Origin of the sequence: Streptomyces sp. NBC_00466 (assembly GCF_041433995.1) — a bacterium.
Lineage (GTDB): Bacteria > Actinomycetota > Actinomycetes > Streptomycetales > Streptomycetaceae > Streptomyces.
Genome location: NZ_CP107896.1, coordinates 5,355,405 through 5,470,747 on the forward strand (window position 1 = coordinate 5,355,405; position 115,343 = coordinate 5,470,747).

Below are 115,343 nucleotides of genomic sequence, written 5' to 3' on the forward strand. Positions count from 1 at the left end.
CCGGAAGCCGGCGCCGGGATCTCGGTGTCGACCTTGTCGGTCGAGACCTCAAGCAGCGGCTCGTCGGCCTCGACGCGCTCGCCCTCGGCCTTGAGCCAGCGGGTGACGGTGCCCTCGGTGACGCTCTCGCCGAGCGCCGGCAGGGTTACGGAAACCGACATGGTTTCAGTTGCTCCTTACGGAAAGTCTGGAAGTGGTCGTCGCGCCCAGGGACTGAGTGCCCGGGAGGGCTACTAGTCGTGGGAGTGCAGGGGCTTGCCGGCGAGGGCCAGGTGGGCCTCGCCGAGCGCCTCGCTCTGCGTCGGGTGCGCGTGGATGAGCTGCGCGACCTCGGCGGGCAGGGCCTCCCAGTTGTAGATCAGCTGGGCTTCGCCGACCTGCTCGCCCATCCGGTCACCGACCATGTGGACGCCTACGACGGCACCGTCCTTGACCTGGACGAGCTTGATCTCGCCCGCGGTCTTGAGGATCTTGCTCTTGCCGTTGCCCGCGAGGCTGTACTTGAGGGCGACGACCTTGTCCGCGCCGTACACCTCCTTGGCCTTGGCCTCGGAGAGTCCCACCGATGCGACCTCGGGGTGGCAGTACGTCACCTTCGGCACACCGTCGTAGTCGATCGGCACGGTCTTCAGGCCGGCCAGCCGCTCCGCGACGAGGATGCCCTCGGCGAAGCCGACGTGCGCGAGCTGAAGGGTCGGGGCCAGGTCACCGACGGCCGAGATCGTCTCGACGTTGGTGCGCATGTACTCGTCGACCAGGACATAGCCGCGGTCCATCGCGACGCCCTGCTCCTCGTAACCGAGGCCCTGCGAGACCGGTCCGCGGCCGATGGCCACGAGCAGCACCTCGGCCTCGAACTCCTTGCCGTCGGCCAGCGTGACCTTGACACCCTTCTCGGTGTACTCGGCCTTTTCGAAGAAGGTGCCCAGGTTGAACTTGATGCCGCGCTTGCGGAACGCCCGCTCCAGGAGCTTCGAGCTGTTCTCGTCCTCGACCGGCACCAGGTGCTTCAGGCCCTCGATGACGGTCACGTCGGTGCCGAAGGACTTCCACGCCGAGGCGAACTCGACGCCGATGACGCCGCCGCCCAGGATGATCGCGGACTCCGGGACCCGGTCCAGCGTCAGGGCGTGGTCGGAGGAGATGATGCGGTTGCCGTCGATCTCCAGGCCGGGCAGCGACTTCGGTACGGAGCCGGTGGCGAGGAGGATGTGGCGGCCCTGGATGCGCTTGCCGTCCACATCGACGGAGGTGGGGGAGGAGAGACGCCCCGCACCCTCGATGTAGGTCACCTTGCGGGAGGCGACCAGTCCCTGCAGGCCCTTGTAGAGGCCCGCGATCACGTCGTCCTTGTACTTGTGGACCCCGGCGATGTCGATGCCCTCGAAGGTGGCCTTGACACCGAACTGCTCGCTCTCACGCGCCTGGTCGGCGATCTCGCCGGCGTGCAGCAGGGCCTTCGTGGGGATGCAGCCGTTGTGCAGGCAGGTGCCGCCGAGCTTGTTCTTCTCGATCAGGGCGACGTCGAGACCAAGCTGCGCCCCGCGCAGCGCCGCGGCATAACCGCCGCTACCGCCGCCGAGGATCACTAGGTCGAAAACGGTGCTGGCGTCGTTCGCCACGTCACGTCCTCCATGCATGGTGCGCCGGTGCCGGTCTTCCCTGACCGGGCGGCGGCGGGTGTACGGCCGCTTTTATTTCGGCCCTGTGGTGGGGGCCCTGTCCTGCCGAAGACCCATCTTTGCACTTGTCGGCCGCCGACGAGACGCCGGGCCGCAGTGCGGTACGTCCCATCCGCCCTCCGGGCCGCTCACCCGGGCGTACGCACGTACGGATTTCGTTCAGGGCGAACACCGGCAAAGGCAGGGCAAAGCCGTACGGCCCCGGGCGGGGAGCCCGGGGCCGTACGGGAGGTGCGGTGGTGCGATCAGCCGAGGTCGCCGTCGGCGGTGCGCTCCGCGAGGCGCACCAGGGTGCGGATCGCCGAGCCGGTGCCGCCCTTGGGGGTGTACCCGAAGGGACCCGCCTCGTTGAAGGCCGGGCCCGCGATGTCCACGTGGGCCCAGGTGATGCCCTCGCCGACGAACTCCTTCAGGAACAGACCGGCGACCAGGCCGCCGCCCATCCGCTCACCCATGTTGGCGATGTCGGCGGTGGGGGAGTCCATGCCCTTGCGCAGGTCGGCGGGGAGCGGCATCGGCCAGGACGGCTCGCCGACCTCCTCCGCGATCTCGTGCAGCTCGGTACGGAAGGCGTCGTCGTTGGACATGATGCCGAAGGTGCGGTTGCCGAGTGCCAGCACCATCGCGCCGGTCAGCGTCGCCACGTCGACGATCGCGTCGGGCGTCTCCTCGGAGGCCTTCGCCAGCGCGTCGGCCAGCACAAGACGGCCCTCGGCGTCGGTGTTGAGGACCTCGACGGTCTTGCCGCTGTACATCCGCAGCACGTCACCCGGGCGGGTGGCCGAGCCGGACGGCATGTTCTCGGCGAGCGCCAGCCAGCCGGTGACGTTGACCTGGAGGCCGAGCCGCGCGGCGGCTACGACGGCGGCGAACACGGCGGCGGCGCCGGCCATGTCGCACTTCATCGTCTCGTTGTGGCCGGCCGGCTTGAGCGAGATGCCGCCCGAGTCGTACGTGATGCCCTTGCCGACGAAGGCGAGCGACTTCTCCGCCTTGGAGTGCGTGTACGAGAGCTTCACCAGCCGGGGCGGGGCCTCCGAACCGACGCCGACGCCGAGGATGCCGCCGAAGCCGCCCTTGGTGAGGGCCTTCTCGTCGAGCACCTGCACCTTGATGCCGTGCTCCTTGCCGGCCGCCGTGGCGACAGCGGCGAAGGAGGCCGGATTCAGCTCGTTCGGCGGGGTGTTGACCAGGTCGCGGGCGCGGTTGATCTCCTCGGCGACGGTCACCGCGCGCTCGGCGGCGGCCTTGTGCGCCTTGTCCCGCGGCTTGGCTCCCAGCAGGGCGGCCTCGCCGAGGGGACCCTTGGCGTCCTTGGGGACGGCCTGGAACGTGGTGAAGGCGTACGCCCCGAGCAGCGCGCCCTCGCCGATCGCCTGGACGTCCTCGGCGGCGGTGACGGGCAGCGCGAACGCGGCCTTCTTGGCGCCGGCCAGCGCGCGGGCGGCGACACCGGCCGCGCGGCGCAGTGTCTCCTCGGCGAACTCGTCCCCGGCATCCGTCTTGTCCGGTACGGCGCCGAGCCCGACGGCCAGGACGACCGGGGCCTTGAGGCCGGCGGGTGCGGGGACCTTGGTCGCCTCGCCCTCGGCACCGGTGGCACCGAGGGTCTCCAGAACGGCGGCGAGCTTTCCGCCGAACGCCTTGTCCACGGCTTCGGCGCCCGGTGCGACCACGGGGCCCTTGGCGCCCTTCGCCACGCCTACGACGACGGCGTCGGCGCGCAGCGTTGCGGCGCCGGCCGTGCTGAGAGTGAGAGCAGTCACGGTGGTGAAATCTCGCTTCCGTTGAGTTGGTCGGTGGCCGATGGATGGGGCCGCCCCGCCGCAGAGCCTACGCTCGGTGACGGAAATCGCCCACGCGGGCTGCTTATTAGACAGAGCGGCAAATAGAGTGGGGTGTCAGGGAGTCCGTCCGGACCGGGCGGTCACCCGAACGTCAGCACCACCAGGGCCGCCGTCGCTGCCGTCTCGGCCAGCGCGCCGAACACATCCCCGGTCACCCCGCCGAAGCGGCGTACGCAGTGCCGCAGCAGGAGTTGGGCCGCGCCGAGCGCCAGCAGCACGGCCAGTGCGTGCCGCAGCGCACCGTACGGACCGAAGAGCGCGCCCGCCGCCGCGCACACCGCGGTGACACCAACGGCCGTGCCCAGCGCGGCCGCTGCGGGCACCGCCCCGGCCACCGCCGCGCCCAGCCCGTCCGGGCGGGCGGCCGGAACGCCCCGGCGGCAGGCGAGCGTCAGCGCCAGCCTGGCCGCGAGCGCGCAGACGACCGCGCCGGCCGCTCCGTGCGCCCAGCCCTCCCCGTACAGCCGGTCCAGCGCGGCGACCTGGGCGAGCAGGACGAAGACCAGCGTCACCACGCCGAACGGGCCGATGTCCGACTGCTTCATGACGCGCAGCGCGTCGTCGGCCGGCTTCGCGCTGCCGAGTCCGTCGGCGACGTCCGCGAGGCCGTCCAGATGCAGACCGCGGGTGAGGACCGCCGGCACGGCCGCGCTCACCACCGCGGCGAGCAGCGGCCCGGGACCGAGCAGCAGCACCGGTGTGCCGAGCGCCGCCGCGCACACCCCCACGACCAGGCCGGCCAGTGGGGCGCAGAGCATGCCCGAGCGTGCCGCGGCCCGGTCCCAGCGCGTCACCCGGACCGGGAGGACCGTGAGCGTGCCGAAGGCGAAACGTATGCCGTCCATGGCGCGCAGGCTATCCGCAGGCGAGGGCGGATAAGTTACGCGGAACAGTCAAAAGGGAAGCAGGTGGCATGGGTCACTGGTGGGCGCGGAACATTGTGGAACCCGGCAAGCTCCCGCTGACGCTGGCGCTGTTCTCCTTCGTCCTGTCCTTCGTGATCGTGCGGTCGATCGCCCGGCTGATCCGGGCGGGCCGCGGACCGTTCCGGAACATCACCCCCGGCGGCATGCACATCCACCATGTGGTGCCCGGCGTCGTCCTGGTGGTCATCGGCGGCTTCGGCGCGGCGGCCAGCGGGAGACAGGGGGTGGGCGGCGCGGTCTGGGCGGTCGTCTTCGGAGCCGGGGCGGGCCTGGTTCTCGACGAGTTCGCCCTGCTCCTCCACCTCGACGACGTGTACTGGAGCGAACAGGGCCGCAAGAGCGTGGAGATCGTGGTGCTGACGGCGGCCATGGTGGGGCTGATCCTGGGCGGCTTCCTGCCGTTCGGGGTCAACCAGGTGTCGTCCCAGGAGGCCCACGACCGGACGACGGTCGTGGTGAACGTCGTGCTGGACTTCGCCTTCGCGCTCATCGCGCTGAGCAAGGGCAAACCCCGGACCGCCCTGATCGGCGCCGTGGTCCCGTTCGTCGCCCTGATCGGCGCCGTCCGGCTGGCCCGGCCGGTGTCCCCGTGGGCCAAGCGGTTCTACCGCACCAGGCCCCGGACCCGCGCCAGGGCGATCCGGCGCGCCTACCGTCACGACAGGCGCTGGGCGGGCCCCCGGCGCCGGCTGGAGGAGTTCATCGGCGGCGCCCCCGACCCGGCCCGGACCAAGCTGCCCGGACGGGACGGCGGGCCGCCCCGCTGAAGCCGGCGGTCCTGCCAGGCCGCCAGGGCGCAGAGCGCCAGCGCCGCCAGGATCGCCGCCAGATGTTCCTTGCCCGCCAGGTTGTCCTTGGCGACCACCTCGATGATCATGCCCACGATCACCGCGCCGGTCGTCCACCGGGCGCCCAGCCGCCAGCAGACGAAGACGGCGAGACCGACCACGGCGGCCGAGGGCCCGGTGTCGACGATCAGCGCGTCCGACGCCTTCACGCCGAAGACGTTGTGCGGCCCGAACGAGATCGCGGCGCGGGCGTACAGCGTCCCGGCGAGCGTGGTGACGTACGAGATCAGCAGCGTCCGCCACCAGCCGATGCAGATCTCCGCCATGCCGAACACCAGCAGGATCTGGACCAGCGCGCCCCAGACCGGCAGGTCCAGCGCCGGTACGAACAGTGAGAGCGGGGTGCGCAGCAGCGCGAGCCAGAGCGGGTCCATCGCCCGGACGAACCCGATGTCGTGCACCGGCCGCAGCCCCCACGACTGGTTCTGCACGATCTGGAAGCACGCGGTCAGGGCGACGGAGCCGAGTGTCAGCGGGACGGCACGCCACTTCTTGCTGACGAGCGCCGTCCGTACGGTGGTGAACAGCGGCCCCCACTCGCGGCGGGCCGCGGCGCGCAGGGCGCCCCGGTTCACCGTCTGGTCCCGAGTGGCTTGCGGTGCAGCCACTTGGGAAGCCCGGGGGCCTCCAGGAATCCCTCGGCGCGCGCCGAGGCGACAGCGATGCGCAGCAGATCCGCGCTCTTCTCGAACAGCATGAAACGGGGCTCCCAGATCGGCCGGTACTTGGCGTTGGCGCGGTACAGCGACTCGATCTGCCACCACCGTGAGAAGAAGGTGAGGAACGAGCGCCAGAGCCTCAGCACGGGGCCGGCCCCTAGCTTCGAGCCACGTTCGAAGACCGATCTGAACATCGCGAAGTTGAGTGAGATCTGAGTGATCCCGATCTCCTTCGCCCGCTGCAGGAGTTCGATGATCATGAACTCCATCAGGCCGTTCTCGGCCTCCCGGTCACGGCGCATCAGATCCAGCGAGAGCCCTTCCGGACCCCAGGGCGCGAAGCTCAGGACGGCACGCAACTCGCCCTCGCCGTCAGTGCATTCGAGCATCATGCAGCGGCCGTCCGCCGGATCGCCGAGCCGGCCGAGCGCCATCGAGAACCCCCGCTCGGTGGCTCCGTCGCGCCAGTCGTCGGCCCGGTGCAGCAGGTGCTCCATCTCGGCATCGGGGATCTCCCCGTGCCGCCGGATCCGGACCGTGTACCCGGCGCGCTGCACCCGCTTGTACGCCTGGCGCACCGTCCGCATGGCCCGGCCCTCCAGGGTGAACTCCGCGGTGTCCACGATGGCTTCGTCGCCGAACTCCAGCGCGTCGAGGCCGTGCCTGGCGTAGACCGTGCCGGCCTCCTCGCTCGCCCCCATCACCGCGGGCAGCCAGCCGTGCTCGCGCGCCTCGGCCAGCCATGGCTCGATCGCCCCCGGCCAGGCTTCCGGATCGCCGATCGGATCACCTGAGGCGAGCGAGACCCCGCCCAGCACCCGGTAGGCGACCGCGGCCTTGCCCGTGGGGGACCACACGACGCTCTTGTCGCGGCGCAGTGAGAAGTAGCCGAGCGAGTCGCGCTCGCCGTGCTTGTCCAGGAGGGCGCGCAGCCGCTCCTCGTCGTCCGGGGTGATGGGGTCGACGGCCCGCCGGGAGCGGAAGGCCGCGAAGAGCACCGCGAGCAGCAGCAGGGTGGACATGACGTTGATGAAGACGTCGACCCAGGCGGGGGTCTCGATGCCCTGGAGGCGGGAGTCGTTGGGGACCAGCGAGATCAGCCGCATCACGCCGTACCGCCAGCGGTCCAGGAACGTCGAACGGTACGTGTCATGGGCCGTGTTGGCGATGGTCACCAGCAGCGCCGCCAGCAGCGAACAGGCCAGCAGCCCGCCCACGGCGACGGCGGCGGCCAGCTTCGGGTTGGACCGGTCGCCCTTGGCGTAGAACTCCCGCCTGCCGATCAGCAGCGACAGGACGAAGGCGGCGGTCAGCGCCAGCGAGACCCAGTTCTGCGCGTACCTGCGGAACTCCGGGAAGCACATGGCCAGCACGAGCACCAGCAGGAAGAGTCCGCTCATGACCAGGTTGAGCAGCCAGGCGGCCCGCTTGCGGCGGCGCATGGTGATCGCCAGGAAGAGGCTGAAGGCACCCGACGCGAAGCCCGCGGTGAGCAGATAGGGCGTGAAGAAGTACTCGGTGTTGTGCCGCCGCACATCCTGGCCGAGGGACACCCAGGCGGCGCCCAGCAGGTTGATGAACGTCACGGCACGCAGGTACCAGACGGCGAATGCCGCACAGCGGCGCGACCGGACCGTGGTCAGGGGGGTGCCCCCGGCGGATGTACGGACGTCTCCCATGAAACGCGATGATATGGGGCGCCGGGTTTCCTGCCGGGACCTGCTGCGGCCGACGGCAGGCCGCCGGCCGCGGTGCTACTCCCCACTGTCTCCCGCTGATGGCCCCGACGCCATCGAAGTCGCGTCATTCCCGGCCGGGTTGGGTGTGTTTCCGGCCGGATCGGCCTCAACGGAGTGGGCCGCGGCCTCGGTTTCCGATGAGGATTCCGCTGCGATTTCCGATGCGGTTCCCGCTGCGGGTTCCGAGGCGGCCGCCTCCGCTTCCCCGGCACTGTCCGCCGTACGCTCCGGGAGCTCCGCCGCCAGTGCCGCAGCGGCCTGCACGAGCGGGAGCGCGAGCAGCGCACCCGTGCCCTCGCCCACCGTCACACCGTGGTCGAGCAGCGGGGTGAGCGCCATCCGGTCCAGCGCCTTCGCCTGGGCCGGTTCACCGCTGACCTGGCCGACCAGCCAGGATTCGGGGGCGCGGAAGGCGGCCCGCTGGCCCACCAGCGCGCACGCCGCCGAGACCACCCCGTCGAGGATCACCGGCAGCCGCCGGACCGAGCACTGCAGCAGGAACCCGGTCATCGCGGCCAGATCCGCGCCGCCGACCGCGGCGAGCAGCTCCAGCTGGTCGCCGAGGACGGGGCGGGCCCGGCGCAGCGCGTCCCTGACCGCGGCGCACTTGCGCATCCAGACGAGATCGTCGATGACCGCTCCGCCGCGCCCGGTGACGACCGAGGCGTCCGTACCGCAGAGTGCGGCGATCAGCGTGGAAGCGGCCGTGGTGCCACCGACGCTCAGATCGCCCAGCACGACCAGATCGGTGCCCGAATCGGCCTCCTCGTCCGCGATGGCCATGCCGAGACGCACGGCCTGCTCGGCCTCTTCGACGGTGAGGGCGTCCTCGATGTCGATCCGTCCGGTGCCCCGCCGTACCCGGTGGCGTACGACCTCTTCGGGCAGCAGCGCCGGGTCGCAGTCGAGACCTGCGTCGATGATCCGTACGGGCAGCCCGAGCCGGCGGGCCAGCACCGCGACCGGGCTCTCGCCGTCGAGCACGGCCCGCACCAGTACATGCGCGCTCTTGGCGGGCCGCGCCGACACCCCCCGTTCGGCCACACCGTGATCGCCCGCGAACAGCACCACGCGGACGTTGTCGACCGGCCTGACCGGCACCGCGGACTGCGCCGCCGAGAGCCACTCACCCAGCTCGTCGAGCCGGCCGAGCGCCCCGGGCGGGACGGCCAGCCGCTCCCGGCGTTCCTCGGCTTCGCGCCGTACGCCGCTGTCGGGGCGTTCGATCAGATCGGAGAAGTCGTCGAGATTCAGCGCGCTCATTCGCCGAACAGTACCGGCACCTTCCCGGCGGGACGCCGCGCGGCCCATACGTCCCTTCTGTGCGTCGGACGGCCGGGGCTGGGCTCAGCCGCGCAGCACGACCGCCTGCCCGGCGACGACCAGGAGAACGTGCTCGCACTCGGCTGCGAAGGCCGCGTTCAGCCGCCCGAGTTCGTCCCGGAAGCGCCGTCCCGAAGCGGTCGCGGGCACCACACCCGAACCCACCTCGTTGCTGACGGCGACGACCATGCGCCCGGTGGCCCTGACCGCGGCGACCAGCTCGCTCACCCGCGTCCGCAGCGCCCGTTCGCCGCCGTCCGCCCACCGCTCGTCGTCCCAGGCGCCCACCCGGTCCATCGCGTCGGTCAGCCACAGCGACAGGCAGTCGATCAGCAGCGGCGGTCCGTCGTGCTCCGCCAGCAGCGGCAGCAGGTCGCAGGTCTCCTCGGTCCGCCAGGATCCCGGCCTGCGCTCACGGTGCAGCCCCACCCGGGACGCCCACTCGGCGTCGCCCTCGCGGCTGCCGCCCGTCGCCACGTACACGACCCCGGGGAACCCCTCCAACCGCCGTTCGGCTTCCACGGACTTCCCCGAGCGGGCCCCGCCGAGCACCAGCGTGCGGCGCGGCAGATCGGGCACCGCGTGGTACTCGCCGACGATCAGCGTCGTCCCGTCCGGTACCGCCCGCGCCCCCGCGGCGGCCAGCCGTCTCGCCAGTTCAGGACCCGGCGGCACCTCGTGACCGAGGTGCACGGCGAGCACATCGGTGGTGGCACCGACGGCCCCGGCCGCCCGCAGTCCGGCCAGGGCGTCCGGGCGTCCGACGACATCGGCCAGCACCATCTCGTACGGGGCCGGGCCGTCGTCCGGGAGCCCCGCAGGTGAGGCGCCCGGCGGCAGGTACAGCAGCCGCTCACCCTCCGGCGACGTCACCTCGTACCCGGTACCGGGGGAGTCCATCGCGACGGCCCGCACCCGGTGCCCGCTGATCAGCGTCAGCACGCGTCCGTCGGCAGCCCGGCCGGCCTGCGGCAGCCCGGCCGGCAGTTCCACCGGGGGCCCGTCGTGCGGATGGGTGAGCAGCACCTGGCGTACGCCGGCCAGCGAGTGCCCGGCGCGTGCGGCGGCCATCGCGGCCCCCGGAGTGAGGTCGAGCAGCAGTACGCCGTCGATGAGCAGCGCGGTCGCCGCCCGCGCCCGGTCGCCCCGGGCGGCCGCACAGACGGCGCAGGGACAGTCGGGACGGGGCAGCCCGTCGGGGGCACCGGTGCCGAGGAGAGTGAGTTCCACAGGAAGATCCTCCCGCGCGGCCGCTCGCGGTGCTCGCCCGGCTACGCTGCCAGCAGGCTGTGAACCCGCCGGGGAGACCCGTACGGGAACCCGGCCGGCCGAAGACAGCGTGGCAGCAGCGTGTCATCCAGTGGCATCCAGGAGGCGGACATGGCATGGACGTGGCGGTTCGAGAAGTCCGACGGTACGGAGACCCAGCCGGCGGTGGCGCCCGATGAGTTCACCACGCAGGGCGACGCGGAGTCCTGGGTCGGCGAGGTGTGGAAGGAGCTCGCCGACGGCGGCGCCGACCAGGTGACGCTCTTCGAGGACACGACCAAGATCTACGGCCCGATGAGCCTGCACCCGCAGGAGACCGCGGACGGCGCGGACGGCGCGGACGCGGCCGGTCCGGCGGCCTGAGACCCCGTTCCGGCAGCGGTGAGGGGCGGCGCCCGCACGGGCACCGCCCCTCACCGCCGTCCGGTGCTGTTCCCGGCCGGCACCGGCCCAGGTCCTACATCGTGCCGAGCGTGACCTCGGCAGTCTTCGCGCTGCTGCCGCGCTCGTAGCCGACCTTGACCTTCTGCCCCGGCTTGTACGAAGCGAGCACCTCGGAGAGCGCCGTCAGCGACTTGACCGGGGTGGAGCCCACCCGGGTGACGATGTCCCCGGTCCGCAGTCCGGCGGCGCCCGCCGCGCCGCCCTTCGTGAGGGCGACCACCGCGACCCCCGCGGGCTGGAAATTGGCGCCCACCACGGTGCGCCCGGTGATTCCCAGGGCGGCCCGGCCCGAGTTGGAGACCTTGCCGTTCTTGATGATCTGGCCCGCGATGTTGGTCACCATCGAGGCCGGGATGGCGAAGCCGATGCCGGGTGCGGCGCCGCTGCCGAGCTGCGGGTCGGTCGCCGCGAGCGTGGGGATACCGATGACCTTCCCGTCCAGGCCGACCAGCGCGCCCCCGCTGTTGCCGGGGTTGATCGCGGCCGAGGTCTGCACCATGTTCCCGATGGTGGCTCCGGTGCCGCCGCCGGAGCTGCCCTCGCTGACGGTGCGTCCGGTGGCGGAGACGATCCCCTGGGTGACGCTGCTGGAGAGCCCGAGGGGCGAGCCCAGCGCGAGCACGATCGTCCCCATGTCGACCTTGGAGGACTGGCTGAACGAGGCGGCCTTCAGCCCGGACGGCACCTTGTCGAGCTTGATGACCGCCAGATCCTGTGCGGGGTAGCTGGAGACGAGCCGGGCGTGCAGCTGGCCGCCGCCGGTGGCCGATGTGACCTTGAACTGCTTGCCCTTGCCCACCACATGGGCGTTGGTGACGATGTCGCCCTTGCCGTCGTAGACGATGCCCGAGCCGAGGTCGTTGCCCGACTCGATCTGGACGACCGACGGCAGAACGTTCTTGATCACCTGCTCGTAGTTGCTCTGCAGAGCGTCCCCGCCGGTGGTGGCGGCGGAGCCGGCGGCCACCGACGGGGACGCCGAAGGACCGGAGCGGGCGGCGGGACCGGACGACGAACCGGAACCTGAGCAGCCGCCGATCAGGGCGACGCCACAGATTCCTGCGGTCAGCGGCAGCAGCAGCCGGCGCGCACGGCTACGGACATGGCCACGGGTACGGGAGGAATCCATGTCCGTAGTGTCGCTTTTGGCAAGTGGGGTCTGCCTGCGGTGCGCCGCCGATCAGGGGAAGACCGGAACGGAGGACCCAGCAGGAAGACGCGGACAGGGCGCAGAGAGCAGACCCGTCCGGGCGTCAGCCCCGTACACCGCACAGATGCAGCAGCGCCGCCACGTTCTTGTACGGTTCGGTGCGCCCGGCGCGGTCCTCGGCCGCCAGCAGCTGGTCCAGCTCATGGGCGGACGGCAGCTCCTCGTCGTTGCCCACGTTGTCCGTGAAGACCCGGACCCCGTACCAGGCATGCAGGGGAGCGGCGATCCCGGCCAGGGTGGCGGTGACCGCTTCGAGCCGGTCGGCGCGCGCGGTCAGGCCGAGCCGGTTGGTGTACGTGTCGCTGTCGAAGGCGGCCAGCGCGGCGGGCCAGTCACCAGCCATCCCCGGCCGCATGGCGAGCGCGTCGGCGTTCCGCACGAGCAGCGAGAGCAGTCCGCCGGGTGCCAGCATCCGGGCGAGACCGGCCAGCATCGCGTCCGGCTCATCGGCGTACATCAGGACGCCGTGGCAGAGCACCACGTCGAAGCTGCCGGGCAGGAAATGCGCACCGGTCTCCCGGCCGTCCCCGTCCAGCAGCCGCATCCGCTCACGGATGCCCTCGGGCTCGGTGGCCAGTGCGTCACGGGCCACCTTGAGCATCGCGGGGTCGGACTCCAGGCCGGTCAGGGTGTGCCCGGCGCGGGCCAGCCGCAGGGCCTGGGTGCCCTGCCCGATCCCGACGTCGAGGATCCGCAGCCGCTGCCCCACCGGGAAACGCGCCGCGAGCTGCTCGTCGAGCTGGCGCGCGACGAGCTCCTGGCGGACGGTGTTGCGGAGCCCTCCCAGGCCCTTCAGCCAAGCGGCCGAAGCGCCCTCGAACCCCGGTACGCCCGTGCTCAGGGCCGCTCTCCGCGCTTGACCTGCGGCTTCGGCAGACGCATCCGGCGCATCTGGAGCGTGCGCATCAGGCCGTAGGCCAGGGCGCCGCCCTTGGGCTGGTTCGGGAAGCGCTCGTTCATCTGCTTCCTCATCCGGAACCAGATTCCGGCCGAGTCGATGATGATCAGCACGATCACGATGAGCCAGAGCAGCAGCGCGATGCTCTGGATGCCGGGCACCTGGATGACGCTCAGTACCAGGATGACCACGGCGAGCGGCAGGAAGAACTCGGCGAGGCACCAGCGCGAGTCCACGTAGTCCCGCGCGAAGCGGCGGACCGGGCCCTTGTCCCGGGCCGGCAGATAACGCTCGTCACCGCTGGCGAGAGCCTCACGCTGCTTCGCCATGTCCGCACGGCGGGCCTCGCGCTGACGCTTGGAGGCCTCCTTGCGGTCGGTCGTGGGAGTGACCGCGCGGCGTCGCTGGGACTGCGCCTCATTCCGCTTGGGGGTGGGGCGACCTTTGGGGGCCTGCGGGTCGCGGGGCTGCTTGGAGAGGTCCGGCGTCACCTTGGAGGTGCGGGCCTTCTCTTCATTGGCGCGGCTTCGGAACACAAAGCCCAAGGGTACGGGGTGCTGTGCGGGGCGCCAGGACCGAGGGGGAACGATCCCGCAACGGTCTGCCCGGCCGGGAGTCCCCTGCACTGGTTCCGCCGGTTCTGCGGGGCTTTCCCCGAGGTGCTCCTACTCCCTGCGCGGGAGTAGGAGCACCTCAGCTCGTCCTGGAGGAGGAGCGCATCCGCTCCCGAACAGTGCGGTAATGGATGTAGGCCCCGTAGTGTGGGTTCAAGTGCTGGAGCTGAAGTCCGTCAGAAGGGGGCGCGCGAAGCCCATGAGCGGTGTCATGAAGCGTATGGGAATGATCTTCCGCGCGAAGGCCAACAAGGCCCTGGACCGGGCCGAGGATCCGCGCGAGACCCTCGATTACTCGTACCAGAAGCAGCTCGAACTGCTTCAGAAGGTACGCCGTGGGGTCGCCGACGTGGCGACCTCGCGCAAGCGTCTCGAACTGCAGCTGAACCAGCTGCAGGGACAGTCCACCAAGCTGGAGGACCAGGGACGCAAGGCCCTCGCGCTGGGCCGTGAGGACCTGGCCCGGGAGGCGCTGTCACGCCGTGCGGCGCTGCAGCAGCAGGTCACCGACCTGGAGACGCAGCACCAGACGCTGCAGGGCGAGGAGGAGAAGCTCACTCTCGCCGCCCAGCGTCTGCAGGCCAAGGTCGACGCCTTCCGTACGAAGAAGGAGACCATCAAGGCCACCTACACGGCGGCCCAGGCGCAGACCCGGATCGCCGAGTCCTTCTCGGGCATCTCCGAGGAGATGGGCGACGTCGGCCAGGCCATCGCACGGGCCGAGGACAAGACGGCCCAGCTGCAGGCCAGGGCGGGTGCGATCGACGAGCTGCTCGCGTCGGGCGCTCTGGACGACCAGTCCGGCATGGGCAAGGACGACATCTCCGCCGAGCTGGACCGGATCTCCGGTGGTACGGATGTGGAGCTGGAACTGCAGCGCATGAAGGCCGAGCTGGCAGGCGGGTCCTCCGCGTCCCAGCAGGCCATCGAAGGCAGTGAGCCGCAGGACAGGCCCCATCCGAATCTGGACAAGCAGTAGGGAAGCGTCATGATCGTACGGATCATGGGTGAAGGTCAGATGGAGCTGGCCGACAGCCACTTCACGGAGCTCAACAAGCTGGACGACGAGCTGCTCGTCGAGGTGGAGGGCGGCGACGAAGCAGGTTTCCGTCGCACACTCCACGCCCTGCTCGACAAGGTCCGGGAGCTGGGAACGCCACTCCCTGACGACTCCCTGGCTCCCTCGGAGCTGATCCTGCCGCCCGCCGAAGCGACACTGGCGGACGTCAGGGACATGCTCAACGATGACGGTCTGATCCCGGGCTGAGCCGCTCCACGGCCCGTCCGGACCGCTCCGGCGACCTTCTTGCCCGGCGCCCCGTCCCGTACCGCCCCCTCCGGCCTGCGACAGGTCCTGGGGGACGGAACAGGACGGGGCGCCGTGCTGTGCGCGGAGATGTCCTCTGCGGATGCGGTACCGCGGACGCGCTGTGCGCGCAGATGCTGCGTGCGGAGCTGCTGCGTCAGGACAAGGGCCCGGCCGAGCGGCCCGACCACGCCTCGGCACGCCGTACCGTTGCTGGACGTGACCCCACCGTCGAAAGCCGCCACCCGCTATGCCCGGGCCAGCGGCTGGCTGCGCGCCCATCCGATGGCGCTCGACGCCGTGCTGGCCCTGGCGGTGCTCATCTGCATGATCACCGGTTCGTTCGCCTCCACCGGTGGCCCCGACGGCCCGACCTTCGGCACCCGGAGCCCCGAGCTGCGCAGCGTCATCCTGATGCTGGTGGGCGCCGCGGCCCTGGTGCTGCGGCGCCGCAGCCCGGTGCCCGTGCTGGCGGTGACCGGCGCGGTCACCATGGTCGAGCTGATCGCGGGGGAGCCGCCGGCGCCGGTGGCGATGAGCGCGGTCATCGCGCTCTACACCGTCGCCTCCCGCACCGACCGCCCCACCACCTGGCGGGTCGGGCTGCTCACCATGGCCGTGCTGACGGCGTCGGCGATGTGCTTCAGCCGGACCCCCTGGTACTCGCAGGAGAACCTCGGGATCTTCGCGTGGACCGGAATGGCGTCGGCGGCGGGCGACGCCGTACGCAGCCGCCGCGCCTTCGTCGACGCCATCCGGGAGCGTGCCGAGCGGGCGGAGCGCACCCGGGACGAGGAGGCCAGGCGCCGGGTCGCCGAGGAGCGGCTGCGGATCGCCCGTGACCTCCACGATGTCGTCGCCCACCACATCGCCCTGGTCAACGTCCAGGCCGGAGTGGCGGCCCACGTCATGGACAAGCGCCCCGACCAGGCCAAGGAGGCGCTCGCCCACGTACGGGAGGCCAGCCGCTCCGCGCTCAACGAACTGCGCGCCACCGTCGGCCTGCTGCGCCAGTCCGGCGACCCGGAGGCACCCACCGAACCGGCGCCGGGACTCGCGGTGCTCGACGAGCTGGTCGACACCTTCCGTAACGCCGGACTCCCGGTGGAGGTGGCCTGCAACCCCGAGCGGACCGCCATGCCGGCCGCCGTCGACCTGGCCGCGTACCGGATCATCCAGGAGGCGCTGACCAATGTGCGCAAGCATGCGGGGCCCGGCGCGCGGGCCGAGGTCAGCGTGGTGCGGGTGGGCCCCGCCGTGGAGGTCACCGTCCTCGACGACGGCGCGGGCCGGTACGGCGAGGGGCGGGGCGCGGCGGCCGGGCCGGAGAGCGCCGGATACGGCCCGGCGGCTGACGGCGGGGGCCACGGCCTGACCGGGATGCGCGAGCGGGCGGCCGCGCTGCGGGGCTCCTGCTCGGCGGGGCCCCGCTACGGCGGCGGCTTCCGCGTACAGGCGATACTGCCGGTCACGGCCGGAGCGGGGGAGGACGTATGACGATCAGGGTGTTGCTCGCCGACGATCAGACGCTGCTGCGCAGCGCGTTCCGGGTGCTGGTGGACTCGGAGCCCGACATGGAGGTCGTCGGGGAGGCGGCGGACGGCGCGCAGGCCGTGGCCCTCGCCCGCTCGGAGGCCCCCGATGTGGTCCTGATGGACATCCGGATGCCCGGCACGGACGGACTCGCCGCCACGCGCATGATCAGCACCGACCCCGAACTCACCGCGGTACACGTGGTGATGCTCACGACCTTCGAGGTGGACGAGTACGTGGTCCAGTCCCTGCGGGCCGGCGCGTCCGGCTTCCTCGGCAAGGGCGCGGAGCCGGAGGAACTGCTCAACGCGATCCGTATCGCGGCGGCCGGGGAGGCGCTGCTCTCCCCGGTGGCCACCAAGGGGCTCATCGCGCGTTTCCTTGCCCAGGGCGGCAGTTCGGACGGATCGGACCCCGAGGCGTACGCGGGACGGCTCGCCGCGCTCACCGTCCGCGAGCGGGAGGTCCTCGTCCAGGTCGGCGGCGGCCACTCCAATGACGAGATCGCCGAGCGGCTGTCCGTCAGCCCGCTCACCGTCAAGACGCATGTGAACCGCGCGATGGCGAAGCTCGGGGCCCGCGATCGGGCCCAATTGGTGGTAATCGCCTACGAATCGGGCCTGGTCCACCCAAGGGCGTAGCGACGGCGTACTCCAGCTGCTGTATGCGCTGGATAAGCAGGGCACCTGGGAGCGACGAATCGGGCCTGCCGGATGGCTGAAGGTAGTCGTGGGCCATACGTGCCCCTCGCCTCATACCCCGCACACCCTCAGCCACTCCTCAGACATTCCTCCGGCTTCACCTGCCTCGCACCGCCACGGAAGAGAGACCCCATGTCCTGGCTGTCCAGATTCAGCCTCGCGCAACGGGCCCTGATCGGGCTGATATCGATCGTCGCCGTCGTCTTCGGCGCGATCGCGATACCGCAGCTCAAGCAGCAACTGCTGCCCACCATCGAACTGCCGATGGTGTCGGTGCTCGCCCCGTACCAGGGCGCGTCCCCCGACGTGGTCGAGAAGCAGGTCGTCGAGCCACTCGAAGACACGATCAAGGCTGTCGACGGCATCAAGGGCGTGACCTCCACGGCGAGCGAGGGCAACGCCGTGATCATGGCCCAGTTCGACTACGGCAACGGCACCAAGCAGCTCGTCGCGGATGTCCAGCAGGCCGTGAACCGGGCCCGGGTGAAGATCCCCGACTCGGTCGACCCGCAGGTCGTCGCCGGTTCGACGGACGACATCCCGACGGTCGTCCTCGCCGTCACCTCCAACAAGGACCAGCAGGCGCTCTCCGACCAGCTCGACCGCTCGGTCGTCCCGGTCCTGCAGAACATCGACGGCGTCGGCCAGGTCAGCGTCGACGGCGTGCGGGACCTCCAGGTCACCGTCACCCCCGACGCCAAGAAGCTGGCCGGCGCCGGACTGAACGCGGCGACGCTCAGCCAGGCGCTGCAGGCGGGCGGCGCCACGCTCCCGGCCGGTTCGTTCTCCGAGGACGGCAAGAGCCGCACGGTCCAGGTCGGCGGCGGCTACACCTCGCTGAAGCAGATCGAGGACCTGCGCGTCACCGGCCAGCCCGCGCCGGGCGGTGCGCCCACGGGCGGCCAGGCCCCGAAGCCGGTCCGCCTCGGTGACATCGCCAAGGTCGCCGAGCAGCCCGCGAGCGCGGTCTCCATCACCCGTACGGACGGGAAGCCCAGCCTCTCCGTCTCGCTGACGATGGACCAGGACGGCAGCGCCGTCGCCATCTCCGACGCGGTCAAGGACAAGCTCCCCGAGCTGCGCAAGACCCTTGGCTCCGACAGCGACCTGAAGGTCATCTTCGACCAGGGCCCGTCCGTCTCGAAGTCGATCTCCGGCCTCACCACCGAGGGCGCGCTCGGCCTCCTCTTCGCCGTGATCGTCATCCTGGTCTTCCTGGCGTCGCTCCGCTCCACCCTGGTCACCGCGCTCTCCATCCCGCTCTCGGTGCTCCTGGCACTGATCGTGCTGTGGACCCGCGACCTCTCGCTCAACATGCTCACCCTCGGCGCGCTGACCATCGCGATCGGCCGGGTGGTCGACGACTCGATCGTCGTCCTGGAGAACATCAAGCGGCACCTGAGCTACGGCGAGGAGCGCCGGACAGCGATCATCAGCGCCGTCCGGGAGGTCGCGGGCGCGGTCACGTCCTCCACGCTGACGACCGTGGCGGTCTTCCTGCCGATCGGCCTCGTCGGCGGCATGGTGGGCCAGCTCTTCGGCTCGTTCTCCATCACGATCACCGCGGCGCTGCTCGCCTCGCTGCTGGTCTCGCTGACGGTGGTCCCGGTCTTCTCGTACTGGTTCCTGCGCGCCCCCAAGGGCTCGGCAGGTGTCGACCCGCAGGAGCTGCGCCGCAGGGCCGAGGAGAAGGAGGAGCGCAGCCGTCTGCAGCGCTTCTACGTCCCGGTGCTGCGCTTCGCGACCCGGCGCCGTATCACCAGCCTGGTCATCGCGGCCGTGGTGCTCATCGCCACCTTCGGCATGGCCCCGCTGCTCAAGACGAACTTCTTCGACCAGGGCGACCAGGACACCCTCTCGCTCACCCAGAAGCTCGACCCGGGCACCAGCCTGCAGGCCGCCGACACCGCGGCCAAGAAGGTCGAGAAGGTCCTGGACGGCATCGACACGATCAAGGACTACCAGGTCACGGTAGGATCCTCCGGCTTCGCCGCTGCCTTCGGCGGCGGTACGGGCGCCAACCAGGCCTCGTACCAGGTGACCCTGAAGAGCGCCTCGGACTACGCCGCGACCCAGGACCGTATCGAGAAGGGCCTGGCCAAGCTGCACGGCATCGGCGACGCCAGCGTCGGCAGCGGCGGCGGCTTCGGCAGCCAGGACCTCAGCGTCGTGGTCAAGGCCGGCGACGGCGACACCCTCAAGAAGGCGTCCGAGCAGGTACGGGCGGCTGTGGCCAAGCTGGACCACGTCAAGGACGTCCAGAGCGACCTCTCGCAGAGCGTGCCGCGCATCTCGGTGAAGACCAACGCCAAGGCAGCCGCCGCTGGCTTCAACGAGACGACGCTGGGCGCGGCCGTCGGCCAGGCGGTCCAGGGCACCACGTCGGGCAAGGCGATCCTCGATGACACCGAGCGGGACGTCGTCGTGAAGTCGGCACAGCCGGCCGCCACCCTCGCCCAGCTGAGGAACCTCAGCCTCGGCGCGGTCAAGCTCGGCGACATCGCCACGGTCGAGCTGGTCCCGGGGCCGGTCTCGATGACCCGTATCGACGGCGCCCGCGCCGCGACGATCACGGCGAAGCCGACCGGTGACAACACGGGCGCGGTCAGCACCGCGCTCCAGTCCAAGATCAACGAGGTCGAGAAGACGCTGCCCAGCGGTGCGACCGTCCAGATCGGCGGGGTCTCCTCCGACCAGAGCGACGCGTTCAAGAACCTGGCGCTGGCCATGCTGGCCGCCGTCGCGATCGTCTTCATGCTGCTGGTGGCGACGTTCCGCTCGCTGGTCCAGCCGCTGATCCTGCTGGTCTCGATCCCGTTCGCGGCCACCGGCGCCATCGGTCTGCTGGTCGCCACCGGCACCCCGTTGGGTGTCCCGGCGATGATCGGCATGCTGATGCTCATCGGCATCGTGGTCACCAACGCGATCGTGCTGATCGACCTGATCAACCAGTACCGCTCGCAGGGTCTCGGCGTGGTCGAGGCGGTCATGGAGGGCGGCAGGCACCGTCTGCGGCCGATCCTGATGACCGCACTGGCGACGATCTTCGCCCTGCTCCCGATGGCGCTCGGCGTCACCGGCGAGGGCGGCTTCATCTCGCAGCCGCTGGCGGTCGTGGTGATCGGCGGTCTGATCACCTCGACGCTGCTGACGCTGCTGCTGGTGCCGACGCTCTACGCGCTGGTGGAGCTCCGCAAGGAGCGCCGCGCGGCGAAGAAGGCGGCCAAGCGCGAGAAGAAGTCGGGCGACGCGGCCCCGTCGGGCCCGTCGGGTGCCGACTCGCCGTCGGACGAGCCGGAGCCGGCGAACGTCTGACGCCCGGCACACCACACGAGCGGGCCCCGCACCGGCATCCGGTGCGGGGCCCGCTCGCGTTGTTCCGTGCCGCGGCCGGCGCCCGGGGGGCACTCGGGCGCGGGAGCCGCTACGGCAGTGCCAGCATCCGCTCCAGGGCCAGCTTCGCGTACCTCTCGGTCTCCGGGTCGACCTCGATCCGGTTCACGAGGTTCCCCTCGGCCAGCGACTCCAGCGTCCACACCAGATGCGGCAGATCGATCCGGTTCATCGTCGAGCAGAAGCACACCGTCTTGTCGAGGAAGACGATCTCCTTGTCCGGATGCGCGTTGGCCACCCGGCGCACCAGGTTGAGCTCGGTCCCGATCGCCCACTTCGAACCGGCGGGCGCGGCGTCGAGCGCCTTGATGATGTACTCGGTCGAGCCCACCTCGTCCGCCGCCGAGACGACCTCGTGCTTGCACTCGGGGTGGACCAGCACCCGTACGCCGGGTATCCGCTCGCGGACGTCGTTCACCGAGTCCAGCGAGAACCGCCCGTGCACCGAGCAGTGCCCGCGCCACAGGATCATCTTCGCGCCGCGCAGCTGCTCGGCGGTGAGGCCGCCGTTCGGCTTGTGCGGGTTGTAGAGGACGCAGTCGTCCAGCGACATCCCCAGGTCCCGTACCGCGGTGTTGCGGCCCAGGTGCTGGTCGGGGAGGAAGAGGACCTGCTCTCCCTGGTCGAAGGCCCACTCCAGGGCGCGCTTCGCGTTCGACGACGTACAGATGGTGCCGCCGTGCCGGCCGGTGAAGGCCTTGATGTCAGCGGACGAGTTCATGTACGAGACGGGTACGACGCGGTCGGCGATACCGGCGTCGGTCAGCACGTCCCAGCACTCGGCGACCTGCTCGGCGGTGGCCATGTCGGCCATCGAGCAGCCCGCCGCCAGGTCCGGGAGCACGACCTTCTGGTCGTCGGTGGTCAGGATGTCCGCCGACTCGGCCATGAAGTGCACGCCGCAGAAGACGATGTACTCGGCCTCCGGCCTGGCGGCCGCGTCGCGGGCGAGCTTGAAGGAGTCGCCGGTCACGTCGGCGAACTGGATGACCTCGTCGCGCTGGTAGTGGTGGCCGAGCACGAAGACCTTGTCCCCGAGCTTCTCCTTGGCCGCGCGGGCGCGCTCCACCAGGTCCGGGTCGGACGGGGAGGGCAGGTCGCCCGGGCACTCCACACCGCGCTCGCTCTTCGGGTCGGCCTCGCGGCCGAGCAGCAGCAGCGCGAGGGGCGAGGGCTGTACATCGAGATCCTGACGGGGCTGGGCGGTGGTCACGACACGCACCCTTTCTTCTCAAGAAACACGTGCGGCTTGTGCCGCTCCGGTGGAGCCGGTGCGGACACCGGGGCCTTCTCGTCTAAATGACGCTATTTATCATAGCTGCTTCACGTCACATTGACGATGCCAATCTCGTCAATGTGACGTATCCCTGGACGCCCAGTTCTGTGACGCGGCGGAAAGGGTGTGCGAGCATGAAGGGGCAAAGAGAAGTGCCAGGCCCGGAATGAATCCGTGGCCCTGCCGGTTGCAATGGTCGGCAAGCAGTCCGTACTTCCCCTGCCTCGGCGGGGAGACCCCATCCCGGGAGTGAAGCAGATGTCCGTATCGGACGAGAAGACCACGGTGAGCGACGGCATCCTCCTGTCCGACGCTGCCGCGTCCAAGGTCAAGGCCCTGCTCGACCAGGAAGGCCGTGACGACCTCGCGCTCCGCGTCGCCGTCCAGCCCGGCGGCTGCTCGGGCCTCCGTTACCAGCTCTTCTTCGACGAGCGCTCGCTCGACGGCGATGTGGTCAAGGACTTCGGTGGAGTCAAGGTCGTCACCGACCGGATGAGCGCCCCGTACCTGGGCGGCGCATCCGTCGACTTCGTGGACACCATCGAGAAGCAGGGCTTCACGATCGACAACCCGAACGCCACCGGCTCCTGCGCCTGCGGCGACTCGTTCAGCTGAGTCCTGAGCAGAGTTTTCAGGCAGGACGCCCAGAGGCGGCGGTCCCGGGATATCCGGGGCCGCCGCCTCTGTCGTGTCTCCAGCCGGTTATGCGGTACGGGGCCGCGTCCCCCTCACATCCGGGGTACGGGGTCACCGTTCGCCGCGTTGACGACCTGCCGGCTCCCCAGCGGCTGTTCCAGCACCACCTTCTGCGTCACCGCGCCGATGATGTCGGGGCAGACCGTCCCCGGCTTCGGGGTCGGCGCGGTCAGCGCCACCCGTACCGTGTCCTTGTTCTCGGTGGTCCGTACGCCGTACCGGCCGCACATCCGGCCCGTGATGCGCAGGGTCAGGGTCCGTCCGTCGGCGCGGTAGGCCGTCGGGGTCTGGTCCGAGCCGCCGGGACGGTTGCCGCCCCCGGACGGCTCCGGCTTCGTCAGATAGCGGTCCGCCACCGCCGGCGCGGTGACCGTGGCGGGTCCGGCCGCACCCGCGGGCCGTGTCTCGAACAGCCAGGAGGGTACGAGGATCTGCCGCCCCCCGGCCAGCCGCACCGCGAGCCCCAGCTCCGCGTGGCTCACGGTCACCTGCCGGGACCCGGGGGCCTTGCCCGGCGGCGTGCAGGGCCCGGACGGCGGCGCGCTCGCCGTGCCGGTGCCGCTGCCGGTGTCGGCGGCCGAGTGCTCGGTGAGCGGCTCCATCGTCGCGCAGCCCCCGGTCCCGGCGCCCGCGGCTCCGGCTGTGGGCGCGTTCAGTCGTTTCAGTGCGTCGGACGCGCTGATCAGCGGATACTCCGCACCCTTGACGGGAGCCTTCAACGGGCCGCTGCCGCCGGTCAGTCGGCCGTCCGCTCCGATCTGCAGCCCGGTCGTCCAGCCGTACGTGGGCAGTCCGCCGATCTTCGGGTCGGCGTTCACCACCCGCACCGACCCCATCACCCGGCCGGCGTCGAGCTTCGCGTCACTCTCGCCCAGCGCCTTCAGCACCGGAGCCGCCGCGGCTTTCGCCGCCCGCTCGCTCACGGCCCTCCCGCCATCGGCCGAGGCGGTGCCGCCGGTGGAACAGAGCTTCCCCCGCGGGCAGTTGTCGCTGCCACCGCTGCCGAACCGGGTGAACGTCCAGGTGCCGGGGGCCTGCCGGGCGACCTGGAGCAGCGGGCCCGAACCGTCCTGGGCCGCGCCCACCTTCCAGTCCGTACCCACGAGCCGCGGTGTGCCCGGCACACCGAGTGCGGCGGCCAGCTTCGCCACGTCGGCGGAGCTGACGGCGCCGTCGACCCGGTACACCGGAGCCGTCTTCGGCGGGGCCGGGAAGGTCCCGGTGGAGCGGTAGACGGGCCCCCGCGGGTCGGGTTCCCCCGGTGCGATGCCCGGGGGGCCGTCGCTCCGGGCCGACTGGTCCAGTGCGAGGGGAGGCGGGTCGGTGGTGCCGCCGGGGGCGCCGCTGGTCTCCGTGCCGCCGTTGTCGTGGCCGACCGCGGTCGCCGCCCAGTAGGCTCCGCCGCCTCCGGCCAGCAGCACCGCTGCCGCCACCGAGGTGACGACAGCGGGGGACCGCCGCCGGGGACGCGCCGTGTCGTGCTCGGGTCGCTCGCTGCTCACCGCATGCTCCTTCGACTCCGCTGCCGTCCACTGCCGTGTGGCCGTTCCCCCGTGCGGGGGAACGGAGGTGGGACGGGGCAGGGGAGCGCACGGTTCCCTGTGCTGTCTGTCCTGCTGTCTGCCTGCTGCTTCGGCTGTCCGCGCCGGGCCGCTCAGTCCCCGTACTCGGACATGGCGTCGATCAGCCGCGCGGAGGCGGGCGGCACCGTGACCCCGTGGATCAGGGACGGGGGTACGGGCTCGGGCGCGGGTCCTACGGGCACCACCCAGTGCGGGGCCATGCGCGCGCAGTCGCCGCGCAGGTCGGTCAGGTCGGCTTCGGACTCGGACTCGGACGGGGCTGCGGGGTGCGGCGCGATGGAGTTCGGCATATCGCCACCGTAGGCATGGGGCGGCCTGCGGAGAAAGCCCTACTATCGGGTAGTTTCCTCCCTTCGAGCCGAGGGGCGTGAACCGGTAGCGTGAGGTGTCAGCCTCCCTCCGCCGCATCCGCAGGAGTCCTCGCCGTGCGTATCGCAGTCACCGGCTCCATCGCCACCGACCACCTCATGACCTTCCCCGGCCGCTTCGCCGACCAGCTGGTCGGCGATCAGCTCCACACGGTCTCCCTCTCCTTCCTGGTCGACAACCTCGACGTACGGCGCGGAGGCGTCGGCGCCAACATCTGCTTCGGGATGGGCCAGCTCGGTACGGCCCCGATCCTGGTCGGCGCGGCCGGCTCGGACTTCGAGGAGTACCGCGCCTGGCTCGACCGGAACGGTGTGGACACCGAGTCGGTCCGGATCTCCGAGGTCCTGCACACGGCCCGCTTCGTGTGCACCACGGACGCCGACCACAACCAGATCGGCTCGTTCTACACGGGCGCGATGAGCGAGGCCCGCCAGATCGAGCTCCAGTCGGTCGCCGAGCGCGTCGGCGGTCTCGACCTGGTGCTGATCGGTGCCGACGACCCCGAGGCGATGCTCCGCCACACGGAGGAGTGCCGCACCCGCTCGATCCCGTTCGCGGCCGACTTCTCGCAGCAGATCGCCCGGATGTCCGGTGAGGGCATCCGTACGCTGCTCGTCGGCGCGACGTACCTCTTCTCCAACGAGTACGAGAAGGGGCTCATCGAGTCCAAGACCGGCTGGACCGAGGACGAGATCCTCGACCGGGTCGGCCAGCGCGTCACCACGCTCGGCGCCCGGGGCGTCCGGATCGACCGAAGGGGCGAGGCCCCGATCGTGGTCGGCTGCGCCGAGGAGGAGGCGAAGGTCGACCCGACGGGCGTGGGCGACGCGTTCCGCGCGGGCTTCCTGTCGGGGCTCTCGTGGGGCGTCGGCCTGGAGCGCGCGGCGCAGGTCGGCTGCATGCTGGCCACGCTGGTGATCGAGACGCTGGGTACGCAGGAGTACACCCTGCGCCGCGCCAACTTCATGGACCGCTTCACCAAGGCGTACGGCCACGACGCGGCGGCAGAGGTCCAGCCCCACCTCCAGTAGCCCACCGGACCCCGGGGTGCCTCCGTGCGGCCCCGGCGGACCGGCTCACGACACGCGGCGCACCCGGAAGGCGGTACCCCCGTCGACCGGGTGCGCCCCCTCGTACTCCTGCCCCCGCATCTCGCACCACGCCGGCACATCGAGCCGCGCGGCCTCGTCGTCCGAGAGCACCGTCACCACCCCGCCCACCGGCACGTCCCCGATCACCTTGGCCAGCTCGATCACCGGGACCGGGCAGCGCTTCCCGAGCGCGTCCACGACCAGCTCCGCCGCGGGGCCGGCCCCGGATCCCGCCGCGGCCGCACGGTCCGGTGCCGCCGCGGCCTCCGCGGGCGGCCCCGCCTCCGCACCCTGCACCGGACCCCGGGCGGCGCCCCCCACGGCGCCCAGCCGCTCCCGTACGGAACGGACCACGCCCGGCAGCACCTCCAGGAACCGGTCGACGTCCGCCTCCGCCACGCCGAGCGGCAGCGAGACGCGTACGTTCCCCTCCGAGAGCACCCCCATCGCCCGCAGCACATGACTGGGCGTCAGCGTGCTGCTGGTGCAGGACGAACCGGATGACACGGAGAAACCGGCCATATCCAACTCGTGCAGCAGAGTCTCCCCGTCGACATAGAGACAGGAGAACGTCACGAGATGCGGCAGCCGTCGCACCGGATCGCCGACCACCTCGACGTCCGTCACCAGCTCGCCCACCGAGGCCCTGATCCGGTCCACGAGACCGCGCAGCCGTACCGACTCGGCCGCGGCCCCGGCCCGTACGGCCCGCAGCGAGGCCGCGGCGGCCACGATCGCCGGGACGTTCTCGAAACCGGCGGCGCGCCCCGACTCCCGCTCGTCCGCCGGGCCTTGAGGGACGAACCTCACACCCTTCCGTACGGCGAGCAGCCCCACCCCGGCCGGCCCGCCCCACTTGTGCGCACTCGCGGTGAGCAGCGACCAGTCCCCTTCGACCCGCCCCCACCCCAGCGACTGGGCCGCGTCCACCAGCAGCGGCACCCCGGCGGCCCCGCACGCGTCGGCGACCTCGGCGACCGGCTGTTCGGTGCCGGTCTCGTGGTTGGCGGACTGCAGGCAGGCCAGCGCGGTCCGGGCGGTCAGCGCGGCCGCGTACGTGTCCGGGTCCACGGCTCCGGTCCGCCCGACCGGCACTTCGGTCACCGAACCGCCGCCCGCCTCATGGGCCGCCGCCGAATGGAGTACCGATGAGTGTTCGACCGACGACACCACCAGATGACCGCCGACACGCCGACGGCCAGAAAGTGCGCCGGCAATTCCGGAGTGGACAGCCCGGGTGCCGGACGAGGTGAACACGAGCTCGTCCGGGCGGCACCCGACCGCATCGGCCGCCGCCTCGCGGGCCGCGTCGAGCAGCAGCCGCACCCGCCTCCCCTCCCGGTACAGCCGGGAGGGATCGGCCCAGCCGTCGTCCAGGGAGGCTTGCAAGGCCTGACGTGCGACGGGGTGCAGGGGCGCGGAGGACGCGGCATCGAAGTAGGACACGGCGCCACGCTAGTCTGCGCCTGCGGACGGACCGCCTGCCACGTAGGGGGAGGGATCGTCAGATCCCCGCCGGAAGCCGGGATTCCACCCCTTCGGGGTGTCGGGCGGCGCGTTGGGCACCCTCCCCGCGCGGCCCCAAATGGCCTCCAGTAGGGTTTGGTCCGCATAAACATCCAAACCCCTGCCCGAGCAGGACCGGCGACCGACCTCGATGCGGCCGCAGCCGGCCGCACGGGCGAGACTCTCGGGAAGGCGCTACGTGAGTCCCAACGGCTCCGACCGCTCGTCGCGGCGCCCGATGCGGCGGAAGCTGCCGCAGGTGCTGACTGCGGGCCTGATCCTTGTGACCGCTACCGGTTGCTCGTACAAGGATTTCCCCCGCCTTGGTATGCCCACCCCGGTAACGGAAGAGGCACCTCGGATCCTCTCCCTCTGGCAGGGCTCGTGGGCGGCAGCGCTCGCCACGGGCGTGCTGGTGTGGGGGCTGATCATCTGGAGTGTCATCTTCCACCGGCGTAGCCGGACCAAGGTGGAGGTACCTCCGCAGACCCGGTACAACATGCCGATCGAGGCGTTGTACACCGTGGTTCCTCTGATCATCGTCTCGGTGCTCTTCTACTTCACCGCGCGCGATGAGTCGAAGATCCTCAGTCTTTCGCCGAAGCCCGCCCACACGATCAACGTGGTCGGCTTCCAGTGGAGCTGGGGCTTCAACTACGTGGAGGACGTGGACGGCAACCCGTCCACGGGCAACGCGGCGAAGACCACAGAGCTGTCCGATATCCCGGACCGCTTCACCAAGCAATTCCCCAAGGGAGCCGAAGGCGTCTACGACGTCGGCACGCCGGCCTCCCGGAACCCGCAGACCGGCAACCCGGGGCCGACCCTCTGGCTGCCCAAGGGCGAGAAGGTCCGCTTCGTTCTCACTTCGCGCGACGTCATCCACGACTTCTGGGTGGTGCCGTTCCTCATGAAGATGGACGTTGTCCCGGGCCACACCAACTCCTTCGAGGTGACCCCCAACCAGGAGGGCACCTTCCTGGGCAAGTGCGCTGAGCTGTGCGGCGTAGACCACTCCCGGATGCTCTTCAATGTGAAGGTCGTCTCCCCGGAGCGCTACAAGCAGCACCTCAAGGACCTGGCGGCCAAGCACCAGAACGGCTACATCCCCGCCGGGATCGCGCAGACTGGCCACGCCAAGAACGCGGAGACGAACAACCTGTGAGCATCCTCAACGAACCTCAGGGTGCCGCGGCAGCAGACGACTCCTACGAGAGCGAGCTGCCGGTACGGCGCAAAGAGCCGGGAAACATCGTCATCAAGTGGATGACCACCACTGATCACAAGACGATCGGCACGATGTATCTGGTCACATCGTTCGCCTTCTTCTGCATCGGCGGTGTGCTGGCGCTCGTGATGCGCGCCGAGCTGGCCCGTCCGGGTACGCAGATCGTGTCGAACGAGCAGTTCAACCAGGCGTTCACGATGCACGGCACGATCATGCTGCTGATGTTCGCGACGCCGCTCTTCGCCGGGTTCGCGAACTGGATCATGCCGTTGCAGATCGGGGCGCCCGATGTGGCGTTCCCGCGGCTGAACATGTTCGCGTACTGGCTGTACCTCTTCGGCTCGCTCATCGCGGTCGGTGGCTTCATCACCCCGCAGGGTGCGGCCGACTTCGGCTGGTTCGCCTACTCCCCGCTGTCGGACGCGGTCCGGTCACCGGGCGTCGGCGCCGACATGTGGATCATGGGTCTGGCCTTCTCCGGCTTCGGCACGATCCTCGGTTCGGTCAACTTCATCACCACGATCATCTGCATGCGCGCCCCCGGCATGACGATGTTCCGTATGCCGATCTTCGTGTGGAACGTCCTGCTGACCGGTGTGCTGGTCCTGCTGGCCTTCCCCGTCCTCGCCGCGGCACTCTTCGCGCTGGAGGCGGACCGCAAGTTCGGCGCTCATGTATTCGATGCGTCAAATGGCGGCGCGCTCCTATGGCAACACCTCTTCTGGTTCTTCGGCCATCCAGAGGTGTACATCATCGCGTTGCCATTCTTCGGAATTATTTCCGAAGTGATTCCAGTGTTCTCCAGAAAGCCGATGTTCGGATACATCGGCCTGGTCGCCGCGACGATTTCGATCGCCGGTCTCTCGGTGACGGTGTGGGCCCACCACATGTACGTCACCGGCGGTGTTCTCCTGCCGTTCTTCTCCTTCATGACCTTCCTGATCGCAGTGCCGACCGGTGTGAAGTTCTTCAACTGGATCGGCACGATGTGGAAGGGGTCGCTGTCCTTCGAGACACCGATGCTCTGGGCCGTCGGCTTCCTGATCACCTTCACCTTCGGTGGTCTGACCGGCGTCATCCTGGCCTCGCCCCCGATGGACTTCCACGTCTCCGACTCGTACTTCGTGGTCGCGCACTTCCACTACGTCATCTTCGGCACCGTGGTCTTCGCGATGTTCTCCGGATTCCACTTCTGGTGGCCGAAGTTCACGGGCAAGATGCTGGACGAGCGGCTCGGCAAGATCACCTTCTGGACGCTGTTCGTGGGCTTCCACGGGACGTTCCTGGTGCAGCACTGGCTGGGTGTCGAGGGCATGCCGCGCCGGTACGCGGACTACCTCGCCGCTGACGGCTTCACCACGCTGAACACCATCTCGACCATCAGCTCCTTCCTGCTGGGCCTGTCGATCCTGCCGTTCTTCTACAACGTCTGGAAGACCGCCAAGTACGGCAAGAAGGTCGAGGTCGACGACCCGTGGGGCTACGGCCGTTCGCTCGAATGGGCGACGTCCTGCCCGCCGCCCCGGCACAACTTCACGACCCTCCCGAGGATCCGTTCCGAATCCCCGGCGTTCGACCTGCACCACCCGGAGATCGCGGCTCTCGACCAGCTCGAGAACCACGGCTCCGGTGACAAGGTCCTGTCCGGCGGCAAGGAGGCAGGCAAGTGAAGGTCCAAGGCAAGATGTTCATCTGGCTGGCCGTCTTCATCCTCGCCGTGGCGGTCGTCTACGGCGTGTGGTCGAAGGAGGCAGCCGGAACGACGGCCCTCTTCATGGCCTTCGGGCTGAGCATCATGATCGGCTTCTACCTGGCCTTCACGGCCAGGCGGATCGACGCCGGCGCGATGGACAACAAGGAGGCCGACGTCGCGGACGACGCCGGTGAGGTGGGCTTCTTCGCCCCGCACAGCTGGCAGCCGATCTCCCTGGCCGTCGGCGGCGCGCTCGCCTTCCTGGCCATCGCCATGGGCTGGTGGCTGCTGTACTTCTCGGCACCGCTCGTGGTGGTCGGCCTCTGGGGCTGGGTCTTCGAGTTCTACCGCGGAGAGAACCAGAACCAGTAGGGGCTGAGCCCCACCGCTGGACCGTACGAGGAGGCCCGGACGCCAATCAGGCGTCCGGGCCTCCTCGTTTGCAGTCATCCGGCGTGCCGTTACCAGGGGATCTTCTTAACGTGTGCATATGAACCATGCACCTCGAATCCGTACGGTCCTGAGCTGCACGCTGCTGGTCGTGTCCCTTGGGGCAGCGGCGACCGCGTGCGGCAGTTCCGGCAGCAATCCGCTCTCGGCCTCGCCGTTCAACGCGGCCGATTCGATATCCTTCAACGGCCCCAAGGGCGACGGCAAGGCCGACCCCGACAAGCCGCTCGAAGTCACCTCCAAGGATGACGACGGCCGCATCACCGATGTGACGGCCACCGACAGCACAGGACGCCAGCTGGCAGGCGAACTCTCCGCCGACGGCAGCAGGTGGCACAGCACCGCTCCGCTGGCCGCAGGTGTGCACTACACGGTCCGGGTCGCCACCGAGGACGACCAGGGCGCGCCCGGCAACCGGACGATGGCGTTCGACACCAAGCCCGCCTCCAACCGGCTGAACGTCACCTTCGGCCCCAAGGCCGGGGAGTACGGCGTGGGCCAGCCGGTCACCGCCCAACTCAGCGCCCCGGTCAAGGACAAGAAGGCCAGGGCCCAGGTCGAGCGCGCCCTGAAGGTGGACTCGGTGCCCTCCGTCGACGGCGCCTGGTACTGGGTGGACAGCAAGACGCTGCACTACCGTCCGAAGGAGTACTGGCCCGCGCACGCCACGGTCAACGTGCACAGCAACCTCAACGGGATAAAGGTCGGCAAGAAGCTCTACGGCGGCACCGCCAAGCCGCTCAAGCTGAAGACCGGGGACCGTCTGGAGGCGATAACCGACGCTTCCTCCCACGAGATGACGGTCAAGCGCGACGGCCACGTGATCAACACCATTCCGGTGACCACGGGCAAGCCGGGCTTCGCCACCCGCAACGGCGTCAAGGTCGTACTGGGCAAGACGTACTACGTACGGATGACCAGTTCCAGCATCGGGATAGCCGCCGGCAGCTCCGACTCGTACGACCTGCCGGTCTACTACGCGACACAGGTCACACTCAGCGGTGAGTACGTGCACGCCGCGCCCTGGTCCGTGGGGTCGCAGGGCTCCGCCAACACCAGCCACGGCTGCACCGGTATGAGCACCGGCAACGCCGAGTGGTTCTTCAACCACGTGCGCCAGGGCGACATAGTCTCGGTCGTCGGCAGCGACGGCGACACGATGACCCCGTTCGACAACGGCTACGGCGACTGGAACCTCTCCTGGGCCAAATGGGCCAAGGGCAGCGCGCTGACGGGCGGCAAGCAGAACACGGAGACACCCGCGCAGACGGCCCGGCTGCGGCCCGCCGCGCTCTGATCCGCACCCGGCGCCGTGCTTCCGCGGGGGAGGGTCAGGGACCCCTGTTCAGGACCCGTCAGGACCCCGCGGACACGGTGCCCGCCCCGAGCCTGTCACGCACCAGAGCGGCCAGTGCGGCCGCGAACTCAACCGGCTCCACCGGAAGGGTCACCGCGGCGTCCGCGCGGCTCCAGGTGGCCAGCCAGGCGTCCTGCGGGCGGCCGATCAGCAGCAGCACGGGCGGGCAGCGGAAGACCTCGTCCTTGATCTGCCGGCAGACGCCCATACCGCCCGCGGGGACCGACTCCCCGTCCAGCACACACGCGTCGATCCCGCCCTTGTCGAGGGCGCTGAGGACCGCGTCGAGCGTCGCGCACTCCAGGTACTGCACCGGCGGCACGTCCGAGGCCGGCCTGCGACCCGCCGCGAGCCGTACCTGTTCCCGGGTGTTCGCGTCGTCGCTGTAGACCAGGACCGTGGCGCTCGGCTGCATTGTTCCTCCGTGACGGCTGTGTCTTCGGGATCAGCGGGATCTGCCGGGCCCGCGGGGCCCGTTGGGGTCGGACCCTGGCGCGGATGCTACTCCGTCCGACACCCCGTCAACACCGTTACGGACCGGCTCGCGATGGGCCGTTAGGGCTGGACACGAGCCGCTGACACACCGAACGGCACCCCCCAGGGTGAGGGCGGGATAAGCGACCGACATAATGTCGGTCGTGGCGACAGCAACGACAGTAGAAACCGGGCACGCGCACCCGTCGGTCAATCGGCCGAACCTCACCAGCGTCGGAACCATCATCTGGTTGAGTTCCGAGCTGATGTTCTTCGCGGCCCTCTTCGCGATGTACTTCACCCTGCGATCGGTGACGGGTCCCGAGCACTGGAAGGATATGGCGTCCTCGCTGAACGTTCCTTTCTCGGCGACGAACACCACGATCCTTGTGCTCTCTTCTCTCACATGCCAGCTCGGCGTCTTTGCCGCCGAGCGCGGCGATGTGAAGAAGTTGCGCTCGTGGTTCTCGATCACGTTCGTGATGGGTGCGATCTTCATCGGAGGCCAGATCTTCGAGTACACCAGCCTGGTGAAGGAGGACGGCCTCTCGCTCTCCTCCGACCCGTACGGCTCGGTGTTCTACCTGACCACCGGCTTCCACGGCTTGCATGTGACAGGCGGCCTGATCGCCTTCCTGTTCGTTCTCGGCAGGACATACGCGGCCAAGAGATTCACGCACCAGCAGGCGACCGCAGCCATCGTCGTGTCCTACTACTGGCACTTCGTCGATGTCGTGTGGATCGGCCTCTTCGCGACGATCTACCTGATCAAGTAATCGGGCCCGACGCCCCACTCATCCAGCAAGCACCGACGCAGAAGATCCTGACACCGGGGTAATCCGTGAAAAAGCTCTCCGCACGACGACGCCACCCGTTGGCGGCGGTCGTCGTCCTACTCCTCGCGCTGGCGGCCACCGGGGGGCTGTACGCCGCGTTCGCTCCCGCGGGCAAGGCGCAGGCCGACGACACCTCCCAGTCCCTCGCCATCAGTGAGGGCAAGAAGCTGTTCTCCGTGGGCTGCGCAAGCTGCCACGGCATGGGCGGCCAGGGCTCGTCCGACGGCCCCAGCCTGGTCGGCGTCGGCTCAGCCGCCGTGGACTTCCAGGTCGGCACCGGCCGTATGCCTGCCCAGCAGCCCGGCGCGCAGGTACCGAAGAAGAAGGTCATCTACTCGCAGGGCGATATCGACCAGCTCGCCGCGTACGTGGCCTCCCTCGGTGCCGGACCCATCGCGCCGACCCCGAAGCAGTACAGCGACCAGGGCGCCGACACCGCAGCCGGTGGCGACCTCTTCCGCACCAACTGCGCCCAGTGCCACAACTTCACGGGCGAGGGCGGTGCCCTGACGCACGGCAAGTTCGCCCCGAGCCTTGAGGGCGTGGACCCGAAGCACATCTACGAGGCCATGCAGACCGGCCCGCAGAGCATGCCGAACTTCCCCGACACCACGATGCCGGAGAAGCAGAAGCAGAACATCATCGCGTACATCAAGACCGTCAACGGCGACAACTCCGCCAGCGAGGGCGGCCTCAAGCTGGGCGGCCTCGGTCCGGTCAGTGAGGGCCTGTTCGGCTGGATCTTCGGACTCGGTGCGCTGATCGCAGTTGCCATCTGGGTCGCGGCCCACACCGCTAAGGCCAAGAAGTCATGAGTAGCCAAGAGAATTCCGAAGAGAACCTGCCGAGCGAGCAGGACCCCGCGCACGGCGCGGTGAAGACCGCGGACGACCCGTTCGCGGACCCCGGACTGCCGGCCCACAAGCCGCGTATCCAGGACATCGACGAGCGGGCAGCCAAGCGCTCCGAGCGCGTGGTCGCCTTCCTGTTCACGCTCTCGATGCTGGCGACGATCGGGTTCATCGCGTCCTATGTGATCTTCCCCGTCGACAAGATCATCTTTGTCTTCCCGTTCGGGCACGTGAGCGCGCTCAACTTCTCCCTGGGGCTGACCCTGGGCGTGGCGCTCTTCACGATCGGCGCCGGCGCGGTCCACTGGGCCCGCACGCTGATGTCGGACGTCGAGATGCCGGCCGACCGCCACCCGATCGAGGCCCCGGCCGAGGTCAAGGCGCAGGTCCTGGCCGACTTCGCGGCAGGCGCCGCCGAGTCCGGCTTCGGCCGCCGCAAGCTGATCCGCACCACGATGTTCGGCGCCATGGCCATGGTGCCGCTCGCCGGTGTGATGCTGCTGCGCGACCTCGGTCCGCTGCCGGAGAAGAAGCTCCGCAAGACGCTGTGGGCGCGCGGCAAGGTGCTCATCAACATGAACACCAACCAGCCGCTGCGTCCCGAGGACGTGGCCGTCGGTTCGCTGACGTTCGCCATGCCGCAGGGCCTCTCGGAGTCCGACGAGGACTTCCAGACGCAGATCGCCAAGGCCGCCCTGATGATCGTCCGTATCCAGCCGGACAACATCAAGGACAAGAAGGAACGCGAGTGGGCCCACGACGGCATCGTCGCGTTCTCGAAGATCTGCACCCACGTCGGCTGCCCGATCAGCCTGTACGAGCAGCAGACGCACCACGTGCTCTGCCCGTGCCACCAGTCCACCTTCGACCTGTCCGACGGCGCCCGCGTCATCTTCGGCCCGGCCGGCCACCCGCTGCCGCAGCTGCGGATCGGTGTGAACGGCGAGGGTAATCTCGAAGCGCTCGGCGACTTCGCAGAGCCCGTCGGTCCTGCTTTCTGGGAGCGCGGATGAGCACCGTGACGGATACACAGCGCAAGGCGCCCGCCGGCGAGCGGGTGGCCGACTGGGCCGACGGCCGTCTGGGCATCTACGGCCTGGCCAAGACCAACATGCGCAAGATCTTCCCGGACCACTGGTCCTTCATGCTCGGGGAGATCTGCCTCTACACCTTCATCATCATCATCCTCACGGGTGTCTATCTGACGCTGTTCTTCCACCCGAGCATGAACGAGGTCGTCTACGACGGCCCGTACGTGCCGCTCCAGGGCATCCACATGTCCGAGGCGTACGCCTCGACGGTGAACATCAGCCTGGAGGTCCGCGGCGGTCTGCTCATCCGGCAGATCCACCACTGGGCCGCGCTGGTCTTCCTGGCCGGCATGCTGGTGCACATGATGCGCGTGTTCTTCACGGGCGCCTTCCGCAAGCCGCGCGAGATCAACTGGCTCTTCGGCTTCCTGCTGCTGGTGCTCGGGATGTTCACCGGCTTCACCGGCTACTCCCTCCCGGACGACCTGCTCTCCGGTACGGGTGTGCGGTTCATGGAGGGCGTCATGCTCTCCATCCCGGTCGTCGGCTCGTACGCGTCGATGTTCCTGTACGGCGGTGAGTTCCCGGGCGGCGACTTCGTCTCGCGGTTCTACTCGGTCCACGTACTGCTGCTGCCGGGCATCATGCTCGGCCTGCTGGTCGGCCACCTGATCCTGGTCTTCTACCACAAGCACACGCAGTTCGCGGGTCCCGGCAAGACGAACAAGAACGTCGTCGGTATGCCCCTGCTGCCGGTCTACATGGCCAAGGCCGGAGGCTTCTTCTTCCTGGTCTTCGGTGTCATCGCAGCCATGGCCGCGATCGCCTCGATCAACCCGATCTGGGAGATCGGCCCGTACCGTCCGGACCAGGTGTCGACCGGCGCCCAGCCCGACTGGTACATGGGCTTCTCCGAGGGGCTCGTCCGCATCATGCCGGGCTGGGAGATCAACGCCTGGGGTCACACACTCGTCCTGGGCGTGTTCATCCCGATCGTGGTCTTCCCGCTGGTCCTGGTCGGTATCGGCGTCTATCCGTTCATCGAGTCCTGGATCACCGGGGACAAGCGCGAGCACCACATCCTGGACCGCCCGCGCAACGCCCCGACGCGTACGGGTCTCGGCGTCGCCTGGATCACGCTCTACCTGATCCTGCTCGTCGGCGGCGGCAACGACCTCTGGGCAACGCACTTCGATCTGTCGATCAACGCCATCACCTGGTTCGTCCGGGTCGGGATGTTCGTCGGACCGGTCATCGCGTTCATCGTCGCCAAGCGCTGGTGCCTGGGTCTGCAGCGCCGTGACCGGGAGAAGGTGCTGCACGGACGCGAGTCCGGCGTCATCAAGCGCCTGCCGCACGGTGAGTTCATCGAGGTGCACGAGCCGCTCAAGCCCGCGCAGCTGCACACCCTGACCGCGCACGAGCAGTACCAGCCGCTCGAAATCGGCCCCGAGGTCGACGAGAACGGTGTCGCGCGCAAGGTGTCCCGTCTCACCCGGGTCCGCGCCAAGCTGAGCAAGGGCTACTACGGCGAGCACAACCAGATCGAGAAGCCCACTGCCGAGGAGTACAAGGAGATCACCAGCGGCCACGGTCACCACTGATCACCTGACCGACTGAAAAGTCGCCACAGCAGGAGCCCCGTCCATTCGATGGACGGGGCTCTTCGCTGTCCCCCGGAGCTGGATAAGCTGGCCGCATCCCTATTCGACGGTGGACCCAGGAGTGGACCATGAGCGTTGTGACCCCGGTCGGCGGCGACAGCGTGGCGGCCCACTCCTGGCCGGGCGTTCTCGACTCCCTGCTGCGCGGCATCGACCAGAGTGCGGACGCCACCGCCTGGGCGATGGACCGCATCATGCGCGGCGAGGCGACGGACGCGCAGATCGCCGGGTTCGCGGTCGCCCTGCGCGCCAAGGGCGAGACGGTCGCGGAGATCAGCGGTCTGGTCCGGGCGATGTACGCGCACGCCAGGCTGATCGACGTGCCGGGCCCGAGCGTGGACATCGTCGGCACCGGCGGCGACGGCGCCAACACCGTGAACATCTCGACCATGTCCTCCATCGTCGTGGCGGGCACCGGCGCCAAGGTCGTCAAGCACGGCAACCGGGCGGCGTCGTCCCAGAGCGGGGCGTCCGACGTCCTGGAGAAGCTGGGCGTCAATCTCCAGCTGGCCCCGGAGCGGGTCGCCGAGGTCGCCGGAGAGGCGGGCATCACCTACTGCTTCGCGGTGAAGTTCCACCCCGCGCTGCGCTATGTGGCCGCTGCCCGGAAGGAGTTGGGCATCCGCACCACCTTCAACTTCCTGGGTCCGCTCACCAACCCCGCGAAGGTCCGTGCGCAGGCGACCGGTGTCTCCGACGCGCGGGTGGCGCCCATCATCGCGGGGGTGCTGGCCGAGCGCGGTTCGTCCGCCCTGGTGTTCCGCGGCGACGACGGGCTGGACGAGCTCACCACCACCGCCACCTCCAGGGTCTGGACGGTGGCGGACGGCACGGTGCGCGAGGAGACCTTCGACCCGCGCGACGTGGGCATCGGGCTGGTCCCGGTGGAGGCGCTGCGCGGCGGCGACTCGTCGTACAACGCGGATGTGGCCCGCAGGCTGCTGGCCGGTGAGGCCGGTCCGGTACGGGACGCGGTCCTGCTGAACTCGGCAGCCGCGCTGGTCGCGCTGGACCCGGGCACCGGATCCCTCAATGAGCGGATCGCGGCGGGCATCGCCCGGGCCACCGACTCCATCGACTCGGGGGCGGCGGCCGCGGCGCTGGAGCGCTGGGTCGCGGCCAGCAACACCTGAGCCCCCAGCCCGGACACCAAGGGCGCAGGGCACCCGGCGCACAGAAGAACCCAGGGCGCAGTCGCGCAGCCTCCGGCCGGCAACCGGTCTCAGGCTGTGGACTGCGCCTTGGCACGTCCGTACACGTATGGCAGGATCCTCTTCAGGTCATGAGTGACAGCGACTACGGCCCCAGCCCGCTGTCCGGCAACCCTCCGTCCGTGGCGGGGTGCCCTGGGTGAAGACCAGGCCGTGGGCAGTGAAGTCCTCGGCAAGCGCGGATCCCTCGACAGGGATCCTGGTCGTCGAGGGAGTTCTTCCGTGGTTCAGCGAATGCGATAGGGCAGTAGCCCCCTTCTCCGCACCCCTTTCCTTGCACTGCCGCGTGTGGCACGCGCAGTGAATTCGCCTGCCCTTTTCCGGGAGTTCGTCATGTCTGTTCCCAGCGCTGCCGTCAACGCGTCGGTTTGTAAGGATTCCTCCGAGAATCTTCCCGTTCTCGGGAGGGATGTCCTGGTCCCGCTCGTCACCGGCGGCGAGGTCACCTACGCGGCACTGGACTACGCGGCGAGCGCCCCGGCCCTCCAGCGCGTCTGGGACGACGTGGCGGCGTACGCCCCGTACTACGGCAGCGTGCACCGCGGCGCCGGGTACCTCTCGCAGCTCTCCACCGACCTCTTCGAGAACAGCCGGACGACGGTCGCCGAGTTCCTCGGCTGCCGCCCGGACGACCAGGTCGTCTTCACCCGTTCGACCACGGACTCGCTCAATCTGCTGGCCGCGGTGGTCCCCGCGGGCTGCGAGGTCTTCGTCTTCGAGACCGAGCACCACGCCTCGCTGCTGCCCTGGCGCGACGCCGCCGTGACCTACCTCAACGCCCCGCGCACCCCGCAGCAGGCCGTCGAGACCCTGGAGCGCGCGCTGGCGGACCGTACGACGCCGGAGGCACCTGCCCTGGTCTGTGTCACCGGGGCGTCCAACGTCACCGGTGAGCTGTGGCCGGTGCAGGAGCTGGCGGCCGCCGCCCACGCCCACGGGGCGCGCATCGTGCTGGACGCGGCGCAGCTCGCACCGCACCACCCCGTGGACATCGCGGCGCTCGACGTCGACTGGGTCGCCTTCTCGGGCCACAAGCTGTACGCGCCGTTCGGCTCCGGGGTCCTCGCGGGCCGTTCCGACTGGCTGCTCGCCGCCGAGCCGTACCTCGCGGGTGGCGGCGCCTCCCGCAGCGTGGCCCGGCGCGCCGACGGCGGTGTCGACGTCGAGTGGCACACCACGGCCGCCCGCCACGAGGCCGGATCGCCCAACGTCATCGGCGTCCACTCCATCGCGTCCGCCTGCCGGGCGCTCACCGACGCGGGCTTCGATTCGCTGGTCGAGCGCGAGCAGACGCTGGTCCGCAAGGTCCTCGACGGGCTCGGCGAAGTGGAGGCGGTCCAGGTCCTCTCGCTCTTCGGCGACGACGCCCCGCGGGTCGGTGTCATCTCGTTCGTGGTGGACGGGTGGAACAGCTCGCACTTCGCCGCGGCGCTCTCCGCCGAGTACGGCATCGGGGTGCGCGACGGTCTGTTCTGCGCCCACCCGCTCGTACGGACCCTGCTCGGCAGCGACCCGCAGGACCAGGGCGAGTGCGGTGCCCCGGAGGGTGAGCCGGGCGAGCGCTCGCTCAACGCCGTCCGGGTGAGCTTCGGCGCCGGTACGCCGGACGAGCACGTGGAGCGCTTCGTGGGCGCGGTGAAGGAACTGGTGCGGGACGGTGCCCGCTGGAACTACCGCACCGAGGACGGCCGCTGCGTGCCGGCCGTCTGACCGAGGCGACGCGGATGCGTACGGCCGTCCGGCGCGGCGGCGGGGCTTGCCGGCCTCGCCGCCTGCGGCAGGGCGGCCGTTACGCGTCCAGGCCGATGGCGAAGGCCGCTTCCAGGTCGTGCTGCGAGTAGGTACGGAACGCCACATGCGTGTCCGTGGCCTCCACCCCGGGGATCTTGCTGATCCGGCCGGGGATGATGTCCGCCAGATCGTCGTGGCGGGCCACCCGGACCAGTGCGATCAGGTCGTACGTCCCGGTGACGGAGTAGACCTCGCTGATGTTCTCCAGGGCGGCGAGCGATTCGGCGATCTCGGGGATCCGGTCCACGCTGGTCTTGATGAGCACGATCGCGGTGATCACGGCTTGCTTTCTCCCTCGGTGGCCGTCGCTGGGAGTTTCACTCTAGTCGTACGCCAGTACCGCACCGCCGCGTAGCCGAAGCCCAGCGAGAACCCCACCAGATGAGCCGTGTAGGCGACCCCGGGACCGGTGCCGGTCTGCTGCCCCGCCGCCAGCCACTGCAGGACGAACCAGAAGACCAGCACGATCCAGGCGGGGAAGCGCAGCGGCAGGAACAGCAGGAACGGGAAGATGCTCGTCACCCGGGCCCGGGGGAAGAGGCTCAGGAAGGCGCCGAGCACCGCCGAGATCGCACCCGACGCACCCACCAGGGTCTGGTCGGAGCCCGAGTGGGTGAGCGCGTACGCCGTCAGGGCGATGTAGCCGCTCACCACATAGAAGACGGTGAAGTGCAGACGCCCCATGCGCTCCTCGGCCATCGCGCCGAAGACGTAGAGGAACAGCATGTTGCCCAGCAGATGCAGCCAGTTCGCGTGGATGAAGAGCGCGGTGAGCGGGGTGAGCAGGGCGCCTGATGTACCGCTCATCAGTTCGGTGGGAACGACCCCCCAGTGTTCGAAGTACGCGCTCTGGGCGGCGAGGAGGTTGTCGCCGGTTCCGTAGGCCGGATCGAGCCCGGAGACGGGGCTCATCAGGAAGACCAGGCAGCAGACGCCGATCAGGCCGTACGTCACCACCGGCCCGCCGAGCGTGTCTCCGCGCCGCCCCGGCGCCTTCCGTCCGGGTGCATCCCGCCACGTGAACATTGACCGAGCATGGCCCAACCGGACGCAATCGGGCAGATCGCCTCGCCGGGCCCCGTACGGTCGGCAGGTCCGCCCCCGGGGTATCCCGTAGGCCGTAGGGTTGCGGGGAGTACATCCGCAGTCCGATGGCGCACCGCGACCGAGGCAGTACGAACGAAGAGGACGCACGTATGACGACGGTTCCCATGCCGACCGCCGACACCCGGTGGCGCTGCACGCTCTGCGGCAATCTCACCCGGTTCGATGTGACGCGCTCGTCGAAAGTTGTCGAGTACATACATCTCGACCTGGCCGGTGAGCCCAAGGTGGAGGAGCGCGAGGTGGTCAGTGAGACCATCGAGCAGGTGCGCTGCCGGTGGTGCAACGCGGTGGACCAGATCGAGCTGGTGGACAGGCCGGGCGGCGGCTCCTGAGGGAGCCCCCTGAAGAGTGACAGTGGGGTGACGGATGGTGGAGTCCGAACGCGGTGCGGAGCCGGCCGACGCGGCCGGCGACGCCGCGGAGGCGCTCGACCGTCCGCTGCCCGAAGCGGTGAGGCGGCGCGTCGTCGCGCTCGTCTCCGACGCCTTCGGCGGGCTGACCGTACCCGAACTCCCGGCGCAGCTGCGGCAGTACGCCCGGTTCACCCCCACCAGACGGGCCAAGTTCGCGGGCAACGCGATGGCTGCGGCCCTGGCGGGCGACGCGCTGTTCCGCCGGCGGATCGGTGAGCGGCTGAAGGAGTCCCAGCCCGAACTGACCGGGGCGCTCGAGGCCGGCTCGCCCCCCGCGGCCGCCGACCCGGTGGATGTGGCGGCGGCCGCCTACGTACTGCGCCCGCCCGGCTGGGTGAAGCTCGTCGCCGCCGCGGGCGAGGAGGCCCAGCGTGTGGTCGCCGAGCGCGCCGACGAAGCAGGCCGGCACGAGCTGGAGCGGCTGCGCGCGGAGCTGGCTGACGCGCGGGCGCAGACCAGGTCCGAGAACGAGCGGCTGCGTACGGAGCTGGACGCGGCCCGCAAGGACGCCGAATCGCTTCAGCGCAAGCTGCGCAGCGCGCAGAGCGATGTGAAGCGCGGCGAGGCGGCGCTGCGCCGCTCAGGCTCCGAGCTCGACACGGTCAGATCCGACGCCGCGGCCCGGGTCGCCGCGGCGGAGAGCGAGTCGCGGCGGCTGAAGGCCCGGCTCGGTGAGGCCGAGGCGGCGGTCGAGGCCGGGCGCCGCGCCGTACGCGAGGGGCGTTCCGTCGAGGACATGCGGCTGCGGCTGCTGCTCGACACGGTGCTCGACGCGGCCCAGGGGCTCCGGCGCGAACTGGCCCTGCCGCCGGTGACCACGCGCCCCGCCGACTCCGTCGACGCCGTCGAGCCCGGCCGGCTCTCACCCAAGGACATCGCGGCCAGGGCGCTTTCGGACACCGACCCGGCCCTGTTGGACCAGCTGCTCTCGCTGCCGCAGGCCCATCTGGTGGTGGACGGCTACAACGTCACCAAGACCGGCTATCCGCAACTGCCGCTGGAGAAGCAGCGGCTGCGGCTGCTCGGCGGTCTCTCGATGCTCGCCGCGCAGACGGGCGCCGAGATGACCTGTGTCTTCGACGGGGCCGAGCTCGCGGCGCCGGTGCTGCTCGCGCCGCCGCGCGGGGTACGGGTGCTGTTCAGCAAGCCCGGGGTGACCGCGGACGAGGTGATCCGCCAGCTGGTCAGGGCGGAGCCCGCCGGGCGTCCCGTGGTGGTCGTGTCGGCCGACCGCGAGGTCGCCGACGGCGTGGCGAGATCGGGCGCCAGGCCCGTTGCGTCCGTCTTGTTGCTGAAGAGGCTTTCGCGCGCCTGATAACTCCTGTGCACAATGCCCGACTTCGCGGTGTGCGTTTTCCATCGCAGCGTCAAGTGACCGTTACTGCCCGTGCGGTGTCTGTAAAATATGCACTCAGTGGCCAAGATTTTTGGCAACAGGATTTGAACTGATCACAAGAAGGTCACTAAGGTCGGGCCTCGAACCTTCGCGCGGTCGATCACTCATCCAGAGTGGCAGCGAAGGAACCGCCGAAGCCTTCACGGTTTTGCTACGTGTTCGGCGGCTCTGAGGAAGAAGGAGCTCGCCTCCGTGGCGTCCCACCGTCGTCCCAAGCAGCCGAGCCGCGCTCGTGTCACCGTGCTCACCGCGACCGCTGCCGCAGCCGTGGCCCTCACCGCCCAGGCCGCGCACGCAGAACCGAAGCCGACCAAGAGCGAGGTCAAGGCCAAGGTCGACAAGCTCAACGAAGACGTGGACGCGGCCAGTCAGAAGTACGACGGCGCCAAGGAGCAGGAGGGCAAGCTGAAGAAGCAGGCCCGCGACCTCCAGGACAGCGTCGCCCGTGGCCAGGGGGAGCTCAACAAGCTGCGGGACCAGCTCGGTTCCATAGCGAGCGCCCAGTACCGTTCCGGCGGCATCGACCCGTCCGTGCAGCTGTTCCTCTCGTCCGACCCGGACAACTTCCTCGACAAGGCCACCGCTCAGGACCAGTTGAGCGCTGAGCAGACCGACGCGCTCAAGAAGATCCAGGACAAGCAGCGGACCCTCGCCCAGCAGCGTGCCGAGGCACAGGACAAGCTCAAGGACCTCTCGTCGACGCGCAAGAAGCTCGCCGAGGACAAGCAGAAGATCCAGAGCAAGCTCGCCCAGGCACAGAAGCTGCTGCAGAGCCTCACCGCCGCCGAGCAGGCCTCGATCACCGCTGATAACAGCCGCGCCAACCGCGACAGCTCCCGTGCCGACCTCGGTAACGACGTCCCTGCCTCCGCCCGTGGCGGCGCCGCGCTCAACGCCGCCAAGACTCAGATAGGCAAGCCGTATCAGTACAGTGCCACCGGTATGGCCTCCTGGGACTGCTCGGGGCTGACGCAGTGGGCGTACTCGCAGGCCGGTGTCTCCCTCCCGCGTACGTCGCAGACCCAGGCCAACGCCGGTCAGCGTATCTACTCCGCGAGCGCGCTCAAGCCCGGCGACCTGGTCCTGTTCTACGGCGACCTGCACCACATCGGCCTGTATGCGGGGAACGGCATGGTGCTGCACGCGCCGCACACCGGCGCCAACGTCCGCTACGAGGCGATGGGCAACATGCCCTTCCAGTTCGGCGTCCGCATCTGATCAGGACCCGTTCCGTACGGCGCAGCCCACACCGCCCGAACGGGCGAATTACGGCGCTGTGAGCTGACTCCCCGCCCCGTCGGTGACCTTGTGGTCTCCGGCGGGGCGTCACTCTGTGTGCACGGCGAGGTCTTTGGTCACAGCGTGGTCACGCGGCTACTCTCCGGCGTGCGGTGCCCGGCAACCGGTCCGCCCATCGGGGCGGCAGGGACCGCACGCAGTGGAAGGAGTGCGGCTCCTGTGGTGTCCCATCGCCGTGCCACCCAGTCCGGCCTCGCCCGGAGCACCCGGATCACCGTGCTGTCCGCCGCGCTGGCGACGGCCGCGGCAGGCCTCGGGGCCGCACCGGCGGGCGCCGAGCCGCACGAGTCGGCGGCGGCCGCCAAGAGCGAGGTCGACGGCCTGTACGCCCAGGCCGAGCGGGCCACCCAGCAGTACGACAAGGCCGACGAGCAGGCTCAGCGGCTGCGCCACCAGGTCACCGAGGCCCAGGACGGCGTCGCGCGCGGCCAGGAGCGGCTCAACCGGATGCGCGGGGCGCTCGGCGCGCTGGCAGGGGCCCAGTACCGCGCGGGTGCCGTCGACCCCTCGCTCGCCCTGCTGCTCTCGTCGGACCCCGCCTCGTATCTCGACAAGGCCGCTGCCCTGGCGCAGCTCGGCGCTGTCCAGGCGGGGGAACTGCACCGCATCCAGCAGGCCCAGCGCGACCTGACACAGCGGCGCGCCGACGCGACCCGGAGACTCGCCGAACTCCGCAGCAGCCGTACCGAGGTCGCCCGCCACAAGCGCACCGTCGAGGGCAAGCTCGCCCGCGCGCGCCGGCTGCTCGACGCGCTGCCCACCCAGCAGCGCGCCCAGTACGACCAGGTCTCGCGCGCGGACCGGGGCGCACTGCCGGTGCTCGGCGCGCTGCCGGTGTCGGGCCGGGCCGGAGCCGCCGTGGCCGCGGCCCGCAGCGCGCTCGGCAAGCCGTATGTGTGGGGCGCCAACGGCCCCTCGGGCTTCGACTGTTCGGGGCTGATGCAGTGGGCGTACGCGCACGCGGGTGTCTCGCTGCCGCGCACCTCGCAGGAGCAGCGGTACGCGGGCCGGCAGATCCCGCTCTCCCAGGCGCGGCCCGGCGATCTCGTGGTGTACCGCAGCGACGCCAGCCACGTCGCGATGTACATGGGCAACGGCCAGGTCCTGCACGCGCCGTATCCCGGGGCCAGGGTCCGCTACGACCCGGTCGGCATGATGCCCGTCTCCTCGGTGACCCGGGTCTGACCTGTACCGGGCGGCGTCGGGCGCGTCCGCCCGGGCACGTACGATCAGCGGCGTGAACGGGCGGGGGAGCAGGACGGGACGGAGGCGGGCCTTCGGGTGCGCGCTCGCCCTCTGCCTGCTGCTTCCCGCGTGCGGCGGTCCTTCAGGACCCGGCTCGTCCGGCACGGCGGAGCGCGACATCCGCCGGACTCTCGACCGCCGGGCTGCCGCCGTCGTCCACCATGACGAGAGCGGATATCTGTCCGTCGTCGACCCGCGGGCGAAGGGCCTGCGGACGGCGCAGCGCGCGGAGTTCCGCAACCTGGCCTCCGTACCGCTGAGTTCCTGGCAGTACCGGCTTGAGGACGTACGGCTGGACGGCGCCACCGCGACCGCACGGGCCGAGCTGCGGTACCGGATCACCGGTTACGACAGTGCACCGGTGGCGGCCCGGCGCACGCTCAGGATGGTGGAGCGCGACGGCCGCTGGTACCTGGACGACGACAGCCCCGCCACCGGCACCGGGCAGCAGCTCTGGCAGCAGGGCCGGGTGCGCACCGTACGCGGCAAGCACAGCCTGGTGCTCGGCGTCGGCGGGTCCGGCGGGCTGCTCCGGCAGGTGGCCGCCGTCGCGGACCGTGCCGTCCCCGCCGTCGACAAGGCGTGGCACCGCACGTGGGCAGGGCGTGTGGTGGTGCTGGTGCCGTCCTCGCTGGACGCGATGGGCGCCCTGCTCGGTTCGCCCGCCGCCACCTACCGGGGCATCGCGGCCGTCACCACCGGCGAGGCGGGCGGTGCCGGGGCCGCGCCCGCCGACCGGGTCATCGTCAACCCCGAGGCGTACGCGCAGCTGGGCCAGTCGGGCCGGCAGGTGGTCATCACCCACGAGACCACCCATGTCGCCACCCGTACCGCGACGTCCGCCGCCACCCCGCTCTGGCTCTCCGAGGGGTTCGCCGACTGGGTCGCCTACCGGGGCACCGGCAGCAGCCCGCGGGAGGCGGCACCGGAGCTTCAGCGGGCGGTGCGTTCGGGGTCGCTGCCCGCGACCCTGCCCACCGACGCCGACTTCGGTTTCAGCGACAGCGCCGACCGGCTCGCGCGGGCGTACGAGGGCGGCTGGCTGGCCTGCCGGCTGATCGCCGAGCACTGGGGCGAGCAGAAGCTGACGGACTTCTACCGGGCGGTCGGGGCGCAGGGGCAGAGCGGCGCGGGTGTGGAGAAGGCCATGAACGACGTGCTCGGTACGGATCCGGACGCCGTCACGGCGCGGTGGCGCGAGTACCTCAGGGCGCAGCTGGACTGAGCGGCTCACGGCCCGGGTCGTTGTCTCCGGCGTCTCCGGCGTCTCCCGTGTCCCGGGCGGCTGCGGCAGCTCCGGCGTCCTCGGTGGCCGCGGTGTCCTCGGACTGCGCGGTGCCGCCGGACTGTGTGGTGTCGCCGGACCTGGTGGCGGACCCGTCCGTCGCTGTCCGCCCGCGCCGCGGGACCGTGTGCCGCCACAGCGCGCGGGCCGCGGTCAGCGAGGCCGCGACCAGCAGGCCGTTCCGTACGAACATCAGCACAACCCCGACCACGTCCCCGGCCACCACCTCGTCGAACCCGAGGGGGAACTCCAGGAAGGTCACGGCGGTGGCGCCCACCGCCAGCAGGACCGGGACCGCCATCGCGCTGGTACGGAAGACCAGACAGACGGCGCCGATGCCGATCAGCCAGACCAGATACTGGGGGCTGATCACCCGGCTCGTCGTGGTGAAGAGCAGCACCGCGGTGAACGCCGCGTCGCACGGCGTCGCCGGGGCGTACTCCCTGGCCCGCAGCCGCCACAGCAGCAGCCAGCCGAAGGCCGCGGCGGTCAGCCCCAGTGCGACGGCGCTCACCACGTGCACGTACGGTCCGACGAACTCCACCGAGCCGTAGGTGAGCAGCACCTGCCCCTGCCAGCCGAACTGCCGGGCCACCTGGAAGACCAGACCGCCCAGCGACTCGACCTCGGTGCCCCGCTCGCGCTGGAAGGTGAGAAAGGCGAAGGCGCCGGGCACCGCCGTAGCGGCGAGCAGCAACAGGCCCGCTGCCGTCGCGGCGAAGGCCGACCAGGACCTGCGCGCTGTACGCCCGCGCCGCACGCCCGCGAGCAGCAGCGTCGGCCAGACCTTGAGCAGGGCGCCGAACGCGGCCAGCGCGCCCATGGTGCGCGGACGGCGGGCCCCGGCCAGCAGCGCGGCCACCGCGACGGCGGTCACCATCAGGTCGTACCTGGCGTACGCCGTCGGGCCGAGCAGCGGCAGGCCCGCCGCCCACACCCAGACGCCGGCCGGCCGCCTGCCGGGCCGGCCCGCCGTGTACAGCAGCAGACCGAGCACCAGCGCGTCGGCGACGAGGGTCAGCACGAAGAAGGCGGGTGCGTAGCCGAGGAACGGCAGCAGGGCGGGGGAGAGGACCGCGAGCGCCGCACCGGGCGGGTACTGCCAGGTCACGTCGGAGAGCGGGAAGGTGCCGGTCCGCAGCACCTCGTACCAGCCGTGGTAGATCTCCGACACGTCGACGGTGACATCGGCCCCCGGCAGGACCAGTACCTTGAACACGCAGAGCATCAGCAGCGCCCTGGTCGCGGCCCAGACCACGACGGGAAGTGCCGTGCCGCGTACGCCCCGCATGACCGCCCCGTCCGCTGTGACGGCCTGCGCCGTGGTGTGCTCCGACATCGGGGTCATGATGCCGTGCGAGGGCGCGCGGGAGCGGTGAGGCAGGGCCGTTGGGTACTGTCGGCGGCGATGCACAAGACGTTGATCGTGACCAATGACTTCCCGCCGCGCCCCGGCGGTATCCAGGCGTTCCTGCACAACATGGCGCTGCGGCTGGACCCCGGGCAGCTCGTCGTCTACGCCTCCACGTGGAAGCGTGGAGCCGAGGGCGCGGCGGCCACCGCCGCGTTCGACGCGGAGCAGCCGTTCACGGTCGTACGCGACCGGACCACGATGCTCCTGCCCACTCCGCGCGTCACCGCGAGGGCGAGCGGGCTGCTGCGTGAACACGGCTGTACGTCGGTGTGGTTCGGGGCGGCGGCCCCGCTCGGCCTGATGGCTCCCGCGCTGCGGGCGGCCGGCGCCGAACGGCTCGTCGCCACCACGCACGGCCACGAGGTGGGCTGGGCGCAGCTGCCCGGGTCGCGGCAGCTGCTGCGGCGCATCGGCGAAGGCCTGGACACCGTCACCTACCTCGGCGAGTACACCCGCTCGCGGATCGCCGCCGCGCTCACCCCGGCGGCCGCGGGCCGGATGGTTCAACTGCCGCCCGGCGTCGACGAGAAGACCTTCAACCCCGGCTCGGGCGGTGCGGCGGTACGCGCCCGGCTCGGGCTCACGGACCGGCCGGTGGTCGTGTGCGTATCCCGGCTGGTCCCGCGCAAGGGCCAGGACACCCTGATCCTGGCGATGCCCCGGATCCTGCGGGAGGTGCCGGACGCGGTGCTGCTGATCGTGGGCGGCGGACCGTACGCCGGGGACCTGGAGAAACTGGCGGCACGGACGGGCGTCGCGGACTCGGTGCGCTTCACCGGGCCGGTGCCCTGGGCGGAGCTGCCCGCGCACTTCGGCGCCGGCGATGTCTTCGCCATGCCGTGCCGCACCCGCAGGGGCGGGCTCGATGTGGAGGGGCTCGGCATCGTCTATCTGGAGGCGTCCGCGACCGGGCTGCCGGTGGTGGCGGGCGATTCGGGCGGCGCGCCCGACGCGGTGCTCGACGGTGAGACCGGCTGGGTGGTGCGGGGCGGCTCGGCCGGTGAAGCGGCGGACCGGATCGTCACGCTGCTCCAGGACTCCGGGCTGCGGCGGCGGATGGGCGAGCGCGGCCGGGAGTGGGTCGAGGAGAAGTGGCGCTGGGACCTGCTCGCCGGGAAGCTCAGGGAACTGCTCTGAGGGAGCTGTGCCGAGGGAACCGCGCTGACGGAAACGGAACCGGGTGCGTAACCGGAACCGTCTGCGTAACCGGAAACGGAACCGGGTGCGGGCCGCGTCGGCCCGCACCCGGTTCCGGTCGGACGCGCCCGGTCAGGCCCGGTAGATCGATTCGATCTCGTCGGCGAAGTCCTTCGCCACCACCGCGCGCTTGAGCTTCAGCGACGGTGTGATGTGCCCCGCCTCCTCGGTGAGCTGTGCGGGCAGGATCCGGAACTTGCGGACGGATTCGGCCTTGGAGACCGCCGCGTTGCCGTCGTCGACCGCCCGCTGGATCTCGGCGAGCAGCTCCGGGTCCTCGCGCAGCGACAGGGCGGTGGACCCCACCGGCTTGCCGTTCTCCTCGGCCCACCGCGCCAGGAACTCCTCGTCCAGCGTGACCAGCGCACCGATGAAGGGCCGTCCGTCGCCGACCACCATGCACTCGGCGACCAGGGCATGCGCACGGATACGGTCCTCGATCACCGCGGGGGCGACGTTCTTGCCGCCCGCGGTGACGATGATCTCCTTCTTGCGGCCGGTGATCGCGAGATAGCCGTCCTCGTCGAGCGTGCCGATGTCACCGGTGTGGAACCAGCCGTCGGCCAGCGCGTCGGCCGTCGCTGCCTCGTTGTTCCAGTAGCCGCTGAACAGGTGCTCGCCGTGCAGCAGCACCTCGCCGTCGTCCGCTATCCGTACGACCGAACCGGGCAGCGGCTGGCCGACCGTGCCGATCTTCTGCCGGTCCCACGGGTTGAAGGCGGTCGCCGCGCAGGACTCGGTGAGACCGTAACCCTCCAGCACCGTGAAGCCGATGCCCCGGTAGAAGTGGCCGAGCCGCTCGCCCAGCGGCGCGCCGCCGGAGATCGCGTACTCGCCGCGTCCGCCCAGTACCGCCCGCAGTTTGCTGAAGACCAGCCGGTCGAAGACCTTGTGCTTGATCCGCAGCCCGGCGGACGGGCCCTGCGGAGTGCCGAGCGCGCGGCTGTAGGCGATCGCGGTGTTCGCGGCCTTGTCGAAGATCTTTCCTTTGCCGTCGGCCTGCGCCTTGGCGCGCGCCGAGTTGTAGACCTTCTCGAAGACCCGGGGCACGCCCAGGATCAACGTCGGCCTGAAGGAGGCCAGTTCATCCGTGAGGTGCTTGATGTCCGGTACGCAGCCGATCTTGATCGGCGCCATCACGGAGGAGACCTCGACCAGCCGGCCGAAGACATGCGCGGCCGGCAGGAAGAGCAGCACCGAGCACTCGCCGGTACGGAACAGGGGCTTCAGCCGCTCCACGATGTTGCCGCACTCGGCGAAGAAGCTGCGGTGGGTCAGCACACAGCCCTTGGGGCGGCCGGTGGTCCCCGAGGTGTAGACGATGGTGGCCGGGTCGTCGGCCCGCGCCCGGGAACTGCGCTCGTCCACGGTCGCGTCCGCGACCGCGGCGCCACTCGCCCTGAGCTCGTCGACGGCGCCCCGGTCGATCTGCCAGACATGCTCCAGGGACGGCAGCGAGTGCCGTACGGACTCGACGGTCGCGGCGTGCGCGTCGCTCTCCACGAGCACCGCGACCGCGCCGGAGTCGCCGAGTATCCACTGCACCTGCTCGGCCGAACTGGTCTCGTACACCGGCACGGTGATCGCGCCCGCGCTCCAGATCGCGAAGTCCAGCTGCACCCACTCGTACCGGGTGCGGGACATCAGCGCGACCCGGTCCCCGGGCTGCACGCCCGCGGCGATCAGGCCCTTCGCGGCGTCCTGGACCTCGGTGAGGAACCGGGCGGCGGTGACATCGGTCCAGGCGCCGGCCACCTTGCGGCCCATCACCGCGGCATCGGGATGCTGAGCGGCGTTGCGGCGGATCAGATCCGTCAGATTGCCGTCCGATGGGACCTCGTACAGCGCCGGAAGGCTGAACTCACGCAAGACTGCTGCTCCTCTGGTCGACATCGCTGTCGCCACGACTGGACCTGACGCCCGGACGTTACCCATGGGTACGGGGTTCCCGATAGGGGGGTCCGGCCAGATGTTCCATGCGTCACACGACACCGCTGTGCTTCGCGCAGAGTAGTCCACGCACGTCGGACGGCGGCGGTATTCGCAGGTCCGGCACCCTCTATCCATGTTGTGCCCAGGAGTCCTAGGGTGATCTCCATGCGCGTGCATGTGGTCAGTGACGTCCATGGCAACACCAGCGGTCTCGCGAGGGCCGGCGACGGGGCCGACGCCCTGATCTGCCTCGGCGACCTGGTCCTCTTCCTGGACTACGCCGACCACTCCCGCGGGATCTTCCCCGACCTCTTCGGAGTCGAGAACGCCGACCGCATCGTGGAGCTGCGCACCGCGCGCCGCTTCGACGAGGCGCGCGACCTCGGCCGCAGGCTCTGGAGCGGGGTGGACCGCGACACCGCGATCGAGACGGCGGTGCGCGGCCAGTACACCGACATGTTCGCTGCGTTCCCCACTCCGACGTACGCGACCTACGGCAATGTCGACATCCCGCCGCTCTGGCACGAGTACGCGCGCCCCGGTACGACCGTCCTGGACGGCGAGCGCGTCGAGATCGGCGGCCGCGTCTTCGGCTTCGTGGGCGGCGGCCTCAGGACTCCGATGCACACGCCCTACGAGGTCAGCGACGAGGAGTACGCGGCCAAGATCGAGGCGCTGGGGGAGGTCGACGTGCTCTGCACGCACATCCCGCCCGAGGTCCCGGAGCTGGTGTACGACACGGTGGCCCGCCGTTTCGAGCGGGGCAGCCGCGCCCTGCTCGCCGCGATCCAGCGCATCCGGCCGAAGTACGCGCTCTTCGGCCATGTGCACCAGCCCCTGTCCCGCCGGGTCCGCGTCGGCCGGACCGAGTGCGTGAACGTCGGCCACTTCGCTTCGACCTCGCGGCCCTGGGTCATGGAGTGGTAGCGGTCAGCGGTCCGGTGCGCACGCGATAGCCTTCACAGCGCATGCACACCGGATTCCGCACTGGAGGAGCCACGGCGATGGCTGAACACACCAGCTCAAGCATCACGATCGAGGCCGCACCGGCCGACGTCATGGGCGTGATCGCCGACTTCGCCCGCTACCCGGAGTGGACCGGCGAGGTGAAAGAGGCCGAAGTACTCTCCACCGACCCCGAGGGCCGCGCCGAGCAGGTCAGGCTGGTGCTCGACGCCGGCGCGATCAAGGACGACCACACCCTCGCGTACACCTGGACCGGCGCCGACGAGGTCAGCTGGACGCTGGTCAAGTCGCAGATGCTCCGCGCGCTCGACGGCACGTACCTCCTCGCCACGGTCGGCGACGCCACCGAGGTCACCTACCGGCTGACCGTCGACGTCAAGATCCCCATGCTCGGGATGATCAAGCGCAAGGCCGAGAAGGTCATCATCGACCGCGCCCTGGCCGGTCTGAAGAAGCGGGTCGAGTCCGGCGCCGCAGCACAGCCCGAGGGCTGACGCCCGATGCGTACGGTCCTCGTCACCGGCATCGGCGGCGCGGGCCGCACCACCGTCGCGGCGGCCACCGCACTGGCGGCCGCCCGCGAAGGCGAACGGGTCCTGCTGCTCTCCACCGACCCGGACCCCGGCGAGAGCCTGTCGGCCGCCCGCGACGCGGGGGTGCGGGCCGAACGGATCGACTCCGGCGCGCACTTCCGTACCGAACTGCTGGCCCTCCAGGAACGCGGCACCGCGGCCCTGGAGCTGCTCGGCGCTGCCAGGCTGGAAGAGGACGAGCTGACCGAGCTGCCGGGCGCCGGGCAGTTCGCGCTGCTGCACGCGCTGCGCACCGTCGACAGCGCCGAGTGGGACCTGACCGTCGTCGACATGCCGCCCGTCCAGGAAGCCCTGGCCGTCCTCGCCCTCCCGGAGCAGCTCCGCCGCTATCTGCGCCGGCTGCTGCCGCCCGAGCGGCAGGCGGCCCGCGCGCTGCGCCCGATGCTGGCCCAGCTCGCGGGCGTCCCGATGCCCGCGCAGTGGCTGTACGCGACGACCGCCCGGTGGGAGGCCGAACTGGCCGCGGTCCAGGCCAGGATCGACGACCCGGACACCACCGTACGGCTGGTGGCGGAGCCGGGACCCGCCGCGACCCGGGCGCTGCGCACCGCCCGTACCGGGATCGCCCTGCACCGCCGCACCCTGGACCTGGTCGTCGCGAACCGGCTGCTGCCCACCGGCTCCCGCGACCCCTGGCTCGCTTCGCTCGCGGCAGAGCAGCAGGAGCACCTCAAGGAGCTGTCGGCCTGCTCCGGCGACGTGGAGGTGGCGGAACTTCCCCATCTGGGCCGCGCGCCGCGCACCGCCGACGAGCTGGCCCCACTGGAGCGCCCGGCCGCCCGCCGCGCGGCAGCCCCGGAGTGGAACGTCGAGGACCGGCTCGCCGACGACGGCGTCCTGGTCTGGCAGCTGCCGCTGCCCGGCGCGGTCAAGGAGGAGCTGGGCCTGGTCAGGCGCGGCGACGAACTGCTGCTCACCGCAGGGCCGTTCCGCAGGACCGTCATGCTGCCGTCGGCGCTCCGCCGCTGCACGGTCGAGGGCGCGGGGCTGACGGACGGGGTGCTGGGCATCCGGTTCGCGCCGGATCCGCGGCTGTGGCCGCAGGGCCGTTGACCGGGCAGGCCACCGAGCCGCGTCGGCCGAGCGGGCGGCCGGAGCCGCCGACCGGGCGGGCCGGAGAGCCAGGGAGCCGGTGAGCGGGCCGGTGAACACAGCAGGGCCGTTCGGGTAACGTCGTAAGTACGGTCCTCAGTACATCCGTATCCGTCGCAGGAGTCCGCCATGAGCGAAGCCACCGAGCAGCCCGACACCGACTCGGACGCCTGGGCGAAGGCCTGCGCCGAGGACCTCGCAGCGGAGAAGGCCCGCCGCCGCGCCCAGTACGGGAGCGCCGAGGGGTCGGCCGCCGACGAGCTCAAGAAGCTCTTCGACGCGGTCGCCGACAAGGTGTCCGAATTCCAGTCGTCGATCCCGGGCATGGCCGCCCAGGGCGCCGTCCAGCAGTTCCTCAGCCAGGCGAAGTCCGTGGTCGAGCCGGTCGTCGAGCGCAACCCCGATGTCTTCGACCACCTGGCCGCCGCCGGTGGTGAACTCCTCGCCGCCTACCGTTCGGCGGTGGAGAAGCAGGAGCAGCGGTGGACCGCGGGCCGGGAAACGGCCGAGGGCCGGGACGCGGGCAAGGACGACGGCGGCGACGAGGGGCCCGGCCCGGCCGAGCGCATCGACCTGGACTGATCGCCCCCGGCCCTGCGGCGCTCGGGTACGGTTGCCCCTCAGCGGGGCTCGACCGAAAACTGAGGGACTCATGGGACTCACCATCGGCGTCGACATCGGCGGCACGAAGATCGCGGCCGGAGTGGTCGACGAAGAGGGCGCCATTCTCGATGTGCACAGGGTGCCCACCCCGCCGACCGCCGAAGGCATCGTCGACGCGATCTGCGCGGCAGTCTCCGAGGCCGGCAAGGGGCACGAGATCGAGGCGGTCGGCATCGGGGCCGCCGGTTACGTGGACGACAAGCGCGCCACCGTCCTCTTCGCGCCGAACATCAACTGGCGGCACGAGCCGCTCAAGGACAAGGTCGAGCAGCGCGTCGGCCTGCCCGTGGTCGTGGAGAACGACGCCAACGCGGCTGCCTGGGGCGAGTACAAGTTCGGTGCCGGCCAGGGGCACGAGGACGTCATCTGCATCACGATCGGCACCGGTCTCGGCGGCGGCATCATCATCGGCAACAAGCTGCGCCGCGGACGGTTCGGTGTGGCCGCCGAGTTCGGCCACATCCGGGTCGTCCCGGACGGTCTGCTGTGCGGGTGCGGCAGCCAGGGCTGCTGGGAGCAGTACGCGTCGGGCCGGGCCCTCGTCAGGTACGCGACGCAGCGAGCCAACGCCACCCCGGACAACGCGCAGGTGCTGCTCGGCCTCGGCGACGGCACCCCCGGTGGCATCCAGGGCAAGCACATCAGCGAGGCCGCCCGCCAGGGCGACCCGGTGGCCGTCGACTCGTTCCGCGAGCTGGCCCGCTGGGCCGGAGCCGGTCTGGCCGATCTGGCCTCGCTCTTCGACCCCTCGGCCTTCATCGTCGGCGGTGGTGTGTCGGACGAGGGCGAACTGGTCCTCGACCCGATCCGCAAGTCGTTCCGGCGCTGGCTGATCGGCGGCGCCTGGCGGCCGCACGCCCAGGTGCTCGCGGCCCAACTGGGCGGCGAGGCAGGGCTGGTGGGCGCCGCTGACCTGGCCCGCCAGGGCTGACCCGAGCAGTCGGACCGGCGCCTGCCGCACCCCGGGGTGCGGCAGGCGCCGCTCACTGCCCGCCGTCGTAGGGTGTCGCCCATGGCCATCACTACGCTGCCCGAATCGTGTACGGAGAGCGGCTCGGCCGTAATCCGGGTGCTCAGCTACAACATCCGCTCGATGCGCGACGACCGCGCGGCGCTGATCCGGGTGATCCGGGCCTGCGACCCGGATCTGGTCTTCCTTCAGGAGGCCCCGCGCTTCTTCCGCTGGCGCAAGGCCGCTTCCCGGCTCGCGGCAAGTACCGACCTGGTGACACTCGGCGGCGGAGCCCCGGCCGCCGGGCCGCTGCTGCTCTGTTCGCTGCGCGCCATCGTGGAGCGCAGCGAGGACGTACTCCTGCCGCGCACCCCGGGGTTGCACCGGCGCGGGTTCGCGACCGCTGTGGTCCGTATCGGGGGTGCCCGGCTCGGTGTGCTCAACTGCCATCTGAGCCTGCAGCCGGCTGAGCGCCACACGCAGGCGGGGCTGCTGCTCGACCGGCTCGGCTCGATGGACGTCCCGCACGCGGTCGTCGCAGGAGACCTCAACGACCGTCCGGACGGCCGGAGTTTCCGGCGGCTGGCGGCGGAGCTCCAGGACTGCCGGGCGGTGAAGCCGTGGGGCGGCGAGCACACCTACCCGGCGGCGGACCCGGACCGGCGGATCGACGCGGTGTTCGCGACGCCGGAGGTCGAGGTGCTGGGGTGCGGGGTGCCGCAGGACATCCCGCAGGCGGACCTGCGGGCGGCGTCCGACCACCTCCCGGTGCTGGCGGCGCTCCGGGTGCGGACCGGCCCGTCCGGCGCCTGACGCGACTGGATCACGCAGGGTCACGCAGGATCACTCCGGGTTATGCACGTCCCGCCTGGCCCGGCGTGATCCGTTCCGGCCCGTTCCGGCCCGTTCCGGCCCGGCCTGGTCAGGTCCGGTCCGAAGGAGGGGGCGGCAGCCCCTAGACCACGGCGCCCCGGCCGGGATCGTCCTCGTCGTCGTCCCCCGGCCCCATCCGCATCACCAGCGCCGCGAACCCGCCGAGGAACCCGCCGATACCGAGCGTCGCGAGCCACCACGTCATGTCCCAGCCCAGCACCACCGCGAGGATCAGCAGCACCGGCCCGCCCACGACGGCCAGCCACGCGAACTTCGCCGTGACGTCCGCCTCGGGAAGATCCGGGTCCGGCTGGACGAAGTGGCCCTCGTCCGAAGGGTCCAGGTCGTCGTCGGACGGCTCCGCCAGGCTGTGGTCGCGCGGGCCGCCGACGCCCGGAGCGAAGACGACCGAGCTGCCCAGCGGCCGGCCGGACCCGCCCGCCGGATCCGGCGCGTCATCCACGTCCGGCTTCCCGGCCTCCGGCTCCGGTGCCTCCGACTCCCGGGTCCCGTCGGCGTTGACCCCGTCCTGCAACAGGGCGAGGTCCTCCACCGACTTGAAGGGCTTGGTGCCCGCGGGATCGGCGGGCTCCTCGCCGTACCCCGCGACGATCGCCGCCCACACCGCTTCCTCGTCGATCGGCTGCGGTTCGCGCTCCGCCTCGTTCTCAGCCACCGGTGGTGCTCCCCTTCATCCCGACGCTCGGAGCGAGGCGGCCGATGAACGCGTGGCTCTTCTCGAAAATCCGCTCCGCATCGTGGTCCAACGTCGCCACGTGGTAGCTCTGTTCCAGCAGGACCTCCTCGACGTCCGTCGACGAGATCCGGCTGAGGATGCGGGCCGAGTCCGAGGGGCGCACCACATGGTCCTCGGCGCTGTGCAGCAGCAGCAACGGCTGGGTGACCTGGGGCAGTTCACGGTCCACGAGCCGGCAGAAACGCCGCAGCGAGTGGGCGCAGTGCAGCGGCACCCGGTCGTAACCCACCTCGGTGGAGCCGCCCAGGGCGATGTCGCTGGCGATCCCCTTCGTCGTACGCACCAGATGCCGGGCGACCGGCAGCGCGTACGCCGCGAGGCCGTGCACCTTGTTCAGCGGATTGACCAGGACGAGGCCGCTCACCGAGTGGCCGTGCTTCGCGGCCAGCCGCAGGGCCAGCGCGCCGCCCATCGAGAGGCCGAAGACGAAGACCCGCTCGCACCGGTCGAGCAGGGCGCGCAGCTCCCTGTCCACCTCCGCGTACCAGTCCTGCCAGCCGGTGACCTGCATGTCCTGCCAGCGGGTGCCGTGCCCCGGAAGCAGCGGCAGCGAGACGGTCAGTCCCTGCTCGGCCAGATACTCCGCCCAGGGACGCAGCGACTGCGGCGATCCGGTGAATCCATGACAGAGGAGGACGCCGGTCTCTCCGCCTTCGTGGCGGTAGGGCTCGGCTCCAGGAAGCACCGGCACCGGGGTCTCCTGTTCGTCAGGTCTCGAGAAAGGTGTACTTCACCGTACGCGACGGTACCGACACCGACCAGGGCCGTCACCCCTGGACCGGGGGCGGATGGCGGGGGGCGCACGCCCCGCGCGGGTTATGGTCGGTCCGACCGTCACAGGAAGGCATCCGAGTTGATCTACGGCGCAATGAAGTTCGCCATCGGGGGATCGCTGAAGGTCGCCTTCAGGCCCTGGGTGGAGGGGCTCGAGAACATCCCCGCCGAGGGGCCGGCCATTCTCGCAAGTAACCATCTGTCGTTCTCGGACTCCTTCTTCCTGCCCGCCGTCATGGACCGCAAGGTCACCTTCATCGCCAAGGCCGAGTACTTCACGTCGCCCGGTGTGAAGGGGAAGCTCACCGCCGCCTTCTTCAAGGGCGTCGGCCAGCTGCCGGTCGACCGCTCGGGCAGCCGCGGCGCGGGCGAGGCCGCGATCAGGAGTGGTGTCGAGGTGCTGGCCCGGGGCGAGCTCTTCGGGATCTACCCGGAGGGCACCCGCTCACCGGACGGCCGCCTCTACCGGGGCAAGCCCGGCGGTCTCGCCCGGGTGGCGCTGGCGTCCGGTGCGCCCGTCATCCCGGTCGCGATGATCGACACCGAGAAGATCCAGCCGCCCGGACAGGTCATGCCCAAGCTGATGCGGCCGGGCATCAGGATCGGGAAGCCGCTCGACTTCAGCCGCTACTACGGCATGGAGAACGACCGGTTCATCCTGCGCTCGGTGACCGACGAGGTCATGTACGAGATCATGAAGCTCTCCGGCCAGGAGTACGTGGACATCTACGCGACCGCTGCCAAGCGCCGGATCGCGGACGAGGACAAGGCCCGCAAGGCCGCCGAGGCAGCCGGGACCGGTGCGGACGCGGAGAAGAGCGAGAAGACGGACGGGTCCGGCACGTAGCCGTACCGTCCGCCGGGGGGTGTGATGGCGAAGGACCGGCGCGAGCGCGTCGTACGGATGTCGGTGGAGCTGCCTCTGTGGCGTGCACTGACCGCGTACCGCGTGCTGACGATGGTCTACGCGATCCTGCTGTTCGGTTTCGCGTACGGGAAGTTCCACCGCCCGTGGGTGGCCGTCGGCTACTTCGCGGTACTCGCCGTCTGGACCCTGGCCACCCTCCCCAGGGTGGCCAACGCCGCCCGCTGCACCAAGCGCTTCCTCGGCGCCGATCTCAGCGTCGCCCTCGCGGGCATCCTGCTGACGCCCGTCGCCGACTCGCACGCCCGGGTCGTCGGGGGCGCCACGACGATGCCGTCCATATGGACCGCCGGTTCCGTCCTGGCCTTCGCCATCAAGGGCGGCTGGCGCTGGGCCGCCTTCGCCTCCTCGCTGGTGGCGGTCGCCAACATCACCGAGCGCGGCGAGCCCAGCGGGTCCACCCTCCACAACGTGATCCTGGTCTGGATCGCCTCCATCGCCATCGGCTACATCGTCGAGGTCGCCCGGGCCTCCGAGCGCACCCTCGCCCGCGCCCTGGAGATAGAGGCGGCCACCCGTGAGCGGGAGCGGCTGGCCCGCGGCATCCACGACAGCGTGCTCCAGGTGCTGGCCATGGTGCAGCGGCGCGGCGCCGAGCTGGGCGGGGAGTCGGCCGAGCTCGGCAGGATGGCGGGGGAGCAGGAGGTGGCCCTGCGCACCCTGGTCTCCAGCGGTCTCGTCCCGCCGGCCCGGGACCCCGGCGACGGGGATCCCGGCGATGCCGACGGGGACGGACGGGACAGGTGGGACAGGCGGGGCAGTGGGTACCGGGCCGGACGGGAGCCGGGCGCGCGGGAAGCCGGCGGGCCGGGGCCCTGTGATCTGCGGGCGCTCCTCGCCCCGCACGCCGGATCTCGGGTGAGCTTCGCGGAACCGGGCGCTCCGGTGCTGCTCGACCCGGTGGCCGCGGAGGAACTCGCCGCGGCTGTCAGTGCCGCCCTGGACAATGTCCGCAGACACGCGGGCAGCGGAGCCCGGGCGTGGATCCTGGTGGAGGACGAGCCGGACGAGGTGATCGTGACGGTACGGGACGACGGCCCCGGCATCCCGGAGGGGAGGCTCGCGGCCGCCGAGGGTGAGGGACGCCTCGGCGTCGCGCTCTCCATCCGGGGCCGGCTGCGGGATCTGGGCGGCAGCGCCGAACTGATCTCGGTACCGGGCCAGGGCACCGAGGTGGAACTGAAGGTTCCGAGGAACGCACGACGGAACGCGTAACGCACGGGGGAACGGACGGACATGAGCGAGCGGAACGACATGAGCGAGCAGCGGACGGCCGGGACGGTCAAGGTGATGGTGGTCGACGACCACCCGATGTGGCGGGACGCGGTCGCCCGGGACCTGGCGGCCGCCGGTTTCGACGTCGTCGCCACGGCGGGCGACGGCCCGCAGGCGGTGCGGCGGGCCAGGGCCGCCGCACCCGATGTCCTGGTGCTCGACCTCAACCTGCCGGGTATGCCGGGCGTGCAGGTCTGCAAGGAGCTGGTCGGAGCCGACCCCGGGCTCCGGGTCCTGGTGCTCTCGGCGAGCGGTGAGCACGCCGACGTACTGGAGGCGGTGAAGTCCGGCGCCACCGGCTATCTGCTGAAGTCCGCCAGTACGCAGGAGCTGTCGGAGGCCGTCCGCAGCACCGCGGCCGGCGACCCGGTGTTCACTCCAGGCCTGGCGGGCCTGGTGCTCGGTGAGTACCGCAGGCTCGCGTCCGACCCGGCGCCCGCGGCCTCCGACGAGCCGAAGGCCCCGCAGCTGACCGAGCGGGAGACCGAGGTGCTGCGGCTCGTCGCGAAGGGGCTGAGCTACAAGCAGATCGCCGAACGCCTGGTCATCTCGCACCGCACCGTCCAGAACCACGTACAGAACACCCTCGGCAAGCTCCAGCTGCACAACCGCGTGGAGCTCGTGCGGTACGCGATAGAGCGCGGCCTCGACGATGTCTGATCCCGCGGAAGGCAAGGCCAACCGCACCCGGCCCAGCGGGAATTGACCTTCCGCCCTATCCCTTTGTGACCTGGGTCACCGTAGCGTGGACGGCACGGTGTCTTCCACTGCGAAGGGACGTGGTTCCATGCGGGTCGGAGTACTGACCGGGGGCGGCGACTGCCCCGGGCTCAACGCGGTCATCCGGGCTGCCGTCCGCAAGGGCGTGCAGGAGTACGGCTTCGGGTTCACCGGATTCAAGGACGGCTGGCGCGGCCCCCTGGAGGGCGCCACCCTCACGCTCGGCATCCCGGAGGTGCGCGGGATCCTGCCGCGCGGCGGCACCATCCTCGGGTCTTCGCGCACCAACCCGTTCCGCACCGAGGACGGTGTCCGCCGGGTGAGGGAGAACCTCGCCAGGGCCGAGGTCGACGCGCTGATCGTGATCGGCGGCGAGGACACGCTGGGTGTGGCGGGCCGGCTCTGGGACGAGTACGGGGTGCCCTGTGTCGGCGTACCGAAGACCATCGACAACGACCTCTCGGCCACCGACTACACCTTCGGGTTCGATACGGCGGTGGGTATCGCGACCGAGGCCATCGACCGCCTCCACACCACCGCCGAATCGCATATGCGCGTCCTGGTGGTCGAGGTGATGGGCCGGCACGCGGGGTGGATCGCCCTGCACTCCGGGCTGGCCGGCGGCGCCAACGTCATCCTCATCCCCGAGCAGCGCTTCGACATCGACCAGGTCTGCTCCTGGGTGACCTCGCGCTTCCGTGCCTCGTACGCCCCGATCGTGGTCGTCGCCGAGGGGGCGATGCCCAGGGACGGCGACGCGGTGCTCAAGGACGGCACCCTCGACTCCTTCGGCCACACCCGGCTCTCCGGAGTCGGCGAATGGCTCGCCACCGAGATCGAGAAGCGGACCGGCAAGGAGGCCCGCACCACCGTCCTCGGCCATGTCCAGCGCGGCGGCACCCCGAGCGCCTTCGACCGCTGGCTGGCCACCCGGTTCGGCCTGCACGCGATCGACGCCGTACGCGACGGGGACTTCGGCAGGATGGTCGCCCTCAGCGGGACGGACATCGTGCGGGTGCCGATCGCAGAGGCGACCGCACGGCTCAAAACGGTCGACCCCGCGCTCTACCGGGAGGCCGGGGTCTTCTTCGGCTGAGCGGGGCCGCGCGCCGCAGCGGAACGGGCCCGTGCCCCGAAGCCGAGCGGGCCCGCGCGCCCCGCGCCGTACATCCGCACCATTCGCAGCATCCGCACCGGACAGCCGCACATCCGCGTCGGACGGCCGCCTACACCAGCACCCCCGCCAGCAGCCCGGCCACGATCCGGGCCCCGTTCTTCGTCAGCACCGACTCGGGGTGGAACTGCACCCCGGCGAACCCGTCGCCGCGCAGCGCGTGCACCTCGCCGCCCGCCGGCTCACGGCTCAGCTCGATCCGGTGCATCGCCAGCTCCGCCGCCGCGCTGTCGTCGCAGCGCGCCGTGTACGAGTTGTAGAACCCGACCGTCTCCTGGCGCCCGAAGAAGTCGATACGCTCCTGGGCGCCCTGGTGGGGGACCGCCTTCCGGACGATCTCCAGGCCCAGTTCGGCCGCCAGCAGTTCATGGCCCAGACACACCCCGAGCAGCCCGTGCCGGTGGTCGCGGACCAGCTCAGCGGCGAGTCCCCGCAGGAACCGCATCTTCGGGTCGGTCCGGTCCGCCGGGTCGCCGGGCCCCGGGCCGAGCACCACCGGACCCCGGTGCGCCAGGGCGCTCTCCCGCAGTCCTGGCTCGTCGTACCGCCGCACCGTCACGTCCAGCCCCGACGAACGCAGCAGATGCGCCAGCATCGAGGTGAAGGTGTCCTCCGCGTCCACCACCAGCGCATGGCCCGCCACAGCGGCGGTCGTCTCCTGCATCCGCAGCCAGAACGGCGCGAGATCGGCCCGCCGGGACTCCAGGGCGGCCCGCACCCGGGGGTCGTCCGCGAGCCGCGGCCCCGCGGCCTCCCGGCGCGGCCGGCCCTCCCGTACACCGAGCGCCGTCAGCACCCCCGCGGCCTTGGCGTGGGTCTCGGCGACCTCGCTCGCCGGGTCCGAGTGGCGTACGAGTGTGGCGCCGACCGAGACCCGCAGCGCGCCCCCGGCCGAGATGTCCGCCGTACGGATCAGGATCGGCGAGTCCAGCGTCTGCGCCCCGCCCGCGTCGCGCCCGATGAGCGCCAGCGCGCCCGCGTAGTAGCCGCGCCCGTCCGCCTCGTACCGCCCGATGACCCGGCAGGCGTTCTGCACCGGCGAACCGGTGACGGTCGCGGCGAACATCGTCTCCTTCAGCACCTCCCGCACATCCATCGAGCTGCGGCCCCGCAACTCGTACTCGGTGTGCGCGAGATGGGCCATCTCCTTCAGCCGCGGCCCGACGACGACCCCGCCCATGTCGCCGACGGTGCACATCATCTTCAGCTCCTCGTCCACCACCATGGAGAGCTCGTCGGTCTCCTTGCGGTCGCCGAGGAACTCCAGCAGCGCCTCGGTGGTCGGCCCCTCCGGCGGATAGCGGAAGGTCCCGCTGATCGGGTTCATCACGACCGTCCCGCCGGACATCCGGACATGCACCTCCGGGCTCGCGCCGACCAGGGTGCGTTCCCCGGTGTGCACCACGAAGGTCCAGTACGCGCCGCGCTCACCGTCGAGCAGCCGCCGGAACAGGGCCAGCGCGTCCGCCCGCCCGAAGCCGGGGACCGAGCCCGTGTACGTACGGCGGACGACGAAGTTCGCCCCCTCGCCCCGGCCGATCTCGTCCGCGACGACCCGCCCGACGATCTCACGGTAGGCGTCGTCGCTGACGTCGAAGCCGCCGTCCTCGACCTGTACGCCGTGCGCGGGCAGCTGGTCGAGCACCTCGCCGAGCGGCAGCTCGTACGTCTCGTCGGCGACCAGGACCGCCAGCGGAGTCCCGTCGTCGCGTACGTCGAAACCGCGCTCCGCGATCTGCCGGAACGGCACCAGGGCCAGCACCGGACCGCTGCCGCCCGCCGGGATGTCCGCGAGCCGTGCCACCTCGTGGACCTCGCCGGTCAGCAGCTCGACGGTGTCGTGGTCATGGCCGGGGGTACGCCTGCGCAGCAGGGCGAAGGGGCGGTGGTCGTCCAGCAGTGTGCTGATGAGCATCGGGTTGTTCCTTCCGGGCGCCCCGCGGTGCGGGGAGGGAGTACGGAGAGGAACGGCCGGTGGAAACACGGAAGGCCGCCCCTCGGGCGGCCTTCGCTTCGTTGTACGCGCGATGTCAGTGGGCCGCCGGATGAGCGGTCCACCACCAGTTTCGAATCGTCGTCGCGAACATGGTGGGGACTGTAGCGCATCGGCGGTACCCGTCCGGGATGCCCGTCCGTCTCATCCACCGGGCACCACTAAAACTGGTGACGGCGACCCCGTACTGTTGGCCGCGTGACCGTGAACGCTGATACCCAAACCCCCGCCGCAGAGGCGGCCTGGCGAGACCTTCCCGCGGCGCAGCAGCCCGAGTACCCGGATGCCGGAGCCCTGCGCGATGTGATCGCGGACCTCACGTCGTATCCGCCGCTCGTGTTCGCGGGCGAGTGCGACCAGCTGCGCGAGCGTCTGGGAGCCGTGGCCAGGGGCGAGGCGTTCCTGCTTCAGGGCGGCGACTGCGCCGAGGCCTTCGACGCCGTGTCCGCCGAGCACATCAGGGCGAAGCTCAAGACACTGCTGCAGATGAGCGCCGTGCTCACCTACGCGGCCTCCGTGCCCGTGGTGAAGGTCGGCCGGATCGCGGGCCAGTACTCCAAGCCCCGCTCCAAGAACACCGAGACCCGCGACGGCGTGACGCTCCCGACGTACCGCGGCGACTCGGTCAACGGCTTCGACTTCGACGAGAAGTCCCGGATCCCGGACCCCGAGCGGCTCAAGCGGATGTACCACGCGTCCGCCTCGACGCTGAACCTGGTCCGCGCCTTCACCACCGGCGGCTACGCCGACCTGCGCCAGGTGCACGCCTGGAACCAGGACTTCGTGAAGTCCTCCCCGTCCGGGCAGCGTTACGAGCAGCTCGCCCGCGAGATCGACAGCGCGCTCAACTTCATGAAGGCGTGCGGGACCGACCCGGCGGAGTTCCGCGCGGTCGAGTTCTACGCCTCGCACGAGGCGCTGCTCCTCGACTACGAGTCGGCGCTGACCCGCACGGACTCCCGTACGGGCAAGCTCTACGACACCTCGGGCCACATGGTCTGGGTCGGCGAGCGCACCCGGCAGCTGGACCACGCGCACATCGAGTTCGCCGCGCAGATCCGCAACCCGATCGGCGTGAAGCTCGGCCCGACGACCACGCCGGAGGAGGCGCTCAGCTACATCGAGCGTCTGGACCCGGACCGTGAGCCCGGCCGGCTGACCTTCATCGTCAGGATGGGCGCCGACAAGGTCCGCGACAAGCTGCCGAACCTGGTCGAGAAGGTCACCGCGTCCGGCGCCCAGGTCGTCTGGGTCACGGACCCGATGCACGGCAACACCTTCGAGGCGGCCTCGGGCCACAAGACCCGCCGCTTCGACGACGTGCTCGACGAGGTCAAGGGCTTCTTCGAGGTCCACAAGAGCCTGGGTACGCACCCCGGCGGCATCCATGTCGAGCTGACCGGTGACGACGTCACCGAGTGCGTGGGCGGCGGCGACGAGATCTTCGTCGACGATCTGCACCAGCGCTACGAGACGGCCTGCGACCCGCGGCTCAACCGCAGCCAGTCGCTCGACCTGGCGTTCCTGGTCGCGGAGATGTACCGGGCGCAGTAGGCGGCAGGCCGGCGGAAGGAACCGCGGCAGGCGGCAGAACAGCGGAAAGGGCCGTGGGGTGCGGATCACAGCGATCCGGACCCCACGGCCCTTTTGCACCCCCGGAGCGGCGGGTAAGGTTAGGATTGCCTCACCGAGCACTTCGGGGTGGTGCCCGTCAGCGATCCCGTCCGGGAGGTGAACCCGCGTGTATGTCTGCTCGTGCTTCGGCGTGACCGAGAAGCAGGTGAAGGACCACGCGGACGCCGGTGCCTGCACCCCCCGCGAAATAGCGTCGGCCTGCAAGGCCGGTACGGACTGCGGCGGCTGTGTACGCAGCATCCAGGCGCTCCTCGGCCGGGGGAACTGCCCCCGCCGTGAACTGCTCGACGGGCGGCGGCAGCCCGCGCAGGAGCCCGCCGGCCGGCCGGAGCCCGCCGGATCGCCGCTCCCCGAAGCCGCCTGACCCCCGTACCGCGCGTCCGTATACGGCGCGTCCGTACGCGCTGAGGTCCCCGCGCCGAGGTCCCCGCGCTGTGGCGCTCCGGTCTCAGCTCTCCGGCTGCTCGATCACCTGGGCGATGTAGAGCGGCTCACCGAGTTTCTCGACCAGCTCCAGCTGGGTGTCCAGATAGTCGATGTGGTGCTCCTCGTCCGCCAGGATCGACTCGAAGATGTTCGCGGATGTGATGTCGCCCTTGTTGCGCATGACCTCGATCCCACGCCGGAGCCGGTCGATGGCCTCGGCCTCGACCTGCCGGTCCGCCTGGAACATCTCGGTGACCGTCTGGCCCACCCGGACATGGAAGAGCCGCTGGTAGTTCGGCAGCCCGTCGAGGAAGAGGATCCGGTCGGTGAGGATCTCGGCGTGCTTCATCTCGTCGAACGACTCGGACCTGGTGTATTTCGCGAGCTTGGTCCAGCCGAAGTTCTCCTGCATCTTCGCGTGCAGGAAGTACTGATTGATCGCCGTGAGCTCTGCGGTCAGCTGCTCGTTGAGAAACTCGATGACCTCGGGGTCGCCCTGCATTGCAGAGGCTCCTTCCAGGTGGATCCGGGCAGATTCCGCGCATCCTGTCACCGCCCATCGGAGCAGTCCAGTAAGTGCAGGCTTAGTACGAGTTGACCTCATCGGCGCAGACCTGGTCATGACCACCCCGCGAGGTCTGTCACCATGGATACATGGGTCAGCCGGAGAGCCGGGAGCAACAGGGGGCGGTGCGGTCCGGGCTTCCACCGGGGCAGCGGCTGCAGCGCGGCTGGCCGGTGACGCACTACGGTCCCGTCCCCAAATTCAAGCCCGAACGGTGGGAATTCCGGGTCTTCGGCGCCACCGAGGACGGTGAGAAGCACTGCTGGAACCACGAGGAGTTCTCGGCTCTGCCGTTCTCCACCGTGGTCGCCGACCTGCACTGCGTGACGAAGTTCTCCATGCTGTCGGCCGAATGGGGCGGCGTACGGGCCCGGACGCTGGTCGAGCTCGCACCGCCCGCGCCCCAGGTCACCCATGTGATGGTCTGGGCCGAGTACGGCTACAGCGCCAATCTGCGCCTGGCGGAATTCACAGATGCGAAGACTCTCTTCGCGACCCACAAGGCCGGTGAGCTGCTGACCGCCGAGCACGGGTTCCCGCTGCGCCTCGTCGTGCCGAAGCTCTACGCCTGGAAGGGCCCGAAATGGGTCCGCGGGATCGAGTACATGACCGCGGACCGCCGTGGCTTCTGGGAGGAGCGCGGGTACCACAACCTCGGCGACCCCTGGCAGGAGCAGCGCTACTCGTACCAGGAAGGTCCCGGCGACGGCCCCGAGCTATGAGCCCTGAGCCCTGAGCCCTGAGCCCTGAGCAGGCTGCTCGTCGGCGGAGCTCCTCAGGGGCGGAGCGACTTCAGGCGGGCCACGTCCGCCGTGTGCCCCTCCTTGCCGCCGGGGGTCTCGATGATCAGCGGCACCCCCTCGGTCGCCGGGTGGGCGAGCAGCTCCCTGAACGGCTCGGCTCCGATGTGCCCCGCGCCGATGTTCTCGTGCCGGTCCTTGTGGGCGCCGGCGGCTTCCTTGGAGTCATTGGCGTGGATCAGCTTGAGCCTGCCCTCGCCGACGGTGTCCACGAGGAGGTCCAGGGTCTGGTTCATCCCGCCGGGACCCGCGAGGTCGTGTCCGGCCGCGAAGATGTGGCAGGTGTCCAGGCAGACCCCGAGCCGCGGGTGGGAGTCGAGCGCCTCGAAGTACGGGCCGAAGTCCCAGGTGCGCGAGCAGAGCGAGGAGCCCTGACCCGCCGTCGACTCCAGCAGCAGGAACGGGTCGTCGTCGTGGGTCAGCTCGTCGAGCAGCGGCAGCAGATGCGTACGGACCTGCGCGAGCGCCTCGGACCGCGGACGGCCGCCGGTCGCGGAACCGGTGTGCACGACAACGCCCAGCGCGCCGATCTCCCGGCCCCGGCGCAGCGAGTGGCGCAGCGACTCCACCGACTTCTCCACGGTCGCGGCCGTGTGCGAACCGAAGTTGATCAGATACGGCGCGTGGACGTATGCGGTGACCGACTCGTTCGCGCACTCCTTGCGGAACTGCTCGTCCTGGTCCGGGTTCCCGGTGGGGGTGGCCCAGCCGCGCGGGTTGGCCACGAAGACCTGCACGGTCTCCGCGCCCAGCTCACGGGCGTAGGACAGTCCGGCCTTGGCGAGACCGCCGGCCACGGGGACATGGCCGCCGATGGGGTTGCGCACGGTGTGTTCAGAGTCCCTTGGTCTTGATGGTGATGGTGCTGCCCTCGGGGGCCTGGCTGCCGCCGTCGACGGACTGGGTGTCGACGGTGTCGCTGAAGGACAGGAACGGCTTGTCGACATGGACCTTGAAGCCCTTGTCGGTGAGCGCGCTCTTCGCGTCGTCCACGTTGTCGCCCGTGACATCGGGGACGGTGATCATCCGGGGGCCCTTGGAGACCGTCAGCGTGACGGTGTCGCCCTCCGCTGCCTGGGCGCCGTCGGCAGGCGACTGTTTGGCGATCTGCCCGGCGTCCTCGGGGGAGTTGATCTGCTCCGGTGCCACCACGACCTTGAGGTTCTCGTCCTGGAGGTCGGCGCGGGCATCCTCCAGGGACTCGCCCGTGACATCCGGTACGTCGACCGGGGCGCCCTTCGAGACGACCAGGGCGATCGCGGAGCCGGCGTGCCGGTCGGTGCCGGGTGCCGGGTCCGTACGGATCACCTTGCCGCGGTCGATGTCGTCGCTGAACTCCCTGGTGACCATGCCGGACGCCAGTGCGGCCTTGGACAGATCCTTCCTGGCCTGCGCGAGCGGCTCACCCGCGACATGGGGCACCGGGACGATCTCGGGACCGCGCGAGACGACCAGGGACACCGCGTCGTTGGCCCGGATGCGGGCGCCCGACGCCGGACTGCTGCTGATGACCTGGCCGCGGTCGTAGGTGTCGCTGAATTTGCGTTCGGTCCTCTTCACGTCGAGACCGGCGGCCGAGAGCCGCGACTTCGCGGTCTTCTCGGGCTGGCCGAGGAGCGAGGGGACCCGGGTGAACTGGCCCGAGTTGATGTACCAGACACCGGCTCCGACCCCCAGCACCAGCAGGACGGCGACGACCGACGCGACCAGACCCCGGCGGGTCCGCCGGCCGTGGCGCACGTGCTGCCGTTCGGGCTCGGGCTCCTCCGCGGGGGCGGGCATCACCAGACGGCTGGTCCGGTTGATCCCCGCGGCCGGCAGCGGGCGCCGGATCACATCCGTACGGTCCTCGGACGAGCCCGCCCCGGCGGCGCCCGGGGTCCCGGCCGGGAGAGCCTGCGGCGGTACGGCGTCCAGCTCGGCACCGCTCAGTGCGGCGCGGGCCGCCCGGACCTGGCCGAGCAGCGCCACGGCGTCGTGCGGCCGGTCATCGGGGTGCCGGGCGGTCGCGGTCGCCACCAGGCCGTCCAGCCCGGCGGCGAGCCCCGGTACGGCGGCGGACGGCGCCGGCACGCCTTCGTTGAGGTGCTGGTAGAGGACCTGGGCCGCGGTGTCGCCGCTGTGCGGTTTGGCGCCGGTCAGCATCTCGTACAGCACCACACCGCAGGCGTAGACGTCCGTCCGGGTGTCGGCCGTGCCCTGCTCGATCTGCTCGGGGGCCAGATAGGAGACGGTGCCCAGGATGGTGCCCGTGCTGTTCGTCTCGGTGTCCACGGCCCGGACGAGGCCGAAGTCGGCGACCTTGACCCGGCCGTCGTCCCCGATCAGGACGTTCTCCGGCTTCATGTCGCGGTGGACGAATCCGGCCCGGTGCGCGGCGCCGAGTGCGGCCAGTACCGGTTCCAGGATGTCCAGGGCGGCGCGGGGACGCAGCGCGCCCCGCTCGCGCAGGACGTCGCGCAGCGTGCACCCGGCGACGTACTCCATCGCCAGATAGACATGCGCGCCGTCCGCGCCCTGGTCGTACACGCCGACCACATTGGGGTGGTCGAGGCGTGCGACGGACTTGGCCTCGCGGATGAACCGCTCCACGAACGTGGCGTCGACCGCCAGCGCGGGGTGCATCACCTTGAGGGCGACCACCCGGTCCAGACGGGTGTCGACGGCCCGGTAGACCGTGGCCATGCCACCGATGGCGATGCACGCGTCCACCCGGTAGCGGCCGTCGAGCAGCTGCCCGACGAGCGGGGCTTGCGGGTCACCAAGCGTCGTATCCACGCTGGCGAGTGTACGAGTCGGCGCTGACAGGGCCTAAGCGGTCCTGGTGGATCAGCTGCTACTGAAGCCGAGCTGTGACAGGCCGAGCAGTGACAGGGGGCAGGGGCCGCGGGGAAGGCATCACGCCCCCGCGGCCCGGCCTGGTCCGAGCGGGCGCCACCGAAGGCGGGGAGGCCCGGGGGCCGCGCGTCCCTCAGAAGGCGGGCCGCTCCGGATCGAGCGCCGCGCGGCCCTCCTCCGGTGAGGACGCCCGGGCGAAGTGCCTCCGGGGGATCCGTCCCGCGCGGTACGCGAGCCGGCCCGCCTCCACGCCCCGTCGCATCGCCGACGCCATCAGCTCCGGCTCCTGCGCACGCGTCACCGCCGATGCCAGCATCACGGCCGCGCACCCGAGCTCCATCGCCAGCGCCGCGTCCGATGCCGTACCGGCCCCCGCGTCGAGGATCACCGGCACTCCGGCCCGCTCCACGATCAGCTGGAAGTTGTGCGGGTTGCGGATGCCGAGCCCCGAGCCGATGGGGGAGCCGAGAGGCATGATCGCCGCACAGCCCGCCTCCTCCAGACGCCGGGCCAGCACCGGATCGTCGTTGGTGTAGGGGAGGACCGTGAAGCCGTCGTCGACCAGTGTCTCGGCGGCGTCGAGCAGCTCCACCGGGTCGGGCAGCAGAGTGTGCTCGTCCGCCACGACCTCCAGTTTGATCCAGTTGGTGCCCAGCGCCTCGCGGGCCAGGCGGGCGGTCAGGACGGCCTCGCCCGCCGTGAAGCAGCCGGCGGTGTTCGGCAGCACCTTGATGGCGAGCCTGTCGAGCACCGAGAGGACCGAGCCCTGCACGGTGGGATCGAGGCGCCGCATCGCGACCGTCGTGAGCTCGGTGCCCGACTCGACCAGGGACCTCTCCAGCACATCGAGGCTCGGCGCACCGCCGGTCCCCATGATCAGCCGGGAGGAGAAGACGGTGTCCGCGATGGTGAGGGAATCGTCTGCCATGTCCGGGTCAGCCTCCTTGGACTGCGGTGAGGATCTCGACGCGGTCGCCGTCGCCGAGCGGGGTGCGGGACCAGAGGCCGCGCGGTACGACGGTCTCGTTGACCGCGGCGGCGACCCCCGACGGAGCGCTGGTGAGGCCGGTGACCAGCACATCGAGGGTGGTGCCCGGCGCGATGGTGCGGGGCTCGCCGTTGACGGACACCCCGACCGGCGGGGCAGCCGCGGGCGGCACGTTCATGGGAGTGGGCGGCACGTTCATGCGGGCTGTTCCTGTCCTACGGGGGAGAAGCGCCGGGGCGTGAAGGCGCGGGCCTCGGCGGGCAGCTCCCCGGTGGTGAGCAGTTCGGCCATCACATCGCCGGTGACGGGGGTGAGCAGTACGCCGTTGCGGTAGTGGCCGGTGGCCAGCAGGAGGCCGGGCAGCGCGGTCGGGCCGAGCAGCGGCGCGTTGTCGGGCGACGCGGGACGCAGCCCCGCGCGTGTCTCGGTGAGCGGGAGTTCGGTGATGCCGGGCACCAGCTCATGAGCGTCGCGGAGCAGTTCGTACACCCCGCCCGCGGTGACCGTGGTGTCCCAGCCCAGCTCCTCGCTGGTCGCGCCGATCACGAGTTCGCCGTTCTCACGCGGGACCAGATAGAGGTGGCTGCCCCGGACGACCGCGCGGACGGTCCGGCTGAGGAACGGCGCGTACACACGCGGCACCGTCAGCCGGAGTACCTGCCCCTTGACCGGGCGTACGGGTGGAAGCACCGCGTCCGGTACGCCCGCGAGCTGCCCGCTGCGGCTGCCGGCCGCCAGCACCACCTGGCCGGCGCCGAGCGCGACGCCGTCGGCCAGCACCACACCGGTGGCCCGGCCGCGTTCCACCGTCAGACGCTCGGCCCAGCCGCGGTGAAAGATGACCCCGGCCCGCTCGCACGCGGTGACCAGCGCCTTCGCCAGCCGTCGTGGGTCGACCTGGTGGTCGCCGTCCACCCGCAGCCCGCCGCGCACGCCCGGCGCGAGCATCGGTTCGAGGCGCCTGCACTCGCGCCCCGTCAGCCACTCGGACTCCAGACCCGAGCGGCGCTGGAGTGCGTGCAGCTCCCGCAGATGCTCCCGGTCGTCGAGGTCGAGCGCCACGGCGAGGGTGCCGCAGGCGCGGTAGCCGAGATCCTGCCCCGACGCCTCCTCCAGCTCCGCGGCGAAATCCGGATAGCGGCGCGCGGACTCCAGGTTCAGACCGAGCAGGACCTGCTCGCCGTAATGGAGTTCCGTGACGGCGGCCAGCATGCCGGCCGCGACCTGCGCGGCCCCGCCGCCCGGCTGCGGGTCGGCGACGGCGGTGCGCAGTCCGCGCTGCGCCGACCGCCAGGCGATGACGAGACCGATGATCCCGCCCCCGACGACCAGTACGTCCGACAGCGCGTCCGAGGTGTCGGCGCGGTGCGCGTGATGGTTGGCATGGTGTGCGTGCATGGGCGTCCAGCCCCTCCCTTCGCCGGCATGACCCGGATCAGGTTCGTACGGTCGGAGGCCGTCCAGCCTCCCTCTCAGCCCGGTACGCCCGGACTCCCGCGAGTGGTTCAGCGTGGCCAGCCTAACCCCGGCCCCCGCCGCCCCGTAAGGCGTCCCCGGACGGCCCCCTGTTCTGACGGTGTGTCAGCTGTTTAAGGTGATCGGGTGAGCGAGCCGAGGAACGTCGTCATCGCCGGTGCGGGCATGGCCGGAGTGCAGACCGCTGTCGCCCTGCGGGACCAGGGCTTCACCGGACCCGTCACGCTGATCGGTGAGGAGCCTCACCAGCCGTACGACAGACCGCCGCTGTCCAAGGCCGTGCTGCTCGGCAAGGCCGAGGGCTCCGCCTTCGACGTCGACTTCGGCGCGCTCGGGGTCGAGTTGCTGCTGGGGTGCGAGGTGACCGGTGTACGCCCGCACGACCGGGAACTGGACACCGCGCGCGGCCCTGTCCCGTACGGGGCACTGGTCGTCGCAACCGGTGCCAGTCCGGTCACGCTGCCCGGCAGCGAGGGGGTCCCCGACGTCCATCTGCTGCGCACGCTCGACGACGCGGGGCGGCTGCGGGCCGTCCTCGCCGACCGGCGGGACGTCGTGGTGGTCGGCGCGGGCTGGATCGGCGCCGAGTTCGCCACGGCGGCCCGCGAGGCGGGGTGCGCGGTGACGGTCGTGGAGGCGGCCGGGCGGCCCCTCGTCGGGGCGCTGCCGGCCGAGATCGCGGCGCCCATGGCCGGCTGGTACGCCGACAGCGGGGCCGAACTCATCACCCACGCACGCGTGGCCCGCGTCGAGCCGGGCGCCGTGGTCCTGGAATCCGGGCGGCGGCTGCCGGCCGGGGCCGTCCTCGTCGGCATCGGCGCCAGGCCCGCGACCGGCTGGCTGGCCGGCTCCGGCATCGCGCTGGGCGCCGACGGCTCGGTCACGGCCGACGAGCGGCTGCGTACCTCGGTCGCCGATGTGTACGCGGTCGGCGACTGCGCGTCCTTCCCCTCCCGCAGGTACGGCGAGCGGCTGCTGGTCCACCACTGGGACAACGCCCTCCAGGGCCCGCGCACGGTCGCGGCGGACGTGATCGGCGAGACGCCGCAGATCTACGACCCGGTGCCGTACTTCTGGTCCGAGCAGTTCGGCCGTTTCGTGCAGTACGCGGGCCACCACGCGGCCGCCGACACGCTGATCCGGCGCGGCGACCCGTCGGGTCCGGCCTGGTCGGTGTGCTGGCTGAGGGAGGAGCGGCTGGTCGCGGTACTCGCCGTCGGCAGGCCCCGGGACCTGGCCCAGGGCCGGAAGCTCATCGAGTCGGGGGCCCCGGTGGACCCGGCCCGCGCCGCTGATCCGGCCGTGCCGCTCAAGTCGGCGGTCCGCCCGGAGGAGAGCCGGCTGTGAACGGGCGCCGGCTGTGAACGGGCGCCGGCCGTGAACGGGTGTCGGCCCGGGTACGCGAGCGGCCGTGAACGTGCGTCGGCCCGGGTGCGCGTCGGCCCTGAAGGGCTGAGTCCGGGTATCGGCTGTCAGTGCGGGATGGCAGGCTTGTCCCGTGACCGAGATTGACGCAAAAACCGATGCTCTCATCCCCGCCTGGCTGCACCTCCCCGATATCGCCGAGATGTTCGACGTCGAGGTGACCCGCGTACGCCAGCTGGTCAAGGACGGCAAGCTGATCGCCGTACGCCGTGGTGAGAACAGGGCGCTCCAGGTGCCCGCCGCCTTCATCGACGGCACCAAAGTGGTCAAGGGCCTCTCCGGGACCCTGACGCTCCTGCGGGACGACGGCTTCAGCGACGAGGAGATGCTGGAGTGGCTCTTCACCCCCGACGAGACCCTGCCCGGCACGCCCGCGCAGGCGTTGAGCGAGAATCGCGGGACGGAGGTGAAGCGCCGGGCCCAGGCGCTCGCCCTCTGAGCAGAGTGTGATCACCTCGCGGTGTACGGACCGGGCCCGCCCCCGGCCGTACACCGCGGTCCAACGCTGTCCGGCTGCCCAGCCGTCCAACGGCCCGGCAGTCCGTCGCCGTCCGGCCGTCCGTCGCCGTCAGTCCGTCGTCGTCCATGGGGGGAACGCCCGATGTCCACCGCACCCGCACCGCTGTCCGATGCCCGCCTGTACCTCTGCACGGACGCGCGCAGGCGCCAGGGCGACCTGCCCGAGTTCCTGGACGCCGTCCTGGCCAGTGGCGTGGACATCGTCCAGCTCCGGGACAAGGGCATGGAGGCGGCCGAGGAGCTCGACCACCTCCAGGTCTTCGCCGACGCCTGCCGCAGGCACGGCAAGCTGCTCGCGGTGAACGACCGGGCGGATGTCGCGCATGCCATCGCGTCCGACGTGCTGCACCTGGGCCAGGGAGACCTGCCGGTCCCCGCGGCCCGTGCGCTGCTCGGCCCCGACGTGCTCATCGGCCGCTCGACACACGCCGAGTCCGAGGTGGACGCGGCCGCCGCCGAGCCGGGCGTGGACTACTTCTGCACCGGCCCCTGCTGGCCCACCCCGACCAAGCCGGGGCGGCACGCACCGGGGCTCGGCCTCGTGCGGTACGCGGCGGCGCTCACCACCTCGCGCCCCTGGTTCGCGATCGGCGGGATCGACGCGGGCAACCTGGACGAGGTGCTGGACGCGGGAGCGCGCCGCGTCGTGGTCGTCCGCGCGATCACCGAGGCGGACGACCCGGCCGCTGCCGCCGCCGCTCTGGCGGCCCGGGTCCGGGCCCGCGCCGGGCAGGAAGTCCGGTAGGGAAGCCGGCAGGCCGGTAGGGGAGCCGGCAGGGGGGAGGCCGACTGGGTGGCCGACTGGGAAGTGTCCGATGGGTGGACAAGTATCCCGCAAATCGGACATATGGTTCCGGTGTGGTTGGGGGACCGGCAAGCCCTGACTAATCTGCCCGTATGGCCTTCGGCACCTCATCCACCAGAACCGACCACGCCCCCACCGTGCGTGACCTGCTCGCGACCGGCAGGACGCTGTACTCCTTCGAGTTCTGGGCGCCCAAGACCGAGAAGGGCGAGCGGAACCTCTGGAACGCGCTGCGCCGTGTCGAGGCGGTGGCACCCAGCTTCGTCTCCGTGACCTACGGCGCGGGCGGTTCGTCGCGTGCGGGCACGGTCAGGGCCACCGAGCAGATCGCGTCGGACACCACGCTCACCCCGGTCGCGCACCTCACGGCCGTCGATCACTCCGTCGCCCAGCTCCGTAACATCATCGGCCAGTACGCGGACGCCGGAATCCGCAACATCCTGGCCGTACGCGGCGACCCGCCCGGCGACCCGATGGGCGAGTGGGTCAAGCACCCGGAAGGCGTCATGTACGCCGCCGACCTGGTCCGGCTGATCAAGGAGTCCGGCGACTTCTGCGTCGGCGTCGCGGCCTTCCCCGAGATGCACCCGCGCTCGGACAACTGGGAGAGTGACATCCGGCACTTCACCGACAAGTGCCGGGCCGGCGCCGACTACGCGATCACCCAGATGTTCTTCGACCCGGAGGACTATCTGCGGATGCGCGAGCGGGTCGTGGCCGCAGGCTGCGACACCCCGGTCATTCCGGAAGTCATGCCGATCACCAATGTGCGGCAGTTGGACCGATTCGCCCAGCTCAGCAACGCACACTTCCCGTCCGGCCTGAAAGAACGCATCCACGCCGTCAAGGACGACCCAGCCGCTGTACGCTCCATTGGCATCGAGTTCGCTACGGAGTTCTGCGCGAAGCTGCTCTCCGAGGATGTTCCCGGGCTGCACTTCATCACGCTGAACAACTCCACCGCGACCCTCGAAATCTACGAGAATCTCGGACTGCACAAGCAGTCCTGACCGGCACATCCGCCCCCCGCACGGGGCGGTGGCCGCAGAGAGGGGCGTACATGGGCTGGACGGTCCTCTATGTCGGGTTCGGATTCGTCGCGCTGTGGCTGCTGGGCGAAGTACTCCTCCAGTACAAGGCCAGGCTCCGCTGGCGTCTGCTCGCCTTCGCCGGATTCCTCGGCGTGGTCGTGGGCGTGCTGCTGCACTCCGTGCCGGTGATCGTGGTCGGGGCCATCGCGTTCGCCGTCGGCCAGTTGTACGTCACGCTCTCCTTCCGGCGCGGCTTCTCGACCGGCTGGGCCATAAAGGGCGCACCCCGGGAGAACAAGCGGCGCAGGGCGCGCGGCGGTAGCGGGGCGAAGGACCCGGTACTCGAAGTCTCGGACCTGGAGTACGAGCAGCAGCCCGGGCAGGAGCAGCCGGACGGCCAGGACCAGTTGGGCGGCGCACAGCAGGGCGGCCACGACGCCTTCCCGCAGCATGGCGACGGCCACGAACACGACGGCTACGAGCAGCCCGCGTACGGCGGCAGCGGCTACGGGACGGACGACGGATCCGGCTACGGCGGATCCGCCTACCCGCCGCACACCGCGGACCCCGGCGCCTTCCCGGAGCCGCAGGCACCCGAGCCCATGGCCGCCGGTGTCTACGCCCCGGAGCCCATGCCCGACGACACCGGCCAGTACGGCATATACAGCGACACGGTGTACGGAACCGCAGCGCAGTACGGCTCCGGCTACGACCGCAACAGCCAGTCGTACGACGGCCAGTACGGCTACGGCGGTGAGCAGCAGCAGTATCCCGCCTACTCGGACCCGTACATCGGCGCGGGCCAGTACGGAGCCTCCTACGGAGGCCAGCAGCAGTACACCGATCCGTACGCCAACGACACCCCGCCCGGCGGGGTCTGGGTCCCGCAGCAGCGCGACACCGAACCGGCGTACGGCGCCCCGCACACCCCGCCGTACGAGGAGTACACCGAGCACCCCGAGCACTCGGGTCAGCAGCCGTACCCGAACGGCCACAACGGCTACAACGAGCAGCAGCGGTACTGAGAGCCGACGGCGCCACCGGGGCGCTCCGCACCGGGCGCGGGACGCTGTGACCCCGGGGCGGGCGGCTCCGGTGCCGCGTCCGCCAGGTGCTCACTGCGAGCCGCGGAACCCCTCGCCCTCGACGATCAGCCCGGCGGCCAGCGCCCCGGACATTCCGGCGTGGGCGAGCCCGCCGCCGGGGTGCGACCAGCCGCCCGCCAGATAGAGACCGGGCAGCGGCGACCGGTTCGGGGTGGGCAGCAGCTGCCCGCGCGCACCGGCCAGGGCCGGCCCCGGCACCTTGGGCGAACCGGTTTCCCGGAGCGTGTCGGCGGGGGTCCGTACCTCGCGCCACAGCACGCGCTCGCGCAGCCCGGGCACGGCCGTCTCCGCGGCGGCCACCACCCGGTCGGCGAACGCCGCCGCGTGTTCGCCGGTGGCCCACTCCTCCGCTCCGCCGACGGTCCCTTCGATCACCGGGACCGTGACCGTCAGCGTGAGGGCCTCGTGGCCCGGGCCCGGGACCAGCGCCGGATCGTCCGGGCGCAGCACCGTCACCATCGGCAGGGCGCTCTCCGCCCGGTGCACCACGGTGCGGTGGACGGCGCCCGCTTCCCGGTCCCCGCGCAGCGCGAGGCAGACCACGAACCGGCCGGTCCGCATGTCCGTCTCCCGGTGCGGCCGCCGGTGGGCCGACGGCAACGGGGCGCCCGCGACCACGTGGTCGGCATCGACGCCGCGTCCGTCGGCCAGCCGCAGACCACAGGCCCGGCCGTCCTCCTCGCGTACATCCGTGACCTCGGCCGAGAACACGAACTCGACCTTCCGCGCCAGGCACCGCTCGTACACCGCGTCCGCCAGCGCCCGCATCCCCCCGCGTACGTACCAGTTGCCGAAGGTCTGCTCCATGTACGGCAGGACGGCCGCCGACGCCGGCGCGGTCAGCGGATCGAAACCGTAGGACAGCGCATAGCTCGCCAGCAGGGCCGCCAGCCTCGGATCCCGCAGCTCCCTGCTGCCGATCTCGCCGAGCGTGGACGTGTTGCGCCGCAGCAGCCCGGTCCTGAGCGCCGGGTACGGATCGTGGCCGAGCGGGGCGGGATCGACGGGCTGCGGCTCTTCGAGGAGCGGGCGCCTGGTCCTGTCCCAGGTCTCCCGCGCCCGGTCGAGGAACGCGCCCCAGCGGGCGCCCGCGCCGTCGCCCAGCGCCGCGTCCAGGGCCGCGACGGCCCCGGCGCGTGAGGCGTTCGGCAGCAGGACATCGGTCCCGTCGGCGAAGAGATGGCGGGACGCCGGGTCCACCTGTACGAGTCCGACGCACTGCTCCAGCGGTTCACGGCCGGTCTTCACGAACAAGTCCCGGTAGACAGCGGGCAGTTGGAGCAGTCCGGGTCCGGTGTCGAAGGCGAAGCCGTCGCGTGCGAAGCGGCCCACCGCCCCGCCGTGGGTCGCCGTACGTTCGTACACCGTCACCCGGTGGCCTGCCACAGCCAGCCGGGCGGCAGCCGCCATGGCGCCCATCCCGGCGCCGATCACCGCAATCCGTGCCATGGCAGGAACTTTATCGGTGCCCCTGTGCGCCCCCGGTGGGGCGCCGCACACACGTCTGAGTATCCGTACCTAGAGGCAGAGATGAGTAATTACGCGGATGGGTCCCCACCTGCGAAGACGGCAGAGTGTGGGACACGGAAGGGGCGCGGCGCCGGCACTGCCGACACGGGGCGGCGGAACGGCGCGGCTCCCCCGACGAGTACGGAATGTACGGGGGAGTACAGCGGGGGAGTACGGGGGAAGCGCCGCCCGTCCCAGCCAGGGAGACCTGGCTGGGACGGGCGGCGCTCTTTCTGTGTGAAGTCCCAGGTCAGAGCCGATTGTCAGTGGTAGCCCGCACGATGGGCACAGACGGCCACAGTGCCGTCACACGACGACAGGAGGTTCCGTCATGGCCAGCTCGAACGCCGCACCAGCGCACCGGCACCGTGTCACCGCCCCTGCCCCTTCCCTTGTCCCCGCACCCTCACTCGCCGCTTCGCCCGGCCCGTCCCGTTCCGCCGGGCCCGCGTCACCGGCTCTCTTCACGCCCGCGTCGCAGGCCCCGCCCGCCGTCCCTCCGCAGGCCGGCCCCGCGAGCGACATCCACCCGGTCGCGCGCCGCACGACGGCGCCCGCCGCCGCCCTCGACCTGCTGGCCCAGGCCCGCGCAGGGCTGGACGAGGCCGCCGGGCTCGAAGCGCCCAACGAGCGGTACGCGACGGCCCACCTCGCTGCCCTGCGCACCGCCGCCGCGGTCCTCGCCTCGCGGGCCAGGCCCGAGGACGTCCCGCGCCGGAGAGCGGGCGGCGCCCGCCGCCGGAACGCCATCCGTACGGCCTGGGAGCTGCTGCCGGAGCTCGCACCCGAGCTGACCGAGTGGAGCGCGCTCTTCGCCTCCGGAGCCGGCCGCAGGGCCAGGGCCGAGGCAGGCATACCCGGCGCGGCGGGCAGCCGTGACGCCGACGATCTGCTGCGCGACGCGGCCATGTTCCTGCGCCTGGTCGAGCGGCTGCTGGCCCTCCAGCCGGTGCTGCCGCAGCCCGGGGACGAGCGCCCCCACGCGGGGTGACCAGGGGGACCTTCCCAAGGCAATAGGGTGGGAGTCAGTCTTTGCTGTCTACGGCCCGCCGTCCGCGGCGGCACCGCGCCGAGGAGTCAACCGCCGTGTCGGACCAGCCGCGCCCCCGCGCCTCCCTTCGTACCGCCGTGGTGTGGGACGTACTCAAGGACGCCCTCGACCGCCGGGCCGAATCGACCGGCCGGTCGACCCTGGACGTGCTGGACACCGGCGGCGGCACCGGCAACTTCGCGGTGCCCGTCGCCCTCCTCGGCCACCGGGTCACTGTGGTCGACCCCAGCCCCAACGCGCTCTTCGGCCTGGAGCGCCGGGCGGCCGAGGCCGGGGTCGCGGACCGGGTGCGCGGGGTGCAGGGCGATGTGCTCGGCCTGTTCGACGTGGTGGAGCGCGGCGGTTACGACGCGGTGCTCTGCCACGGCGTCCTCGAATACGTGGAGGACCCGGCCGAGGGCATCAGGAACGCGGTGGACGCGCTCCGCCCGTCCGGCGCGCTCAGCCTGCTCGCCGCCGGGCTCGGCGGCGCCGTCCTGGCCAGGGCGCTGGCCGGGCACTTCAGCGAAGCCAGGCAGGCGCTGTCGGACCCGGCGGGACGCTGGGGCGACGGCGACCCGGTGCCCCGGCGCTTCACCGCGGAACAGCTCACCGGACTGGTCACCACCGCCGGTGTGGAGGTCGGCGCGGTGCACGGGGTCCGGGTCTTCGCCGACCTCGTTCCCGGGGTCCTGGTCGACACCGAGCCGGGCGCCCTGGAGGCCCTGCTGAAGCTGGAGGCGGCCGCAGCGGAGCTGCCCGCCTTCCACTCGGTCGCCACTCAGCTGCACGTTCTGGGCGAGAAGCAGGGCTGATCAGCAGTGCAGTCACGCACGTACTGGCACACAGGCCCCCCATACGGGGGCTAGTCCCCGTATGATCGGGGTAACCATCCGGCATGACGGTCCGGCCGTCGGGGAATGCACGCCCCGGCAGCTGTGCCTGCATGGCGGCCCGGATGGTGAATTGGCGTAGAGGGCGGGTTTCACGGGGGCGAATCCCTGCCTATTCTGGAAGGGCCGCATCACGGTCGTACCCCGCGACCGACGAGTAGGAGGACTCCGTGCCGCTCTCGGAGCACGAGCAGCGCATGCTCGAGCAGATGGAGCGAGCGCTGTACGCCGAAGATCCCAAGTTCGCGACAGCGCTTGAGGGAAGCGGGCTGCGTACGTACACCCGTCGCCGGGTGTACCAGGCGATCGCTGGCTTTCTGGTGGGTATCGCCCTCCTCATGGCAGGAATGGTCGCTCAGCAGATCTGGATCAGTGTGGTGGGGTTCCTCGTCATGCTCGGCTGTGCTGTGCTCGCGGTCACCGGATGGCGCAAGGCGCCCAAGCCCGGTGAACAGCAACAGGCCGGAGCCGCGGCCCCGGGCCGGCAGGCCAGGAGACATCGTTCGGTGATGAACCGCATCGAGGAGCGGTGGCAGCGCCGCCGTGACGAACAGGGCCACTGACCCGAACTGTCACCTGTGAATCAGCAACTGAGGGGCGACCGCCCGGAAGCGGTCGCCCCTCAGTCATGACATAGGGCAGCCATGACATATGCCAGTCGGGACGTTCGCCAGTCGGACCTGCCGGTCAAGCCCATGCATGCCGGTCATGCGCATGCACATACGTGGCATACGCCAGTTGTCGGCATATGCCCGTGGTGCTGGTGCTGGTGCTGGTGCTGGTGCTGCGGGCGCGGCAGGCCCCGGTTCGCCCCCCCCCGGCGCGTGGCTCAGCCGCGCTGCCGGGAGGGCCGCAGATGCGCCAGCCAGCGGTCAAGCCCCGCACGGCGGCGGCCCCAGCGGTCCGCCGCACGTTCCCGGCGCCGGGAGATCTCCCACACCACCCGTACGGACGAGGGCGGCGCCAGCACCGCACGGACCCGTGCCACCCGGCCCGCACCGGTCCGCAACGCGGCCCGGACCAGCAGGACGTCGTCGGTGAGACCGCTCACCTCACCGGCGCGGGGCGCGTACAGCACCTGCTCCACCGCGTGCGCGGCCCGGTGCACCGCATCGGCCGCCGGACCCGCAAGACCACCGGTCCGTACGATCCGGTCGGCCGACTTGCGCGGGGTCAGCGAGTCATCGGGCTGGACCCCGTAGTCCCACGCCGAATCGGTGATCTCCCGCCAGGCCGACAGCGTCCGCTCCGCTGCCGGTGCTCCGGCGGACCCGGGCGCGCGCCCGCCGGATCCCAGCCGCCGGGCCCGTGCCCTGGTACGCCAGAGCATCGGCAGCAGGAGCAGCAGGGCCACGAGCAGCACAGCCACCCCCAGGCCCACCGCCGTGCCCAGGCCGGTACCCCGGCCGGCCGGCGGCACTCCGCCGCCCTGCGCCGCTGCCCCGCACCCGCTGAGCTTGCGCAGCTGCGGCGGGCAGGCGGACGTCGCGGACGGGGTCGCATCCGGAGCGGGCGATGACGTGGACTCCGGCTGCGCCGGAGAGGCCGGACCGTCGGACGAGGTGTCCGGCTGGGTGTAGGAGGGCACGGAACCACGGGTGGGCGTCGGTTCGAAGCGCGTCCAGCCCACCCCTTCGAAGTACAGCTCGGGCCAGGCGTGCGCGTCGCGCAGCCCGACCGACATCGTGCCGTCCGGCTGTGCGGTGCCCGGAGTGAAGCCCACCGCGACCCTGGCCGGGATGTGCAGCGTCCTGGCCATCGCCGCCATCGTGAAGGCGAAATGGACGCAGAAGCCCTGCTTCTGCTTCAGGAAACGCACGATGGCGTCGGTACCGGTGCCCGACTGCACCTGAGTGTCATAGGTGAAGCCGCCCTCCGACGCGAACCAGTCCTGCAGTTTGACCGCACGCTGGTAGTCGTTCGTGGCGCCCTTCGTCACCTGGTCCGCCGTGGACTTCACCACGCCGGGCAGCGAGCCCGGCACCTCCGTGTACTCCCGCAGCAGGGCGGCGGGCGGCGGCGGGGCCGAGGACAGCTGCGCCGGCGTCGGCTGGACGACGAGGCTGTCCACGCCGTACTGCACACCGCGGGTGGTCTGCCCGCGGTCGCCGACGAGCGTCCGCCCGGTCGGCTCGAAGCGCCAGCGGCCCTTGATGGCCACCTTCGTCGCCGGATAGGGGAGCGGCAGCCAGTTCTGGGCGTACCAGCCGGCCGCCGAGATATTGGTCCTGACCTCGGTGGTGCCCACATCGGAGCCGAGCCCCTCCGGCCTCGGCAGTTGCTTCGGAACATCCTCGATCCGGCGCTCCGACGACTTCCACGCGGTGCCGTCGAACCGGTCGAGCGAGACGATCCGCAGATACATCCCGTCGGTGTCGGACGCGTTGGTGCGGTAGCGCAGCACCTCGCGGTCGTCGGACTGGGTGAGGCTGTTCTGGAGCGAGACCAGCGGGTTGACCGCGGAGATGGTCCCGCCGCCGCTCCCGGGGCCGGTGCCCCGGCCCGCGCCGCCGAGCAGCCCGGTGTCCATCGCGGGCAGCGCGGCCGGGATCACCAGGGCGAACCCCAGCGCGGCCACCCCGATGCGCCGCCCCGTGCGGACCGGCGCCGACGGGCCGCCCGTACCGCTCGCGGAACCGGCTCCTCCGCGCTCGCGCGACGAGCCGCCGAATACCCGTCCCCACTGGGAGAGCCGCTCCTTGCTCTCGGCCAGCAGGAGCAGCAGATAGCCGGACGCGGCCAGTACGAACCACAGCCAGGCCGCACTGCTCTGCGAGATGCCGGCCGCCACCGAGTACAGCGCGAGCAGCGGCAGTCCGGCCGGCGCGGCACTGCGGAACGTCACCGCCAGCGCGTCCACCAGCAGCCCGACAAGCAGTACCCCGCCGAACAGCATCAGCCGGATACTCGCGGTCGTCGGCGCCGGTATCGAGTACTGCCCTATGTCGTCGGCGCCCGCCCGCAGCATCGCGCCGAAATGCTCCACGGCCTCCGGGCCCGGCACGATGCCGCCGAGCGCCTGGCCGCGCGCGAAGACCACCGTCAGTATCAGCAGCGCGGTCACGGCCTGCGCCGCCACGGTCAGCGGCCGGGCCAGCGGAACCCGCCGCGCCAGCACACCCACGCCGCTCTGTACGGCGAGCAGCAGCGCGGCCTCAATGATCCAGGTGACCGGCTGGACCAGCGGCAGCAGCGCGCACGCGGCCAGCATCGTGGCCACGTAGGCGCACAGCGCCAGCCTCGCCCGCCCGCTCATGACCGTCCCCCTGTGCCTGTGCCAGTACTCGTCGCTGCTGTGCCGCCACCCGTCGCCGCCGTGCCCCCGTACCAGGATGCCGGGTCCGAACTGCCGCGCTGCTGCCCCGCCTGCTGCCACAGCTCGGGGAGCGCCGCCCCGGGCCCGACCTCCAGCGCGGTCCAGCCCGCGTCCCGCAGCAGCCGCAGCGTCCGGGTGTCATGCTCCGCCGCCTCGCCGTGCACCCAGGCGTCGCTGTTCAGTACGAAGGCGACAGCGGCCCCGCTGCGCTGCCGCATCCGGGCCGCGACCGCGGCCTGCTCCTCGTCCAGACTGCCGAAGAAGGCGACCAGGAGTCCTTCGTTCCCGCCGCGCAGTACGTCGTACGGGCGGGAGAGGCCGGTCCCGTCGGAGTGTCCGACGACGGCGAGCGTGTCCATCATCAGCCCGGCCGAGTCGGCGGACTCCTGGGTGGCCCCGGCGAACCCTCCTGAGCCCTCGCCCGGCACTGAGCTGCCCGTATCCGTCAGCAGCCGTACCGAGAAACCCCGTTCGAGTACGTGCACCAGCGCCGACGCCGCCCCCGACACGGCCCACTCGAAGGCCGAGTCCGGCCCCGCGCCCTGATAGGCGGTACGGCGGGTGTCGAGCAGCACCGTGCAGCGGGCCCGCTGCGGCTGCTCCTCGCGGCGCACCATCAGCTCGCCGTAGCGGGCGGTGGAGCGCCAGTGCACCCGGCGCAGATCGTCGCCGTGCCGGTAGCCGCGCGGGATCACGTCGTCCTCGCCGGCCAGCGCGAGCGAGCGCTGTCTGCCGTCCCCGTACCCGGCCGCCTCACCGGTCAGCCGGACCGGCGGCAGCCGCTCGGTCCTGGGAATCACGGTCAGAGTGTCGTGCGCGCTGAACGACCTGGTCAGCTCGCACATCCCGAACGGGTCGGTGAGCCGCAGCTGGAGCGGGCCCAGCGGATACCGCCCGCGCAGATCGGAGCGGACCCGGTACGACACCTCGCGCCGCCCGCCCGCCTCCACCCGGTCCAGGACGAAACGGGGCCGCGGCCCCAGCACGTACGGCACCCGGTCCTGGAGCATCAGCAGCCCGGTGGGCAGCCGCGAGACGTTGTCCATCCGCAGATGGACCCGGGCCTCGGACCCGGCCGGCACCCGGGCGGGGGAGAGCCGCCTGCTGGCCGCGACGCGGTAGCGGGTACGGAACAGCACGGCCACGCACACCAGCGGCAGCACGGCGAGCAGCAGTCCCACCCGCAGCAGATCGCTCTGGCCCAGGACGTACGCGCAGACCGCCGCGGCGACACCCGCCGCGATGAACGAGCGGCCCCGCGTGGTCAGCCCCGACAGCGCGGTCCGCAGCCCGCCCCTGTCCTCGTCGGCGGCGGCCGGAGCACCCCCGACGGCCATCACAGCCGCCGGGCGCCGGGCTGCTGGTTGTTGTACGCGGGGACGGGAGTCCGCTGGAGGATCTCCAGGACGACCTGCTCCGCGGTACGGCGGTTCAACTGCGCCTGGGCCGTGGGCAGCAGCCGGTGCGCGAGCACCGCGACGGCCAGCGCCTGGACGTCGTCGGGCAGCGCGTACTCCCGTCCGCTCAGCGCGGCCGACGCCTTGGCCGCCCGCAGCAGATGCAGGGTGGCGCGCGGTGAGGCGCCGAGTCGGAGGTCCGGATGGCTGCGGGTGGCCGTCACCAGCTGCACCGCGTACCTGCGCACGGCGTCGGCGACGTGCACCGCGCGCACCGCGTCGATGAGTTTCAGGACCTCGTGGGCGTGCGCCACCGGCTGGAGGTCGTCGAGCGGTGAGACACCGCCGTGCACGTCGAGCATCCGGAGCTCGGCCTCGGGGCTGGGATAGCCGATGGAGACCCGCGCCATGAACCGGTCGCGCTGCGCCTCGGGGAGCGGGTAGGTGCCCTCCATCTCCACCGGGTTCTGCGTGGCCACCACCATGAACGGGCCGGGCAGCTCGTACGTCCTCCCGTCGATGGTGACCTGGCGCTCCTCCATCGATTCGAGCAGCGCCGACTGGGTCTTCGGCGAGGCGCGGTTGATCTCGTCGCCGATCACGATCTGCGCGAAGATCGCACCGGGCTTGAACTCGAATTCGCGCCGCTGCTGGTCGAAGATCGAGACACCGGTGATGTCCGAAGGCAGCAGGTCGGGCGTGAACTGGATACGCCGTACCGAGCAGTCGATGCTGCGGGCCAGCGCCTTGGCCAGCATGGTCTTGCCGACGCCCGGCACATCCTCGATGAGGAGATGCCCCTCGGCGAGCAGCACGGTCAGCGAAAGCCGTACGACCTCGGGCTTGCCCTCGATCACACCCTCCACCGACCCGCGGATACGCTCCGCCGTGGTCGTCAGATCAGTGAGGCTCGCTCGATCGTCATAGGTCGTCACCCGGCCCTCCTCGGCCCTACTCCCGCGCTCCTGAGAAGCAGGGGATACCCCATCCACGGGCCGGGGCACTGCGTACGGCCCGGCCCAACCCCGAACAGCAGACGCCCCGCCCGGAGGGATCCGGACGAGGTGCCGCCCCCGCATTGTTGTTGCCGTTACCGCTTCGTGTCACTTGCCTGTGGACAAGTGGGAGGGATATGTCGCAGGTTGCCGTGATTTCGTCCTGCTCCGAGGGTGCGAACGGCAGCCCTGGAGTTCACGCCTGAGGGTTCGGACCGGCCGGGTCGATCTCCCGCAGGAGCCCCGCCCGTACGTCGAAGACGAAGCCCCGGACATCGTCGGTGTGCAGCAGGAACGGTGAGGTCCGCACCCGCTGCATCGACTGGCGTACGTCCTGGTCGACATCGCGGAAGGACTCCACGGCCCAGGCCGGACGCTGACCCACCTCTTCCTCCAGCTCGATCCGGAAGTCCTCGGTGAGGCTCTCCAGACCGCAGCTGGTGTGGTGGATCAGAATCACGCTCCGGGTGCCCAGGGCACGCTGGCTGATGGTCAGGGACCGGATGACGTCGTCGGTGACCACACCGCCCGCGTTACGGATCGTGTGGCAGTCACCGAGATCGAGCCCGAGGGCCTTGTGCAGGTCGAGCCTCGCGTCCATGCACGCGACCACGGCCACCTGGAGTACGGGGCGGGCGTCCATGCCGGGGTCCTCGAACGCCTCGGCGTACGTGCGGTTGGACTCGACGAGCCGGTCGGTCACCGTTCCGCCGTCACGTACGGCCAGGTGCGGGCGGGGCGGGGTGGGCTCTGCGGGAGAGTGCGCAGCAGTCGGCATGTGTACGACGGTAGCCGCCGTTGATCGGACGGTCCTGCCAAGGGGTCGGAAAAAGAGTGTCAACACGGGCGGCTGTGACCTAATCCACAGCAGCTGCAGCCAGTACACCGTCCGGGTGAAAACCGGCGTCCGCGGCGCGCTGGGCGGTTGATTGACCGGGGGGACGAGTGGACTAAAGTGGCGCGAAGTGGGAGGCGTGAGCGTCGTCACGTGCTGCACGGGCGCACTCCTCACGGTCACTCACCGCAGACCTGTCCGACCGCAGACACATCTGCTTGACGGACACATCCCGCACATCCGCGCATGCGCGGCGTACGTACGGCCCGGCCCTCTCCCGTTCGCCGGCCGGCCGACGCCCTTCCCGGCGCCGGCGGGCCGTCCCCTTCCGAGCGGGCGGGGACCCGGCAGTACGTCCGGCCGCGCCGAACCTGAGAGGGCGCATGAGCCAGTCCCGACATGTCCCGGTGATGCTCCAGCGATGCCTGGACCTGTTGGCCCCGGCGCTCGCCCAGCCGGGTGCGGTCGTCGTCGACTGCACCCTCGGCCTCGGCGGCCACAGCGAGGCGCTGCTCTCGACCTTCCCGGCGGCCCGGCTGATCGCACTCGACCGCGACAAGGAAGCCCTGCGGCTCTCCGGCGAGCGGCTCGCGCCGTTCGGCGACCGGGCCACCCTGGTGCACGCCGTCTACGACGAACTGCCCGAGGTCCTGGACCGGCTAAACGTCCCGCGCGTGCAGGGAATCCTCTTCGACCTCGGCGTGTCGTCGATGCAACTGGACGAGGCGGACCGCGGTTTCGCCTACGCCCAGGACGCACCGCTCGACATGCGGATGGACCAGACGACCGGCATGGGCGCGGCCGAGGTGCTCAACACCTACCCGCCCGGCGAGCTGGTCCGCATCCTGCGCGCGTACGGCGAGGAGAAGCAGGCCAAGCGGATCGTCTCCGCTGTCGTACGGGAGCGGGAGAGGGAACCGTTCACCAACAGCGCCCGGCTGGTCGAGCTGATCCGCGATTCGCTGCCGCAGGCCGCCAAGCGCACCGGTGGCAACCCCGCCAAGCGCACCTTCCAGGCCCTGCGCATCGAGGTCAACGGCGAACTCACCGTGCTGGAGCGGGCTGTCCCGGCCGCTGTGAAGACCCTCGCCGTGGGCGGGCGCATCGCCGTCCTCTCGTACCACTCGCTTGAGGACCGGCTGGTCAAACAGGTCTTCGCGGCAGGCGCGGCCAACACGGCACCGGCCGGCCTGCCGGTGGTGCCCGAGCGCTACCAGCCGCGGCTCAAACTCCTCACCCGCGGTGCGGAACTCCCTGCGGAGGAGGAGGTCGCGGACAACCGGCGCGCGGCGCCCGCCCGGCTGCGGGGTGCGCAGCGCATCCGCGAGGAGGCTCTGTGAGCAAGCCGCCCCGACAGCTGAAGGGCCGTGCCGCGCGGCTCGCCGCGCTGCTGCCCGCCGGGCCCGGCAGAGCGGCCCGGATGCCCTTCGTACTGCTGGTCGTCGTGCTGCTCGGCGGCGGTCTGATCACGCTCCTGCTGCTCAACTCGGCGCTGAACGCAGGTTCCTTCAAGCTCAGCAAGGACCAGAAGCAGATCACCGAGCTGACCGACGAGGAACAGGCGCTGCAGCGGGACGTCGACGACCGCTCCGCACCCGGCGCGCTGGAGAAGCGGGCCCGCGAACTCGGCATGGTGCCGGGCGGCGGCCCCGCCTTCCTCGACCCGGACGGCAAGGTCCTGGGCCAGGCCGCCGAATCCACGGCGCAGCCCGCACCGCCGCCGCCCCCGGCCACGCCCAAGCCGTCCGCCACCCCATCGGCACCGGCCACGACCCCCACGGGCGGCGCGCCCTCCGTGCCATCCGCTTCGGCGGGTACGACAGCAGCGCCGACCCATACCCCCGGCAGGTGACGCAGTGCCGTCCAAGGAACCCCCGCGCCGCCGCGTACCGGCCCCCGCGCGTCCTGCGCGGCCCGCCGCACGGAGAAGCGCGCGCCCGGCGCAGCGCCGCCCGCGCCCGGGGCGCCAGGCCCGCACGCTGCGGCTCGGCAGCCCGCGCCCCCGGCTGCGGCTCGTCAGCCTCGCCCTGGCCCTCGTGATGGCGGTCTTCGTCGTACGGCTGCTCCAGGTCCAGGCCATCGACGCGAGCGCCTACACGGCCAAGGCGGACAAGAACCGTTATCTGAGCCACACGCTGACCGCGGAGCGCGGGGAGATCACCGACCGCAGCGGTGTGGCCCTGGCCGCAAGCGTCGACGCGTACGACATCACGGCCGACCCCACGATGTTCAGCCGGGCCCAGAGCCACGCGACCGACGCCCCCGAGCAGGCGGGCGCGCTGCTCGCACCGATCCTCGGCGAGGACGCCGAGGCGATCGCGCGGAAACTCAGGACGCCCGACACCCGTTACGTACTGCTGGCGAGCCGGCAGACCCCGCAGGTCTGGAACCAGATCAAGGACCTGAAGAACGTCTTCGCGCAGAAGGCGTCCGCGGACAAGGCCAAGGGCGGCAAGGGCGCGAACGTGATGGCCGGGGTCTTCCAGGAGCCGAGCACCAAACGCGTGTACCCGAACGGCGATCTCGCCGCCGGGGTGCTCGGCTGGGTCAACTCGGCAGGCCAGGGCGCAGGCGGCCTGGAGTCCTCGCTGAACAAGGAACTGGCGGGCAAGAACGGCAAGATCACGTATGCCCAGTCGGGCGGCCGTACGGTGCCGACCGCCGGGGCCAGCGAGAAGCCGGCCGTCCCGGGCTCGGATGTCGAACTGACCCTGGACCGCGACATCCAGTGGGCCGCCCAGAGCGCGATCGCAGCCCAGGTGAAGGAGTCCAAGGCCGACCGCGGCTATGTGGTGGTGCAGGACACCGGAACCGGTCAGGTCCTCGCCATGGCCGACGCGCCCGGCTTCGACCCCAACGACCTGACCCACGCCGACCCCTCCGCACTGGGCAACGCCGCGGTCCAGGACACCTTCGAACCGGGCTCCACCAGCAAGGTCATGTCCATGGCCGCCATCATCCAGCAGGGGGTGGCCACCCCGACGACCCATGTGACCGTCCCCAACCGGCTGCACCGCGGGGACCGGCTCTTCAAGGACGACGTCGACCACGACACCTGGTCGCTGACGCTCAACGGCGTACTGGCCAAGTCCAGCAACATCGGCACCATCGAGGCCGCGGGCCAGCTCGGCAGGACACAGCCCGAGGCCAACAGGGTCCTCTACTCCTATCTGCGCAAGTTCGGCATCGGGAGCCCCACCGGGATCGGTTTCCCGGGCGAGACGTCGGGGATCCTGGCCAAGCCGCAGGACTGGTCGACGTCCCAGCAGTACACGATCCCGTTCGGACAGGGACTGTCGCTCAGCGCGCTGCAGGCGGCCTCCGTGTACTCCACGATCGCCAACGGCGGTGTACGCGTGCAGCCCTCGCTGATCAGTGGCACCAAGGGCCCCGACGGCCGTTTCACCCCGTCGCCGGCCCCGGAGAAGAGCCGGGTCGTGAGCGAGCAGACGGCGAAGACGGTCTCCCGGATGCTGGAGTCGGTCGTCAGCGACGTGGAGGGCACCGGCGTCTCCGCCCGTATCCCCGGCTACCGGGTCGCGGGCAAGACGGGAACGGCCAACCGGGTGGACCCGAAGACGGGCCGCTACAGCGGATACACCGCCTCCTTCGCGGGCTTCGCCCCCGCCGACAAGCCCCGGGTCACCGTCTACTGCGCCATCCAGAACCCCACCAGCGGAAGCCACTTCGGCGGCTCGACCTGCGGCCCCGTCTACAAGAAAGTGATGGAGTTCGCCCTCAAGACCCTCCAGACCCCGCCGACCGGCCAGAAGGCCGACCCGTTGCCGGTCACCTTCGGCCCTCACCAGTGACTCAGGAACCCTCAGTGACGACCATCACCCCGGAGCCGGGGAACCGGAACACCGCCGGACCCTCACTTCGCGGGGAGCCCGGTGCGCCCGGTACGCTCACCGCCGTGCCACACGCTGATCAGTACCAAATCGCCCAGAAAGACCTTTCTGTGACCTATCCGGGAGCACCCCGTCCGGCCGAGGTCCGACCGACCCCTCTGGGGGATCTGGCAGGACGACTGGGCATCGCGTCACCTGGCGCCGCCGAGGTCACCGGCATCACCCACGACTCACGGGCGGTTCGTCCCGGGGATCTGTACGCGGCGCTCCCCGGCGCCCGGCTGCACGGCGCCGACTTCGTCGAGCAGGCGGCAGGACTGGGAGCCGCCGCGGTGCTCACGGACCCCACGGGTACCGAACGAGCCGAGGTCACCGGGCTCCCCGTGCTGACCGTCCCCGACCCGCGGGCCGTCATGGGCCAGCTGGCCGCCGACATCTACGGCCACCCCGGCCACGACCTCCTCCAGATCGGCATCACGGGCACATCGGGCAAGACCACCACCGCCTATCTGGTCGAGGGCGGCATCCGGGCGGCGGGGCATCTCAGCGGCCTCATCGGCACGGTCGAGATGCGGATCGGCGACGAGCGCATCAAGTCCGAGCGCACCACCCCCGAAGCCACCGACCTCCAGGCGCTGTTCGCGGTCATGCGCGAGCGCGGGGTCGACACGGTCGCCATGGAGGTCTCCAGCCACGCGCTGGTGCTCGGCCGGGTCGACGCCTGCGTCTTCGACGTCGCGGTCTTCAACAACCTCAGCCCGGAGCACATGGAGTTCCACTCCGGCATGGAGGACTACTTCCAGGCCAAGGCGCAGCTGTTCACCCCGCTGCGCAGCAAGGTCGGCGTCGTCAACTACGACGACGAGTACGGCCGCAGGCTCGTCGACGAGGCGACCGTCCCCATCGTCACCTTCTCCGCCGAGGGGCATCCGGACGCCGACTGGCGGGCCGAGGACGTCGAAGTCGCCCTGTTCACCAGCACCTTCACCGCTGTCGGCCCGAAGGGGCAGCGCATCGCCGCCACCTCGCCGCTGGCCGGCCCCTTCAACGTGGCCAACACCCTCGCCGCCATCGTCACCCTCGCCGTCGCGGGCACCGACCCGCAGACCGCGGCCGACGGCATCGCGGCCGTCCCCGGGGTGCCGGGCAGGCTGGAGCGGGTGGACGCCGGGCAGCCGTATCTCGCCGTTGTCGACTACGCGCACAAGACGGACGCCGTCGAGTCGGTGCTGCGCGCCCTGCGCAAGGTCACCGAGGGCCGCCTGCACATCGTGCTCGGCTGCGGCGGCGACCGCGACCAGACCAAACGCGGCCCGATGGGCGCGGCGGCCGCCCGTCTCGCCGACACCGCCGTACTGACCTCCGACAACCCGCGCGGCGAGGACCCCCTCGCGATCCTCGCCGCGATGATCGCCGGCGCCGCTGAGGTCCCGGTGCACGAGCGCGGCGACGTGCTGATCGACTCCGACCGTGCGGCGGCCATCGCCGCGGCCGTGGCCCGCGCCCGCCCCGGGGACACCGTGCTGGTCGCAGGCAAGGGCCATGAGCAGGGCCAGGACATCGCCGGAGTGGTACGCCCCTTCGACGACCGACAGGTCCTCCGCGCAGCAATCGAGCGCGCAGCAATCGAGAACAACAGTCAGGGATGACCAAGTGATCGCCCTTTCCCTCACCGAGATCGCCGACATCATCGGCGGGCAGCCGCACGACATACCGGATCCGTCCATCCTGGTCACCGGTCCTGTCGTCACGGACTCCCGCGCGGTGCGGCCCGGCAGTCTGTTCGTCGCGTTCGCCGGTGAGCGCGTCGACGGCCACGACTACGCGCAGAGCGCCGTCGAAGCGGGAGCGGTTGCCGTACTGGCGACCCGGCCCGTCGGCGTACCGGCCATCGTGGTGTCCGACGTGACCGCCGCGCTCGGGCGGCTCGCGCGTACCGTCGTGGAGCGCCTGGGTACCGAAGTCGTCGCACTCACCGGTTCCGCCGGCAAGACGTCGACCAAGGACCTGATCGCCCAGCTCCTGGAGCGCAAGGGCCCGACGGTCTACCCGGAAGGCAATCTGAACAACGAGATCGGCCTGCCGCTCACCGCGCTGCGGGCCGACGCGAACACCCGTTATCTGGTCCTCGAAATGGGTGCGCGCTACATCGGCGACATCCGCTACCTCACCGGCCTGGTGCCGCCGAAGACCGGTCTCGTCCTCAACGTCGGGACCGCGCACATCGGGGAGTTCGGCGGCCGCGAGCAGATCGCGCAGGCCAAGGGCGAGATGGTCGAGTCGCTTCCGGAGCACGGCGTCGCCGTGCTCAACGCCGACGACCCGCTCGTACGTGCCATGTCCTCCCGGACCAAAGCGCGCCTCCTGCTCTTCGGAGAGGCGGATGAAGCGGACGTACGTGCCGAGAAGGTCCGTCTGACCGACACCGGGCAGGCCGCGTTTACGCTGCACACACCCACCGGGTGCAGCGAGGTGACCTTGCGCCTGTACGGTGAGCACCACGTGTCGAACGCGCTCGCCGCGGCCGCCGTCGCACATGAGTTGGGCATGTCCGCTGACGAGATCGCAACGGCGCTCTCCGAAGCTGGCACGCTCTCCCGCTGGCGCATGGAGGTCACCGAGCGTCCGGACGGTGTGACGGTTGTCAACGACGCCTACAACGCGAACCCCGAATCCATGCGAGCCGCGCTGCGTGCGCTGGCGGCCATGGGCAAGGCCTCACAGGCAAGGGGGGGACGTACGTGGGCGGTGCTCGGTGAAATGGCCGAGCTCGGAGACGAGTCACTCGCCGAGCACGACGCGGTCGGACGGCTGGCTGTCCGGCTCAACGTGAGCAAGCTCGTGGCAGTCGGGGGCAGGGAAGCGTCCTGGCTGCAACTGGGCGCCTATAACGAGGGTTCGTGGGGTGAGGAGTCGGTGCACGTGTCCGACGCGCAGGCGGCCGTCGACCTATTGCGCAGTGAACTGCGTGAGGGAGACGTCGTGCTGGTGAAGGCGTCCAGGTCGGTGGGGTTGGAGCAGGTGGCGAACGCCCTGCTCGAAGGTGGTACCGAGGGCGAGGTCGCCGCCCGATGAAGCAGATTCTCTTCTCGGGAGTCATCGGACTCTTCCTGACCCTGGTCGGCACACCGCTGCTGATCAAACTCCTTGCCCGCAAGGGGTACGGGCAGTTCATCCGGGACGACGGACCGCGCGGCCACCACGGCAAGCGCGGTACGCCGACCATGGGTGGTATCGCCTTCATCCTGGCGACGCTCATCGCGTACCTCGCCACCAAGCTGATCACCGGCGACCCGATGACGTTCTCGGGTGTGCTGGTGCTCTTCCTGATGGCGGGGATGGGTCTTGTCGGGTTCCTCGACGACTACATCAAGATCGTCAAGCAGCGCTCGCTGGGTCTGCGGGCCAAGGCGAAGATGGCCGGCCAGCTGATCGTCGGCATCGCGTTCGCCGTCCTGGCCCTGATGTTCAAGGACTCGCGCGGCTACACGCCGGCCTCCACGAAGCTCTCCTTCGTCTCGGACTTCGGCTGGTCGATCGGACCGGTCCTCTTCGTGGTCTGGGCGCTGTTCATGATCCTGGCCATGTCGAACGGGGTGAACCTCACCGACGGCCTCGACGGCCTCGCCACCGGTGCCTCCGTGATGGTCTTCGGCGCGTACACCTTCATCGGCGTCTGGCAGTTCCAGGAGTCCTGTGCCAACGCGGCGACCCTGACCAACCCCAGCGCCTGCTTCGAGGTCAGAGACCCACTCGACCTGGCAGTCGTCGCATCGGCCCTGATGGGCGCCTGCTTCGGCTTCCTGTGGTGGAACACATCGCCCGCCAAGATCTTCATGGGCGACACCGGGTCGCTGGCGCTGGGCGGCGCGCTCGCCGGGCTCGCCATCTGCTCCCGCACCGAGTTCCTGATGGCCATCCTCGGCGGCCTCTTCGTCCTGATCACCATGTCCGTCGTGATCCAGGTCGGCTCGTTCAAGATGACCGGCAAGCGCGTCTTCAAGATGGCGCCGCTCCAGCACCACTTCGAACTCAAGGGGTGGTCCGAAGTCCTTGTCGTGGTCCGCTTCTGGATCATCCAGGGCATGTGCGTGATCGTCGGCCTCGGACTCTTCTACGCGGGCTGGGCGGCCGCCAAGTGATCTGGCAGGGCAAGCGCGTCACCGTGGCGGGCATGGGCGTCTCCGGGCTTCCGGCGGCGCGCGCCCTGCACGGTCTCGGCGCCGAGGTCACCGTCGTCAACGAGGGCGCCGACGAGCGCGCCCGCGCCCAGGCCGCCGAACTGACCGCACTGGGCATCACGGTGCGCCTCGGCGACGCGACGACCCTGCCGGACGGCACCGAACTGGTCGTCACCGCCCCCGGCTGGCGGCCGGACAAGCCGCTCTTCCTGGCGGCGGCCGAAGCGGGCGTACCGGTCTGGGGCGACGTCGAACTCGCCTGGCGGCTGCGGCGTCCGGGCGCCGCGCCCTGGCTCGCGGTCACCGGCACCAACGGCAAGACCACGACCGTACGGATGCTCGCCTCGATCCTGCGCGCCGCCGGGCTGCGCACCGAGGCGGTCGGCAACATCGGAGTCTCGCTCCTGGACGCCGTACTCGGCGACGAGGAGTACGACGTACTGGCCGTGGAGCTCTCCAGCTACCAGCTGCACTGGGCGCCCAGCCTGCGCGTCCACTCGGCGGCCGTACTCAACCTGGCCCCCGACCACCTCGACTGGCACGGCACCATGGCGGCGTACGCGGCCGACAAGGGCCGGGTCTACGAGGGCAACACCGTCGCCTGCGTCTACAGCGCCGCAGACCCCGCCACCGAGGAACTCGTCCGCGCGGCCGACGTGGAGGAGGGCTGCCGGGCCATCGGCTTCACCCTCGGCACGCCGGGCCCCTCGCAGCTCGGTGTGGTCGAAGGGATCCTGGTCGACCGCGCCTTCGTGGCCGACCGCCAGAAGCAGGCCCAGGAGCTGGCCGAGGTCGGCGACGTCAACCCGCCGGCCCCGCACAACATCGCCAACGCCCTCGCGGCGGCAGCGCTGGCCCGCGCGTACGGCGTGGCGCCGGCCGCCGTACGCAACGGACTCCGCGCCTTCCGGCCCGATCCGCACCGCATCGAGAAGGTGGCCGACGTCGCCGGTGTCGCGTACGTCGACGACTCCAAGGCCACCAACACCCATGCCACCGAAGCCTCGCTGGCCGCCTACGACCCGATCGTCTGGATCGCGGGCGGTCTCGCCAAGGGCGCGAGCTTCGACGACCTGGTCGGCGGGGCGGCGAAGCGGCTGCGGGGCGTCGTGCTGATCGGCGCCGAGCGGGCGCTCATCGCCGAAGCCCTGGCGCGACACGCCCCGGAAGTACCGGTGGTCGACCTCGACCGGACCGACACTGGGGCCATGTCGGCGGCGGTCCGGGAGGCGGCACGGCTCGCCCGGCCGGGGGACACGGTCCTGCTGGCTCCTGCCTGCGCCTCCATGGACATGTTCGCCAACTACAACAAGCGTGGTGAGGCATTCGCCGACGCTGTACGCGAGTTGGCCGCCGAGAGCGGCTAGGAGCGTGTCTCCTGGCCGGCCGTACGGCCCCGCGCCGGGACCCGGCAGAAGCCGGGCACGAGTGGAGGGGACAGGCATGCCGGTCAAGGACAGAGGCGGGCGTGGCGGTACGGGGACGGTGCGCCGCCCGGCCGCGGTCCGGCGTGGCTCCGCACCGCGCGGCGCGGGCGGCAGCCAGCTGCGCCGTACCTACGAGCAGGCGCGGAGCGCCCTGGACCGCCCTCTGACGGCCTACTACCTGCTGGTGGGGTCCGCGCTCCTGATCACGGTTCTCGGCCTGGTGATGGTCTACTCCGCCTCGATGATCAAGGCGCTGGAGATCTCCGAACCCGGCTCGTTCTTCTTCCGCAAACAGCTCTTCGCCGCGGCCCTCGGCGGCGGTCTCGCGTTCATCGCGACCCGGATGCCCGTGAAGCTGCACCGGGCCTTCGCCTACCCGCTGCTCGCGGGCACCGTCTTCCTGATGGTCCTCGTCCAGGTGCCGGGGATAGGGCGTTCGGTCAACGGCAACCAGAACTGGATCTCGCTGGGCGGCCCCTTCATGCTCCAGCCGAGCGAGTTCGGCAAGCTCGCCCTGATCCTCTGGGGCGCCGACCTGCTCGCCCGCAAGCAGGAGAAGAAGCTGCTCACGCAGTGGAAGCACATGCTCGTACCGCTCGTCCCCGTCGCCTTCATGCTGCTCGGACTGATCATGCTCGGCGGCGACATGGGCACGGCGATCATCCTCACCGCGATCCTCTTCGGGCTGCTGTGGCTCGCGGGAGCGCCCACCCGGATGTTCGCGATGGTGCTCGGTGTCGCGGCGTTCCTGACGGTCCTGCTGATCAAGACCAGCCCGAACCGGATGGGCAGGCTCGCCTGCATCGGCGCGACCGATCCGGGCCCGCAGGACCAGTGCTGGCAGGCGGTGCACGGAATCTACGCGCTCGCGTCCGGCGGCTGGTTCGGATCCGGACTGGGTGCGAGCGTGGAGAAATGGGGCCAACTCCCCGAGCCGCACACCGACTTCATCTTCGCCGTGACCGGGGAGGAACTGGGTCTTGCGGGGACTCTGTCGGTACTCGGCCTCTTCGCGGCTCTAGGCTATGCGGGTATCCGCGTGGCCGGACGCACGGAGGACCCCTTCGTGAGGTACGCAGCGGGAGGTGTGACCACCTGGATCACGGTCCAGTCCGTGATCAACATCGGTGCGGTGCTCGGTCTGCTGCCGATCGCCGGTGTCCCGCTCCCGCTGTTCTCCTACGGGGGCTCCGCCCTGCTGCCGACCATGTTCGCCGTCGGGCTGCTGATCGCCTTTGCGCGGTCGGACCCCGCAGCGAGAACGGCTCTGGCCTTGCGGAGGCCCGGGGTGAGATGGAAGTCGATGAGACGGCGCGTCAAGAGGCGTCCGTCCGGAGAGCGGTGAATTTCGGTGCATGTCGTACTCGCCGGCGGGGGGACCGCCGGCCACATCGAGCCGGCGCTCGCCCTTGCGGATGCCCTGCGCAGGCAGGACCCGGCCGTGGGCATCACGGCCCTCGGCACGGAGCGCGGACTCGAAACCCGCCTCGTGCCCGAACGGGGCTACGAGTTGGGGCTCATCCCCGCCGTACCACTGCCCCGCAGACCCACTCCTGAGCTGATCACCGTCCCCGGACGGCTGCGCGGGACGATCAAGGCCGCCGAGCAGATCCTGGAGCGGACCAAGGCCGACTGCGTCGTCGGCTTCGGCGGCTACGTGGCGCTGCCCGGCTATCTCGCGGCCAAGCGGCTCGGGGTGCCGATCATCGTCCACGAGGCCAACGCCAGGCCGGGGCTCGCCAACAAGATCGGCTCCCGGTACGCGGCCGCCGTGGCCGTCTCCACCCCGGACAGCAAGCTCCGCGGCGCCCGCTACATCGGTATCCCGCTGCGCCGCACCATCGCCGTCCTCGACCGGGCCAGGGTCCGCCCCGAGGCGCGTGCCGCCTTCGGGCTCGACCCCAATCTGCCGACGCTGCTGGTCTCCGGCGGCTCGCAGGGGGCCCGCCGCCTCAACGAGGTGGTCCAGCAGGTCGCCCCGGTGCTCCAGCGCTCCGGGATCCAGATCCTGCACGTGGTCGGACCGAAGAACGAACTGCCGCGTGTCGACAACATGCCCGGAATGCCGCCCTACCTCCCGGTACCGTACGTGGACCGGATGGACCTCGCGTACGCCGCGGCCGACATGATGCTCTGCCGTGCGGGCGCGATGACCGTGGCCGAACTCTCCGCCGTCGGGCTGCCCGCCGCCTATGTGCCGTTGCCCATCGGGAACGGCGAACAGCGGCTCAACGCCCAGCCGGTGGTCAACGCCGGCGGCGGCCTGCTGGTGGACGACGCCCAGCTGACCCCCGAGTGGGTGCAGGGCAACGTCCTGCCGGTTCTCGCCGATCCGCACCGGCTGTTCGAGATGTCCCGCGCCGCCGCCGAGTTCGGCCGCCGGGACGCCGACGATCTGCTCGTCGGCATGGTGTACGAGGCGATTGCGGCGCGCCGCCAGGCGTGACGCCCGAAGGAGCGAGCGTGGCCGGACCGACGACCGCACAGCGCGGTGAGCGCAATCCAGCGGCGGAGTCCGGCCGCGGCCGCTCCAGGGAGCAGGGGAAGCCCCCCGGCCGTCTCCGGCCGCGCGGCAGGCGGCTGGCAGTCCTGGTGTCGGCCGTCCTGCTGCTTCTGCTGGGCGGCGGTATGTGGGCGCTCTACGGCTCTTCCTGGCTGCGCGTGGAGCATATTCGGACCACGGGGATGCGGGTTCTGACCCGGGACCAGGTGGAGTCGGCTGCGGTCGTTCCGATCGGCGATCCGTTGATTTCTGTCGATACGGATGCGATGGAGAACCGGCTCCGGAAGAAATTGCCCCGAATCGACTCGGTGGTTGTCACCCGTTCATGGCCGCACGGCATCAGCTTGAAAGTTACCGAGCGAAAGCCGGTACTGCTCATGAAGTCGGGCGGTAAGTTTACAGAAGTGGATGCGAAGGGCGTGCGTTTCGCCACAGTGGAAAGCGCCCCCCGCGGAGTGCCGGTCCTCGAATTGACGGCCGGTCAGTCGCCGAGCCTCCGCCGCTTCGGCGCGGACCGGCTGCGGGTCGAGGCGGTCCGGGTGGCCCGAGAACTCCCGTCCGCTGTCGCCCGGGACACCCTTTTCGTCCGGGTCAGTTCATACGACTCCATCTCGCTGGAGCTGACCGGGCACCGCACGGTGGCCTGGGGGAGCAGTGAGTTCGGCACGGCGAAGGCCCGCGCGCTCACCGCGCTGACGAAAGCCGCCCCCAAGGCGGCGCACTTCGATGTGAGCGCCCCCACCGCCCCTGCGGTGTCAGGGAGTTGACGCACATCCTCGCTGGCCAGCACCCTGGTTGGTCAGCGCAACGGCTGATCACATAGGGTGAAAAGAAAAACGGGAGGTTCGGCGTGTTCATTGAACGTGCGCCACTTGTCGACTTAGTGTCCTGTTCGGAGAGTCCAAGGAGCAGACACACTGGTAACCCTGAACTTCACAGTTAGGGTTCGGGTCGGCGTTCGGACCGTCCCATCGGCATCCGTCGTCGCGACGCGGCAAGCGCGCAGCGGCGACACGTAACTCGAGGCGAGAGGCCTTCGACGTGGCAGCACCGCAGAACTACCTCGCAGTCATCAAGGTCATCGGTGTCGGCGGCGGTGGTGTCAATGCCATCAACCGAATGATCGAGGTCGGCCTCAAGGGCGTCGAGTTCATCGCGATCAACACCGACGCACAGGCCCTGTTGATGAGCGACGCCGACGTCAAGCTCGACGTCGGCCGTGAACTGACCCGCGGCCTCGGCGCCGGGGCCAACCCGGCAGTCGGACGCAAGGCGGCAGAGGACCACCGTGAGGAGATCGAGGAGGTCCTCAAGGGGGCCGACATGGTCTTCGTCACCGCAGGCGAAGGCGGCGGCACCGGCACCGGCGGCGCACCCGTCGTCGCCAACATCGCCCGTTCGCTGGGCGCACTCACCATCGGCGTGGTCACCCGCCCCTTCACCTTCGAGGGCCGGCGCCGCGCCAATCAGGCGGAGGACGGCATCGCCGAACTCCGCGAAGAGGTCGACACCCTCATCGTCATCCCCAACGACCGCCTGCTGTCCATCTCGGACCGCCAGGTCAGTGTCCTCGACGCCTTCAAGTCGGCCGACCAGGTCCTGCTGTCGGGCGTTCAGGGCATCACCGATCTGATCACCACACCGGGTCTGATCAACCTCGACTTCGCCGACGTCAAGTCAGTGATGTCCGAGGCCGGATCGGCGCTCATGGGAATCGGCTCGGCCCGCGGCGACGACCGCGCGGTGGCCGCCGCCGAGATGGCGATCTCCTCGCCACTGCTCGAAGCGTCCATCGACGGCGCACGCGGAGTGCTGCTCTCGATCTCCGGCGGTTCGGACCTCGGTCTCTTCGAGATCAACGAGGCCGCACAGCTGGTCAGCGAGGCCGCCCACCCCGAGGCCAACATCATCTTCGGCGCCGTCATCGACGACGCACTCGGTGACGAGGTACGCGTGACGGTCATCGCGGCGGGCTTCGACGGCGGACAGCCGCCGACCCGCCGGGAGAGCGTCAGCGGTTCCGGCTCCGCCAAGCGTGAGGAGCCCGTTCCGGTACGGGCCACCGAGGCACCCCGTTCGCTCGGCGGTCTCGGTGCGGTCACCCAGCGCGAGGAGACTCCGGTACCGGCCGAGACGGAGCGTGTGAACGAAGCCCCGGCAGCGCCGGTCTCTCCGCCGCAGGTCCCGCCGGCCCGTCCGTACCAGGACAGCCAGGCCGAAGAGCTGGACGTACCGGACTTCTTGAAGTGATGCGGCGTCCCATAACCGCGTACGACACCGCGATGTCTACGAACGGCGCGCACTTCGCTTTCACCGACAGGTGGGGCGGGGTGAGCGCCGTTCCGTACGAGGAACTCAATCTCGGCGGGGCGGTCGGCGACGATCCGGCCGCGGTCGTGACGAACCGTGAACTCGCGGCGCGCTCACTGGGTATCGACCCGGCGCAGGTCGTCTGGATGAACCAGGTGCACGGGCGCGAGGTCGCCGTGGTCGACGGCCCCTGGGCGCAGAAGCTCGGCGACGGTGCGGAAATCCCCGCCACCGACGCCGTCGTGACAGCCCGCCGTGGGGTGCCGCTCGCGGTGCTCACCGCCGACTGCGTTCCCGTACTGCTCGCCGACCCGGTCGCCGGGGTGGTGGCCGCGGCTCACGCGGGCCGTCCCGGGCTGGTCGCCGGGGTCGTCCCCGCAGCGGTCGGTGCGATGGTCTCGCTCGGCGCCGACCCCGCCCGGATCACGGCCCGCACCGGCCCCGCCGTCTGCGGCCGCTGCTACGAAGTGCCCGCCGATATGCGGGCCGAGGTCGCGAGGACCGTTCCCGAAGCCTGGTCGGAGACGAGCTGGTCCACACCGGCGGTCGATGTCACCGCCGGAGTGCTCGCCCAGCTGTCGGCGCTCGGAGTCGTGGACCGGCAGCACTCGCCGGTCTGCACTCTGGAATCGACGGACCACTTCTCCTACCGTCGCGACCGCACCACTGGGCGGCTCGCCGGATATGTCTGGCTGGACTGATACGGCATGACGGATCGTAAGCGCGAACTCGCCGCGAATCTGGCCCGTGTGGAGGAACGTATCGCTTCCGCGTGCGCGTCCGCCGGGCGCAAGCGGGAGGAGGTGACCCTGATCGTGGTCACCAAGACGTATCCCGCGAGCGATGTGCGACTTCTCTCGGAACTCGGCGTACGGCAGGTCGCGGAGAACCGCGACCAGGACGCTGCGCCCAAGGCCGCCGAGTGTGCGGATCTGCCGCTTTCCTGGCACTTTGTCGGTCAACTTCAGACGAACAAAGTCCGTTCTGTGGCGAGTTATGCCGACGTCGTGCAGTCCGTGGACCGGGCCAGACTTGTTACATCTCTCTCAACCGCCGCCGTCCGGGCGGACCGTGAACTGGGCTGTCTGGTCCAGGTCGCGCTCGACGCGGAGGCCGGCGGGCGGGGCGAGCGCGGCGGCGTCGCGCCCGACGGCGTCGGTGAGTTGGCCGATTCGGTGGCCGGCGCACCGGGGCTGCGGCTCGACGGACTGATGACCGTCGCGCCACTCGCCGGACCCTACGCGGGACGGCAACAGGCGGCGTTCGAGCGGCTGATGGAAATCTCATCCCGCCTGCGCGCGACCCATCCTGCTGCCAACATGGTGTCAGCAGGGATGAGTGCGGACCTCGAAGAGGCGGTGAAGGCGGGTGCGACACATGTCCGCGTCGGCACTGCGGTACTCGGCGTCCGTCCCCCGCTCGGGTAACGTCGCGAAGCAAGTCGGACCACAGCAGAAAATATGGTCATTCCCGCCGATCGGCGGGCAGACCCAGTGGATCGCGGGCACTTGGTGACGCTGCGAAATTGGCACAAGGGCGATCCACCACAGAGCGGAGGACTCAGAGCATGGCCGGCGCGATGCGCAAGATGGCGGTCTACCTCGGCCTCGTGGAGGACGATGGGTACGACGGCCCGGGGTTCGACCCCGACGACGAGTTCGAACCCGAGCCCGAGCCCGAGAGGGACCGACGGCGACACCAACCTCCGCATCAGTCGCACCAGTCCCAGCAGGACGAACCGGTGCGAATGGTGCAACCGCCCGCCCAGCGCGAGCCTGTTGCGCTACCGGCGGAAAGCGGACGACCCGCCCGAATCGCCCCCGTGGCGTCCATCACACCTGAACGCCCGAGTATGGAGAAGAACGCCCCGGTGATCATGCCCAAGGTTGTGTCCGAGCGGGAGCCCTACCGCATCACCACGCTGCACCCCCGGACCTACAACGAGGCCCGTACCATCGGGGAACACTTCCGTGAGGGCACTCCGGTGATCATGAATCTGACCGAGATGGATGACACGGACGCGAAGCGACTTGTCGACTTTGCCGCAGGACTTGTCTTCGGTCTGCATGGCAGCATTGAGCGGGTGACGCAGAAGGTGTTCCTGTTGTCGCCTGCTAACGTCGATGTCACGGCGGAGGACAAGGCCCGTATCGCAGAGGGCGGTTTCTTCAACCAGAGCTGAGAACGAGACACCGGGTACAACCCCGGCCGGGAGGCCGGAAGAACGAGAACGTCAGGGGAGAGGGAAGCGTTAGATGGGCATCGCATTGGATGTGGTCTACATCGCGCTGATGTGTTTCCTCATCGTGTTGATCTTCCGGCTTGTCATGGACTACGTCTTCCAGTTCGCCCGTTCATGGCAACCTGGCAAGGTGATGGTGGTCGTTCTGGAGGCCACTTACACTGTCACCGATCCACCGCTCAAGCTTCTGCGGCGGTTCATTCCGCCGCTGCGTCTCGGGGGCGTGGCACTCGACCTGTCCTTCTTCGTTCTGATGATCATCGTCTACATCCTGATCAGCATTGTGAGCTGGGTGTGAACGATTCGGTCCTGCCGACTGCCGACGACTACGTAGAGGTGAAGAAGAGATGCCGCTGACCCCCGAGGACGTGCGGAACAAACAGTTCACGACCGTCCGCCTCCGAGAAGGCTATGACGAGGACGAGGTCGATGCCTTCCTCGACGAGGTCGAAGCCGAACTGACGCGATTGCTCCGCGAGAACGAGGATCTGCGCGCCAAGCTGGCAGCCGCCACGCGTGCCGCCGCGCAGAATCAGCAGCAGGGCATGCGCAAGCCGCCCGAGCAGCAGGACGGCCGCGGCGGTCCCAACGCTCCGGTGCCCGCCGCCATATCCGGTCCACCGCAGGGCCAGCAGCAGCCGCAGATGGGTCCGCCCCAACTGCCGGGCGGTCAGCCCCAGCTGCCTGCAGGTCCTGGCGGTCACGGCCCCGGTCCCCAGGGTCAGCACGGCCCGGGTCCGCAGGGTCAGCACGGCCCCGGTCCCCAGGGCCAGCACGGCCCGGGTCCGCAGGGCCAGCACGGTCCGGGTCCCATGGGCCAGCAGGGCCCGATGGGCGGCCAGGGCCAGCTCGGCCCGGGTCCCATGGGCCAGCAGGGTCCGATGGGCCAGGGCCCCATGGGCCAGCAGGGTCCGATGGGCGGTCAGGGGCAGCTCGCCCAGGGCCCCATGGGCGGTCCGATGGGTGGCCACGGCGGTCCCCCGCAGATGCAGCAGCAGGGCCCCGGCGGCGACAGCGCTGCCCGCGTGCTCTCGCTCGCGCAGCAGACGGCCGACCAGGCGATCGCGGAGGCCCGTTCCGAGGCCAACAAGATCGTCGGCGAGGCGCGGAGCCGTGCCGAGGGTCTGGAGCGGGATGCCCGCGCCAAGGCCGACGCACTGGAGCGGGACGCTCAGGAGAAGCACCGCGTGGCGATGGGCTCCCTGGAGTCCGCCCGCGCGACGCTGGAGCGCAAGGTCGAGGATCTGCGTGGCTTCGAGCGTGAGTACCGGACCAGGCTGAAGTCCTACCTGGAGAGCCAGCTGCGTCAGCTGGAGACCCAGGCGGACGACTCGCTGGCTCCGCCGCGGACCCCGGCGACCGCTTCGCTGCCGCCGTCGCCCTCGATGGCTTCGGCCGGTGCGGGCGCGATGGGACACTCGCAGCAGGGCATGGGCGGCAACCCGTCCATGGCCGGCCAGCCGTCGATGGGCGGTGCCCCGTCGTACGGTGGTCAGCAGCAGATGTCGCCGGCTATGACTCAGCCGATGGCACCGGTGCGGCCGCAGGCTCCGCAGCCGATGCAGCAGGCGCCTTCGCCCATGCGGGGGTTCCTGATCGACGAGGACGACAACTGACGGTGAGTGCGTTGAGCGCTTGACGGTCGGCAGACTGAGGGCCGGGCCCCGGGGTTTTCCCTGGGGCCCGGCCCTTTTGTGTGTTGTGTACGGGAGTGGGGGGTTTCGGGCTGGGTGAGGGTGGGTGCAGGTGGCTTGCGCCTGTGGCGCCGTGGGCACGGGAAGCGCTGGAATGGGGCCGGCGGCGGGCATGGAGGGGCTGGGAATGGGGCTGGAGTTCGTCCTGGGAGCTCGACGGGCCCGGCCGGGGAGTTCCGGCCGGGCCCATCGGGGGTGGTTCGGGTGTTACGCCTCTGTCTTGTGGAGGCGGAACGTCAGTGCGAGGCCCTCGTCCGTGAACGGGGCGCCGTACGGTGCCTCGCCCTCGCCCTCCGCGTAGTCCAGGGCCAGCACCTCGTCCGCGATCAGGCCCGCGTGTTCGGTCAGGGCGTCCCTGGTTTCCGGGGCGGTGCTGGACCAGCGGACCGCGATGCGGTCCGCGACGTCAAGGCCGCTGTTCTTGCGTGCCTCCTGGATCAGGCGGATGGCGTCGCGCGCCAGCCCCGCCCTGCGCAGCTCCGGGGTGATCTCCAGATCCAGGGCCACCGTCGCGCCCGAGTCGGACGCCACCGACCAGCCCTCGCGGGGGGTTTCGGTGATGATCACCTCGTCGGGGGAGAGCGTGACGGTCTCGCCTTCCACCGTCACCGATGCGGTGCCCTCGCGCAGCGCGAGCGAGAGCGCTGCCGCGTCGGCCTCGGCCACCGCCTTGGCCACGGCCTGGACGCCCTTGCCGAAACGCTTGCCCAGCGCGCGGAAGTTGGCCTTGGCCGTGGTGTCCACCAGCGAGCCGCCGACCTCGGAGAGCGAGGCCAGGGACGAGACGTTCAGCTCCTCGGTGATCTGGGCGCGGAGTTCGGGTGTCAGTGCATCGAACCCCGACGCAGCGACCAGCGCGCGGGAGAGCGGCTGGCGGGTCTTGACGCCCGACTCGGCGCGCGTCGCACGGCCCAGCTCCACCAGCCGGCGCACCAGCGCCATCTGCTGCGAGAGCTGCGGGTCGACCGCCGCCAGGTCCGCCTTCGGCCAGCTGGAGAGGTGTACCGACTCCGGGGCGTCCGGGGTGACCGGGGTGACCATGTCCTGCCAGACCCGCTCGGTGATGAACGGGGTGAGCGGGGCCATCAGCCCGGTGACCGTCTCGATCACCTCGTGCAGGGTGCGCAGCGCCGCCGCGTCGCCCTGCCAGAAGCGCCGGCGCGAGCGGCGCACGTACCAGTTCGACAGGTCGTCGACGAAAGCGGACAGGAGCTTGCCGGCCCGCTGGGTGTCGTACGCGTCCAGCGACTTGGTCACCTGGTCCACCAGCGCGTTGAGTTCGCTGAGCAGCCAGCGGTCCAGGACCGTGCGCTCGCCCGGTGCCGGGTCGGAGGCCGAGGGGGCCCAGCCGGACGTACGGGCGTACAGCGCCTGGAAGGCCACCGTGTTCCAGTACGTGAGGAGGGTCTTGCGGACCACCTCCTGGATCGTCCCGTGGCCGACACGGCGGGCCGCCCACGGGGAGCCGCCGGCCGCCATGAACCAGCGCACCGCGTCCGCCCCGTGCTGGTCCATCAGCGGGATCGGCTCCAGGGTGTTGCCCAGGTGCTTGGACATCTTCCTGCCGTCCTCGGCGAGGATGTGGCCCAGGCAGACGACGTTCTCGTAACTCGACTTGTCGAAGACCAGCGTGCCGATGGCCATGAGCGTGTAGAACCAGCCGCGCGTCTGGTCGATGGCCTCGGAGATGAACTGCGCCGGGTAGCGCCGCTCGAAGAGCTCCTTGTTCCGGTACGGGTAGCCGTACTGCGCGAACGGCATCGAACCCGAGTCGTACCAGGCGTCGATGACCTCCGGGACCCGGGTCGCGGTCTTCTCGCACTGCGGGCACGGGAAGGTGACTGCGTCGATGTACGGGCGGTGCGGGTCGAGTTCCGACTGGTCGGTGCCGGTCAGGTCGGTCAGTTCGGCGCGCGAACCGATGACCGTGAGGTGGTCGTCCTCGCAGCGCCAGATCGGCAGCGGGGTGCCCCAGTAACGGTTGCGGGAGAGCGCCCAGTCGACGTTGTTGTTCAGCCAGTCGCCGAAGCGGCCCTGCTTGACCGAGTCCGGGAACCAGTTGGTCTTCTCGTTCTCCCGGAGCATCGCGTCCTTGACCGCGGTGGTCCTGATGTACCAGGACGGCTGCGCGTAGTAGAGGAGCGCGGTGTGGCAGCGCCAGCAGTGCGGGTAGCTGTGCTCGTACGGGACATGGCGGAAGAGCGCGCCGCGCGCCTGGAGGTCGGCGACCAGCGTCTCGTCGGCCTTCTTGAAGAAGACACCGCCGACGAGCGGGACGTCGTCCTCGAACGTGCCGTCGGGGCGGACCGGGTTGACGACCGGCAGGCCGTACGACCGGCAGACCTTGAGGTCGTCCTCACCGAAGGCGGGGGACTGGTGGACGAGTCCGGTGCCGTCCTCCGTGGTGACGTACTCGGCGTTGACGACGTAGTGCGCCTCGGCCGGGAAGTCGACCAGCGTGAACGGGCGCTGGTAGGTCCAGCGCTCCATCTCGGCGCCGGTGAAACGCTCGCCCGTGGTCTCCCAGCCCTCGCCGAGCGCCTTTTCGAGCAGCGGCTCCGCGACGACCAGCTTCTCCGTGCCGTCGGTCGCCACGACATAGCTGACGCCGGGGTGCGCGGCGACGGCCGTGTTGGAGACCAGCGTCCAGGGAGTGGTCGTCCAGACCAGCAGCGCGGCCTCGCCCGCGAGGGGCCCGGAGGTGAGCGGGAAGCGTACGAAGACGGAGGGGTCGACGACCGTCTCGTACCCCTGGGCCAGCTCGTGGTCCGAGAGGCCGGTTCCGCACCGCGGGCACCAGGGGGCGACGCGGTGGTCCTGGACCAGCAGGTCCTTGTTGAAGATCTCCTTCAGCGACCACCAGACGCTCTCGACGTAGGACGGGTCCATCGTCCGGTACGCGTTGTCCAGGTCGACCCAGTAGCCCATCCGGGTGGTCAGCGCGGCGAAGGCGTCGGTGTGCCGGGTGACCGAGGCGCGGCACTTGTCGTTGAAGGCGGCGATCCCGTACGCCTCGATGTCCTGCTTGCCGGTGAAGCCGAGTTCCTTCTCGACCGCCAGCTCGACGGGCAGACCGTGGCAGTCCCAGCCCGCCTTGCGCGGCACGTGGTAGCCCCGCATCGTGCGGAAGCGCGGGAAGACGTCCTTGAAGACACGGGCCTCGATGTGGTGCGCGCCCGGCATGCCGTTGGCGGTCGGCGGCCCTTCGTAGAACACCCACTCGGGGCGTCCTTCGGACTGCTCCAGACTCTTCGAGAAGACCTGTGCCTCGCGCCAGAAGTCGAGCACGGCGTGCTCGAGCGCGGGCAGGTCGACCTGGGCGGGCACCTGGCGGTACAGGGGCGGTGTCATCGAACTCCTCCAACGGACGTTTCTCTCTCCGTCGGAGGGACGAGAGCCCAGTCGCTCCCGCGGTACCACCCTCCTTGGCCCCGGCTGTCGTGCCGTGGCCCCCTCATTGGGGTCGCGGTGCCGGTTCTACTCGCCGCGTCCACTCGCACACGGGCTTTCTTCCGACGGCTCAGGGGTGATCTTCACGCCGTGCCTGCCTCCGGGCTCACACCGTCCCCGGATCGCTCGTGGCCGCTTGCGCCGCTACTCGTCCCGTCCATGCCTTCCGCTGGGGTCAGTGTACGGGCCGGGCCGTACGGGTTCCGACCGGTTTTCCCGCGGGCGCCCGCGGCCGCCGGGCTGACCCGAATGGCCACACGGGGCCCTGCGGAATACCGGGACTCCCCGTCGGCGGATTACGGGGCGGGGAGCTGGGCACAACGCTTGCAGGCTCGGCTTGTCCCGGACGTGAGGAGGGCTGAACCGGCGGCGTGCCCCGTTGCCGCGGGACTGGTGTCGATTTATCGTCCCAGCAGACTCGCGAGCAAGATCACAAAATGTGAAGGGGCCGCGGCCATGGTGGCGAAGAAGACCGCCGGATCGAGATCGGCGTCCGCAGAATCCACTGGGGCGACGGCCGGGGACGCGGCAGGCGAGCACGGAGCCGCCGCGGACGGGACCGTCGCCGGGAAACCCACCGCGAAGAAGGCCGCGGCGGCGAAGAAGGCAGCCAAGGGGGCGCCCGCCAAGAAGGCGCCCGCGAAGAAGACCGCAGCCAAGAAGACCGCGAAGAAGACGGCCGCGAAGAAGGCCGCGTCCAGTACGGCCGCGACCGCGGCGCAGGGGGCGGCCGAGGCCGCGGAACAGACGGGAGCCAAGACGGTGGTTGGGAAGAAGAGCACTGGCGGGAGCGGGGCGGGCGGGCACGCCCCCGCCGCCGTGCCCAAGGCCGGAGTCGCCGCGCCCGCGGCCCCGGGAGAGCTGCCCGTACGGCCAGGTGAGGACCCCTGGACCCCGGAGGAGGTCGCGGACGCGCGGGCCGAGCTGCAGAGCGAGGACCTGCGGCTGGGAGCCGAGATCGCGGCGGCGGAGACGGCTCTCGCCGGGCTGATGCGGGACTCCGGCGAGGGCGCGGGTGACGACCAGGCCGACACCGGGACCAAGAACATCACCCGGGAGAGCGAGCTGGCACTCGCGGCGAACGCCCGCGAGATGCTGGAGCAGACCGAGCGGGCGCTGGAGCGGCTCGACGCGGGGACGTACGGGCTCTGCGAGAACTGCGGCAACCCGATCGGCAAGGCGCGGATGCAGGCCTTCCCGCGCGCCACCCTCTGCGTCGAGTGCAAGCAGAAACAGGAGCGCAGGTCCTGAGAGCTCGCGGGTGTTTCGGGGGCGGTGTGTCGTACCCTCGTCCTCAGTCAGGTACTAGGGCGAGGGAATCACGTGGCAGAGGTGGAGCGCATCATCGGTACGCCGGACATTCCCGAGTCGGCAGGGGACGCACCGGAGCAGCCGTCCGAGGAGGAGACCACCGCGGTGGCCACCCCCGGGACGCGGTCCGCCCCCGACGCGCGGTCCGCCGACGAGCCGGCCGCTGACGGGCCGGTCGCCGACGACCCGGCCGCGGACGGGCCGGCCGCTGACCGGGAGAGCTCCGACGAGCCGCCCCGGGGCAAGCGCAGGCTCCCGGTGCTCTTCGCCGTGGCCGTCCTCGCCTATCTGCTCGACGTGGTGAGCAAGACGATCGTGGTGGCCAAGCTGGAGCACCACGCCCCCGTCAAGGTGATCGGTGATCTGCTGCAGCTCGACGCGATCCGGAACGCGGGTGCCGCCTTCGGGCTCGGATCGGCGTACACCGTGATCTTCACCATTGTCGCGGCGTCCGTGATCGTGGTCATCGTCCGGCTGGCCCGGAAGCTCTACAGCGCGCCCTGGGCGGTCGCGCTCGGCCTGCTGCTCGGTGGCGCGCTGGGCAATCTGACCGACCGGATCTTCCGCTCGCCCAGCGTCTTCCAGGGCGAAGTCGTCGACTTCATCAGGCCCGCGCACTTCGCGGTGTTCAACCTCGCCGACTCCGCGATCGTCTGCGGCGGCATCCTGATCGTGCTGCTTTCGTTCAAGGGCCTCGACCCCGACGGAACCGTCCACAAGGACTGACGGACCGGCCGGTCCTCCGGGCAAGGCATACTCGACGGGTGAGTACCGTTCCCGAGATCCGCACCCTGCCCGTTCCCGATGGCCTGGAGGGCGAGCGCGTCGACGCCGCCATCTCCCGTATGTTCGGGTTTTCCCGTACCAAGGCGGCCGACCTCGCCGCCTCGGGAAAGGTCCAGGTCGACGGGTCAGTGGTCGGGAAGTCCGAGCGGGTCAGGGGCGGCGCCTGGCTGGAGGTCGAGATGCCCGCGACCGCGGCCCCCGTGCAGATCGTCGCCGAGCCCGTCGAGGGCATGGAGATCGTCCATGACGACGACGACATCGTGGTGATCCTCAAGCCCGTCGGTGTCGCCGCCCACCCCAGCCCCGGCTGGACCGGCACCACCGTGATCGGCGGTCTCGCCGCTGCCGGGTACCGCATCTCCACTTCGGGGGCGGCGGAGCGCCAGGGCATCGTGCACCGGCTGGACGTGGGTACGTCCGGGCTGATGGTGGTGGCCAAGTCGGAGCGCGCGTACACGCTGCTCAAGCAGCAGTTCCGGGAGCGCACGGTGGACAAGCGCTACCACGCGCTGGTGCAGGGCCACCCCGACCCGATGAGCGGGACGATCGACGCCCCCATCGGGCGCCACCCCAACCACGACTACAAGTGGGCCGTGACGGCCGAGGGCAAGCCGTCCGTCACGCACTACGACCTGATCGAGGCGTTCCGGGCGGCCTCGCTGCTCGACATCAAGCTGGAGACCGGGCGTACGCACCAGATCCGGGTGCACATGTCGGCCCACCGCCACCCCTGCGTCGGTGACATCACCTACGGCGCCGACCCTACCATGGCGAAGCGGCTCGGCCTGACGCGGCAGTGGCTCCACGCGATGAGCCTGGGCTTCGAGCACCCGTCGGACGGGCAGTGGGTCCAGTTCCGGAGCGAGTACCCGGAGGACCTGCGGAACGCGCTGGAGGCGATCCGGGCGGAGAGCGAGCAGCGGTGACCAGCGGGTACGAGGTGCGCGTGGTGGCCGACAAGGCCGGTCTCGACGCCTGCTTCGCCGTCCGCAGGGACGTCTTCGTGACCGAGCAGGGCGTGCCGCCCGAGCTGGAGTACGACGCGTACGACGCCCTCGGCGCGGGCACCGTGCATCTGCTGGCCGCCGACGCGGACGGGCCGCTGGGGACCGGGCGGCTGCTGCTGCCCGCCGCCGGACCCGGACGCGGGGTGGACGAGCCGGGCGTCGGCTCGCTCGGCCGGCTCGCCGTCGCCGCTGCCGCGCGGGGCAGGGGCGTGGGCGTCGCGCTGGTCCGGGCGATCGAGGACGCGGCCCGTGAGCGCGGGCTGACCGCGGTGGATCTGCACGCGCAGACCCATGCGCTGGGTTTCTACGAGCGCCTGGGGTACGTGGCGTACGGACCCGAGTTCCCGGACGCGGGCATCCCGCACCGGGCGATGCGCCGCGCTGTCGGGGACAGCGCCGTCCGCTGACAATCCCCGCCGTCCCCTGACAATCCCCTGCCGGCGCGGACAGCCAGCAGGGGATTTGTCAGGACCGGGCGCGGCGCGGGCCGGTCAGGACGGCAGCCCCCACGGCTCGGCCGGACCGTTCGCCGGTACGTCCCTGGGCCCCCGGGACGCGTGGGCGCCGCGCGGGGTGACCACGGCCGTCGCGCCGCGCGGCAGCCGCACCGCGATCCGGCCGGGACCCGTCCCGTGCCAGGACAGCGGACGCCCGTGCTCGTCCCGTACGTCCACCGCGCCGGAGATCCCGTGGTCGAGCGTGAGCGGTTCGCCGGCCTCGCTCCGGATCCGTATCCAGCGGGTGGCGCCGCCCGCGCGGTCCGCGTCCACCAGGAAGGCGCCCTCGGTGCGCAGGGAGGCGATCGACGCGTCCGCCCACCGCTCCGACACCGAGGGGAACACCTTGAGCACCCCGCCGTCGCCCTGCACCGCCATGTCCAGCATCGACTGGACCGCTGCCAGCGGGGATTCGAGTGCGAGATTCTTGCCCTCGCGGTACATGGTGTTGGGCGTCAACTGGCAGTCGGCGACGGTGTTCCCGTCGGTGAAGAAGGTCAGCTGGTCCAGCGCCTTCTCCGGCTCGCCCATCACGGAGTACATGGACGACGAGGTGGCATAGCTGTAGCCGTGCCAGGCGCTCTGCATGCTCGTCCAGTGGGCCAGCGAGCGCCGCATCACGTCCCGGTCGCCCTGCCGGTCCCACTTCCTCTCGCGCAGCGGATAGAGCCAGAGCAGATGGGAGTGGTGGCGGTGCGAGTCCGCCAGCGGCACGTCCTTGCCGATCATCACCCCGTCCGCCGGGTCCTCGGCGTACGGGGTGAGCCGCGCCGCGATGTCCCGCCACTGCCGGGCCCGGGGGTCGTCGACGCGCAGCAGCCGGGCCGAATCGATGAGCGTACGGACGCCCCAGCGGATCAGCGAGAGGTCGTAGGTGCAGTCCGCCGCGTTGGCGTACTCGGGGGAGCGGGTGGTCAGCAGGTGCAGCTTGCCGTCGCCGCCCTCGTGCAGGAAGTTGGCGTAGAAGTTGATGGCCTTCGCGAGGATCGGATACACCACGTCGCGCAGGGTGGCGAGGTCCATCGAGTGCCGGTACGAGAGCCAGACGTTGTGCAGCGCCCAGGTCAGGTTGCCGAAGTTGTCGGAGATGTGGTCGGAACCCGGAACACCGACGTCGTAGGTGTCGCCCGCCCGCAGCTGCCAGTCGGACGGGTGGCCGAGCGCGTAGTTCCGGCCGTCGCGGTAGGCGGCCGGTACGGACGTCGGCAGGTTCTTCTCGAAACGGCGGAACGCCTGGGTCACCGAGTCCAGTTCGGGGTGGTTGGCGCCGTTGACCGCGGGCATCCCGATCTGGACGTTGAGGTTCCACCACACCGCGGTCCAGCTGTTGCCGACTTCCGGGTACCAGGGCCCCCACTCGGACAGGGTCGGGCCCTGGGCGCGGGTGGTCGAGGCCAGTTTGTAGAGCTGGAGGACGTAGAACGCCTGGAGCCGTTTGTCCGGTACGGAGAGGAAGCTGCGCCGGTAGTAGGCGTGCCACCACTCGCGGTGCCGGGCGACCAGCGGGTCGGGACCGGTGGCCAGCGCGCGGTCCACCGCCGCCACGGCGTCCGCGGTCGCCTGCCGCACATCGCCCGGGAAGCGGTAGACCAACTGCGCGGCCAGCAGCCGCCCCGTCCCCTCGCGCTGCTCCCGCCAGGCCGTCGTCCAGCCGCCGCCCGCCAGCAGCGGCTGCTCGACGAAGCCGGCACCGACTCGCGGGTCCGGATTGGGTGTGTAGTCGGCCGGCTTGTCGATGAGCCGGGTACTGGCGGCCTGGAGCCACTGGAAGGACCAGGCGGCGGACTCCTCGCCCGCGCTCGGCCGGGTCGAGACCAGCAGCGCGCCCGAGTCGTTCTGGACCAGCGCGGAGAAGGTGAGGGAGCCGCGGGCGGTGGTGAGCGTGCCGCGCAGCTCGGCGTCGTACGGATCGAGCGTCCAGTCGACCGAGGTGATCTCCCCGGCCAGGGTGAGCGTGAAGTACCCGACGGGCAGCCGGGAGTAGCCCGTGCCGCCGCGCCACTGGCCGCGCTGGTCCTGCACCTGGGTGTGGCTGATCATCAGCTTCAGGGTGTTCGCGGACGCGCCCCGGTAGAGCTGCGCGCCGAGGTAGCCGTTGGCGAGGAACGGGGCGTCCTGCCAGCCGGTGGGCAGCCGCCGCCACTTCATGGCGGCGGCGCGGGCCGTCCGTTCGTACACGTCGGGGCCGTGGGGCCCGGGCCGGCCGTCGGCCGGGGAAGCCCAGGCGGTGCGGGACCCGGCCAGCCAGAGGGCGGCGGTCGCGCCCGCCGCCGTACCGGCGAAGTGTCTGCGGGAGAGGTCAGGCACGGTGGTGGCTCCTGTTCGATACGGGGTCGGGCCGTACGGGGCCGGTGAGCGGGGCCCGGTGGCTCATGAGGCGAGCAGCTTCCGGCAGGCGTCGACGGACGGGCCCATGCCGTGGTCGGGGTCGGCGCCGTACACCCCGTTCGCGTCCTTCTGGCCGAAGCCCAGCGGCTGGTAGAGCGTGGCGCAGGACGGCTCGTGGTCGGCGAGCCGCTGCCAGGAGGCCCAGGCGCTGTCGTACGCCCGCAGATGGGCGGCCATCAGCCGGCTCCGCTCGCCCGCGTAGGCGCGCAGCATCACCTGCCAGCCGTGGTGGATGACCGAGTACAGATGCAGGCCGTAGCCGGAGGAGACGCGCAGGAACTCGCGGTCGGCCCGGTCGCGCAGCGGGATCCGGCCGGAGAGCGTGCTGATCTCCTGCCAGATCCGGGCCGCCTGCGCCTTCTCCGCCAGGATCCGCTCGACGCTGCCCGCGGCGACGATGGCCCGGTAGTCGTCGGTGAGGTCCTTGTCGGAGCCGCCGAGGTACTGGTCGCGGGTCCAGGTCAGCCGCTTGACCTGGGTGAGCGCGCTGTAGTGGCCGCGCAGGGTGCCGGCCGCCGAGAGCAGCGCCAGCCGGTGGAAGCCGTCGACGGCGCTGCCGGAGA

The 115,343-nt window shown here is 70.8% G+C and carries 104 protein-coding genes and 2 riboswitches (2 of these 106 cut by a window edge); of the genes, 66 read left to right on the forward strand and 38 right to left on the reverse strand.

Annotated features, from left to right (window positions below; translation table 11 throughout):
• The 4 genes from sucB to OG210_RS24085 all read right to left on the reverse strand — a co-directional run.
• Positions 1–161, reverse strand: partial view of a 2-oxoglutarate dehydrogenase, E2 component, dihydrolipoamide succinyltransferase gene (gene sucB, locus OG210_RS24070; RefSeq protein ID WP_328325773.1) — the 5' end (the start) only. It extends 1,606 nt beyond the left edge of the window; the window shows 161 of its 1,767 coding nt (coding positions 1–161); it begins with the start codon at positions 159–161; its stop codon lies off the left edge, out of view.
• 72 nt (positions 162–233) lie between these two features.
• Positions 234–1,622 carry a dihydrolipoyl dehydrogenase gene (gene lpdA / locus OG210_RS24075; RefSeq protein ID WP_328325771.1) on the reverse strand — a complete coding sequence of 463 codons (1,389 nt, stop codon included), beginning with the start codon at positions 1,620–1,622 and terminating at the stop codon, positions 234–236.
• Between the two features lie 305 nt (positions 1,623–1,927).
• A complete protein-coding gene (locus OG210_RS24080) occupies positions 1,928–3,448 on the reverse strand; it encodes a leucyl aminopeptidase (RefSeq protein ID WP_328325769.1) in 1,521 nt (506 codons plus the stop codon).
• Between the two features lie 161 nt (positions 3,449–3,609).
• Entirely contained in the window at positions 3,610–4,374 is a 765-nt protein-coding gene (locus tag OG210_RS24085) for an adenosylcobinamide-GDP ribazoletransferase (RefSeq protein ID WP_328325767.1), read from the reverse strand.
• A gap of 68 nt (positions 4,375–4,442) precedes the next feature.
• Between OG210_RS24085 and OG210_RS24090 the strand changes: the two genes are divergently transcribed.
• Positions 4,443–5,222, forward strand: a complete 780-nt coding sequence (locus OG210_RS24090; RefSeq protein ID WP_328325765.1) for a hypothetical protein — start codon at positions 4,443–4,445, stop codon at positions 5,220–5,222.
• Here OG210_RS24090 and OG210_RS24095 read toward each other — a convergent pair.
• From OG210_RS24095 to OG210_RS24110, 4 genes are all read right to left on the reverse strand, one after another.
• Positions 5,111–5,911, reverse strand: coding sequence for a hypothetical protein (locus tag OG210_RS24095; protein WP_328325763.1), 801 nt, complete (start codon positions 5,909–5,911; stop codon positions 5,111–5,113). The two genes, OG210_RS24090 and OG210_RS24095, sit on opposite strands and share 112 nt — an antisense overlap.
• Entirely contained in the window at positions 5,875–7,641 is a 1,767-nt protein-coding gene (locus OG210_RS24100; RefSeq protein WP_328325761.1) for a phosphatidylglycerol lysyltransferase domain-containing protein, read from the reverse strand. The genes OG210_RS24095 and OG210_RS24100 overlap by 37 nt, the downstream gene beginning before the upstream one ends.
• 75 nt (positions 7,642–7,716) lie before the next feature.
• The gene (cobT, locus tag OG210_RS24105; protein WP_328325759.1) at positions 7,717–8,964 is read right to left on the reverse strand and encodes a nicotinate-nucleotide--dimethylbenzimidazole phosphoribosyltransferase; all 1,248 of its coding nucleotides are present in this window, start codon (positions 8,962–8,964) and stop codon (positions 7,717–7,719) included.
• A gap of 84 nt (positions 8,965–9,048) precedes the next feature.
• Positions 9,049–10,254, reverse strand: coding sequence for a bifunctional adenosylcobinamide kinase/adenosylcobinamide-phosphate guanylyltransferase (locus OG210_RS24110; protein ID WP_371538642.1), 1,206 nt, complete (start codon positions 10,252–10,254; stop codon positions 9,049–9,051).
• Positions 10,255–10,404: 150 nt separating this feature from the next.
• Here OG210_RS24110 and OG210_RS24115 point away from each other — a divergent pair, with 150 nt between their 5' ends.
• The gene (locus OG210_RS24115; protein ID WP_328325755.1) at positions 10,405–10,656 is read left to right on the forward strand and encodes a hypothetical protein; all 252 of its coding nucleotides are present in this window, start codon (positions 10,405–10,407) and stop codon (positions 10,654–10,656) included.
• A 94-nt stretch (positions 10,657–10,750) separates the two neighbouring features.
• Here the strand turns inward: OG210_RS24115 and OG210_RS24120 are convergent, their stop codons facing one another.
• The 3 genes from OG210_RS24120 to OG210_RS24130 form a co-directional block, all read right to left on the reverse strand.
• Positions 10,751–11,866 (reverse strand): S1C family serine protease, encoded by a 1,116-nt coding sequence (locus tag OG210_RS24120; RefSeq protein ID WP_371538645.1) that lies wholly within the window; start codon positions 11,864–11,866, stop codon positions 10,751–10,753.
• A gap of 124 nt (positions 11,867–11,990) precedes the next feature.
• Complete coding sequence (locus OG210_RS24125) at positions 11,991–12,743, reverse strand: methyltransferase domain-containing protein (RefSeq protein WP_328335386.1); 753 nt, start codon at positions 12,741–12,743, stop codon at positions 11,991–11,993.
• Between the two features lie 41 nt (positions 12,744–12,784).
• Positions 12,785–13,381, reverse strand: coding sequence for a DUF3043 domain-containing protein (locus OG210_RS24130; protein ID WP_328325751.1), 597 nt, complete (start codon positions 13,379–13,381; stop codon positions 12,785–12,787).
• 277 nt (positions 13,382–13,658) lie between these two features.
• Between OG210_RS24130 and OG210_RS24135 the strand changes: the two genes are divergently transcribed.
• From OG210_RS24135 to OG210_RS24155, 5 genes are all read left to right on the forward strand, one after another.
• Positions 13,659–14,438, forward strand: a complete 780-nt coding sequence (locus tag OG210_RS24135) for a PspA/IM30 family protein (RefSeq protein WP_371538648.1) — start codon at positions 13,659–13,661, stop codon at positions 14,436–14,438.
• 9 nt (positions 14,439–14,447) lie between these two features.
• Entirely contained in the window at positions 14,448–14,726 is a 279-nt protein-coding gene (locus tag OG210_RS24140) for a hypothetical protein (protein WP_328325748.1), read from the forward strand.
• A gap of 249 nt (positions 14,727–14,975) precedes the next feature.
• Positions 14,976–16,262 carry a sensor histidine kinase gene (locus OG210_RS24145; protein WP_371538650.1) on the forward strand — a complete coding sequence of 429 codons (1,287 nt, stop codon included), beginning with the start codon at positions 14,976–14,978 and terminating at the stop codon, positions 16,260–16,262.
• A complete protein-coding gene (locus OG210_RS24150) occupies positions 16,259–16,939 on the forward strand; it encodes a response regulator transcription factor (protein ID WP_328325744.1) in 681 nt (226 codons plus the stop codon). The genes OG210_RS24145 and OG210_RS24150 overlap by 4 nt, the downstream gene beginning before the upstream one ends.
• Before the next feature lie 192 nt (positions 16,940–17,131).
• Entirely contained in the window at positions 17,132–20,314 is a 3,183-nt protein-coding gene (locus tag OG210_RS24155) for an efflux RND transporter permease subunit (protein WP_328325742.1), read from the forward strand.
• 109 nt (positions 20,315–20,423) lie between these two features.
• Here the strand turns inward: OG210_RS24155 and nadA are convergent, their stop codons facing one another.
• Entirely contained in the window at positions 20,424–21,614 is a 1,191-nt protein-coding gene (gene nadA / locus OG210_RS24160) for a quinolinate synthase NadA (protein WP_328325740.1), read from the reverse strand.
• A gap of 312 nt (positions 21,615–21,926) precedes the next feature.
• Here nadA and OG210_RS24165 point away from each other — a divergent pair, with 312 nt between their 5' ends.
• Complete coding sequence (locus OG210_RS24165; RefSeq protein WP_164264231.1) at positions 21,927–22,283, forward strand: iron-sulfur cluster assembly accessory protein; 357 nt, start codon at positions 21,927–21,929, stop codon at positions 22,281–22,283.
• Between the two features lie 113 nt (positions 22,284–22,396).
• Here OG210_RS24165 and OG210_RS24170 read toward each other — a convergent pair whose 3' ends face one another.
• Both OG210_RS24170 and OG210_RS24175 read right to left on the reverse strand, forming a co-directional pair.
• On the reverse strand, positions 22,397–23,866 hold the full coding sequence (locus OG210_RS24170) for a hypothetical protein (RefSeq protein WP_328325738.1): 1,470 nt from the start codon (positions 23,864–23,866) through the stop codon (positions 22,397–22,399).
• Positions 23,867–24,018: 152 nt separating this feature from the next.
• Positions 24,019–24,237 (reverse strand): hypothetical protein, encoded by a 219-nt coding sequence (locus OG210_RS24175; protein WP_328325736.1) that lies wholly within the window; start codon positions 24,235–24,237, stop codon positions 24,019–24,021.
• Positions 24,238–24,372: 135 nt separating this feature from the next.
• On the opposite strand from OG210_RS24175, the gene OG210_RS24180 reads away from it, so the two are divergent.
• The gene (locus OG210_RS24180) at positions 24,373–25,347 is read left to right on the forward strand and encodes a carbohydrate kinase family protein (protein ID WP_328325734.1); all 975 of its coding nucleotides are present in this window, start codon (positions 24,373–24,375) and stop codon (positions 25,345–25,347) included.
• A 45-nt stretch (positions 25,348–25,392) separates the two neighbouring features.
• Here the strand turns inward: OG210_RS24180 and OG210_RS24185 are convergent, their stop codons facing one another.
• Positions 25,393–26,853: a cysteine desulfurase/sulfurtransferase TusA family protein gene (locus OG210_RS24185; RefSeq protein ID WP_371538654.1), complete on the reverse strand. Its 1,461-nt coding sequence runs from the start codon at positions 26,851–26,853 to the stop codon at positions 25,393–25,395.
• 259 nt (positions 26,854–27,112) lie between these two features.
• On the opposite strand from OG210_RS24185, the gene coxB reads away from it, so the two are divergent.
• The 4 genes from coxB (at position 27,113) to OG210_RS24205 (ending at position 31,581) form a co-directional block, all read left to right on the forward strand.
• Entirely contained in the window at positions 27,113–28,078 is a 966-nt protein-coding gene (gene coxB / locus OG210_RS24190; RefSeq protein WP_328325730.1) for a cytochrome c oxidase subunit II, read from the forward strand.
• Positions 28,075–29,811 (forward strand): cytochrome c oxidase subunit I, encoded by a 1,737-nt coding sequence (ctaD, locus tag OG210_RS24195; RefSeq protein ID WP_328317063.1) that lies wholly within the window; start codon positions 28,075–28,077, stop codon positions 29,809–29,811. The genes coxB and ctaD overlap by 4 nt, the downstream gene beginning before the upstream one ends.
• Positions 29,808–30,206: a cytochrome c oxidase subunit 4 gene (locus OG210_RS24200; RefSeq protein WP_266857821.1), complete on the forward strand. Its 399-nt coding sequence runs from the start codon at positions 29,808–29,810 to the stop codon at positions 30,204–30,206. Before ctaD ends, OG210_RS24200 begins: the two co-directional genes overlap by 4 nt.
• 118 nt (positions 30,207–30,324) lie before the next feature.
• Positions 30,325–31,581, forward strand: a complete 1,257-nt coding sequence (locus tag OG210_RS24205; protein WP_328325726.1) for an Ig-like domain-containing protein — start codon at positions 30,325–30,327, stop codon at positions 31,579–31,581.
• 58 nt (positions 31,582–31,639) lie between these two features.
• Here the strand turns inward: OG210_RS24205 and OG210_RS24210 are convergent, their stop codons facing one another.
• Complete coding sequence (locus OG210_RS24210) at positions 31,640–32,056, reverse strand: hypothetical protein (RefSeq protein WP_328325724.1); 417 nt, start codon at positions 32,054–32,056, stop codon at positions 31,640–31,642.
• A 214-nt stretch (positions 32,057–32,270) separates the two neighbouring features.
• Here OG210_RS24210 and OG210_RS24215 point away from each other — a divergent pair, with 214 nt between their 5' ends.
• The 6 genes from OG210_RS24215 to OG210_RS24240 all read left to right on the forward strand — a co-directional run bounded on the left by OG210_RS24215 (position 32,271) and on the right by OG210_RS24240 (position 39,418).
• Positions 32,271–32,891: a heme-copper oxidase subunit III gene (locus OG210_RS24215; RefSeq protein WP_164264241.1), complete on the forward strand. Its 621-nt coding sequence runs from the start codon at positions 32,271–32,273 to the stop codon at positions 32,889–32,891.
• 65 nt (positions 32,892–32,956) lie between these two features.
• Entirely contained in the window at positions 32,957–33,766 is an 810-nt protein-coding gene (locus OG210_RS24220; RefSeq protein WP_328325722.1) for a c-type cytochrome, read from the forward strand.
• Positions 33,763–34,815, forward strand: coding sequence for a Rieske 2Fe-2S domain-containing protein (locus tag OG210_RS24225; protein WP_328325720.1), 1,053 nt, complete (start codon positions 33,763–33,765; stop codon positions 34,813–34,815). The genes OG210_RS24220 and OG210_RS24225 overlap by 4 nt, the downstream gene beginning before the upstream one ends.
• Complete coding sequence (locus tag OG210_RS24230) at positions 34,812–36,437, forward strand: ubiquinol-cytochrome c reductase cytochrome b subunit (RefSeq protein ID WP_328325718.1); 1,626 nt, start codon at positions 34,812–34,814, stop codon at positions 36,435–36,437. Before OG210_RS24225 ends, OG210_RS24230 begins: the two co-directional genes overlap by 4 nt.
• A gap of 128 nt (positions 36,438–36,565) precedes the next feature.
• Positions 36,566–37,630 (forward strand): anthranilate phosphoribosyltransferase, encoded by a 1,065-nt coding sequence (gene trpD, locus OG210_RS24235; protein WP_328325716.1) that lies wholly within the window; start codon positions 36,566–36,568, stop codon positions 37,628–37,630.
• 145 nt (positions 37,631–37,775) lie between these two features.
• A riboswitch (SAM riboswitch) is annotated at positions 37,776–37,893 on the forward strand.
• Positions 37,894–38,041: 148 nt separating this feature from the next.
• A complete protein-coding gene (locus OG210_RS24240) occupies positions 38,042–39,418 on the forward strand; it encodes an aminotransferase class V-fold PLP-dependent enzyme (RefSeq protein WP_328325714.1) in 1,377 nt (458 codons plus the stop codon).
• 79 nt (positions 39,419–39,497) lie between these two features.
• On the opposite strand, the gene OG210_RS24245 is transcribed toward OG210_RS24240, so the two are convergent.
• Both OG210_RS24245 and OG210_RS24250 read right to left on the reverse strand, forming a co-directional pair.
• Entirely contained in the window at positions 39,498–39,779 is a 282-nt protein-coding gene (locus OG210_RS24245; protein WP_164264247.1) for an Lrp/AsnC ligand binding domain-containing protein, read from the reverse strand.
• The gene (locus OG210_RS24250) at positions 39,776–40,525 is read right to left on the reverse strand and encodes a rhomboid family intramembrane serine protease (RefSeq protein ID WP_328325712.1); all 750 of its coding nucleotides are present in this window, start codon (positions 40,523–40,525) and stop codon (positions 39,776–39,778) included. Before OG210_RS24250 ends, OG210_RS24245 begins: the two co-directional genes overlap by 4 nt.
• A 170-nt stretch (positions 40,526–40,695) precedes the next feature.
• On the opposite strand from OG210_RS24250, the gene OG210_RS24255 reads away from it, so the two are divergent.
• From OG210_RS24255 to OG210_RS24275, 5 genes are all read left to right on the forward strand, one after another.
• A complete protein-coding gene (locus OG210_RS24255; protein WP_328325710.1) occupies positions 40,696–40,938 on the forward strand; it encodes a hypothetical protein in 243 nt (80 codons plus the stop codon).
• A gap of 34 nt (positions 40,939–40,972) precedes the next feature.
• Complete coding sequence (locus tag OG210_RS24260; RefSeq protein WP_328325708.1) at positions 40,973–42,334, forward strand: NYN domain-containing protein; 1,362 nt, start codon at positions 40,973–40,975, stop codon at positions 42,332–42,334.
• A gap of 273 nt (positions 42,335–42,607) precedes the next feature.
• Positions 42,608–43,633 (forward strand): NlpC/P60 family protein, encoded by a 1,026-nt coding sequence (locus OG210_RS24265; RefSeq protein WP_328325706.1) that lies wholly within the window; start codon positions 42,608–42,610, stop codon positions 43,631–43,633.
• Between the two features lie 240 nt (positions 43,634–43,873).
• Positions 43,874–44,899 carry an NlpC/P60 family protein gene (locus OG210_RS24270; protein ID WP_328325704.1) on the forward strand — a complete coding sequence of 342 codons (1,026 nt, stop codon included), beginning with the start codon at positions 43,874–43,876 and terminating at the stop codon, positions 44,897–44,899.
• Positions 44,900–44,951: 52 nt separating this feature from the next.
• The gene (locus tag OG210_RS24275) at positions 44,952–46,184 is read left to right on the forward strand and encodes a hypothetical protein (RefSeq protein ID WP_371538661.1); all 1,233 of its coding nucleotides are present in this window, start codon (positions 44,952–44,954) and stop codon (positions 46,182–46,184) included.
• Here OG210_RS24275 and OG210_RS24280 read toward each other — a convergent pair.
• Positions 46,165–47,535 carry a glycosyltransferase family 87 protein gene (locus OG210_RS24280; RefSeq protein WP_328335384.1) on the reverse strand — a complete coding sequence of 457 codons (1,371 nt, stop codon included), beginning with the start codon at positions 47,533–47,535 and terminating at the stop codon, positions 46,165–46,167. The genes OG210_RS24275 and OG210_RS24280 overlap by 20 nt on opposite strands.
• Positions 47,536–47,652: 117 nt before the next feature.
• On the opposite strand from OG210_RS24280, the gene OG210_RS24285 reads away from it, so the two are divergent.
• A complete protein-coding gene (locus tag OG210_RS24285; protein WP_371538663.1) occupies positions 47,653–48,795 on the forward strand; it encodes a glycosyltransferase family 4 protein in 1,143 nt (380 codons plus the stop codon).
• Between the two features lie 132 nt (positions 48,796–48,927).
• Here OG210_RS24285 and OG210_RS24290 read toward each other — a convergent pair whose 3' ends face one another.
• The gene (locus tag OG210_RS24290) at positions 48,928–50,724 is read right to left on the reverse strand and encodes an AMP-dependent synthetase/ligase (RefSeq protein ID WP_328325700.1); all 1,797 of its coding nucleotides are present in this window, start codon (positions 50,722–50,724) and stop codon (positions 48,928–48,930) included.
• A 228-nt stretch (positions 50,725–50,952) separates the two neighbouring features.
• Between OG210_RS24290 and OG210_RS24295 the strand changes: the two genes are divergently transcribed.
• From OG210_RS24295 to OG210_RS24320, 6 genes are all read left to right on the forward strand, one after another.
• The gene (locus OG210_RS24295) at positions 50,953–51,714 is read left to right on the forward strand and encodes a metallophosphoesterase (protein ID WP_371538665.1); all 762 of its coding nucleotides are present in this window, start codon (positions 50,953–50,955) and stop codon (positions 51,712–51,714) included.
• Between the two features lie 77 nt (positions 51,715–51,791).
• Complete coding sequence (locus OG210_RS24300; RefSeq protein WP_328325696.1) at positions 51,792–52,247, forward strand: SRPBCC family protein; 456 nt, start codon at positions 51,792–51,794, stop codon at positions 52,245–52,247.
• 6 nt (positions 52,248–52,253) lie between these two features.
• Entirely contained in the window at positions 52,254–53,399 is a 1,146-nt protein-coding gene (locus OG210_RS24305) for an ArsA-related P-loop ATPase (protein WP_328325694.1), read from the forward strand.
• A 168-nt stretch (positions 53,400–53,567) separates the two neighbouring features.
• Positions 53,568–54,020 carry a DUF5304 domain-containing protein gene (locus OG210_RS24310; RefSeq protein WP_328325692.1) on the forward strand — a complete coding sequence of 151 codons (453 nt, stop codon included), beginning with the start codon at positions 53,568–53,570 and terminating at the stop codon, positions 54,018–54,020.
• 70 nt (positions 54,021–54,090) lie between these two features.
• Positions 54,091–55,032 carry an ROK family glucokinase gene (locus tag OG210_RS24315; RefSeq protein WP_328325690.1) on the forward strand — a complete coding sequence of 314 codons (942 nt, stop codon included), beginning with the start codon at positions 54,091–54,093 and terminating at the stop codon, positions 55,030–55,032.
• Positions 55,033–55,113: 81 nt separating this feature from the next.
• Positions 55,114–55,866, forward strand: coding sequence for an endonuclease/exonuclease/phosphatase family protein (locus tag OG210_RS24320; RefSeq protein ID WP_328325688.1), 753 nt, complete (start codon positions 55,114–55,116; stop codon positions 55,864–55,866).
• Between the two features lie 142 nt (positions 55,867–56,008).
• Here OG210_RS24320 and OG210_RS24325 read toward each other — a convergent pair whose 3' ends face one another.
• Positions 56,009–56,602: a hypothetical protein gene (locus tag OG210_RS24325; protein ID WP_328325686.1), complete on the reverse strand. Its 594-nt coding sequence runs from the start codon at positions 56,600–56,602 to the stop codon at positions 56,009–56,011.
• Positions 56,595–57,374 (reverse strand): alpha/beta fold hydrolase, encoded by a 780-nt coding sequence (locus tag OG210_RS24330; protein WP_328325684.1) that lies wholly within the window; start codon positions 57,372–57,374, stop codon positions 56,595–56,597. Before OG210_RS24330 ends, OG210_RS24325 begins: the two co-directional genes overlap by 8 nt.
• A 162-nt stretch (positions 57,375–57,536) precedes the next feature.
• Between OG210_RS24330 and OG210_RS24335 the strand changes: the two genes are divergently transcribed.
• From OG210_RS24335 to OG210_RS24350, 4 genes are all read left to right on the forward strand, one after another.
• Positions 57,537–58,304, forward strand: a complete 768-nt coding sequence (locus OG210_RS24335; protein WP_328325682.1) for a lysophospholipid acyltransferase family protein — start codon at positions 57,537–57,539, stop codon at positions 58,302–58,304.
• Positions 58,305–58,328: 24 nt separating this feature from the next.
• Positions 58,329–59,597, forward strand: coding sequence for a MacS family sensor histidine kinase (gene macS, locus OG210_RS24340; protein WP_328325674.1), 1,269 nt, complete (start codon positions 58,329–58,331; stop codon positions 59,595–59,597).
• A 39-nt stretch (positions 59,598–59,636) separates the two neighbouring features.
• A complete protein-coding gene (locus OG210_RS24345; protein ID WP_371540463.1) occupies positions 59,637–60,317 on the forward strand; it encodes a response regulator in 681 nt (226 codons plus the stop codon).
• A 127-nt stretch (positions 60,318–60,444) separates the two neighbouring features.
• Positions 60,445–61,473, forward strand: coding sequence for a 6-phosphofructokinase (locus tag OG210_RS24350; RefSeq protein WP_328325669.1), 1,029 nt, complete (start codon positions 60,445–60,447; stop codon positions 61,471–61,473).
• A 130-nt stretch (positions 61,474–61,603) separates the two neighbouring features.
• Here the strand turns inward: OG210_RS24350 and OG210_RS24355 are convergent, their stop codons facing one another.
• Positions 61,604–63,466 carry an anthranilate synthase family protein gene (locus OG210_RS24355; protein ID WP_328325667.1) on the reverse strand — a complete coding sequence of 621 codons (1,863 nt, stop codon included), beginning with the start codon at positions 63,464–63,466 and terminating at the stop codon, positions 61,604–61,606.
• Between the two features lie 115 nt (positions 63,467–63,581).
• Positions 63,582–63,692: a trp operon leader peptide gene (locus OG210_RS24360; protein WP_371538670.1), complete on the reverse strand. Its 111-nt coding sequence runs from the start codon at positions 63,690–63,692 to the stop codon at positions 63,582–63,584.
• 50 nt (positions 63,693–63,742) lie between these two features.
• On the opposite strand from OG210_RS24360, the gene OG210_RS24365 reads away from it, so the two are divergent.
• Together OG210_RS24365 and OG210_RS24370 are read left to right on the forward strand one after the other, a co-directional pair.
• Positions 63,743–65,098: a class II 3-deoxy-7-phosphoheptulonate synthase gene (locus OG210_RS24365; RefSeq protein ID WP_371538672.1), complete on the forward strand. Its 1,356-nt coding sequence runs from the start codon at positions 63,743–63,745 to the stop codon at positions 65,096–65,098.
• Between the two features lie 187 nt (positions 65,099–65,285).
• Positions 65,286–65,543, forward strand: coding sequence for a (2Fe-2S)-binding protein (locus tag OG210_RS24370; RefSeq protein WP_328325663.1), 258 nt, complete (start codon positions 65,286–65,288; stop codon positions 65,541–65,543).
• A gap of 84 nt (positions 65,544–65,627) precedes the next feature.
• On the opposite strand, the gene bfr is transcribed toward OG210_RS24370, so the two are convergent.
• On the reverse strand, positions 65,628–66,107 hold the full coding sequence (gene bfr, locus OG210_RS24375) for a bacterioferritin (protein WP_328325658.1): 480 nt from the start codon (positions 66,105–66,107) through the stop codon (positions 65,628–65,630).
• A gap of 152 nt (positions 66,108–66,259) precedes the next feature.
• Between bfr and OG210_RS24380 the strand changes: the two genes are divergently transcribed.
• Positions 66,260–66,892, forward strand: a complete 633-nt coding sequence (locus OG210_RS24380; protein WP_371538675.1) for a sulfite oxidase-like oxidoreductase — start codon at positions 66,260–66,262, stop codon at positions 66,890–66,892.
• A gap of 53 nt (positions 66,893–66,945) precedes the next feature.
• Here OG210_RS24380 and OG210_RS24385 read toward each other — a convergent pair whose 3' ends face one another.
• From OG210_RS24385 to thiO, 5 genes are all read right to left on the reverse strand, one after another.
• On the reverse strand, positions 66,946–67,797 hold the full coding sequence (locus tag OG210_RS24385; protein ID WP_371538677.1) for a deoxyribonuclease IV: 852 nt from the start codon (positions 67,795–67,797) through the stop codon (positions 66,946–66,948).
• 7 nt (positions 67,798–67,804) lie between these two features.
• The gene (pknB, locus tag OG210_RS24390) at positions 67,805–69,748 is read right to left on the reverse strand and encodes a Stk1 family PASTA domain-containing Ser/Thr kinase (protein ID WP_328325652.1); all 1,944 of its coding nucleotides are present in this window, start codon (positions 69,746–69,748) and stop codon (positions 67,805–67,807) included.
• A 193-nt stretch (positions 69,749–69,941) separates the two neighbouring features.
• Positions 69,942–70,736: a thiazole synthase gene (locus OG210_RS24395; RefSeq protein ID WP_328325650.1), complete on the reverse strand. Its 795-nt coding sequence runs from the start codon at positions 70,734–70,736 to the stop codon at positions 69,942–69,944.
• 7 nt (positions 70,737–70,743) lie between these two features.
• Entirely contained in the window at positions 70,744–70,974 is a 231-nt protein-coding gene (gene thiS, locus OG210_RS24400; protein WP_328335383.1) for a sulfur carrier protein ThiS, read from the reverse strand.
• Positions 70,975–70,991: 17 nt separating this feature from the next.
• Complete coding sequence (gene thiO, locus OG210_RS24405; RefSeq protein ID WP_371538680.1) at positions 70,992–72,194, reverse strand: glycine oxidase ThiO; 1,203 nt, start codon at positions 72,192–72,194, stop codon at positions 70,992–70,994.
• Positions 72,192–72,304, reverse strand: a riboswitch (TPP riboswitch). Its footprint overlaps the gene before it by 3 nt.
• A 133-nt stretch (positions 72,305–72,437) precedes the next feature.
• Between thiO and OG210_RS24410 the strand changes: the two genes are divergently transcribed.
• The 5 genes from OG210_RS24410 (at position 72,438) to OG210_RS24430 (ending at position 77,077) form a co-directional block, all read left to right on the forward strand.
• A complete protein-coding gene (locus OG210_RS24410; RefSeq protein WP_328335382.1) occupies positions 72,438–73,619 on the forward strand; it encodes an FAD-dependent oxidoreductase in 1,182 nt (393 codons plus the stop codon).
• 151 nt (positions 73,620–73,770) lie between these two features.
• Positions 73,771–74,136 carry an Rv2175c family DNA-binding protein gene (locus tag OG210_RS24415; RefSeq protein WP_327298129.1) on the forward strand — a complete coding sequence of 122 codons (366 nt, stop codon included), beginning with the start codon at positions 73,771–73,773 and terminating at the stop codon, positions 74,134–74,136.
• A gap of 162 nt (positions 74,137–74,298) precedes the next feature.
• Positions 74,299–74,961, forward strand: coding sequence for a thiamine phosphate synthase (gene thiE, locus OG210_RS24420; RefSeq protein WP_328325646.1), 663 nt, complete (start codon positions 74,299–74,301; stop codon positions 74,959–74,961).
• A gap of 152 nt (positions 74,962–75,113) precedes the next feature.
• Positions 75,114–76,031, forward strand: a complete 918-nt coding sequence (gene metF / locus OG210_RS24425; RefSeq protein WP_328325644.1) for a methylenetetrahydrofolate reductase [NAD(P)H] — start codon at positions 75,114–75,116, stop codon at positions 76,029–76,031.
• A 50-nt stretch (positions 76,032–76,081) separates the two neighbouring features.
• Entirely contained in the window at positions 76,082–77,077 is a 996-nt protein-coding gene (locus OG210_RS24430) for a hypothetical protein (protein ID WP_328325642.1), read from the forward strand.
• Between the two features lie 90 nt (positions 77,078–77,167).
• On the opposite strand, the gene OG210_RS24435 is transcribed toward OG210_RS24430, so the two are convergent.
• A complete protein-coding gene (locus OG210_RS24435; protein ID WP_328325640.1) occupies positions 77,168–78,607 on the reverse strand; it encodes an NAD(P)/FAD-dependent oxidoreductase in 1,440 nt (479 codons plus the stop codon).
• A gap of 391 nt (positions 78,608–78,998) precedes the next feature.
• Here OG210_RS24435 and OG210_RS24440 point away from each other — a divergent pair, with 391 nt between their 5' ends.
• From OG210_RS24440 to OG210_RS24450, 3 genes are all read left to right on the forward strand, one after another.
• Complete coding sequence (locus tag OG210_RS24440) at positions 78,999–79,658, forward strand: SAV_6107 family HEPN domain-containing protein (protein ID WP_328325638.1); 660 nt, start codon at positions 78,999–79,001, stop codon at positions 79,656–79,658.
• A gap of 95 nt (positions 79,659–79,753) precedes the next feature.
• Positions 79,754–80,512 carry a methyltransferase gene (locus tag OG210_RS24445; protein WP_328325636.1) on the forward strand — a complete coding sequence of 253 codons (759 nt, stop codon included), beginning with the start codon at positions 79,754–79,756 and terminating at the stop codon, positions 80,510–80,512.
• Positions 80,513–80,760: 248 nt separating this feature from the next.
• On the forward strand, positions 80,761–81,153 hold the full coding sequence (locus OG210_RS24450; protein ID WP_328325634.1) for a DUF3040 domain-containing protein: 393 nt from the start codon (positions 80,761–80,763) through the stop codon (positions 81,151–81,153).
• 266 nt (positions 81,154–81,419) lie between these two features.
• On the opposite strand, the gene OG210_RS24455 is transcribed toward OG210_RS24450, so the two are convergent.
• From OG210_RS24455 to OG210_RS24470, 4 genes are all read right to left on the reverse strand, one after another.
• Positions 81,420–83,846, reverse strand: coding sequence for a DUF3488 and transglutaminase-like domain-containing protein (locus OG210_RS24455; RefSeq protein WP_328325632.1), 2,427 nt, complete (start codon positions 83,844–83,846; stop codon positions 81,420–81,422).
• Positions 83,843–85,243, reverse strand: coding sequence for a DUF58 domain-containing protein (locus tag OG210_RS24460; RefSeq protein WP_371538684.1), 1,401 nt, complete (start codon positions 85,241–85,243; stop codon positions 83,843–83,845). The genes OG210_RS24455 and OG210_RS24460 overlap by 4 nt, the downstream gene beginning before the upstream one ends.
• Positions 85,243–86,238, reverse strand: a complete 996-nt coding sequence (locus tag OG210_RS24465) for a MoxR family ATPase (protein ID WP_328325628.1) — start codon at positions 86,236–86,238, stop codon at positions 85,243–85,245. Before OG210_RS24465 ends, OG210_RS24460 begins: the two co-directional genes overlap by 1 nt.
• 256 nt (positions 86,239–86,494) lie before the next feature.
• Complete coding sequence (locus tag OG210_RS24470; RefSeq protein ID WP_371538686.1) at positions 86,495–87,076, reverse strand: beta-class carbonic anhydrase; 582 nt, start codon at positions 87,074–87,076, stop codon at positions 86,495–86,497.
• Positions 87,077–87,516: 440 nt separating this feature from the next.
• On the opposite strand from OG210_RS24470, the gene rsmH reads away from it, so the two are divergent.
• The 16 genes from rsmH (at position 87,517) to OG210_RS24550 (ending at position 105,263) form a co-directional block, all read left to right on the forward strand.
• On the forward strand, positions 87,517–88,473 hold the full coding sequence (rsmH, locus tag OG210_RS24475) for a 16S rRNA (cytosine(1402)-N(4))-methyltransferase RsmH (protein ID WP_328325624.1): 957 nt from the start codon (positions 87,517–87,519) through the stop codon (positions 88,471–88,473).
• Positions 88,470–88,985 (forward strand): hypothetical protein, encoded by a 516-nt coding sequence (locus OG210_RS24480; RefSeq protein ID WP_328325623.1) that lies wholly within the window; start codon positions 88,470–88,472, stop codon positions 88,983–88,985. The genes rsmH and OG210_RS24480 overlap by 4 nt, the downstream gene beginning before the upstream one ends.
• Before the next feature lie 4 nt (positions 88,986–88,989).
• A complete protein-coding gene (locus OG210_RS24485) occupies positions 88,990–90,945 on the forward strand; it encodes a peptidoglycan D,D-transpeptidase FtsI family protein (protein WP_371538689.1) in 1,956 nt (651 codons plus the stop codon).
• Positions 90,946–90,959: 14 nt separating this feature from the next.
• The gene (locus OG210_RS24490; RefSeq protein WP_328325620.1) at positions 90,960–92,633 is read left to right on the forward strand and encodes a UDP-N-acetylmuramoyl-L-alanyl-D-glutamate--2,6-diaminopimelate ligase; all 1,674 of its coding nucleotides are present in this window, start codon (positions 90,960–90,962) and stop codon (positions 92,631–92,633) included.
• Positions 92,634–92,637: 4 nt separating this feature from the next.
• Positions 92,638–94,059: a UDP-N-acetylmuramoyl-tripeptide--D-alanyl-D-alanine ligase gene (gene murF, locus OG210_RS24495; protein WP_328325618.1), complete on the forward strand. Its 1,422-nt coding sequence runs from the start codon at positions 92,638–92,640 to the stop codon at positions 94,057–94,059.
• Positions 94,056–95,126, forward strand: a complete 1,071-nt coding sequence (mraY, locus tag OG210_RS24500) for a phospho-N-acetylmuramoyl-pentapeptide-transferase (RefSeq protein ID WP_328325616.1) — start codon at positions 94,056–94,058, stop codon at positions 95,124–95,126. Before murF ends, mraY begins: the two co-directional genes overlap by 4 nt.
• Before the next feature lie 32 nt (positions 95,127–95,158).
• Positions 95,159–96,532 carry a UDP-N-acetylmuramoyl-L-alanine--D-glutamate ligase gene (gene murD / locus OG210_RS24505; RefSeq protein ID WP_328335381.1) on the forward strand — a complete coding sequence of 458 codons (1,374 nt, stop codon included), beginning with the start codon at positions 95,159–95,161 and terminating at the stop codon, positions 96,530–96,532.
• Positions 96,533–96,608: 76 nt separating this feature from the next.
• Positions 96,609–97,937 (forward strand): putative lipid II flippase FtsW, encoded by a 1,329-nt coding sequence (gene ftsW / locus OG210_RS24510; RefSeq protein WP_328325614.1) that lies wholly within the window; start codon positions 96,609–96,611, stop codon positions 97,935–97,937.
• Positions 97,938–97,943: 6 nt separating this feature from the next.
• The gene (murG, locus tag OG210_RS24515) at positions 97,944–99,038 is read left to right on the forward strand and encodes an undecaprenyldiphospho-muramoylpentapeptide beta-N-acetylglucosaminyltransferase (protein WP_328325612.1); all 1,095 of its coding nucleotides are present in this window, start codon (positions 97,944–97,946) and stop codon (positions 99,036–99,038) included.
• A 17-nt stretch (positions 99,039–99,055) separates the two neighbouring features.
• Positions 99,056–99,862 carry an FtsQ-type POTRA domain-containing protein gene (locus tag OG210_RS24520; RefSeq protein WP_328325610.1) on the forward strand — a complete coding sequence of 269 codons (807 nt, stop codon included), beginning with the start codon at positions 99,056–99,058 and terminating at the stop codon, positions 99,860–99,862.
• 274 nt (positions 99,863–100,136) lie between these two features.
• Positions 100,137–101,345, forward strand: a complete 1,209-nt coding sequence (ftsZ, locus tag OG210_RS24525; RefSeq protein WP_328325608.1) for a cell division protein FtsZ — start codon at positions 100,137–100,139, stop codon at positions 101,343–101,345.
• Positions 101,346–101,377: 32 nt separating this feature from the next.
• On the forward strand, positions 101,378–102,106 hold the full coding sequence (gene pgeF / locus OG210_RS24530) for a peptidoglycan editing factor PgeF (protein ID WP_328325606.1): 729 nt from the start codon (positions 101,378–101,380) through the stop codon (positions 102,104–102,106).
• A gap of 6 nt (positions 102,107–102,112) precedes the next feature.
• Complete coding sequence (locus OG210_RS24535) at positions 102,113–102,832, forward strand: YggS family pyridoxal phosphate-dependent enzyme (RefSeq protein WP_328325604.1); 720 nt, start codon at positions 102,113–102,115, stop codon at positions 102,830–102,832.
• Positions 102,833–102,972: 140 nt separating this feature from the next.
• Entirely contained in the window at positions 102,973–103,587 is a 615-nt protein-coding gene (locus OG210_RS24540) for a cell division protein SepF (protein ID WP_164264969.1), read from the forward strand.
• Positions 103,588–103,660: 73 nt separating this feature from the next.
• Positions 103,661–103,945 (forward strand): YggT family protein, encoded by a 285-nt coding sequence (locus tag OG210_RS24545; RefSeq protein ID WP_328325602.1) that lies wholly within the window; start codon positions 103,661–103,663, stop codon positions 103,943–103,945.
• A 49-nt stretch (positions 103,946–103,994) separates the two neighbouring features.
• Positions 103,995–105,263 carry a DivIVA domain-containing protein gene (locus OG210_RS24550; protein WP_328325600.1) on the forward strand — a complete coding sequence of 423 codons (1,269 nt, stop codon included), beginning with the start codon at positions 103,995–103,997 and terminating at the stop codon, positions 105,261–105,263.
• 285 nt (positions 105,264–105,548) lie between these two features.
• On the opposite strand, the gene ileS is transcribed toward OG210_RS24550, so the two are convergent.
• Positions 105,549–108,692 (reverse strand): isoleucine--tRNA ligase, encoded by a 3,144-nt coding sequence (gene ileS, locus OG210_RS24555; RefSeq protein ID WP_328325598.1) that lies wholly within the window; start codon positions 108,690–108,692, stop codon positions 105,549–105,551.
• 555 nt (positions 108,693–109,247) lie between these two features.
• Between ileS and OG210_RS24560 the strand changes: the two genes are divergently transcribed.
• The 4 genes from OG210_RS24560 (at position 109,248) to OG210_RS24575 (ending at position 112,302) form a co-directional block, all read left to right on the forward strand.
• Positions 109,248–110,042, forward strand: coding sequence for a TraR/DksA family transcriptional regulator (locus OG210_RS24560; protein WP_328325596.1), 795 nt, complete (start codon positions 109,248–109,250; stop codon positions 110,040–110,042).
• Between the two features lie 72 nt (positions 110,043–110,114).
• Complete coding sequence (gene lspA, locus OG210_RS24565; protein ID WP_328325594.1) at positions 110,115–110,828, forward strand: signal peptidase II; 714 nt, start codon at positions 110,115–110,117, stop codon at positions 110,826–110,828.
• Positions 110,829–110,866: 38 nt separating this feature from the next.
• Positions 110,867–111,814 (forward strand): RluA family pseudouridine synthase, encoded by a 948-nt coding sequence (locus OG210_RS24570; protein WP_328325592.1) that lies wholly within the window; start codon positions 110,867–110,869, stop codon positions 111,812–111,814.
• Positions 111,811–112,302, forward strand: coding sequence for a GNAT family N-acetyltransferase (locus OG210_RS24575; RefSeq protein WP_328325590.1), 492 nt, complete (start codon positions 111,811–111,813; stop codon positions 112,300–112,302). Before OG210_RS24570 ends, OG210_RS24575 begins: the two co-directional genes overlap by 4 nt.
• 84 nt (positions 112,303–112,386) lie before the next feature.
• Here OG210_RS24575 and OG210_RS24580 read toward each other — a convergent pair whose 3' ends face one another.
• A complete protein-coding gene (locus tag OG210_RS24580) occupies positions 112,387–114,699 on the reverse strand; it encodes a hypothetical protein (RefSeq protein WP_371538696.1) in 2,313 nt (770 codons plus the stop codon).
• Between the two features lie 63 nt (positions 114,700–114,762).
• On the reverse strand, positions 114,763–115,343 hold the 3' portion of the coding sequence (locus OG210_RS24585) for a hypothetical protein (RefSeq protein WP_328325587.1). Its footprint extends 1,213 nt past the window's final position; 581 of the gene's 1,794 nt are visible here — the last part of the coding sequence; the start codon falls outside the window, past its right edge; it ends in the stop codon at positions 114,763–114,765.

What these genes read in the sequence shown, in the direction of transcription:
- OG210_RS24430 (WP_328325642.1), top strand. Translation starts at nt 76,082, where the DNA reads ATGGGCTGGACGGTCCTCTATGTCGGGTTCGGATTCGTCGCGCTGTGG.
- macS (WP_328325674.1), top strand. Translation starts at nt 58,329, where the DNA reads ATGGCGAAGGACCGGCGCGAGCGCGTCGTACGGATGTCGGTGGAGCTG.
- OG210_RS24545 (WP_328325602.1), top strand. Translation starts at nt 103,661, where the DNA reads ATGGGCATCGCATTGGATGTGGTCTACATCGCGCTGATGTGTTTCCTC.
- OG210_RS24225 (WP_328325720.1), top strand. Translation starts at nt 33,763, where the DNA reads ATGAGTAGCCAAGAGAATTCCGAAGAGAACCTGCCGAGCGAGCAGGAC.
- OG210_RS24310 (WP_328325692.1), top strand. Translation starts at nt 53,568, where the DNA reads ATGAGCGAAGCCACCGAGCAGCCCGACACCGACTCGGACGCCTGGGCG.
- ftsW (WP_328325614.1), top strand. Translation starts at nt 96,609, where the DNA reads ATGCCGGTCAAGGACAGAGGCGGGCGTGGCGGTACGGGGACGGTGCGC.
- OG210_RS24240 (WP_328325714.1), top strand. Translation starts at nt 38,042, where the DNA reads ATGTCTGTTCCCAGCGCTGCCGTCAACGCGTCGGTTTGTAAGGATTCC.
- OG210_RS24135 (WP_371538648.1), top strand. Translation starts at nt 13,659, where the DNA reads ATGAGCGGTGTCATGAAGCGTATGGGAATGATCTTCCGCGCGAAGGCC.
- OG210_RS24295 (WP_371538665.1), top strand. Translation starts at nt 50,953, where the DNA reads ATGCGCGTGCATGTGGTCAGTGACGTCCATGGCAACACCAGCGGTCTC.
- OG210_RS24090 (WP_328325765.1), top strand. Translation starts at nt 4,443, where the DNA reads ATGGGTCACTGGTGGGCGCGGAACATTGTGGAACCCGGCAAGCTCCCG.
- ileS (WP_328325598.1), bottom strand. Translation starts at nt 108,692, where the DNA reads ATGACACCGCCCCTGTACCGCCAGGTGCCCGCCCAGGTCGACCTGCCC.
- metF (WP_328325644.1), top strand. Translation starts at nt 75,114, where the DNA reads ATGGCCTTCGGCACCTCATCCACCAGAACCGACCACGCCCCCACCGTG.
- OG210_RS24540 (WP_164264969.1), top strand. Translation starts at nt 102,973, where the DNA reads ATGGCCGGCGCGATGCGCAAGATGGCGGTCTACCTCGGCCTCGTGGAG.
- cobT (WP_328325759.1), bottom strand. Translation starts at nt 8,964, where the DNA reads ATGAGCGCGCTGAATCTCGACGACTTCTCCGATCTGATCGAACGCCCC.
- OG210_RS24470 (WP_371538686.1), bottom strand. Translation starts at nt 87,076, where the DNA reads ATGCCGACTGCTGCGCACTCTCCCGCAGAGCCCACCCCGCCCCGCCCG.
- OG210_RS24345 (WP_371540463.1), top strand. Translation starts at nt 59,637, where the DNA reads ATGAGCGAGCAGCGGACGGCCGGGACGGTCAAGGTGATGGTGGTCGAC.
- rsmH (WP_328325624.1), top strand. Translation starts at nt 87,517, where the DNA reads ATGAGCCAGTCCCGACATGTCCCGGTGATGCTCCAGCGATGCCTGGAC.
- OG210_RS24155 (WP_328325742.1), top strand. Translation starts at nt 17,132, where the DNA reads ATGTCCTGGCTGTCCAGATTCAGCCTCGCGCAACGGGCCCTGATCGGG.
- OG210_RS24280 (WP_328335384.1), bottom strand. Translation starts at nt 47,535, where the DNA reads ATGCGGGGCGTACGCGGCACGGCACTTCCCGTCGTGGTCTGGGCCGCG.
- OG210_RS24150 (WP_328325744.1), top strand. Translation starts at nt 16,259, where the DNA reads ATGACGATCAGGGTGTTGCTCGCCGACGATCAGACGCTGCTGCGCAGC.
- OG210_RS24435 (WP_328325640.1), bottom strand. Translation starts at nt 78,607, where the DNA reads ATGGCACGGATTGCGGTGATCGGCGCCGGGATGGGCGCCATGGCGGCT.
- OG210_RS24440 (WP_328325638.1), top strand. Translation starts at nt 78,999, where the DNA reads ATGGCCAGCTCGAACGCCGCACCAGCGCACCGGCACCGTGTCACCGCC.
- OG210_RS24255 (WP_328325710.1), top strand. Translation starts at nt 40,696, where the DNA reads ATGACGACGGTTCCCATGCCGACCGCCGACACCCGGTGGCGCTGCACG.
- OG210_RS24360 (WP_371538670.1), bottom strand. Translation starts at nt 63,692, where the DNA reads ATGAGACGGACGGGCATCCCGGACGGGTACCGCCGATGCGCTACAGTC.
- OG210_RS24315 (WP_328325690.1), top strand. Translation starts at nt 54,091, where the DNA reads ATGGGACTCACCATCGGCGTCGACATCGGCGGCACGAAGATCGCGGCC.
- OG210_RS24320 (WP_328325688.1), top strand. Translation starts at nt 55,114, where the DNA reads ATGGCCATCACTACGCTGCCCGAATCGTGTACGGAGAGCGGCTCGGCC.
- OG210_RS24140 (WP_328325748.1), top strand. Translation starts at nt 14,448, where the DNA reads ATGATCGTACGGATCATGGGTGAAGGTCAGATGGAGCTGGCCGACAGC.
- trpD (WP_328325716.1), top strand. Translation starts at nt 36,566, where the DNA reads ATGAGCGTTGTGACCCCGGTCGGCGGCGACAGCGTGGCGGCCCACTCC.
- OG210_RS24535 (WP_328325604.1), top strand. Translation starts at nt 102,113, where the DNA reads ATGACGGATCGTAAGCGCGAACTCGCCGCGAATCTGGCCCGTGTGGAG.
- OG210_RS24380 (WP_371538675.1), top strand. Translation starts at nt 66,260, where the DNA reads ATGGGTCAGCCGGAGAGCCGGGAGCAACAGGGGGCGGTGCGGTCCGGG.
- thiE (WP_328325646.1), top strand. Translation starts at nt 74,299, where the DNA reads ATGTCCACCGCACCCGCACCGCTGTCCGATGCCCGCCTGTACCTCTGC.
- OG210_RS24100 (WP_328325761.1), bottom strand. Translation starts at nt 7,641, where the DNA reads ATGGGAGACGTCCGTACATCCGCCGGGGGCACCCCCCTGACCACGGTC.
- OG210_RS24260 (WP_328325708.1), top strand. Translation starts at nt 40,973, where the DNA reads ATGGTGGAGTCCGAACGCGGTGCGGAGCCGGCCGACGCGGCCGGCGAC.
- OG210_RS24350 (WP_328325669.1), top strand. Translation starts at nt 60,445, where the DNA reads ATGCGGGTCGGAGTACTGACCGGGGGCGGCGACTGCCCCGGGCTCAAC.
- OG210_RS24085 (WP_328325767.1), bottom strand. Translation starts at nt 4,374, where the DNA reads ATGGACGGCATACGTTTCGCCTTCGGCACGCTCACGGTCCTCCCGGTC.
- pgeF (WP_328325606.1), top strand. Translation starts at nt 101,378, where the DNA reads ATGTCTACGAACGGCGCGCACTTCGCTTTCACCGACAGGTGGGGCGGG.
- OG210_RS24455 (WP_328325632.1), bottom strand. Translation starts at nt 83,846, where the DNA reads ATGAGCGGGCGGGCGAGGCTGGCGCTGTGCGCCTACGTGGCCACGATG.
- thiO (WP_371538680.1), bottom strand. Translation starts at nt 72,194, where the DNA reads ATGCACGCACACCATGCCAACCATCACGCGCACCGCGCCGACACCTCG.
- OG210_RS24120 (WP_371538645.1), bottom strand. Translation starts at nt 11,866, where the DNA reads ATGGATTCCTCCCGTACCCGTGGCCATGTCCGTAGCCGTGCGCGCCGG.
- OG210_RS24560 (WP_328325596.1), top strand. Translation starts at nt 109,248, where the DNA reads ATGGTGGCGAAGAAGACCGCCGGATCGAGATCGGCGTCCGCAGAATCC.
- bfr (WP_328325658.1), bottom strand. Translation starts at nt 66,107, where the DNA reads ATGCAGGGCGACCCCGAGGTCATCGAGTTTCTCAACGAGCAGCTGACC.
- thiS (WP_328335383.1), bottom strand. Translation starts at nt 70,974, where the DNA reads ATGAACGTGCCGCCCGCGGCTGCCCCGCCGGTCGGGGTGTCCGTCAAC.
- OG210_RS24210 (WP_328325724.1), bottom strand. Translation starts at nt 32,056, where the DNA reads ATGCAGCCGAGCGCCACGGTCCTGGTCTACAGCGACGACGCGAACACC.
- OG210_RS24205 (WP_328325726.1), top strand. Translation starts at nt 30,325, where the DNA reads ATGAACCATGCACCTCGAATCCGTACGGTCCTGAGCTGCACGCTGCTG.
- OG210_RS24395 (WP_328325650.1), bottom strand. Translation starts at nt 70,736, where the DNA reads ATGGCAGACGATTCCCTCACCATCGCGGACACCGTCTTCTCCTCCCGG.
- murD (WP_328335381.1), top strand. Translation starts at nt 95,159, where the DNA reads ATGGGCGTCTCCGGGCTTCCGGCGGCGCGCGCCCTGCACGGTCTCGGC.
- OG210_RS24175 (WP_328325736.1), bottom strand. Translation starts at nt 24,237, where the DNA reads ATGCCGAACTCCATCGCGCCGCACCCCGCAGCCCCGTCCGAGTCCGAG.
- OG210_RS24165 (WP_164264231.1), top strand. Translation starts at nt 21,927, where the DNA reads ATGTCCGTATCGGACGAGAAGACCACGGTGAGCGACGGCATCCTCCTG.
- OG210_RS24460 (WP_371538684.1), bottom strand. Translation starts at nt 85,243, where the DNA reads ATGGCCGTCGGGGGTGCTCCGGCCGCCGCCGACGAGGACAGGGGCGGG.
- OG210_RS24300 (WP_328325696.1), top strand. Translation starts at nt 51,792, where the DNA reads ATGGCTGAACACACCAGCTCAAGCATCACGATCGAGGCCGCACCGGCC.
- OG210_RS24250 (WP_328325712.1), bottom strand. Translation starts at nt 40,525, where the DNA reads ATGTTCACGTGGCGGGATGCACCCGGACGGAAGGCGCCGGGGCGGCGC.
- OG210_RS24215 (WP_164264241.1), top strand. Translation starts at nt 32,271, where the DNA reads ATGTCGGTCGTGGCGACAGCAACGACAGTAGAAACCGGGCACGCGCAC.
- mraY (WP_328325616.1), top strand. Translation starts at nt 94,056, where the DNA reads ATGAAGCAGATTCTCTTCTCGGGAGTCATCGGACTCTTCCTGACCCTG.
- OG210_RS24115 (WP_328325755.1), top strand. Translation starts at nt 10,405, where the DNA reads ATGGCATGGACGTGGCGGTTCGAGAAGTCCGACGGTACGGAGACCCAG.
- OG210_RS24355 (WP_328325667.1), bottom strand. Translation starts at nt 63,466, where the DNA reads ATGCTCATCAGCACACTGCTGGACGACCACCGCCCCTTCGCCCTGCTG.
- OG210_RS24410 (WP_328335382.1), top strand. Translation starts at nt 72,438, where the DNA reads ATGGCCGGAGTGCAGACCGCTGTCGCCCTGCGGGACCAGGGCTTCACC.
- OG210_RS24285 (WP_371538663.1), top strand. Translation starts at nt 47,653, where the DNA reads ATGCACAAGACGTTGATCGTGACCAATGACTTCCCGCCGCGCCCCGGC.
- OG210_RS24305 (WP_328325694.1), top strand. Translation starts at nt 52,254, where the DNA reads ATGCGTACGGTCCTCGTCACCGGCATCGGCGGCGCGGGCCGCACCACC.
- OG210_RS24550 (WP_328325600.1), top strand. Translation starts at nt 103,995, where the DNA reads ATGCCGCTGACCCCCGAGGACGTGCGGAACAAACAGTTCACGACCGTC.
- OG210_RS24230 (WP_328325718.1), top strand. Translation starts at nt 34,812, where the DNA reads ATGAGCACCGTGACGGATACACAGCGCAAGGCGCCCGCCGGCGAGCGG.